The 115,343-nt window shown below is 56.4% G+C and carries 94 protein-coding genes, 3 tRNA genes and 1 pseudogene (2 of these 98 only partly in view); 46 read left to right on the top strand and 52 right to left on the bottom strand.

Annotated features, from left to right (window positions below):
* From ccmB to Q0903_RS09655, 5 genes are all read left to right on the top strand, one after another.
* Positions 1-178 carry the final stretch of a heme exporter protein CcmB gene (gene ccmB, locus Q0903_RS09675; RefSeq protein WP_299029515.1) on the top strand. The gene continues 479 nt to the left of window position 1, outside the view, so 178 of the gene's 657 nt are visible here — the last part of the coding sequence; its start codon lies beyond the left edge, outside the window; the stop codon is at positions 176-178.
* A 50-nt stretch (positions 179-228) separates the two neighbouring features.
* The gene (locus Q0903_RS09670) at positions 229-960 is read left to right on the top strand and encodes a heme ABC transporter permease (RefSeq protein WP_299029517.1); all 732 of its coding nucleotides are present in this window, start codon (positions 229-231) and stop codon (positions 958-960) included.
* Entirely contained in the window at positions 960-1,121 is a 162-nt protein-coding gene (ccmD, locus tag Q0903_RS09665; RefSeq protein WP_299414885.1) for a heme exporter protein CcmD, read from the top strand. Before Q0903_RS09670 ends, ccmD begins: the two co-directional genes overlap by 1 nt.
* Positions 1,108-1,656 carry a DsbE family thiol:disulfide interchange protein gene (locus Q0903_RS09660; RefSeq protein WP_299414883.1) on the top strand — a complete coding sequence of 183 codons (549 nt, stop codon included), beginning with the start codon at positions 1,108-1,110 and terminating at the stop codon, positions 1,654-1,656. The genes ccmD and Q0903_RS09660 overlap by 14 nt, the downstream gene beginning before the upstream one ends.
* A 164-nt stretch (positions 1,657-1,820) precedes the next feature.
* Entirely contained in the window at positions 1,821-2,237 is a 417-nt protein-coding gene (locus Q0903_RS09655; protein WP_299029523.1) for a VOC family protein, read from the top strand.
* A gap of 90 nt (positions 2,238-2,327) precedes the next feature.
* Here Q0903_RS09655 and acnA read toward each other — a convergent pair whose 3' ends face one another.
* Positions 2,328-5,114: an aconitate hydratase AcnA gene (acnA, locus tag Q0903_RS09650; protein WP_299414881.1), complete on the bottom strand. Its 2,787-nt coding sequence runs from the start codon at positions 5,112-5,114 to the stop codon at positions 2,328-2,330.
* Between the two features lie 226 nt (positions 5,115-5,340).
* On the opposite strand from acnA, the gene Q0903_RS09645 reads away from it, so the two are divergent.
* Positions 5,341-6,051 carry a thioredoxin family protein gene (locus Q0903_RS09645; protein WP_299414880.1) on the top strand — a complete coding sequence of 237 codons (711 nt, stop codon included), beginning with the start codon at positions 5,341-5,343 and terminating at the stop codon, positions 6,049-6,051.
* Between the two features lie 9 nt (positions 6,052-6,060).
* On the opposite strand, the gene Q0903_RS09640 is transcribed toward Q0903_RS09645, so the two are convergent.
* The 5 genes from Q0903_RS09640 to purB form a co-directional block, all read right to left on the bottom strand.
* On the bottom strand, positions 6,061-6,966 hold the full coding sequence (locus Q0903_RS09640) for a lysophospholipid acyltransferase family protein (RefSeq protein WP_299414878.1): 906 nt from the start codon (positions 6,964-6,966) through the stop codon (positions 6,061-6,063).
* A gap of 68 nt (positions 6,967-7,034) precedes the next feature.
* Positions 7,035-8,114, bottom strand: a complete 1,080-nt coding sequence (locus tag Q0903_RS09635) for a FliG C-terminal domain-containing protein (protein ID WP_299414876.1) — start codon at positions 8,112-8,114, stop codon at positions 7,035-7,037.
* Positions 8,115-8,257: 143 nt separating this feature from the next.
* On the bottom strand, positions 8,258-8,776 hold the full coding sequence (locus Q0903_RS09630; protein WP_299029532.1) for a tetratricopeptide repeat protein: 519 nt from the start codon (positions 8,774-8,776) through the stop codon (positions 8,258-8,260).
* A 131-nt stretch (positions 8,777-8,907) separates the two neighbouring features.
* Positions 8,908-9,063: a hypothetical protein gene (locus Q0903_RS09625; protein WP_299029534.1), complete on the bottom strand. Its 156-nt coding sequence runs from the start codon at positions 9,061-9,063 to the stop codon at positions 8,908-8,910.
* Between the two features lie 141 nt (positions 9,064-9,204).
* Positions 9,205-10,509, bottom strand: a complete 1,305-nt coding sequence (purB, locus tag Q0903_RS09620) for an adenylosuccinate lyase (RefSeq protein WP_299029535.1) — start codon at positions 10,507-10,509, stop codon at positions 9,205-9,207.
* Positions 10,510-10,606: 97 nt separating this feature from the next.
* On the opposite strand from purB, the gene Q0903_RS09615 reads away from it, so the two are divergent.
* Positions 10,607-10,945: a hypothetical protein gene (locus tag Q0903_RS09615; protein ID WP_299414874.1), complete on the top strand. Its 339-nt coding sequence runs from the start codon at positions 10,607-10,609 to the stop codon at positions 10,943-10,945.
* Here Q0903_RS09615 and Q0903_RS09610 read toward each other — a convergent pair.
* Positions 10,942-12,159 (bottom strand): bifunctional alpha/beta hydrolase/OsmC family protein, encoded by a 1,218-nt coding sequence (locus Q0903_RS09610; protein ID WP_299414873.1) that lies wholly within the window; start codon positions 12,157-12,159, stop codon positions 10,942-10,944. The genes Q0903_RS09615 and Q0903_RS09610 overlap by 4 nt on opposite strands.
* A 172-nt stretch (positions 12,160-12,331) precedes the next feature.
* Here Q0903_RS09610 and Q0903_RS09605 point away from each other — a divergent pair, with 172 nt between their 5' ends.
* Both Q0903_RS09605 and Q0903_RS09600 read left to right on the top strand, forming a co-directional pair.
* The gene (locus Q0903_RS09605) at positions 12,332-13,486 is read left to right on the top strand and encodes a PLP-dependent aspartate aminotransferase family protein (RefSeq protein WP_299414871.1); all 1,155 of its coding nucleotides are present in this window, start codon (positions 12,332-12,334) and stop codon (positions 13,484-13,486) included.
* Between the two features lie 44 nt (positions 13,487-13,530).
* Positions 13,531-14,043 carry an N-acetyltransferase gene (locus tag Q0903_RS09600; protein WP_299414869.1) on the top strand — a complete coding sequence of 171 codons (513 nt, stop codon included), beginning with the start codon at positions 13,531-13,533 and terminating at the stop codon, positions 14,041-14,043.
* Here the strand turns inward: Q0903_RS09600 and dddP are convergent.
* Positions 14,040-15,383, bottom strand: a complete 1,344-nt coding sequence (dddP, locus tag Q0903_RS09595) for a dimethylsulfonioproprionate lyase DddP (protein ID WP_299414867.1) — start codon at positions 15,381-15,383, stop codon at positions 14,040-14,042. The genes Q0903_RS09600 and dddP overlap by 4 nt on opposite strands.
* Before the next feature lie 115 nt (positions 15,384-15,498).
* Between dddP and Q0903_RS09590 the strand changes: the two genes are divergently transcribed.
* Positions 15,499-16,227, top strand: a complete 729-nt coding sequence (locus Q0903_RS09590) for a DUF3445 domain-containing protein (protein WP_299414866.1) — start codon at positions 15,499-15,501, stop codon at positions 16,225-16,227.
* Positions 16,228-16,263: 36 nt separating this feature from the next.
* Here the strand turns inward: Q0903_RS09590 and Q0903_RS09585 are convergent, their stop codons facing one another.
* The 6 genes from Q0903_RS09585 to Q0903_RS09560 all read right to left on the bottom strand — a co-directional run bounded on the left by Q0903_RS09585 (position 16,264) and on the right by Q0903_RS09560 (position 21,067).
* A complete protein-coding gene (locus tag Q0903_RS09585; RefSeq protein ID WP_299029544.1) occupies positions 16,264-16,689 on the bottom strand; it encodes a glyoxalase superfamily protein in 426 nt (141 codons plus the stop codon).
* 219 nt (positions 16,690-16,908) lie between these two features.
* Positions 16,909-17,712, bottom strand: a complete 804-nt coding sequence (locus Q0903_RS09580; protein ID WP_299414864.1) for a lytic transglycosylase domain-containing protein — start codon at positions 17,710-17,712, stop codon at positions 16,909-16,911.
* 153 nt (positions 17,713-17,865) lie between these two features.
* Positions 17,866-18,309, bottom strand: coding sequence for a hypothetical protein (locus Q0903_RS09575; protein WP_299414862.1), 444 nt, complete (start codon positions 18,307-18,309; stop codon positions 17,866-17,868).
* Between the two features lie 157 nt (positions 18,310-18,466).
* On the bottom strand, positions 18,467-19,876 hold the full coding sequence (gene glnA / locus Q0903_RS09570) for a type I glutamate--ammonia ligase (protein WP_299029549.1): 1,410 nt from the start codon (positions 19,874-19,876) through the stop codon (positions 18,467-18,469).
* A gap of 40 nt (positions 19,877-19,916) precedes the next feature.
* Positions 19,917-20,255, bottom strand: coding sequence for a P-II family nitrogen regulator (locus Q0903_RS09565; RefSeq protein WP_299029550.1), 339 nt, complete (start codon positions 20,253-20,255; stop codon positions 19,917-19,919).
* 290 nt (positions 20,256-20,545) lie between these two features.
* Positions 20,546-21,067, bottom strand: a complete 522-nt coding sequence (locus Q0903_RS09560; RefSeq protein ID WP_299029552.1) for a Hint domain-containing protein — start codon at positions 21,065-21,067, stop codon at positions 20,546-20,548.
* A gap of 274 nt (positions 21,068-21,341) precedes the next feature.
* Between Q0903_RS09560 and Q0903_RS09555 the strand changes: the two genes are divergently transcribed.
* Positions 21,342-21,425, top strand: a tRNA-Leu gene (locus Q0903_RS09555).
* A 419-nt stretch (positions 21,426-21,844) separates the two neighbouring features.
* On the opposite strand, the gene Q0903_RS09550 is transcribed toward Q0903_RS09555, so the two are convergent.
* Complete coding sequence (locus Q0903_RS09550) at positions 21,845-25,213, bottom strand: calcium-binding protein (RefSeq protein WP_299414859.1); 3,369 nt, start codon at positions 25,211-25,213, stop codon at positions 21,845-21,847.
* Between the two features lie 504 nt (positions 25,214-25,717).
* The gene (locus tag Q0903_RS09545; protein WP_299029558.1) at positions 25,718-26,758 is read right to left on the bottom strand and encodes an NADP-dependent oxidoreductase; all 1,041 of its coding nucleotides are present in this window, start codon (positions 26,756-26,758) and stop codon (positions 25,718-25,720) included.
* A gap of 138 nt (positions 26,759-26,896) precedes the next feature.
* Between Q0903_RS09545 and Q0903_RS09540 the strand changes: the two genes are divergently transcribed.
* On the top strand, positions 26,897-27,682 hold the full coding sequence (locus tag Q0903_RS09540; protein ID WP_299414858.1) for an inositol monophosphatase family protein: 786 nt from the start codon (positions 26,897-26,899) through the stop codon (positions 27,680-27,682).
* 14 nt (positions 27,683-27,696) lie between these two features.
* Here the strand turns inward: Q0903_RS09540 and Q0903_RS09535 are convergent, their stop codons facing one another.
* The 3 genes from Q0903_RS09535 to putA form a co-directional block, all read right to left on the bottom strand.
* A complete protein-coding gene (locus Q0903_RS09535; RefSeq protein ID WP_299414856.1) occupies positions 27,697-28,056 on the bottom strand; it encodes a GFA family protein in 360 nt (119 codons plus the stop codon).
* On the bottom strand, positions 28,053-28,769 hold the full coding sequence (locus tag Q0903_RS09530) for a rhomboid family intramembrane serine protease (RefSeq protein WP_299414854.1): 717 nt from the start codon (positions 28,767-28,769) through the stop codon (positions 28,053-28,055). The genes Q0903_RS09535 and Q0903_RS09530 overlap by 4 nt, the downstream gene beginning before the upstream one ends.
* Before the next feature lie 248 nt (positions 28,770-29,017).
* A complete protein-coding gene (gene putA, locus Q0903_RS09525) occupies positions 29,018-32,434 on the bottom strand; it encodes a bifunctional proline dehydrogenase/L-glutamate gamma-semialdehyde dehydrogenase PutA (RefSeq protein ID WP_299414852.1) in 3,417 nt (1,138 codons plus the stop codon).
* 108 nt (positions 32,435-32,542) lie between these two features.
* Between putA and Q0903_RS09520 the strand changes: the two genes are divergently transcribed.
* From Q0903_RS09520 to Q0903_RS09510, 3 genes are all read left to right on the top strand, one after another.
* On the top strand, positions 32,543-33,019 hold the full coding sequence (locus Q0903_RS09520; RefSeq protein WP_299029571.1) for an Lrp/AsnC ligand binding domain-containing protein: 477 nt from the start codon (positions 32,543-32,545) through the stop codon (positions 33,017-33,019).
* Between the two features lie 30 nt (positions 33,020-33,049).
* Positions 33,050-33,604 carry a tetratricopeptide repeat protein gene (locus Q0903_RS09515; protein WP_299414850.1) on the top strand — a complete coding sequence of 185 codons (555 nt, stop codon included), beginning with the start codon at positions 33,050-33,052 and terminating at the stop codon, positions 33,602-33,604.
* A gap of 55 nt (positions 33,605-33,659) precedes the next feature.
* A tRNA-Leu gene (locus Q0903_RS09510) sits at positions 33,660-33,745 on the top strand.
* 442 nt (positions 33,746-34,187) lie between these two features.
* On the opposite strand, the gene Q0903_RS09505 is transcribed toward Q0903_RS09510, so the two are convergent.
* The 6 genes from Q0903_RS09505 to Q0903_RS19770 all read right to left on the bottom strand — a co-directional run bounded on the left by Q0903_RS09505 (position 34,188) and on the right by Q0903_RS19770 (position 43,378).
* Complete coding sequence (locus tag Q0903_RS09505; protein ID WP_299414848.1) at positions 34,188-35,426, bottom strand: DUF6596 domain-containing protein; 1,239 nt, start codon at positions 35,424-35,426, stop codon at positions 34,188-34,190.
* Between the two features lie 3 nt (positions 35,427-35,429).
* Complete coding sequence (locus Q0903_RS09500; protein ID WP_299029579.1) at positions 35,430-35,789, bottom strand: YciI family protein; 360 nt, start codon at positions 35,787-35,789, stop codon at positions 35,430-35,432.
* Positions 35,790-35,854: 65 nt separating this feature from the next.
* The gene (locus Q0903_RS09495) at positions 35,855-36,244 is read right to left on the bottom strand and encodes an MAPEG family protein (RefSeq protein ID WP_299414846.1); all 390 of its coding nucleotides are present in this window, start codon (positions 36,242-36,244) and stop codon (positions 35,855-35,857) included.
* Positions 36,245-37,474: 1,230 nt separating this feature from the next.
* Positions 37,475-41,623 carry a DUF4214 domain-containing protein gene (locus tag Q0903_RS09490; protein WP_299414845.1) on the bottom strand — a complete coding sequence of 1,383 codons (4,149 nt, stop codon included), beginning with the start codon at positions 41,621-41,623 and terminating at the stop codon, positions 37,475-37,477.
* A gap of 406 nt (positions 41,624-42,029) precedes the next feature.
* Complete coding sequence (locus Q0903_RS09485; RefSeq protein WP_299029586.1) at positions 42,030-42,758, bottom strand: SDR family oxidoreductase; 729 nt, start codon at positions 42,756-42,758, stop codon at positions 42,030-42,032.
* A gap of 302 nt (positions 42,759-43,060) precedes the next feature.
* Complete coding sequence (locus tag Q0903_RS19770; RefSeq protein WP_366141489.1) at positions 43,061-43,378, bottom strand: LysR substrate-binding domain-containing protein; 318 nt, start codon at positions 43,376-43,378, stop codon at positions 43,061-43,063.
* On the opposite strand from Q0903_RS19770, the pseudogene Q0903_RS09480 reads away from it, so the two are divergent.
* Positions 43,341-44,117, top strand: a pseudogene (locus Q0903_RS09480) (TRAP transporter large permease subunit); the annotation flags it as partial. The gene Q0903_RS19770 and the pseudogene Q0903_RS09480 overlap by 38 nt on opposite strands.
* Before the next feature lie 673 nt (positions 44,118-44,790).
* On the opposite strand, the gene Q0903_RS09475 reads toward Q0903_RS09480, so the two are convergent.
* Entirely contained in the window at positions 44,791-45,606 is an 816-nt protein-coding gene (locus Q0903_RS09475; protein ID WP_299414844.1) for an SDR family oxidoreductase, read from the bottom strand.
* A gap of 53 nt (positions 45,607-45,659) precedes the next feature.
* Positions 45,660-46,685, bottom strand: coding sequence for a helix-turn-helix domain-containing protein (locus Q0903_RS09470; protein WP_299414842.1), 1,026 nt, complete (start codon positions 46,683-46,685; stop codon positions 45,660-45,662).
* Positions 46,686-46,806: 121 nt separating this feature from the next.
* On the opposite strand from Q0903_RS09470, the gene Q0903_RS09465 reads away from it, so the two are divergent.
* Positions 46,807-47,856 (top strand): hypothetical protein, encoded by a 1,050-nt coding sequence (locus Q0903_RS09465; RefSeq protein ID WP_299414840.1) that lies wholly within the window; start codon positions 46,807-46,809, stop codon positions 47,854-47,856.
* 126 nt (positions 47,857-47,982) lie between these two features.
* On the opposite strand, the gene Q0903_RS09460 is transcribed toward Q0903_RS09465, so the two are convergent.
* Positions 47,983-48,750 carry a FadR/GntR family transcriptional regulator gene (locus Q0903_RS09460; protein ID WP_299414839.1) on the bottom strand — a complete coding sequence of 256 codons (768 nt, stop codon included), beginning with the start codon at positions 48,748-48,750 and terminating at the stop codon, positions 47,983-47,985.
* Between the two features lie 425 nt (positions 48,751-49,175).
* On the opposite strand from Q0903_RS09460, the gene Q0903_RS09455 reads away from it, so the two are divergent.
* Positions 49,176-49,298 (top strand): hypothetical protein, encoded by a 123-nt coding sequence (locus Q0903_RS09455; RefSeq protein WP_299414837.1) that lies wholly within the window; start codon positions 49,176-49,178, stop codon positions 49,296-49,298.
* A 742-nt stretch (positions 49,299-50,040) separates the two neighbouring features.
* Here the strand turns inward: Q0903_RS09455 and Q0903_RS09450 are convergent.
* The 4 genes from Q0903_RS09450 to Q0903_RS09435 form a co-directional block, all read right to left on the bottom strand.
* On the bottom strand, positions 50,041-51,600 hold the full coding sequence (locus Q0903_RS09450) for an acetolactate synthase large subunit (protein ID WP_299414835.1): 1,560 nt from the start codon (positions 51,598-51,600) through the stop codon (positions 50,041-50,043).
* Entirely contained in the window at positions 51,597-53,174 is a 1,578-nt protein-coding gene (locus Q0903_RS09445; RefSeq protein WP_299414834.1) for a class I adenylate-forming enzyme family protein, read from the bottom strand. The genes Q0903_RS09450 and Q0903_RS09445 overlap by 4 nt, the downstream gene beginning before the upstream one ends.
* Entirely contained in the window at positions 53,171-55,165 is a 1,995-nt protein-coding gene (locus tag Q0903_RS09440) for a TRAP transporter fused permease subunit (protein WP_299414832.1), read from the bottom strand. Before Q0903_RS09440 ends, Q0903_RS09445 begins: the two co-directional genes overlap by 4 nt.
* Positions 55,166-55,253: 88 nt before the next feature.
* Positions 55,254-56,390: a TAXI family TRAP transporter solute-binding subunit gene (locus tag Q0903_RS09435; protein ID WP_299414831.1), complete on the bottom strand. Its 1,137-nt coding sequence runs from the start codon at positions 56,388-56,390 to the stop codon at positions 55,254-55,256.
* Between the two features lie 306 nt (positions 56,391-56,696).
* On the opposite strand from Q0903_RS09435, the gene mnmH reads away from it, so the two are divergent.
* Positions 56,697-57,743: a tRNA 2-selenouridine(34) synthase MnmH gene (mnmH, locus tag Q0903_RS09430; protein WP_299414829.1), complete on the top strand. Its 1,047-nt coding sequence runs from the start codon at positions 56,697-56,699 to the stop codon at positions 57,741-57,743.
* Here the strand turns inward: mnmH and selD are convergent.
* The 6 genes from selD to selA all read right to left on the bottom strand — a co-directional run bounded on the left by selD (position 57,736) and on the right by selA (position 65,639).
* Positions 57,736-59,943: a selenide, water dikinase SelD gene (gene selD, locus Q0903_RS09425; protein WP_299414828.1), complete on the bottom strand. Its 2,208-nt coding sequence runs from the start codon at positions 59,941-59,943 to the stop codon at positions 57,736-57,738. The two genes, mnmH and selD, sit on opposite strands and share 8 nt — an antisense overlap.
* Before the next feature lie 112 nt (positions 59,944-60,055).
* The gene (locus tag Q0903_RS09420) at positions 60,056-60,577 is read right to left on the bottom strand and encodes a UGSC family (seleno)protein (RefSeq protein ID WP_299414826.1); all 522 of its coding nucleotides are present in this window, start codon (positions 60,575-60,577) and stop codon (positions 60,056-60,058) included.
* A gap of 28 nt (positions 60,578-60,605) precedes the next feature.
* Positions 60,606-62,195: a TlpA disulfide reductase family protein gene (locus tag Q0903_RS09415; protein ID WP_299414824.1), complete on the bottom strand. Its 1,590-nt coding sequence runs from the start codon at positions 62,193-62,195 to the stop codon at positions 60,606-60,608.
* 73 nt (positions 62,196-62,268) lie between these two features.
* Positions 62,269-62,362, bottom strand: a tRNA-Sec gene (locus tag Q0903_RS09410).
* A 14-nt stretch (positions 62,363-62,376) separates the two neighbouring features.
* Positions 62,377-64,251, bottom strand: coding sequence for a selenocysteine-specific translation elongation factor (selB, locus tag Q0903_RS09405; RefSeq protein ID WP_299414822.1), 1,875 nt, complete (start codon positions 64,249-64,251; stop codon positions 62,377-62,379).
* Entirely contained in the window at positions 64,248-65,639 is a 1,392-nt protein-coding gene (selA, locus tag Q0903_RS09400; RefSeq protein WP_299414820.1) for an L-seryl-tRNA(Sec) selenium transferase, read from the bottom strand. The genes selB and selA overlap by 4 nt, the downstream gene beginning before the upstream one ends.
* Before the next feature lie 288 nt (positions 65,640-65,927).
* Between selA and Q0903_RS09395 the strand changes: the two genes are divergently transcribed.
* Both Q0903_RS09395 and Q0903_RS09390 read left to right on the top strand, forming a co-directional pair.
* Complete coding sequence (locus Q0903_RS09395; RefSeq protein ID WP_299414818.1) at positions 65,928-67,550, top strand: GMC family oxidoreductase N-terminal domain-containing protein; 1,623 nt, start codon at positions 65,928-65,930, stop codon at positions 67,548-67,550.
* 28 nt (positions 67,551-67,578) lie between these two features.
* Positions 67,579-69,195 carry a long-chain-fatty-acid--CoA ligase gene (locus tag Q0903_RS09390; RefSeq protein WP_299029627.1) on the top strand — a complete coding sequence of 539 codons (1,617 nt, stop codon included), beginning with the start codon at positions 67,579-67,581 and terminating at the stop codon, positions 69,193-69,195.
* A 25-nt stretch (positions 69,196-69,220) separates the two neighbouring features.
* Here Q0903_RS09390 and Q0903_RS09385 read toward each other — a convergent pair whose 3' ends face one another.
* Both Q0903_RS09385 and Q0903_RS09380 read right to left on the bottom strand, forming a co-directional pair.
* Positions 69,221-70,237 carry a Hint domain-containing protein gene (locus Q0903_RS09385; protein WP_299414816.1) on the bottom strand — a complete coding sequence of 339 codons (1,017 nt, stop codon included), beginning with the start codon at positions 70,235-70,237 and terminating at the stop codon, positions 69,221-69,223.
* Between the two features lie 145 nt (positions 70,238-70,382).
* Positions 70,383-71,300 (bottom strand): LysR substrate-binding domain-containing protein, encoded by a 918-nt coding sequence (locus tag Q0903_RS09380; RefSeq protein WP_299414815.1) that lies wholly within the window; start codon positions 71,298-71,300, stop codon positions 70,383-70,385.
* 119 nt (positions 71,301-71,419) lie between these two features.
* On the opposite strand from Q0903_RS09380, the gene katG reads away from it, so the two are divergent.
* Positions 71,420-73,639: a catalase/peroxidase HPI gene (gene katG, locus Q0903_RS09375; RefSeq protein WP_299414813.1), complete on the top strand. Its 2,220-nt coding sequence runs from the start codon at positions 71,420-71,422 to the stop codon at positions 73,637-73,639.
* Between the two features lie 82 nt (positions 73,640-73,721).
* Here the strand turns inward: katG and Q0903_RS09370 are convergent, their stop codons facing one another.
* Complete coding sequence (locus tag Q0903_RS09370; RefSeq protein ID WP_299414811.1) at positions 73,722-74,360, bottom strand: hemolysin III family protein; 639 nt, start codon at positions 74,358-74,360, stop codon at positions 73,722-73,724.
* A 261-nt stretch (positions 74,361-74,621) separates the two neighbouring features.
* Between Q0903_RS09370 and Q0903_RS09365 the strand changes: the two genes are divergently transcribed.
* The 4 genes from Q0903_RS09365 to Q0903_RS09350 all read left to right on the top strand — a co-directional run bounded on the left by Q0903_RS09365 (position 74,622) and on the right by Q0903_RS09350 (position 77,663).
* The gene (locus Q0903_RS09365; RefSeq protein WP_299414809.1) at positions 74,622-75,038 is read left to right on the top strand and encodes a VOC family protein; all 417 of its coding nucleotides are present in this window, start codon (positions 74,622-74,624) and stop codon (positions 75,036-75,038) included.
* Between the two features lie 93 nt (positions 75,039-75,131).
* Positions 75,132-76,412 carry a branched-chain amino acid ABC transporter permease gene (locus Q0903_RS09360; protein ID WP_299414808.1) on the top strand — a complete coding sequence of 427 codons (1,281 nt, stop codon included), beginning with the start codon at positions 75,132-75,134 and terminating at the stop codon, positions 76,410-76,412.
* A 145-nt stretch (positions 76,413-76,557) separates the two neighbouring features.
* A complete protein-coding gene (locus tag Q0903_RS09355) occupies positions 76,558-77,046 on the top strand; it encodes a twin-arginine translocation pathway signal (RefSeq protein WP_299414806.1) in 489 nt (162 codons plus the stop codon).
* Positions 77,047-77,072: 26 nt separating this feature from the next.
* Positions 77,073-77,663 carry a ferric reductase-like transmembrane domain-containing protein gene (locus Q0903_RS09350; protein WP_299414804.1) on the top strand — a complete coding sequence of 197 codons (591 nt, stop codon included), beginning with the start codon at positions 77,073-77,075 and terminating at the stop codon, positions 77,661-77,663.
* 36 nt (positions 77,664-77,699) lie between these two features.
* On the opposite strand, the gene Q0903_RS09345 is transcribed toward Q0903_RS09350, so the two are convergent.
* From Q0903_RS09345 to Q0903_RS09335, 3 genes are all read right to left on the bottom strand, one after another.
* Entirely contained in the window at positions 77,700-78,755 is a 1,056-nt protein-coding gene (locus Q0903_RS09345) for a YeeE/YedE family protein (RefSeq protein ID WP_299414802.1), read from the bottom strand.
* 48 nt (positions 78,756-78,803) lie between these two features.
* Positions 78,804-79,139: a metalloregulator ArsR/SmtB family transcription factor gene (locus tag Q0903_RS09340; protein WP_299416026.1), complete on the bottom strand. Its 336-nt coding sequence runs from the start codon at positions 79,137-79,139 to the stop codon at positions 78,804-78,806.
* A gap of 108 nt (positions 79,140-79,247) precedes the next feature.
* Positions 79,248-79,628: a hypothetical protein gene (locus tag Q0903_RS09335; RefSeq protein WP_299414801.1), complete on the bottom strand. Its 381-nt coding sequence runs from the start codon at positions 79,626-79,628 to the stop codon at positions 79,248-79,250.
* Between the two features lie 69 nt (positions 79,629-79,697).
* Here Q0903_RS09335 and Q0903_RS09330 point away from each other — a divergent pair, with 69 nt between their 5' ends.
* The 14 genes from Q0903_RS09330 (at position 79,698) to Q0903_RS09265 (ending at position 92,343) form a co-directional block, all read left to right on the top strand.
* Entirely contained in the window at positions 79,698-80,438 is a 741-nt protein-coding gene (locus Q0903_RS09330; protein ID WP_299414799.1) for a cytochrome c biogenesis protein CcdA, read from the top strand.
* A 16-nt stretch (positions 80,439-80,454) separates the two neighbouring features.
* Positions 80,455-81,018, top strand: coding sequence for a thioredoxin family protein (locus tag Q0903_RS09325; RefSeq protein ID WP_299029662.1), 564 nt, complete (start codon positions 80,455-80,457; stop codon positions 81,016-81,018).
* Between the two features lie 119 nt (positions 81,019-81,137).
* Positions 81,138-81,611: a sulfur oxidation c-type cytochrome SoxX gene (soxX, locus tag Q0903_RS09320; protein ID WP_299029665.1), complete on the top strand. Its 474-nt coding sequence runs from the start codon at positions 81,138-81,140 to the stop codon at positions 81,609-81,611.
* A 46-nt stretch (positions 81,612-81,657) separates the two neighbouring features.
* Entirely contained in the window at positions 81,658-82,074 is a 417-nt protein-coding gene (soxY, locus tag Q0903_RS09315; protein ID WP_299029667.1) for a thiosulfate oxidation carrier protein SoxY, read from the top strand.
* A 20-nt stretch (positions 82,075-82,094) separates the two neighbouring features.
* Positions 82,095-82,424 carry a thiosulfate oxidation carrier complex protein SoxZ gene (soxZ, locus tag Q0903_RS09310; protein WP_299029670.1) on the top strand — a complete coding sequence of 110 codons (330 nt, stop codon included), beginning with the start codon at positions 82,095-82,097 and terminating at the stop codon, positions 82,422-82,424.
* Between the two features lie 25 nt (positions 82,425-82,449).
* Positions 82,450-83,295, top strand: a complete 846-nt coding sequence (soxA, locus tag Q0903_RS09305) for a sulfur oxidation c-type cytochrome SoxA (protein WP_299029673.1) — start codon at positions 82,450-82,452, stop codon at positions 83,293-83,295.
* A 95-nt stretch (positions 83,296-83,390) separates the two neighbouring features.
* Positions 83,391-85,094, top strand: a complete 1,704-nt coding sequence (gene soxB, locus Q0903_RS09300; protein WP_299414796.1) for a thiosulfohydrolase SoxB — start codon at positions 83,391-83,393, stop codon at positions 85,092-85,094.
* A gap of 29 nt (positions 85,095-85,123) precedes the next feature.
* Entirely contained in the window at positions 85,124-86,404 is a 1,281-nt protein-coding gene (soxC, locus tag Q0903_RS09295) for a sulfite dehydrogenase (protein WP_299029678.1), read from the top strand.
* Positions 86,388-87,455 (top strand): c-type cytochrome, encoded by a 1,068-nt coding sequence (locus tag Q0903_RS09290; protein ID WP_299414794.1) that lies wholly within the window; start codon positions 86,388-86,390, stop codon positions 87,453-87,455. Before soxC ends, Q0903_RS09290 begins: the two co-directional genes overlap by 17 nt.
* A gap of 4 nt (positions 87,456-87,459) precedes the next feature.
* Positions 87,460-88,164, top strand: a complete 705-nt coding sequence (locus tag Q0903_RS09285; protein WP_299414792.1) for a c-type cytochrome — start codon at positions 87,460-87,462, stop codon at positions 88,162-88,164.
* A 28-nt stretch (positions 88,165-88,192) separates the two neighbouring features.
* The gene (locus Q0903_RS09280; protein ID WP_299414790.1) at positions 88,193-89,461 is read left to right on the top strand and encodes an NAD(P)/FAD-dependent oxidoreductase; all 1,269 of its coding nucleotides are present in this window, start codon (positions 88,193-88,195) and stop codon (positions 89,459-89,461) included.
* Between the two features lie 85 nt (positions 89,462-89,546).
* Positions 89,547-89,984, top strand: coding sequence for a DUF302 domain-containing protein (locus Q0903_RS09275; protein WP_299029690.1), 438 nt, complete (start codon positions 89,547-89,549; stop codon positions 89,982-89,984).
* Entirely contained in the window at positions 89,984-91,204 is a 1,221-nt protein-coding gene (gene hemA / locus Q0903_RS09270; protein WP_299029693.1) for a 5-aminolevulinate synthase, read from the top strand. Before Q0903_RS09275 ends, hemA begins: the two co-directional genes overlap by 1 nt.
* Before the next feature lie 71 nt (positions 91,205-91,275).
* Entirely contained in the window at positions 91,276-92,343 is a 1,068-nt protein-coding gene (locus Q0903_RS09265; protein ID WP_299414788.1) for a YeeE/YedE family protein, read from the top strand.
* Between the two features lie 4 nt (positions 92,344-92,347).
* Here Q0903_RS09265 and Q0903_RS09260 read toward each other — a convergent pair whose 3' ends face one another.
* The 4 genes from Q0903_RS09260 to Q0903_RS09245 form a co-directional block, all read right to left on the bottom strand.
* A complete protein-coding gene (locus Q0903_RS09260; protein WP_299414787.1) occupies positions 92,348-93,292 on the bottom strand; it encodes an MBL fold metallo-hydrolase in 945 nt (314 codons plus the stop codon).
* A 2-nt stretch (positions 93,293-93,294) separates the two neighbouring features.
* The gene (locus Q0903_RS09255; RefSeq protein ID WP_299414785.1) at positions 93,295-94,212 is read right to left on the bottom strand and encodes an MBL fold metallo-hydrolase; all 918 of its coding nucleotides are present in this window, start codon (positions 94,210-94,212) and stop codon (positions 93,295-93,297) included.
* A 217-nt stretch (positions 94,213-94,429) separates the two neighbouring features.
* A complete protein-coding gene (locus Q0903_RS09250; protein WP_299414783.1) occupies positions 94,430-95,482 on the bottom strand; it encodes a proline racemase family protein in 1,053 nt (350 codons plus the stop codon).
* A gap of 310 nt (positions 95,483-95,792) precedes the next feature.
* A complete protein-coding gene (locus tag Q0903_RS09245) occupies positions 95,793-95,954 on the bottom strand; it encodes a hypothetical protein (protein WP_299414782.1) in 162 nt (53 codons plus the stop codon).
* A gap of 658 nt (positions 95,955-96,612) precedes the next feature.
* Here Q0903_RS09245 and Q0903_RS09240 point away from each other — a divergent pair.
* Entirely contained in the window at positions 96,613-103,905 is a 7,293-nt protein-coding gene (locus tag Q0903_RS09240) for a DUF4214 domain-containing protein (protein WP_299414780.1), read from the top strand.
* A 522-nt stretch (positions 103,906-104,427) separates the two neighbouring features.
* Here Q0903_RS09240 and Q0903_RS09235 read toward each other — a convergent pair.
* On the bottom strand, positions 104,428-104,760 hold the full coding sequence (locus tag Q0903_RS09235; protein WP_299414778.1) for a hypothetical protein: 333 nt from the start codon (positions 104,758-104,760) through the stop codon (positions 104,428-104,430).
* A 1,008-nt stretch (positions 104,761-105,768) separates the two neighbouring features.
* Positions 105,769-106,401, bottom strand: coding sequence for a glutathione S-transferase N-terminal domain-containing protein (locus tag Q0903_RS09230; protein ID WP_299414776.1), 633 nt, complete (start codon positions 106,399-106,401; stop codon positions 105,769-105,771).
* A gap of 331 nt (positions 106,402-106,732) precedes the next feature.
* Here Q0903_RS09230 and Q0903_RS09225 point away from each other — a divergent pair, with 331 nt between their 5' ends.
* Genes Q0903_RS09225 through Q0903_RS09210 form a run of 4 tightly spaced genes read left to right on the top strand, consistent with a single transcriptional unit; the run spans position 106,733 to position 113,021 of the window.
* Positions 106,733-107,242 carry a nuclear transport factor 2 family protein gene (locus tag Q0903_RS09225; protein ID WP_299414775.1) on the top strand — a complete coding sequence of 170 codons (510 nt, stop codon included), beginning with the start codon at positions 106,733-106,735 and terminating at the stop codon, positions 107,240-107,242.
* Between the two features lie 54 nt (positions 107,243-107,296).
* Positions 107,297-108,454, top strand: coding sequence for an efflux RND transporter periplasmic adaptor subunit (locus Q0903_RS09220; protein WP_299414774.1), 1,158 nt, complete (start codon positions 107,297-107,299; stop codon positions 108,452-108,454).
* Positions 108,451-111,600: a multidrug efflux RND transporter permease subunit gene (locus Q0903_RS09215; RefSeq protein WP_299414772.1), complete on the top strand. Its 3,150-nt coding sequence runs from the start codon at positions 108,451-108,453 to the stop codon at positions 111,598-111,600. Before Q0903_RS09220 ends, Q0903_RS09215 begins: the two co-directional genes overlap by 4 nt.
* Positions 111,597-113,021 carry an efflux transporter outer membrane subunit gene (locus Q0903_RS09210; protein WP_299414771.1) on the top strand — a complete coding sequence of 475 codons (1,425 nt, stop codon included), beginning with the start codon at positions 111,597-111,599 and terminating at the stop codon, positions 113,019-113,021. Before Q0903_RS09215 ends, Q0903_RS09210 begins: the two co-directional genes overlap by 4 nt.
* Positions 113,022-113,028: 7 nt before the next feature.
* On the opposite strand, the gene Q0903_RS09205 is transcribed toward Q0903_RS09210, so the two are convergent.
* Entirely contained in the window at positions 113,029-113,973 is a 945-nt protein-coding gene (locus Q0903_RS09205; RefSeq protein WP_299414769.1) for an alpha/beta fold hydrolase, read from the bottom strand.
* A 215-nt stretch (positions 113,974-114,188) separates the two neighbouring features.
* Positions 114,189-114,908, bottom strand: coding sequence for an MBL fold metallo-hydrolase (locus Q0903_RS09200; protein ID WP_299414767.1), 720 nt, complete (start codon positions 114,906-114,908; stop codon positions 114,189-114,191).
* A 348-nt stretch (positions 114,909-115,256) separates the two neighbouring features.
* Here Q0903_RS09200 and Q0903_RS19765 point away from each other — a divergent pair, with 348 nt between their 5' ends.
* A protein-coding gene (locus Q0903_RS19765) for an AraC family transcriptional regulator (protein WP_366141488.1) crosses the window boundary here: on the top strand, positions 115,257-115,343 show its 5' portion. It continues 183 nt past the right edge of the window; 87 of the gene's 270 nt are visible here — the first part of the coding sequence; it begins with the start codon at positions 115,257-115,259; the stop codon falls past the right edge of the window.

Raw genomic sequence — 115,343 nt, 5'->3', positions numbered from 1 at the left:
GCTGCTCGTTTTGCCGCTTTATGTTCCGACCCTCATTTTTGGGGCCGAGGCCGCGCGTCGCGGGGCCATTGGCATGGCCGTCGAGACACCGCTTTTGCTGCTTGCCGGTATCAGTCTTGGCTCGCTCGCCCTTTTGCCCTTTGCCGCAGCGGCAGCTTTGCGGATGACAATCCGGTGAACGGGGCAGCAGCCCTTGAGCCTTTGACCATGGAGTACTAGATACCGCTTATGTCACTTTGGGAATACGCAAATCCGGTCAAGTTCCTCGCGCTGAGTGCGCGTGTGCAGCCGTTTGTCTGGGCCGCTGCTGCGATTGGTATCGTGGTAGGCCTGTGCTGGGGGTTCTTTGCCACACCGGATGATTTCCGGCAGGGATCGACGGTAAAGATCATCTACATTCACGTGCCATCGGCATGGATCGCGATCAATGCATGGATCATGATGTTGATTGCTTCGTTGATCTGGTTGGTGCGCCGCCATCACGTTAGTGCGCTAGCGGCAAAGGCTGCAGCCCCTGTAGGGCTTGTCATGACTGTGATTGGCCTTTTGACGGGTGCCATTTGGGGCCAACCGATGTGGGGCACATGGTGGGAATGGGATCCGCGCCTGACCTCGTTCTTGATCCTTTTTCTGTTCTACCTTGGCTATATCGCCTTGTGGGAAGCTGTCGAAGATCCTGACACGGCCGCTGATCTGACGTCGGTGTTGTGTCTTGTCGGTTCTGTATTCGCGCTCATGTCGCGTTACGCGGTTTTGTTCTGGAGCCAAGGCCTCCATCAGGGCGCGACCCTCAGCCTCGACAAGGAAGAGAACATATCTGATGTATTCTGGCTCCCGCTGGTGGTTTCGCTGGCCGGATTCACCTTATTGTTTCTCGCACTTGTTCTGTATCGGACGGGCACAGAAATTGCGCTGCGCCGCACCCGCGCGCTGAGCGTTCGATTGGATAGGACTTCTTAATGCCTGATCTGGGAAAATACGCTATCGAAGTGCTGAGTGCCTATGGCGTCTCGCTTTTTTTGGTTGCTGCATTGGTTTTATTGACGCTGCGGCGCGGTGCGCATGCACGTGCGGCCCTGCGCAAGATGGAAGAGGAGACCGCGCGCAATGGCAAAGGTTAGCCCTTTGATGATCGCGCCGCCGCTGATCTTTGCGGCCTTTGTGGCGCTCGCGTTTGTCGGCATGTACCGCGATGATCCCAACGGCATGCCTTCAACACTCGTGGGTCAGGCGGCACCGGGTGTGCCGGACAAACCTTTGGGCGATTTTCCTGTCGCGACGAAAGACATGCTGGCGACAGGCGAGGTGACGCTGGTCAACTTCTGGGCCAGCTGGTGCCCGCCGTGTCGCGCCGAACATCCCAAGTTGTTGGAGATGGAGGCCGAAGGCATGAACATTATCGGCATAAATTTCAAAGATACAGAGCGGGCGGCAACCAAGTATCTGATCGACGATGATAACCCCTTTGCGGGTGTGGGGTTTGATCCGCAAGGGCGGACGGCTATTGACTGGGGCGTTACTGCGCCCCCCGAGACGTTCATTCTGGACGGCGATGGCACGGTGCTGTTCCGTTTTGCAGGGCCGCTGATCGGCAGTGATTATGAACAGCGGTTTTTGCCTCAACTGCAAGCTGCTCAAGGCATGCAAGGCGAGTAGAGCAGAGTGGCGCGTCCGTGCATGGCGTTGCCAAGGTTTGAGGCTATGCATAGGCGGAACGCTGGCTGAGAAGGTGTAATTCTGCGCTTCATACGATAGATATCGTTACGTCGACGGGATATTACCTCAAATAGTCCCGCAGATCTGCGAAAGGGAAGCACCTCATGATCGCATATGTTACTGTCGGTGTTGACGATATTGCGCGAGCCAAGAAGTTTTATTCGGCGTTTCTTCCCGCGCTTGGATACGGCTTGAAAGAAGGCCCTGAGGGTCTAAGTTTCGCCCTGCCTTCTCAGGGCGGTATCCCACCCATCTCACCCGACTTTTACGTCAAACCTACCTTTGACGGGCGTCCGGCTTCGGCTGGGAATGGAACGATGGTCGCGTTTGAGGCGCGAAACCAGATGCAAGTGCGCGCATTGCATGCTGCGGCACTGGCGGCTGGCGGTGCCGATGAAGGACAGCCCGGTTTTCGCGCATCCTACGGCCCTGACTTTTATGTAAGCTATTTGCGTGATCCTCAGGGCAACAAGATTGCATTGTTTTCCAGCGATCCAAACGAGCCAGGTCGGGACGGATAGCCCGAGGCATGTTTTAACAGCGTGAAGCAAAAGAAAAGGCCCCCGCCGGATGCACCAGCGGGGGCCTTTGTTTTAGGGTATCGCGCGCAGCTATTCGGCTGCGATGCTCTTGTTAGCCAGATCGCGCAGTACGTAATGCAGCACGCCACCGTGTTCGATGTATTCGATCTCGATCGCGGTATCGATCCGGCATTTGAGCATGATGTTTTTGACGCTGCCGTCCGCCATTGTAATCGCACAAGGCACTTCTTGCAGTGGCTCGATTGTGTCCAGACCAGAAATGCTGACGGTCTCTGCGCCTGTCAAACCCAAGGTTTTGCGGCTGTCACCATTGGTAAATTCGAATGGAATGACACCCATACCAACAAGGTTTGAACGGTGGATACGTTCAAAGCTCTCTGCGATGACGGCTTTCACACCCAGCAGGGCTGTACCTTTGGCAGCCCAGTCACGGCTGGACCCAGCGCCATACTGCTCACCGCCAAAGATAACCAGCGGTGTGCCAGCCTCTTGATGCGCCATGGCTGCGTCAAAGATCGAGGTTTGTTGGCCATCGGGGCCCTTGGTATAGCCGCCTTCAACGCCTTCCAGCATCTCGTTCTTGATGCGGATGTTGGCGAATGTCCCGCGCATCATCACTTCGTGGTTGCCACGGCGCGAACCGTAGGAGTTGAACTCACGCACAGGGACCTGACGCTCGACCAGATATTGACCAGCGGGGGTTGTTTCCTTGAACGAGCCTGCGGGGCTAATGTGGTCGGTCGTGATCATGTCACCCAGCATCGCCAGCACTTTTGCACCCTCGATATTGGTGATGACACCTGGTTCCTTGCTCATCCCTTGGAAGTAGGGCGGGTTCTGGACATAAGTGGATTGCACAGGCCAGTCATATGTCTTGGCGTCTGTAATTTCGACACCCTGCCATTTTTCGTCACCCTTGAACACATCCGCGTATTTCGTCTGGAAAGCCTCGCGCGTCACGGTCTGCTCGACCAGTTCGGCCACCTCTTGGGTGGTGGGCCAGATGTCACGCAGGTAGACGTCATTGCCGTCTTTGTCCTGACCCAGCGGGGCGTTGGCCAGATCGTGGTTCATGTCACCTACCAACGCATAAGCCACGACCAGCGGAGGGGAGGCCAGATAGTTGGCGCGCACATCGGGAGAGATGCGCCCCTCGAAGTTGCGGTTACCCGACAGGATTGAGGTGCCGATCAAGTCATAGTCATTGATCGCCTTGCTGATCGCAGGCTCCAGCGGGCCGGAGTTGCCGATACAGGTGGTGCAGCCATAGCCGACAAGGTTGAACCCGATTGCGTCGAGATCTTCTTGCAGATTGGCCGCTTCGAGATAGGCGGACACAACCTGAGAGCCTGGGGCAAGAGAGGTCTTGACCCATGGTTTGCGGTTCAGCCCAAGCGCGCGTGCCTTGCGCGCCACAAGGCCAGCGCCAATCATAACGTAGGGGTTTGAGGTGTTGGTGCACGACGTAATGGATGCGATCACAATTGAGCCGTCATGCAGCTGATAATTGCCATCATCTGTCGCGACATAGCCACGTTTGTGGTGGCCTGTATCACCTGGAATTTCCTGTGGCTGCGGCTGTCCGCCTTCACCTTCCCAGCGCACCTCGGCTGCGGCAGAGATGTCTTTGCCCTCGCGCACGCCTTTGACATAATCACCAAACGCAGTGTGTGCGGATGTGAGTGCGATATAATCCTGCGGACGCTTCGGGCCAGAGATCGCAGGCACGATGGTGCTCATATCAAGGCTCAGCGTGTCGGTGTAGATTGGGGCGTAGTCATCGCCGCGCCACATGCCGTTTTCTTTGGCATAGGCTTCGACCAGTGCGATACGGTCTTCATCGCGGCCTGTGGTGCGCAGATAGCGCAGTGTCTCTCCATCGATGGGGAAGAAGCCACATGTCGCGCCATATTCGGGCGCCATGTTTGCGATGGTCGCGCGATCTGCCAGCGGCAGATGGTCAAGGCCTTCGCCGTAGAATTCAACAAATTTGCTTACAACGCCTTTTTCGCGCAGCATCTCGACAACCTTGAGGACCAGATCGGTGCCTGTGGTGCCTTCCATCATGCGGCCGGTCAGTTCAAAACCCACAACTTCGGGGATCAGCATGGAGATGGGCTGACCCAGCATCGCGGCCTCTGCCTCGATCCCGCCAACGCCCCAGCCCAGAACGGCCATACCATTGACCATAGTGGTGTGGCTGTCTGTGCCGACAAGCGTGTCGGGGTAGGCCACATCATCGCCGTGCTGGTCTTTGTCGGTCCAGACCGTCTGGGCGAGATATTCAAGGTTTACCTGGTGGCAAATGCCTGTCCCGGGAGGCACAACGCGGAAGTTGTTAAACGCTTTCTGACCCCATTTGAGGAAGGTATACCGCTCCATGTTGCGCTCGTATTCGCGGTCTACGTTCATCTGGAACGCGCGTGGGTTGCCGAATTCGTCAATCATCACAGAGTGGTCGATCACCAAATCAACGGGGTTGAGCGGGTTGATCTGGTCGGCGTCACCGCCCAAAGCCACCAGACCGTCGCGCATGGCGGCAAGGTCCACAACGGCGGGCACGCCTGTGAAATCCTGCATCAACACACGGGCAGGGCGATACGCAATCTCGCGCGGATTTTTACCGCCCTTAGCGCCCCATTCAGCAAATGCTTTGATGTCATCGACAGTCACGGTCTTGCCGTCCTCAAAGCGCAGCATGTTTTCCAACACCACTTTCAAGGCGGCGGGCAGATTGGAGAAATCACCCAGACCCGCAGCTTGGGCCGCGGGGATCGAGTAATAGGCGATGGATTGATCGCCCGAAGTGAGCGTTTTGCGGGTTTTTGCAGTATCTTGACCGACGATGATTGTCATGTGTGGCTCCGTATATGGCTTGGCTACAGGTCTGAATTAGCGCCTGAATGACCTATCTGTCAGTGATTTTCAACCTCAAACAGGTAAAATGTATACCATTGTACACCGAAATTTTCATAATTTGGCCACAGCACAGGTTTACACGCGTCTCTCTCGAAACCTTGATTGGTCATTTGCGCAGTGCAGCACTAGATACAAGGTACACGAAAGCGATGATAGGAATCATATGCGCCGCTCCTCTTCTTTTCTTACTGCAGCTTTGTTTAGTTTTTGTGCAGGCATTGCCGCACCCGTTTTTGCGGAGCAGCGTCCTGTTGTGGTTGAGCTTTTTACCTCTCAGGGCTGTTCAAGCTGCCCGCCTGCGGATGCATTGTTGTCGGAGCTGAGTTCGCGGAAAGATGTGATCGCGATTGCGGTGCACGTGGATTATTGGGATTACATCGGCTGGCAGGACGAATTCGGCGACCCCGCCCATGCAGTGCGCCAACGGGCCTATGCCAGCAAGGCAGGGCGCCGCTCTGTCTATACACCGGAAATGGTGGTAAATGGTCAGACTGATATCGTCGGTGCCAAACCGATGGCGCTGGTCGAGGCGATTGCGGCACACAAACAGGACACCCCTGAGATGCGGCTTGATGTCACGCGCGACGGCGAACGTGTTTCTATTACCGGCACCGTTCCGCGCAGTGGACCAGCAGCGATGGAAATACATGTGCTGTACGTCATGCCAGAGCACGCGACAAAGATCACAAAAGGCGAAAATCGCGGTAAAACCATCACCTATTCGAACATCGCCCACGATTGGCAACTTGCCAGTAAATGGGATGGGCAGAGCCCGCTTGACCTGTCGCTAGAGATGGCGGGCGATGATCCGGTTGTTGTGTTGGTACAGGCCGCGGATGGCGGGCCTATCCTTGCGGCTGCTCGGGTCGACTAGGCCTTCAGGCTATGTATTTTCCTGTGGTCGCCAGCGGCGATGCACCCAGAACCATTGCGTAGGGTCTGTCCGGACCCGCGCCGCCAGACTATCCGTGATGGCTTGCGTCATCGTGATGGGATCAGAGGGCGGGATCGGCGCTTCGATTACCGTATCAAATGTCAGGCCGTCAGCGCGGCGGATGCCGTAAAAGGGAATTAAAGCCGCATCATAGCGCAGGGCCAGTTCCGCAGCCGAGGTTGCGGTGTTTGCAGGCTGGCCCAGAAAGTCAAATGCAGGTGCCTCGAACACATGCTGGTCAAACAATAATACCAGCTGTCCACCCGTTTTGAGATGGCGCACAAACCCCGTCGTGCCACGCCGCCCTTGGGCAAAGACAGGACCGCCAAAAGCCTCCATCGTTTTCACATAATGCGCGTTGAAATAGGGGTTTTTCATATCGCGGTAGAGGCCGCCGATGTTCATGCCGCGTGCAGCAAGCGCAGCGCGCACGGCTTCATAGTTGCCATAGTGGCCTGTTACCAGAATGACAGGTTTGCCTTGTGCTATTGCCGCATCCAATGCCGCCACACCAGCACCCGTGATCTGGTTTGTTGCCATGCGCTGCGGAAAATCATTGGCTGAGTAATTCTCGATGAATGTACGTCCGACGTTGTTAAGGCACCGCGCCGCTATTTCAGCCCGCTCGCCTGCAGGCATGTCCGGCCATATGAAAGCGAGGTTGTCTAATGCACGGCGGCGATACCCCGCCAGCGGCCCGATCCCATATTCCACCACAGCACCCATCATACGCACCCGCACCGTATAGGGTAGCAGCAGCGCAAGCTGTATCAGCCCCACAATGACCGCATTACTGGCATAGTGGCCGATCTGACGGACGAGGCCGGATTTTTCCGAAGAAGTGGGCTGTGACATATCTGCCTGATGTAGCCTGAGTGAGAGAGTAGACATAAACCCTGCACGCATCTGCAACAAGGGCGTGTTTAGCCAGCGTCTTCGTCTTCGTCCTCTTCAATGATGAGAACCAGATCGCCGCGCGCTTCCATTTCGCGAATTACGGCGACGACAGCTGACATGGCTTCGTCCGCTTCGGCGGGCTTGATTTTACCTGCTTCGGCAATGTCCTCACGCATTTGGTCGGCCATACGGCCCGACATGTTTTCAAGAATAAAGTCGCGCGGCTCCGCAAATCCGGCAGCTTCTGCGCCGGCCATCGCGGTCAGCAGCGCGCCTGCATCCACATCGCGCAGGATACGCGGGACATCGCGGGGCGAAATGCGCGCGGGAATGTTGCCGAATGTAAAGATCGCCTTGCGCACGGCGGTGGCCAATTCGATATCCGATTCCTCAAGCCCTGACAGCACATCATCACGTGTGGGCGTGGAGGAGGAGTTGAGTATTGCACCCAAGCGCGAGACCGCGCCTTCGTCAAAAGCGAGCACTTTTTGCGTATCAAGTTGGGCAGCAAGCGACAGGCCGATCCGGTCTACTGCATCGGGCGTCACATCACTGGTAAGCGATATCGCGTAGGTGATGCGCCGCGCCTGCGGCCCTGACAATAATCCTAACACGCCTGCTGCCACGTTCACTTCCAGTTTAGACAGCAGAACGGCAGACACCTCGACGCTTTCGTTCTCGATTATCTTTTGTAAATCTTCAGGGGGCAGGGCGCGCAGACGCGTCCAAGGATCGCCCGCGGCACGCACGCCGGCCTCCTTGCGCAGTCGCGCAGCTGTTTCACGACTGATCTTGCCATCAAGTGCATCCAGCGCGCCAGCGATGCCACCCGGAAACGACAGCCCGATTGAATCGAGAGCTTCGGTAAATTCGGCAACGACGGCCGCGAGTGTAACACGGTCAACCACTCGCATTGCGCCCATTTGCTGCGTCAGCTGCGCCTGCAGCTCTGACGGCAGCTCCTCAAGGGCAATCTCTGCCCCCTCGTTTATCAGCAGGCGCACAACAATTGCCGCCTTTGCGCGTTTGCTTAAATTTGGTTGGGGCACAATCCGCGGAGCAGCAGGCGCAGCAGATGTAGTGGGAAGTGTCATCAAATCATTCATGCACGCAAACCTCGTTTACCAAAGACAGTTTAGCTATGCATCTGAAAGGTAAAAAAGGGCTGAAATTGTTGGAAGTGTTTCAGCACCTCAATACAAAAACGGCGCAGCCAAAGGCCACGCCGCTTTGATCGTTTGTCACGTAGTTACCAGTTAAAAGTACGTCCCGTCGCGATCGCTGTGCGCAGGGAGGCTTCTGCCCACGTGCCTTCGCCACCATGGGCGCGGATCTCACGCAGTTGCTCAAGCGCTGCAGCGATCTGGCCGTCCTCGACCAGCCCTTGGCCCATGTAGGAGCGCGCCATTACATTGCCGGGGTTGCGAGCCAGTGCACGGGCGTAATAGGTCATCGCGGCTTCGGCGTTGCCCATCTTGCGGTTGGTGAAGCCCATGTAGGTCAGTGTGCGATCATCTTCTGCGGGCATCTGCGCCAACAACACCTGAGCGTCATTATAGCGACCGTCGTAAGAAAGCGCGCGGACCTCTTGATACAGTGTATCAACATCCAGCGTGTGGCCATTGCTGCTAACACAGGACTTGGTCTTTTTGTCATAGACAAAGCCGCTGTTGCACTTCGGCTTTTTAGGAGGGGCGGTTTCGTCGCTTGCGGCGAAGGCTGCCAGCGGTAGTGCAAGTGTCAGGGCGGTGGCAAGAAGGATACGCATGTTCGGTACTCCATAAGGTGCAAATTGTTTTCTGACCTAATGGTAGCTGTGGATGGCGCGCGGTAAAGGTTTTTATTGATCCCGCGCCATCACATTAAGTTATTGAACCGTTTTGGCCGTTCAAACGACGCTTACGTCGTTGTCGCTACACAGCTCTTGCTATCGGCGTCATAAACCGAGCCAGCAGCGCATGACATCGCCTGTTTATCGTAGTTGCAGCCCATGGCCATGCCCAATGAGGGCAGCAGCATCAGGGTCGCGGTCGCAAGTGCAATCTTCATTTTCATGTCCATTACTCCTTTTGGTGACATGACGTAAGGGTAACGCAAAGCGGCGCAATTTCAAAAGAAATCACGCCACGCGTCAGTCTGACGCATATATAATTGCGCAAATGCCCGTCTGCTGGGCAATATTCCTTCGTCTACGGGTCAGTCTCCAAAAACGCGTTTGAAGATCGTATCAACGTGTTTGGTGTGATACCCCATGTCGAACTTCTCTTCGATTTCTTCAACGCTCAGCGCAGCGAGCACTTCGTCGTCGGCCAACAGCTCGGTTTTGAAGTCTTTGCCGTGATCCCAGACCTTCATCGCATTGCGCTGCACCAGCTTATAGCTGTCTTCGCGGCTTACCCCCGCTTGGGTCAGGGCCAGAAGCACGCGCTGGGACATGACCAGACCGCTGAATTTATTCATGTTGGCCAGCATGTTGTCGGGATAGATCAACATTTTGTCGATAACGCCCGTCAGGCGGTGCAGGGCGAAATCCAGCGTGATGGTGGTGTCAGGGCCAATCGCACGCTCGACCGAGGAGTGGGAGATGTCACGCTCGTGCCACAGCGTCACGTTCTCCATCGCAGGGATCACAGCCATGCGGATCGTGCGCGCCAGACCTGTCAGGTTTTCAGTCAGCACAGGGTTCTTTTTGTGCGGCATCGCGGAGGAGCCTTTTTGACCGGCCGAGAAGAACTCCGCACCCTCAAGTACTTCGGTGCGTTGCATGTGGCGCACCTCGGTGGCGACATTCTCGATGCTGCTGGCGATGACGCCAAGGGTAGCAAAGAAGGCGGCGTGACGGTCGCGGGGGATGACTTGTGTGCTGATCGGCTCTGGTGTGAGGCCCAGCTTTTCGCACACATGCTCTTCTACGCGCGGGTCAATGTTGGCGAACGTGCCAACGGCCCCCGAGATTGCACCAGTGGCGATTTCATCGCGCGCTGTGCGCAGGCGCGTCAGGTTACGGTCCATCTCGGCGTAGAAACGGGCGAATGTCAGGCCCATTGTAGTCGGCTCTGCATGGATGCCGTGGCTGCGGCCCACACGAACAGTGTCTTTATGCTCGATCGCGCGGCGTTTCAGGGCGGCCAGCAGCAGGCCCATATCTGCGATCAGGATATCGGCAGCACGGGTGAGCTGTACGTTAAAACAGGTGTCCAGCACATCCGAGGATGTCATCCCCTGATGCACAAACCGCGCCTCATCCGAGCCGACATGCTCGGCCAGATGGGTGAGAAAGGCGATAACGTCATGTTTGGTAACGGCCTCGATCTCGTCAATGCGGGCTACATCGAATTCAACGTCCTTGGCTTTCCAGACCGCCTCGGCGTTTGCACGCGGGATCACACCGATATCTGCCATTGCATCGCAGGCATGGGCCTCGATCTCGAACCAGATGCGGAATTTGGTCTCGGGCGACCATATGGATACCATTTCAGGGCGGGAATAGCGGGGGATCATTGGCACACCTTTTCGTGACTATGCGATGGGTCGTCTGTACAAGGGACAGGGGCGCAATAGACTGCGCAGTGTCGAAGAACAAGATGCGAGCGGTTCGATGCGCCTATATTTGATGTTGCCCCTTATCTTATGTGCGACCACTGCCATAAGCGAAGCGCGCCCTTGGGCAACGATGCGTGGTCCGCAAATAGCCTCGATCCTGACAGGGAAAACAGTGCAGTATGCCACTGCCAAACAGGATTTTCGTACATCCGGACGCACGCTCTATAGCGCGGGCGCGGAAAGTTGGGGTTATTGGGTGGTGCGCGATAACCAGTATTGCAGCATGTGGCCGCCCTCGGATATCTGGGCCTGCTACGACATGACGATCCAAGCGCCCAACATACGGTTTATCGGGGCCGCCGGTGACGTGACCGAGGGTGTCGTGCTGGATTAGTCTGCCAGCACGGTGTTCACATGCGATGTCCGCTCCAGCGTGCGGTGAACAGGGCAGCGGTCCGCAATCTCCAGCAGGCGCGCGCGCTGCTCGGATGTCAGATTGCTCCCGCTGAGCGTGATTGTGCGGGAGAAGCTATCGATTTTTTCCTGCGTTCCAGTGGCTGCATCTTGGGCATGGACTTTGTCATGGCTTACATCAACGCCGACATGCTCCAACGGCCAGTCCTTGCGTCGTGCGTACATACGGATGGTCATCGACGTGCAGGCCCCAAGGCTGGCAGACAAGAACCCGTAAGGCGACATGCCCCTGTTGGTGCCGCCATATGCCAGAGGCTCATCCGCGAGCAAATGGACATGGCTACCCGATGTAATGTCTTGCAAAAAACCGCTCTTGTCGGCCTCCGATACGCGCACCACCCCTTCCGGTGTGCCAATGGGCGGGGCAGGCAACGGGCGATTAACATAGCGCGCAGACCACGTGGCAATCACCTCTGCCGCATATTCAGCATCTTCGGCGCGGGTGATCAGATGGTCTGCATCATCCAGTGAAATATAGCTTTTGGGGTGTTTGGCGGCCATGAATATCTGCGCGGCGCTGTCCACGCTGACAACCGCATCGCGGGGTGCATGCAGCACCAGCAGGGCTGCTTTCAAATCACCCAATACCTCTGCCAGAACACCATTACCTGTATCCTCGATAAAGGCCTTTCCAATGGTGAAAGGGCGCCCGCCAAGGCTGACTTCGGCCTTCCCGTCGCGTACGATCGCTGGCAGCGCGTCGTTAAAGTGGTGGGTGACATGGGCCGGATCAAAGGGCGCACCGATCGTGGCGACTGCCTTGATCCCGCTCAGCATACTTGCCGCCTTGATGACAGCGGCCCCGCCGAGGGAATGACCAATCAACAGGCTGGGTGGCATACCTTCGCCCGCAGCCCAAGTCGCGGCCGCAACCAGATCATCCACATTACTGCTGAACGAGGTGTTCTGAAACTCACCCTCCGAGTGGCCGAGCCCCGTGAAATCAAACCGCAAAACGGCAATGCCCATCGCCGCAAGCCGAGCAGCAATCCGGCGCGCGGCGGGAATGTCCTTGCCGCAGGTAAAGCAATGCGCGAACAGGGCGGTCGCCAGATGCGGCCCTGCAGGCAAATCAAGCCGCGCAGCCAACATAGAACCGTCATGACCGGGAAATGTGATGCGCTTCGCAGCCATGGCAGCTCTCCTTGGGGTTGGCACCTAAGGTGGCGCATGGGGCAGGGTGGTACAAGGTCCTGTCACAGCGCTCACGCTTGCGTGACGAAATGTTGCGCGGGTTTATTGCGCCTCACTGCTGCGCGCCCTACACAAATGTACAAGAAATGCGCCAGAAAAGGTCACGCACGCGATGTCGTCAAAAAATCACCCTGATCACAAGCCTGCCACCATTGCTGCCCAGGCGGGCGGGTTGTTGGATGCAGAAACGGGGGGCGTTGTACCTCCGATCCATCCCGCAACGACGTTTCTGCGTGACGAAGGGTATGCCCCTGTGGTCGACGGCAATGTCTATTCGCGCACGGCATCGCCAAACGGAAGAATGGTCGAACAGGTCCTCGCCATGCTTGAGGGTGCGGCGGATGCAATGGTCTTCCCGTCAGGTATGGCGGCAGTTGCCGCGGTTTTCCGTACTCTGCCAGCGGGGGCAACTGTCTTGGTCCAGAGCCAGATATACTGGGGCACAACGACGTGGATTCGCGATTTTTGCACCCGCCGCGATGTGCAATTGATCGAAGTCGAAGCCTCGGATACCGCTGCTTTCGCGGCCTTGTGCGCTGCGCATAAACCCGCGCTCGCATGGATCGAGACGCCTTCGAACCCATGGTTGCGCATCGTTGATATCGCCGCCTGCGCGCAAGCTGTACAGGCCCATGGCGGCCTTCTCGTGGCGGATATGACCACCTGTACCCCTGTTCTGACGCAAGCGTTATCGTTTGGTGCGGATATTGTCATGCACTCGGCGACCAAGGGGTTGAACGGCCATTCTGATGTATTGGCAGGCGCGCTGAGCGTGCGCGACAGTGAGGCAGCAGTCTGGCAAGCGATCCGCGCGGACCGCGATATGGCGGGTGCAGTGCTGGGGCCGTTCGAGGCGTGGCTGTTGTTGCGCGGTATGCGCACATTGCCCCTGCGGGTTGAACGGATGTCGCAAAATGCGCAAAAGCTGGCCGAGTATTTGCATGACCACCCTGCCGTTGAGACCGTGCTATATCCTGGCTTGCCTCAACACATCGGCCATGATCTCGCCGTGGCGCAGATGTCAGGCGGTTTTGGTCCGCTTCTGTCGTTTGTGCTCAAAGGCGGGGCCGAGGCCGCGCTGGGGGCTGTCGGGCGTCTGCAGCTGTTTCACCGCGCCACGTCGCTCGGCGGTGTCGAGAGCCTTGTAGAGCATCGCCATACGATTGAGCCCCACACAGGTATCCCAGAAGGGCTGCTGCGGCTGTCTGTTGGCATCGAGGATGCTGGCAATCTGATGGATGATCTGGGTCAGGCACTGGGGCAGTGAGGCAAACGGTCTGAGGACCGCAAAGCAAAAAAATAAGGTTTTGCATGAGCATTAGGCGCGCAAATATCCAAGATGCCTCCAGCATTGCAGCAATTTCTATCGAGGTTTGGATCGGCACCTACCTCAAACAGGGCGTTACTGCGTTTTTTGCGCAATATGTCTTGGATACTTTCACCGAAGCCAAGATTGCCGCGCGCCTGTCTGACCCGAACGAAGTGTTTTTTGTATCCGACAATGCTGAGGGTATTGATGGCTTCATCGCGCTGACGCAGGCAAGCGCTGCACCGGTCAGCGAATGTTCAGGAACCGAAATTTCGACTTTCTATGTCCAGCCGCGCCACCATGGAAAAGGTGTGGGAAAACGGTTGCTTGCCGCAGGATTGCATCACTGCCGCACACAGGGAGGCGAAGCAGTCTGGCTGACAACAAATGCTGAAAATACGCCCGCCATTGCATTCTACCTCGCGCAAGGCTTCACGCATGTGGGCGAGACGCATTTCACGATTGAGGATCAGGCGTATCTCAACAATGTCTACGCCTGTTCGCTTGCGCCTTAACGCGCCCCCATTAACGCTGTGTCAAACGGGTAAGTTGTCAGGTTCTCATAGCCGTCTTCGGTGATCAGCACCTGATCTTCGAGCTTGATTGAAAAGTCGCCCCCCTCGGGGCTAACCAATGCCTCGACACACAGGACCATGCCTGCCTCCAGCGGATAGTCATAGGCCCCCTCAACTGCGTGGTCGGGGTAGGCGACCAGCGGCCATTCATCACACAGGCCGACACCGTGCATCAGGCAGCCGTATTTCAGTTTTTGATATTGCGGATCAAGAACATGGGTGTTTGCCGATAGCTCGGGGATCATGACGCCGGGTTTCAGCATCTGCATGTTCTGTTGAATGTGTTCGACGCCATGCTGCATGGCATAGATCATATCACCGCGCGGCTTTTGATCACCGATCCACCAACTGCGCGAGATATCCACGCAGATGCCGTAACTGCCCACCAGATCGGTGTCAAAGCTGATAATCTCGTTATTCTGGGTAATGCGTGGGCCACACTCCTGAAACCACGGATTGGTGCGCGGGCCTGATGACAGCAGTCGCGTCTCGATCCATTCGCCGCCACGACGTATGTTCTCGGCATGCATTACCGCCCAAATATCATCCTCTGACGTCTGCCCGAGCGGTACGTTTGTGCGCGCAAAGTCTTCCATCAGCCGCACAGAGGTTTCGCAAGCATGGCTGGCACACCGCATGGCAAGGATTTCATCAGGCCCTTTTATGCTGCGTGATTTTTCGGTGACTTCTTCGCCGTCCATCACCTCAAAACCCGCCCGTTCCAGCGCGCGCAGACCGTGCAGCATGATTTTGTCTACGGCGATGCGCATCTCGCCTCCGCCGTGTTCGCGGATCAAGTCTCTGATCTCACCTGCGAGAACATCTGCGGCAACGCCCACCTTGTCTCCACGGTCAAAATAGAACAGATCCGCGCCCGAACGTTGCTCAGCAACCAGCGGGTTGAATTCGCTCAGGAAGGGCGAGTTTTTGTAGTCCCACATGACCATATAGCCATCTGCACACAGCAGCACGGCGCGGAACGGGTTGTGTGTGTTCCACAGCTGCATATTGGTGCTGTCCGTGGCATAACGGATGTTGAGCGGGTCAAACATGAGCAAGCCGCCATATCCGCGCGCGACCACATGCTGCGTCAACCGTTCCCAACGGTAGCGGCGCATGTTTGCAAGGTTCGGCAGAATAAGGCCTGCGGCTTCCCACTCGCGAAAGGCTAGCTGCGTGGGGCCGATCTCTACGCGGTCTGCATCATTGGGTGATCCATCGGGCAGGGTGGCCCCGCGCGTGGGGTCGATCTTGCGGGTTTCGCGGTAGTGTTGGTTCATGCAGTGGCCTCCCTTGCCCCTCAGCGTGACGCAAAATTGCATCCCTGCATGGGCGTTTGCGACATCCTGCTATGTCGCTTTTGCCTGTGGCGGCCTTGCGTTATATGGCAGTCATATGACTGCGATAGTTCAAAATAAGCTGCCGCCAGAGATGTGCGGCGAGACGCATTTGCCCGGTATGGCCCCAGCGCTGGCGCATGACTGGCTGCGCGTAGATGATGCTTATGAGCAGCAGATGCGCCGCCGGATCGAGCTGTTGGACCACAAGCGTGCAGATGTATTATGGATGGACCCTGCTGCCCTCGGGGCTGCACAAGAGGTGCTTGATGCGGCTTTGGCGATCCTGCCTGCAATGGGTTTTAGCGTGGCCGGTGATTATGTGATCTGCCCAGACGGGCGCAGAGTTGCGATAAACCCAGATCATCCTCTGCTGACCATGGGGTATTTGGTGCAGGAAGATATCTGTCTGATGCAAAAGCGTGGCGACGCGCATGTATTGGTCGGTGCAGTATTGTGCTTTCCCGCCAGCTGGCGGTTAGCGGAAAAGGCGGGTAAGCCGTTGATCGGTATCCATGCCCCTGTTCCTGAATATGATGCACAACTTGCAAAACGGGTGCAGCGGTTGTTTGACGGGGTGCGTGATGGGCAACCATTGTGGCGGTACAACCGACTTTGGTATGACGACCCCGAACTGCACCAGCCGCGATCTGCGACTGCACCACGGCGCATTTCCCCTGATCAAAGTGCTGCGCCCTTTATCAGGTCAGAACGTCAATGCGTTGTGCGGATGCCGCAGACTGACGCGGTGGTCTTTTCTATCCATACATTTGTGGTGCATGCGTAAAGCGTGCGCGGCGCTGCTGGCCGCGCACGCAATAATCTACAACGGGCCGATCACCATATGAGGCTGCCCGTTCGAGGTTTTTTGCGGCGACTCACCGCGGGCGTTGATCGTTGTATTCACCTGCTGGCGCAGGGCGGTGAAATGTTCGGATTCCACCACATCAACAGGTTCGTCAAACCGCACGGTCAAGGACCAAAACCCAGATGAGGCAAGCCGCGCTGCTTTGATCACGCCCGTAAATGGATGACCGAGATAACGGCCAGAGGCGCGTTGCCCTGGGTGCCATTGTACCGCGCTTACGTCTGCTTTGGCGGCCAACGTGTTCCAGTCGCGCATGCCCCACTGGTGTGCCACAGTCTCAAGGGCTGCGGCATGGGTCATTTCCGTGCCATTCATGCTCAGATCAGCGCGCAGGCGCTTTGCCTGTGCTTTCAGAACGTCGCGGGAAGGTATTTGTGTCATGTTCATCACTCCAATACCGTGTGTCACAGGGGCCCGCATTGCCTAAAGACCACGTTTGGTGTGGTTGAGGACTTGGATATTCTAGACAGGACTTCACCAGATTGCGGACGGCAGGGGCCTGACCCTTGACCGGCAGATAGGCCCACAAGGCCTCAAACGCAAGACCCCGACCGCTTTTGCAAGGGTCGGGGTCAAGAGTGTGTTTATGCTGCGACGCTTTTAGCCGTCGATTTTGGCACCCATGATAGCGATCGCTTGCTGGTACACTGTGGCGGCATTCCACTGTTTGATCACTTTGAAATTCGGCTGCCCCTGCTGATAGCCTTGGCCGGGCTTCCAGCCTTTCTTGCGCAGGAAGTTGGCGGTAGAGGCCATTGCATCGGTCTGGTTATACAGGTCTACGCGCCCATCCCCGTTGCCATCGACGCCGTAACGCTTTGCATTACCGGGCAGGAATTGTGTGTGACCCAACTCACCGTGGGCGGCACCTTTTGTGTTGCCGTCGATGGTGCCCTGATCGACCAGCAACAATGCACCAATCGCATGGGGTTTGAAAAAGTCCGAGCGGCGGCAATCGTATGCCAGTGTGGTAATGGCCGAAACAACGCGGCTATTGCCCATGAACCCGCCAAAGCCTGTTTCCATCCCGTGAATCGCGAGCAGTACGCCCGCTGGCACACCATATTGTTTCTCGAGCGAGTTGTAGAAGCCTGCATTGCGCGCTTTGCGCTTGCGGCCCTGGCTTACGATGGTGTTGGCACCGCGCACCTGCATGAACTTATCAAGCGTGAACTTGAACGATTTCTGGTTGCGGTCGGCCTTGATGGTGGCTGTGGCGTATTTCGCATTTGCCAGCGCATTTAGTCCGCGTTGCCCAACGCCTGCTTTTTGTGCCTCTCCGGCAAAGGCGGCTTTCCATGCGTTAAAGCCGTTTGCGTTGTTGCCGCATTGCGCCGCAAACGCAGGGGCGGCAAGCGTTGCGGACAGGGCAAGCGAAAGTGTCAGTGTCTTTAAGGAGCGCATGTTCAAGTACCTCTGGTATGATAGTTTGGCGTCAGGTTAACCAAACCCGCCCAGATTGCCCAGCCTTCTCGCATCTTCGCATGAAACCAGATCGTTTTGACGTGACAACTGACGCTGGATCAGGGGTCGACCTTGGGCTTGATGTCCGAGCTGCTATTGCTCTTGCACCTGCTGGTTATAGCCGCGGTCATCAAACACAATGCCAGCTTTTTCAAGCATCTCGAAGGTTTCTTCTCGGGTGATTTCACCGCGCTCGTATTGGAATAGGATGCGGCTCATCTGGTAGTCATTTACCATTTTGCTGTCTTTGCCTACCAACTCGGAAATTGTTCCGGCCGTCTGTGAGATCGAGGCGAACATCTCGGAGCTTTTGGCCAGATAGCTGGTGCCAAAATATGCGGCTGCTGGCAGGCCCGCAAGGATCGCGATGCCAAAGACGATCATCTTGATTTTACTGCTGCCGCCGCGCTGAGGTAATGCTGGCTGCTTTTCCGCGCCGCCGTTGCTATAGTCAGGCAGGTCAAGCGCCGCAGGGCCACCAGCGTCAACGCGTTTGCTTTCAAGGTTTGCGAGCCGCTCTTCAAAGCTGGTAGCCATTCTAGTTCCCTCCTGAGACACATGGCCCGACTAGACCATTCAGACCTGACACCTACACGCGGATCTTGGCAGAAATGCGGGGCGAACTGGAGGATTTCATGAATAAAGGCGCACCCCTTGCAGGATGCGCCCTCTGTTCGTGTCGAGAAATGTTGGCTTAGCAGCTATAATACATGCCGAATTCAACGGGGTGAGGTGTGTGCTCGTAGGTGTGCACCTCTTCCATTTTCAGTTCTACATAGCCTTCGATCTGGTCTTTGGTAAACACGTCACCCGCCAGCAGGAAGTCCATGTCTTTACCCAGCTCGTCCAGCGCTTCGCGCAGGGAGCCGCAAACCGTTGGGATACCCGCCAGCTCTTCGGCGGGCAGATCGTACAGGTTTTTGTCCATCGCTTCGCCAGGGTCGATCTTGTTCTTGATGCCGTCCAGGCCTGCCATCAGCAGTGCTGCAAAACACAGATAGGGGTTTGCGGCGGGGTCTGGGAAACGTGCCTCGACGCGCTTTGCCTTGGGGCTTTCTGTCCACGGGATACGAACACAGCCCGAACGGTTGCGGGCAGAATAGGCGCGCAAAACGGGTGCTTCAAAGCCTGGAATCAGACGCTTGTAGCTGTTCGTGGACGGGTTGGTGAAGGCGTTGAGTGCCTTTGCGTGGGACAGGATGCCGCCGATAAAATAAAGTGCTTCCTGAGACAAGTCAGCGTATTTATCGCCTGCAAACAATGGCTTGCCGTCTTTCCAGATCGACATGTTCACGTGCATGCCCGAGCCGTTGTCGCCATAAATAGGTTTTGGCATGAAAGTTGCGGATTTGCCGTAGGCATGTGCCACGTTGTGGATCACGTATTTGTACTTCTGCAGCTCATCAGCTTGCTCGGTCAGCGAGCCAAAGATAAGGCCCAGTTCGTGCTGGCAAGAGGCAACCTCATGATGGTGCTTGTCGACCTTCATACCCAGACGCTTCATCGTGCTGAGCATCTCGGCGCGCAGGTCTTGGGATTCGTCCGTTGGGTTGACGGGGAAGTAGCCGCCTTTGAGGCCAGGGCGGTGGCCCATGTTGCCCATTTCATAGTCCGTATCGGTATTCCATGAAGCATCAGACGCGTCTACCTCGTAGGATACTTTGTTGATGCTGTTGGAGTATTTGACGTTGTCGAACAGAAAGAACTCGGCCTCTGGACCCATATAGGCCACATCACCAATGCCGGAAGACTTCAAATAAGCTTCTGCTTTTTGTGCAGTGCCGCGTGGGTCACGCTCATAGGCTTCGCCCGTGTCAGGCTCTACAATGGAGCAGTGGATGCAGATCGTTTTCTCGGCATAAAAGGGGTCCACATAGGCGGTGGAGACATCAGGCATCAGCTTCATGTCGGAAGCTTCAATCGACTTCCAGCCTGCGATGGAGGATCCGTCAAACATGAAGCCTTCTTCCAAAAAGTCCTCGTCGACCAGATCGTTTACGATGGTGACGTGCTGCAATTTACCGCGCGTATCGGTAAAGCGGATATCGACGTATTCGATGTCCTCATCTTTGATACGCTTGATCAGGTCTGCATTTGCGCTCATGGCGATGTCCTTTTACTTTCGAGTGGTCAAATATGGGTGTTTACAGGGCGTCTGAACCGGTTTCGCCGGTCCGGATGCGGATTGTTTGTTCGACGGGCGACACAAAGATCTTGCCGTCCCCGATTTTCTCGGTCTTTGCGGCGGCCACAATGGCTTCGATCGCTGCATCGACCTGATCGTCATCAAGGACAATCTCAACTTTTACTTTGGGCAGGAAATCAACGACATACTCGGCACCGCGATAAAGCTCGGTATGGCCTTTCTGGCGGCCGAAGCCCTTGACTTCGATAACAGAAAGCCCCTGCACACCGACGTCCTGAAGGGCTTCCTTCACCTCGTCCAGTTTGAATGGTTTGATGATCGCTTCGATCTTTTTCACCGATGTGCCTCCCCTTGGTGTATTTCCACTCTCGTCATTTCACTACGTCAGGGGGGAATCCAGATAATGAGGTTGAAGCGGAGAGCTTCCTGTCGGGAAACATTGCCTGATGCACACAAATTAATCAGATAGCTTAAAAATCACGCACAAATGAATCGCGTTTTCAAGAGAGGGTGCCGTTGGCTCCAGAGGCGCGCCCGTCACACAGGGTTTTCTAGCGTGCGATCCTATTTCAGCACAAAAAGCCCCCGGAAAATCGGGAGCTTTTTGGTAGAGACAAGATGTTAGGTTTAGGCGGCGTGCAGAACCTGCCCGCGTGCGCGTGCGCCATCCGCAGTGCTCACTTCGAGGCCATCTGCATACAGGATGTGTGGCCCATCACAGAAGATCTGGAACAGTGTCTGTTCCTGCATGCCGAGGTCGCGAATGAATTCACCGTCAACCAAAGTGCGTGCCGCAACCAGAGCGCGATCAGCGCCGAACAGTGCTTGCGCGCGCCAGTCGCGTATCAGACACATCTGATCGCCTGCCAGCGTCGCATCGCGCTCGGGCCGCGTATGGCCCAGCGATCCTGCCGCCAGCGCAATCGTATGCACCTTGCGCGTTGTGCGCTGGATGTGCTCGACCCGCGCAATTCCGCTGTCGCGTGTAATGATTTTGTCACCGACACTTATAAATTCGACAGGCATTTCGCCTTCGAGTGTCAGCAATGTGGTGCCTTGCAGCAAACCCGTATCACGGGTTGCATAAGGCGCGTAGTGGCCCGTTTGTGGAGTATCTCCACCAACGCGCCCGACCGTTTTCGGTTTCATGGGCGTCTCTTTTCTTGTCTATACCTGCCTCAGGTTATTCATGAGAATATGACAAAATGAAGTTAATGTCTTGCCCTTTTTGCGCATCAGCCCCGGATATCCATTAAATTCCGTCAAAGAGAGCATTCGGCAGCTATCAGGACCGCAAAGTCTGTTGCGACATTATGAAGGCGATGGGCGAGAGGGCAGGGCGGCCGACAGCGTCTAAAATCATACCACCAAAGCAGAAGACCCGCATTGACACCGCCCACGCCGACAGTATGAAGGCAACCATGCGGGTGTGGCGGAATTGGTAGACGCACCAGATTTAGGTTCTGGCGCCTATGGCGTGGGGGTTCGAGTCCCTTCACCCGCACCACTCTAATCATTCAGTCAAGAATATCGGCGAAAACGGGTGCTTTGATTGGCGGGCTTGGGTCTGCGGTCTTGAGTTTGCGATGTGCCATGGTCATTGATCAGGGCTTGACGGTGCAACGAAGCGGCATTCGCCGACATCAGCGTAGGTGAGGGCGCTGCAAACAGGAACGCGGCGCACAGATCCGAGATGGTTCTTTCATTGCTCTACGAAGCGGTTTCTGGGTCAGTTGAGTGAGCTTTTGTGGCGCGCCTACAAGCAATTCGCACTCCTTTGCAGGGTGCAGTTCGATCAGCGGCAACAACAGCTCTGTAAAAAGTTGGTCGAAAACGCTTGGTTTTCTGATGCATCGAAAGCACCCGATATTCATCGGATGCTCTCATTCTGTTTGCGTCTGACGGGGCCAGAACGCCTGTTACAGATTATACGAAGGTGAAGTCCGCAAAATCAGTGAGCGTTGCTCCAAGCAGTGTGATCGAATCTGTCGTGCCGTTCACGTTAACAACTGTGTTGTTGCCGGTTGTGTCCAGCGTCAGATCTGCCGCAGTAAATCCGCGCATGATCAAGTCATCGAAGTTATTCGTGAAACCCGTTACCGTGTCATTCCCAAAGCCGGCGGCAAAGATAAAATCATCCGGACCGATGCCGCCCAGAATACGGTCATTGCCCGCGCCACCCGTAATGGTGTCTGCACCCAGATTCCCAAATATCTCGTCCGCGCCGCTGCCACCGTAGATAACATCGTCGCCGTCGCCAGCCATGATGGTGTCGTTATCATTGCCGCCGGAGATGGTGTCGTTGTCATCACCGCCAAGCAGGCTATCCGACCCGCTGCCGCCTGAAATGCTGTCGTTCCCGATGCCGCCGTCGATGAAGTCTGCGTCGGCCTGTCCCAGCAAGGTGTCAGAGCCATTGCCCCCTAGCAGGGTGTCATTTTCGGAGCCGCCCAGCACAAGATCGTTACCAAGGCCGCCATCTAGGCTATCCGTGCCGACACCGCCGGTCAGGCTGTCATTGCCTAAGCCGCCAATCACTGTGTCCGACCATGCCCCACCATCTAGGCTGTCTGCGCCGCCGCCGCCATCCAGCAAGTCGTTGCCAATGCCGCCGAAAAGGGTGTCGTTCCCCGTATCGCCAAACAGATTATCAGACCCCATGTCGCCAAAGAGCAGATCATTATTTTCGCCGCCCGAGAGGGTGTCGTTATTACCACCACCTCGCAGCATGTCATTGCCTACGCCGCCATCGAGGCTGTCCAAACCATCACCCCCAAGCAGGGTATCGTTACCGGTGCCACCCAAAAGCGTGTCCGAAGCACTGCCGCCCTCCAGACTGTCCGCGCCGCTGCCACCGCTGAGCGTGTCATTCCCGATCCCGCCAGAAAGGGTATCGTTGCCAGCGTCGCCCAAAAGGCTGTCAGAGCCACCTTCGCCATTTATCAGGTCATTGTTGGAGCCGCCTTGAATGGTATCGTTATTACCACCGCCAAGAAGAGTGTCGTTGCCCGAGCCACCATTCAGGCTGTCTGCGCCACTGTCGCCCAAGATACTGTCGGCGCCTTTGCTGCCAAAGATGGTATCGGACCCTTCACCGCCTTCGAGTGTGTCGCTGTTGCCGCCCCCGATCAGCAGGTCAGCGTCATCGCCGCCATAGAGGACATCCATGCCGGTACTACCGCGCAAGGTGTCCGCACCATCAAGGCCATAGACAGTGTCATTGCCTTGTCGAGCATTGATCGTGTCATCCAACGCGGTTCCTGTCAGGTTGTCGTCTCCCAAAGAGGGCAGGCCAAGCGCCATGAGCTGGGCATCGCTGGCATCGCCTTCGGTGATGATGACATCGTATGCGCCTGTGCGGTACATCCCATCCATCTCTAACGTGACGTACCCTGTGTAATCGGCCACGAAAGTTATCGTCGTCGTCGTGGGGTCGTCGGATATCTGGGCATACATCGTCTCGGCCAACCGCAGGTCGGTCATTCCGTCATACGTGCTGTCGCCGTGCGGATTGCCCGAGCCTGCGGGCACATAGGTGGTATCAACACCCGGAATACCGTCTGAGCTGTACCCTTCTACGAAGGTGCGGCCGATGCTTGCGTACTGCGAACCGATCGTTGCGATGAACGTATAGGATTTTCCCGCCTCTACGCTGACTGCGAAACCGTCTTCGTCGTTAAAGCCGTCAGACAGTGCCGATGTCACAACATCCAGTGCGAGAGGAGACACGAGCGCGGAATACATGCTTGCACGGTCATCTGCGAAACCCTCGGTCACGCTGAATGTGTATTCGCCCCAGTAAGGTGTGCGCGTAAAACGTGTTCCATCCGCGTTATACCCGGTGAACGCATAATAGTCGTAGTCGACCCAGAACTCGACGGTCGCGTCCTGCAAAGCTATAAATTGATAAATCTGCTCGCCCGTGTTGATTGAATAGTTCTGCGCCCATCTGATGATATTATCGCCTGAAAGATAGGGCTCACTTGTGCCGAGGAAGATGCTCTTTGTGTCTTTGACCCAGCTGTCGGGCGTCATTGCAACCGAATACGCCTCTCCCTGCACGATATCAAAGGTATAGTGGTCGCGGTCACTGGGCCAGATTTCCTCGGTTATGGATGCACCGACTGCGATTTGGGTGGCTGTTGCAAGATCGTCTCCGACCCCGTCGAATATCTCGGTGATCGTTACATCGACCTGATCATTTTCCATGAAACTACGCACGTAGAATTCAAAGTCGGTGTCGGCATCCAGTACATCCGTGACAACGAATGAATGCCCGATACCGTCAAACGTCCTCAGCGACGAGGCATAGCCTTGCGCTTCTACATTTGCGGGGGCCTCTACGCGTGCAAAAACACCTTCGGTCCGAATAGCATAGCGCGAACCGGCAACACCGGCAAATTCGAACCAGTGTTCGCGCGCAACAACACCCCCGATCTCGATCTGGTGGGTTGTATCCAAAGTAAGTGCAACGGCTGATGTCTGGTCAATTCCGCCGTCGGGAGTGAAACTGCCCAAGTCCGCGATCTGAAATTCGTAATCCTGATCGGTGTAGATCTCGAATTCGGTTGGGCCGTTATACTTGTCACCCGTCGATACGGTGACGGTATAAGCTCCGGTGGTATCGACGGAAAATTCAAGGGCGCCGTCGTAATTCACATACGAGGGCGAATCCCACGCTACATATTGCGTCCCGTCAGCGGTTTCGATCTTTATTTCGAACTGGCCGTAAAACCCGTCAGGCGCATCGAGAAAGTTAAGCGAGTAGAGACGCCCTGATGTGAGATTTAGCGAGAAGACATCCTGATCTAGTCCATAGTCGACGGCACCGGTTACCGATTGCCCGACAGTGATCGCTGTTGGCGCACCCGAATAGTCATCGGGCGCAGTCGCAAAGCGGTCCTCCTCCAGTGCGTAATCTGATAGGGAAATGGTATAGTCGCCAGTAAAACCGGTAATCGCCGCATATGTTCCTGCTACGCCAGCATCGTTAGTTCTCAGCGACAAAAGATAGTCGGCAAAACCGTTGCTCCCTGCCTCAAAGGTCGCGATCTTTTGATACTTGCGGAATGATGTGCCTTGCTCAATCTCGAAGTCATAGGCGACATCGCGGTATATGACGATGCGTGCGCCTGTCAAATCGTCTGGTGATGTGACGTTAAGAATACCGTGCTGAAAGGCGCTGTCGCCCAGTCGGATCCAGTCGACGTCGGCATCACTGCTCAAATCGCTTGTAAAGCTCTGATTAAAAGTTGCCGAGGCGGTGGTCTCGAAGGTGTCTAGAACGTCAGGCAAATTATGTACTCCCAAATCATTAATCACGACTAGGGCAGTTGACGTTATGTTTCAAGGACAAGGGGTTACATTGTGTAGCAGCCTCGCGGTAAGCTGGACAGGCGTTGCATTTAGGTGCCAAGTAACGTCTGGTGAAACACCGCTGCGGCACTCAGAGCGCGGCACTATAGCTAAGGTTGCGGTTATCCGTGCAAGCGGACATTGCTGGCGCGTCAGCATCCACCGTTTTTGCGCTGCCCGGGATGCATGCCTTTGTGTTGCTCAAAAGGCTGACCTAGCGGGAGTTGCCCATCTATTAAAATGAACACATGCCTTTTGCCGGTAATTCTGTCGCTAAAGGCCGTATCCATGCTTGGCGTATTCACCTGATCCGAATGCTAAGCACGCATTCGCGGTGTCTGGGGCATGTTGCAGCGCAGCTTGTTTGTTTAGTTGGTTATCGGGCCACTTCTTTTTCGCAAAGCAAGTGCCGCGCCACCCCGAGAAGGGCAGCGCGGGGGAATATTAGATAACCTTCACGATGGCTTTGCCCGTGTTGCCACCTGTAAGCAGTTTGATAAAGGCATCTGGGGCGTTTTCCAGCCCTTCGGTGATGTCTTCTTGTACCTTGACGCGACCATCGGCGATCATGGGACCAACAGCTTTGTGGAAATCGCCCATGCGGTTCCAGTGGTTGGAGATGATAAAGCCGTGCACACTCAGGAAATTTACGAGGATCGTGCGCCAGAGCTTGGGGGCGGTAAGGCCTTTCTCGATTGCATCCGCGCCAAGGCCGCCTTCGTTATACCAAGAAATCATGCCGCAGACGGGTATGCGGCCGAACTGGTTCATGAGGGGAATGACTGCCTCCAGCACTTTGCCGCCGACGTTTTCAAAATAGATGTCGACGCCTTTTGGTGCGGCTTCTTTGATAGCTTTGCGCAATTCGGAGGCTGTCTCATAAGCGTGGTGGTCAAGACAGACGTCAAAGCCGAAATGCTCAACAGCTGTTTTGCATTTCTCTGGCCCACCTGCGATGCCCACCGTGCGCAGGCCCATGGATTTGGCAACCTGACCCACCATAGATCCCACAGGACCAGTGGCCGCCGCAACGACAAGTGTTTCGCCGGCTTTTGGCTTGCCCAGTTCGGTCAGGCCGTACCACCCTGTCAGACCAGGCATGCCCAGTACACCCAGCGCATAGGTGATGGGGGCGGTGTCGGGGTCGATCTTGGCCAGCCCAGCAGCAGGGGCAACCGAGTGTGTGGCCCAGCCAAAGCCACCCATCACAAATTCGCCAACCTCGAAGCCGTTGGCATTGGATGCGATGATTTCGCCCACCGAACCGCCTTCCATTTTCCCATCTACGGGAATGTTGGCGGCATAGGATTTTGCATCGTCCATCCGGCCACGCATATAGGGGTCCAGCGACATGTAGTGCACACGCACCAGCACTTCTCCATCGGCTGGCTGGGGCACAGGATGCTCTTCCAGACGGAAATTTTCGGGCGTTGGCGCGCCGTCGGGGCGGCTGGCGAGGACGATTTGTTTCATCATATCGGACATTGTTTTCTCCCTTTGGTTTGCGCCAGCGTACCGCAGTCGCACAAGGGTACAAGCGGCACGCTGCGTCACGGCCCCTTGGCTTTCACTCTGCTACGTCCTAAGAGGGCGGAAACCCAAATCCGAGAAGGCCGTTTTGACATGGTAGGCAGTGCAAATCTTAACATCATGATCAAGGCCGCGCGCAAAGCGGGGCGCGCGTTGGTCAAAGACTTTCGTGAGGTCGAGCAGCTTCAGGTTTCGATGAAGGGTGCGGGCGACTTTGTGAGCCGCGCAGACATCAATGCCGAAAAGTTGCTGAAGGACGAGTTGCGCGGTGCGCGCCCGACCTATGGCTGGATCGCGGAAGAAGGCGGTGCGGAAGATGGCGAAGACCCTACACGCCGCTGGATTGTAGACCCGCTGGACGGAACAACGAATTTTCTACATGGGCTACCCCATTGGGCTGTATCCATCGCGCTTGAGCATAAAGGGCAAGTCGTGGCCGGTGTTGTTTTTGATGCCGCCAAAGACGAAATGTTCTTTGCCGAAAAAGGGGCTGGCGCGTGGCTGAACGAAAGCCGCTTGCGCGTTTCGGGACGTGGCAAAATGATCGAGTCGATCTTTGCCACAGGTATTCCATTCGGCGGGCGCTCGGACTTGCCAGCCACATTGCAGGATCTGGCGCGACTGGCCCCCGCCTGTGCGGGTGTGCGGCGCTGGGGATCGGCGGCGCTGGATTTGGCCTATGTAGCCGCGGGTCGCTATGACGGCTTTTGGGAGCGGCGCCTGAACGCCTGGGACCTCGCTGCCGGCGTGATCATTGTGCGCGAAGCAGGCGGGCTGGTTGAGCCGATCAATCCGCGCGGTGATGTCTTGCAGGACGGCGAGATTATCGCGGCCAACGAGGCGATTTTTACCAATTTCTCCAAGATTGTACGCGGCTAGGGTTAGACGCCTCTTTAGGGAATATCTTTGCCATCACGCCATGGGATCGGTTCATAATCCGGCGGGTGTGTATCTGCAATGCAACCGAGATTGACGCCGCTTATAAGTGGGTTGGAAAACCTCTGATGGTGCGTATAAATCCCGCAAATCTTGCAAAAATAATGTTTGGCCCTGTGCGTGCCAAAGGTATAAAGCCCGAGATTTTCGGCTCCTTTGGTGATTTTGAGTGTTGCGGATAGTACATCGATATTCGCGGCCTGCCTTCTCTTGCAAAAAGAACAATCGCAGCGTGCGACACTGGCAAAACCTTCGGGCGCATGGCCTCTGAGCGCAACAGCGCCACAGTGACAAGTCGCGGTTATTTCAAAGCTCATTTGCGTTTTACCTTTGGCATTCCGTATCTGGCGGGTGGATGGGGCGGATGACCGGCGGTTGCACGCCAAAAGGCAGGCCCGCCAAGCGATAGCCAAAGCGGTACAGCCAACAGCAGACCTGCGATAAAGCCCCCTGAATGGGCCCAGTAGGCCACACCGCCTGTTGCTGGTGTGGCACCGATGCCGCCGATGAATTGCATGGCAAACCAGACCATAAGCATGATCCATGCGGGGATGGGGATAATCCTGACGAAAAACAGGATGTCCACCTGCGCTTTGGGAAACAGCAACAGATACGCCCCCATAACCCCCGCGATCGCACCTGAGGCACCTACAGTGGGGATGAAGGACGTGGAATCGGCCAGAACATGGGCGTAGCCAGACAGCGCCCCAGTGATCAAGTAGAACCCGAGGAAGGGGGCATGGCCCATCTTGTCCTCGACGTTGTCTCCGAAGATCCACAAAAACAGCATGTTGCCTGCCAGGTGGAGCAGTCCGCCGTGCAGAAACTGGGAGGTAAGGAGGGCGCTGTATCCGTCCCCCTCCATCACACGGCGAGGCAGCAGCGCCCAGTCGTAGTAAAACTGTGCTAAGGCGCGCTCATCTCCAGAGATGGGCAGCATGCTGAGGAAGATGCCAATGTTGGCGGCCATCAACGCATATGTCATGTAAGGCACGCGGCCCGAGGGGTTATGATCGCGGATGGGGAACATCGGTTCAACGTGTGGGATCGGGCGGGCAGGGTCAAGAGGGGATACAGCACGTATCGCCGCGACCGTGCGGACACGCTGTCGCGTGGTTGGACAATAGGTGCTTGGGGCGGGCGTGAGCCAGATATTGTGCCGGTGGCGCAGGTGGTTAGGGCTGGATTGAGTTTAGTGGAAAAATAAAGAAGTCGATTGTTTCAATCTGTGTAAGCAGGAGTGGAGCCAGCCCGTTTTGCGGGGCTGGCTTTGGCGTTTCAGGCAGAGGCGCCAAGGAGGGCTGCGTTGCCGCCCGAGGCTGTCGTATCCACGCAGACATGGCGTTCCTGTCGCACGCGGGCGGTATCGGGCAGACCACGCAACAGCGGGATGATCGGACCTTTGCGCTGTGCCAATGCTTGGTCGTACCGGCGTGCAATGTCCTCATCGCCCCACCACAGGACGCCCCCGAAGTCGGGGCCTGTTGTGAGTGCCTCCGGCGCAATGGCACCTGTTGCCACGACCGCGACGCCGCCCAAAGCTTCGACAGCGCGCTTTTGGGCCGCTGCGGTGTCGGCTGTGGGGCCAGCGCAAAGGATTGCTGCGCGCGGCAGGGTGGAGAGGCGGTTGCTCTCTCCTGTGGGGCCAGGCAGGGAGACGGTGTCAAGGATCTGGGGTTGGTGGGCGGGCAATGCTGGCAGATCGGCCGATGTGTCCCATGCGGTGGATGGCTCTGCCAGATCGGGGGCGGAGAAGCGGGGCAGGTAGTTGGGACCGCCTGCTTTGGGGCCTGTGCCCGAAAGACCTTCGCCGCCGAAGGGTTGCGAGCCCACGATGGCACCGATCTGGTTGCGGTTGATATAGATATTGCCTGCCTCGATCCGTTCGGAGACATGCTGCACGCGGTCGTCGATGCGGGTGTGCAGGCCAAATGTGAGGCCATAGCCTGTGGCGTTGATCGCGTCGATGACGCTGTCAAGTTCGTGGGATTTGAAGGTTGCGATGTGCAGAACGGGGCCGAAAATCTCGCGCTCCAGATCGCTGATCGCTTTGACGCGCAAAATTGTAGGCGCGATGAAGGTGCCGTGATCGGGGGTGGGAAGCTCGGCGATGAGGCGGCCCTGCGCGCGGGCGGCTGCGATGTGATCAGCAATACCTTTGCGGGCTGTCTCATCAATGACTGGACCCACATCGGTCCGCAGGTGCCATGGGTCACCAAGCTGGAGCGCCTGCATCGCGCCGATCAGCATTTTCTGGAAGTCTTCGGCAATGTCTTCTTGTACATAGAGGCATCTCAGGGCTGAGCAACGCTGGCCTGCGGATTGGAACGCGCTCTCCACGATTGCTTGCACCGCCTGTTCAGGGAGAGCGGTTGAGTCCACGATCATGGCATTCAGGCCGCCGGTTTCTGCAATGAGTGGCGTGCCGGGAGCGCAATGATCGGCCATTGCTGAACGGATGCGCTGGGCTGTGGCCGTTGAGCCTGTGAAGGCAACGCCCCCGATGCGTGAATCGGAGGTAACAGCGGCACCGATATCACCGCCGCCGGGCAGCAGTTGTAGTGCGCTGAGAGGAACACCGGCATCGTGCAGAACGCTGATCGCCATATGGGCGATCAGGGGCGTCTGTTCGGCAGGTTTCGCTAGGACGGCGTTGCCTGCGGCGAGTGCAGCGCTGATTTGGCCCAGAAAGATCGCGAAAGGAAAATTCCATGGCGAGATGCAGGTGAAGATGCCTGCGGGGGGCATGTTGGTGGCCTGCGCGGCATAGTAGCGCAGGAAATCGACCCCTTCGCGCAATTCGGCCACGCAGTCCGGCAGGCCTTTGCCTGCTTCGCGGGTGAGCAAAGCGAAGATTTCGCCGTAGCGATCCTCATAGATGTCTGCGGCGCGCAGCAGGGCGGCGCGTCGAACATCCAGCGGTGCATCCCACGGCGCTGCAGCGTCGAGAGCTTTGGCTACATCATCAAGGGTCGCGTTATGTACCGTGCCGGGAGAGGTGCCAAGTCCGGTAGGGCAAGTGACGTCAATCGCGGACGTGCCTGTCGCATCGCCAGCAATCAATGGGGCAGCGGCCCATGTGTGGCTGGCAAAGGGTGCGCGGGCTGCTTCGATCGCTGTCAGCGTTGGTGTGTGTGTCAGGTCGAATCCGCGTGCATTGGCGCGCAGCGGGCGGAAGATCTCGGGGCCTTTGGGGATGCTCGGGACCGATTCTGCCAATCTTGCGAAAGGATCTGCGGCGACTTCTTCAGGCGCTACGTCTTCGTCGACGATCTGGTTGACGAAGCTGGAGTTGGCACCGTTTTCGAGCAGGCGCCGGACAAGATAGGCCAGCAGATCTTTGTGCGCGCCTACAGGCGCGTAAATTCGACAACGGCTGCCGTGTTTCTTCATTACAATATCGTGCAGTGTCTCGCCCATGCCGTGCAGGCGCTGGAACTCATATGTTTCTTTATCCTGTCCCATGTGCAGAACGGCGGCCACTGTGTGAGCGTTGTGCGTGGCAAATTGGGGATAAATGCGGTCTGTCATGCCCAGCAGCTTGCGGGCATTCGAAATATAGCTGACGTCGGTTGCGGCCTTGCGGGTAAAGACGGGAAAACCGTCGACGCCTTCGACCTGTGCGCGCTTGATCTCGGTGTCCCAATAGGCGCCTTTGACGAGGCGAACCATGATCCTGCGGTCGTGGGTTTCGGCCATCTGGTAGAGCGTGTCGATAGCGGCGGCGGCACGGGGGCCGTAAGCCTGTACGACAACGCCGAAGCCATCCCAACCCGCCAGCGCAGGCTCGCCCATCACCGCGTTGATTACGTCGAGCGAGAGGCCGAGGCGGTCTGCCTCTTCGGCGTCCACATTGAGGCCCATGCCAGCAGATTTGGCCAGTAGGCACAAGGCGCGCAGGCGCGGGACCAAATCGCGCATGACCAGCTCTTCTTGGGCCACCTCATAGCGCGGGTGCAAGGCCGACAGCTTTACAGAAATACCGGGGTTTTTGCGGATATCGTCATGCGTACAACCACGCGCAATCGACGAGATCGCATCGGAATAGCTCAGGTGATAGCGGCGTGCGTCGGCCTCGGTGCGGGCAGCTTCGCCTAGCATGTCGTAGGAATAGGTGAAGCCTTTAGCCTCCATCCCTGCGGCGCGCTTCATCGCCCCTTTGATATCTTCACCCAGCACAAACTGGCGGCCCATTTCCTTCATGGCGCGGGCCACGGCAGTGCGGATCACAGGCTCGCCCATGCGTTTGATTGCGGCGCGCAGGTGGCGCACGGGGCCCGGTTGTTCGTCATCCAGAACGCGGCCTGTCAGCATCAGCGCCCATGTGGAGGCGTTGACCATTGTAGATGTAGAGTGGCCGAGGTGGCGGCCCCAGTCCGAGGGCGCGATTTTGTCTTCGATAAGGGCGTCCATCGTATCGGCATCGGGCACACGCAGCAGGGCCTCTGCCAGACACATCAGGGCGACACCTTCGTCAGTGGACAGGCCGTATTCGGCAAGGAACACTTCCATCATGCCAGGCGCTGTAGTGCCGCGAATGTCGCGCACGAGGCTTGCTGCGGCGGTACTGATCGTTTCGCGATCATCCGCAGTGAGCGCTGCCGTTGTTATCAGCTGCTCCAGCACCTTGTCAGGATCACCGTAGGTACCTGCATCAATGCCAGCCCGAAGGGAGAGGGAAGTGTCACGCGCCATTTGATCGCTCCATCACTAAATTTTCACTAGTATATCGCATGTATGAAAGGCATGTTCACTGAAGATGGCTCAATTGCAGGGCGTTTTGATCTAAATAGGAGCGAAAACATGGCGCAAAACACTTCTGATCTGGATCAATTCGATCAAGCGATTCTGGGCACGCTGGCCGAAGACGGGCGGATCAGTATTACCGACCTAGCCAAGCGGATCGGTCTGTCCAAATCTCCCACCCAAGCGCGGCTGCGGCGGCTGGAGGACAGTGGTGTGATATTGGGATACCGCGCGATGCTGAACCCGATCCGGTTGGGGCTGGATCATGTTGCCTTTGTCGAGGTGCGTCTTACAGACACCCGCGAGGCTGCACTGGCTGCGTTTAATGCTGCAGCCGCGCGCGTGCCGCAAATCGAGCAGGCGCACATGATCGCGGGCAATTTTGACTATCTGCTCAAGGTGCGCACCCGTGACATGGCCAGCTACCGCGCATTTTTGGGCGATACAATTTCGGCACTGCCGCATGTGGGGTCCACCTCGACTTATGTCGCCATGGAGGCTGTCAAAGAAGTGATGTTGTCCGAGGGGGCTTGACGCCTAGCCTAAATGCGCCACCCTTGCTCCATGCGTATTTTGCTTGCCTTGGCCCTGATGGCCGGACCCGCCTTTGCCTCTGACTGCCCAGAGCCTGCCGATGTGAGCAGTGAACTGGAAAGTCTGTTTACCCAAGCCCAAGAGGCGCGTGATTTCACAGAAGGCCGCGCAGCATCTGACGCAATGTGGGAGGTCTGGCTACGCGCGCCGGATGAGGCAGCCCAAGCGGTGCTGGACCGCGGCATGGAAGCGCGTAACAGCTTTAACTTCGAAGGGGCGCACCGTGCCTTTACGCGGCTTATCGACTATTGTCCCGAGTATGCGGAGGGATGGAACCAACGCGCCTATATTAGCTTTCTGCGTGAGGACTACGCAGCCGCGCTGACGGATCTGGACCGCGCATTGGAGTTGCAGCCCCGCCATGTCGCGGCGCAGTCGGGCAGGGGGCTGACCTTGATGAATTTGGGTCGGATTGCCGAGGCACGCAAACAGATGCTGGCGGCTGTAGCCAACAATCCTTGGCTGTCCGAGGCGGCCCTGCTGGCAGAGGGTGCGCCGCTGGGGCCGGTTGGCGAAGACATTTGAGATATTTACACCACCTGCGCGCAAGCTATGGTGCGCTTAGGGGTGACCCTCGCGTGCGGGCGTGGTGGAATGGTAGACACACCAGACTTAAAATCTGTTGGGCGTATGCCCGTGGGGGTTCGAGTCCCCCCGCCCGCACCATTTACTATTTTCCCTCCTAGGTGCTGCAACGCCTCGACAGGATAAGTGGCTGCTGAGGTTCAAACAGCCATTTTTCGGGTTCCTGTGAGCTTTGCTAAAATCCTAACCTGAGTATGGTTCTCCATACGCGGTTATCACCTTTTTCCCATATTTTATAAGGCCTTGTCTGAAATCGGGTTGAGGGTTTGAACATTTCTGCAAACGGGTGCAAGGGATTGGAGATTTGCGCGAAAAGACCTTGTGTATCTGCCTTTTCCAGCTCCGGTTCAGAAACCGGCGCTCTTATGAATTGAACAGCTTAGTGTTGTTTTCGGCCTGAACAAATCGTTCAAGCAGGTTAACAGATAGTTGTGCGGGCATCGCGATCTTTAGCGGTTTAGATACCCACCATGCTGCAACGGGACTGTGACCGCACCGAGAAGAATCTGTTGAGGTCCAGACCTCAAGCCTGTGAGTTGCGCAGATGTTTCAATTTGTTTTGAAGAAACAACCGATCAGCATCTGTTGGCGCGCGGTTTATCGCTTCAGCGTAGGCTTGGGCTGATTTTTTCGGTTGGTTGAGTTTGCGCAGTATGCTCGCGCTTGCTGCATGCCACGGTTGGAAGTCACCCAAAACGTCCTTCAGCTCGTTTAGTTTTTGCAAAGCCAATTCTGGTTGCCCGGTCTCGGCCAGAACAACTGCCCAATTCAGTGCAACGACGGGCGTCGGCTCAAACCGCCACAGCGATTGGTAAAGCAGCAACATTTGCGCCCAGTCTGGTGCGGGCGTTTCCATGTGGCAATCCGCAATTGCGGCTTTGATTTGGAACGCGCCAGGTGCGCGCCTTTCAACGGCGCGGGCCAAAAGCTCTTGCCCTTCGCGCAGTAATTCTGCGTCCCACAAGGCGTGGTCTTGCTCTGACACTGGTACCGTTGCCCCGTCGTTTGACACGCGGGATTTGTTGCGCGACTGGGTCAATAGCATTAGCGCCAACGCCCCTTCGACTTCAGGGTCCTCTGGTTGAAGCTGGTTTAGCAGGCGCATCAAGAACAGACCCTCAAGGCAGAGGTTGCGTGGGCCGCAATCACGAGAGACATAGCCAGTTGTGAAGATCAAATAGAGCGTTGATAAAACCGTGTTTAGGCGTTCGCCTCGTTGCTCGGGCTCGGGTACGGCAAACCCGATGCCTTTTGATTTAATCTTTGCTTTCGAGCGCGACAGGCGCTGGCCCATGGTGGTCTCGTTATCCAGAAACGCATCCGAAATTTCGCGCGTGTTGAGGTTGCAGACTGTGCGTAGGGTCAAAGCAATTCGTGACTTTTCTTCGAGAGCGGGGTGGCAGCAGGTAAAAATCAGCCGCAACCGTTCGTCGGGGATTTCTTCGGTGGCGTGCATGGTATGTTCATCTTCTATGATCAGGCTCAGGTCTTGTCCTTTTTGACCTTCGCGTTTCGCTTTGCGGATCCGATCAATCCCTTTGTTAAAGGATGCTTTCATCAGCCAAGCTGTTGGATTATCAGGTATTCCCGAGCGACCCCAGTGGCCAAGAGCCGAGATTGTTGCGTCTTGCAGCGCGTCTTCAGCGAGTTGAAAATCGCCCAGCCGGGATACCAATCCAGCCATAAGCCGCCCCCGATCGCTGCGTATGACGTCATTGACGGCTTTGTTGACTGCGATGGCTTTGGGGGCGGCGTTACTCATGGGTTATCCTGCTGGATTGTAGTCCATTAGAGGGCGTACCTCGATTGTCCCAAAGTTCGCGGAAGGCAACAAGGCCGCGTATTTGAGTGCAGCATCAAGGTCCGGCACATCGACGACATAATAGCCGCCCAAATGCTCGCGCGTCTCGGCAAACGGGCCATCCATCGTTTCAACTTTCCCGGATTTGATCCGCAGAGATGTGGCGGTTTCAATACCTTGCAAACCCTCGCCGCCCGCAAGCACCCCATCGGCCTTCATCTTTTCGTTGGCGGCAAAAAAGCCTCCCATCATGGCGTCAAATTCCGGTGTCCCGTATGTGGGTTCTTCAGAAGGGTTATTATAAATCAAGAGCATATATTTCATTGGTTTTTTCCTTTGGTTAGAGTTGAGATAGTCAGGTTCAGTACGAGAGTTTCAGTTCGGGTGAGTTACAAGCCGAGGATATTTACGCCCAAGCAAACCATGATGTTCAAGGCTGCCAGAATGTTGGTGCCATTGCCGACATAGCGCAAAGGGTGCCCTGCATTGTCGATCTTAAGCCCGAACGGATGGGCGATGCGGCCAATCAGAAGCAACGCTCCCGAAATATGGATGTAGAGGCCGGGTGCGCCCATGCCTTCTGCAAGGATCATCATAATCAGAATGAAGCTGCTCCATTCGACACAGTTCCCATGCTGTCGGATTCGTTGCAGTAAATTTACATCGCCATTGTCGCCGATCGAAATGCCATTGTTGCCTCGGTATGAGGTCACTCGAAACCAAAGGGCAAGGGTGATGACTGCAACGGCGAGGGCGTAGATTGGTGTGACTGTGAACATTGTAAGATTTCCTATTTTTGCGTTTTGATACCTCTAGGACGCTTGCCATTCCGAAATTTCGACACGTGGTTGAAAAAATCCCACCCTTTTTTCAAAGGTTGGTGAGAAATCAGGATAAGATTCTGTAAATAAATGGAATTTTTAATTGAAAAAACAACGCCAGCCTTTCGTGAAGCTGGAATAGTTGAAAATTACCGACCATTTACGGAATCGAAGATGCAAAAACTCAAGAGAGATCAGCTGGCACCGGCAGACCGAGCACGGTTTTGGAGCCAAATCTGGTGGTGGCGGACCAGTGTAGACGGCGCAACACTGCTCAAACTGAGCCTATTTCTGGCATCAGATGGGGCGCAGAAGTGTTAGCCTGTGGTTGTCGTTGTAGAAGAGGAGGGCGGGTCAGTTATGGAATATCAAACTTGCCTGCCATTCGCGCATTTCGTCCCGCTTGGGCCAGAGGCCGCATTGTTGGGCAGATAGTCAGTGCAGCATTCCGCTGCTCTCGATGACGGCTTTGCGGGACAAAACATACCCTGCGGTTCGCTGCACGAACGATTGCTTTGAAAATGTAGAACTAGGTATGAAATCAACTTAGTGACCAGCATCATTGGGTCAAAAACAACGGGTCTTTCAACACAATCAGCCCAAGCTGCTTTTTTCCGAGAGTAGGGCTCATGTCCCCTCGCATAACGTGGAGAATAAGTACGCCAATATGCTGCGGACAGATATTAAGTCACTCGACCCAAGGGGAGCCTTTCTTCCGATGTTTTCGTTCAAGGAAAGCTAGAGTGATCGATAAGGAAATATTGAGTGGTGTCAGATGGCGGGCATCGCGGGTGATCTGTGTTGCAAGGCTCCTCCCGCTCAGCACGGCGCATCTGGGAATAGATCGTCAGCGTACGACGAAAAACCTTGTTCAATGCACTTATTTGTAGATTTTACTGTGGGATAGGTCCCCCCATGCAGCATCTGGTGTGAGCCAGTTGTAATAAACTTGCCATTCTCCAAGCCTCTAACGCGCATTGCGCAAGGTGCCTGATTGATGTGTCGCTTTAGACATGGGGGGTTACCCCCCCATGAAAAAATACGACTAGGAAAGTCATGTCGTCTCAGGGTCTCATCCCGCAAAAATAGCTGCGATTTGGCAGGAAGGCAGTGCGCTGCACTAGCTAAAAAAGCAGCTCAGGTTCATCCGGAGAGCATCATATTGTCGATTGGGGCCAGCTGCTACGTTCAGAACGCGAACATCGCATCGTCAAGGGCCGAAAGGCTTACGTTCTTTAAGATAACTTCCAGATCATCGTATTCAAACACAACTGAATCCCCGTCTTGCCGCATCAAGTCTTTGATGCTGGACACATTGTCGAAACGGAAGCGGCTGAATTCCAAGGTGTCCCAAGGCTCCAGATCGTGAACCGTTTTGGTTCCCTCATCAAACTCCCGAAACACAAACCGGTCTGCCAATTCTCCACCAAAAAGATGGTCGTTGCCGCTACTGCTTTCCAACTGATCGTCTTGGGCAAATCTACGCATCCAATCGGTAACCTCGGCGCGGGTCGCGTTTATGAATTCTGCGCTTTGGGAAAACCCGCTCACGACCTTTTCTCTTGAGAGCCCGTCTTCCAAGCTTATCAACCAGTTATCAAGGCCCGCGCTGTCAGGGGCGCGTTTGAGGACGTTCTGATAGAGGAGGGTTACAAACCCCGTATCGTCCAATGTTCCATAAACCCTCTGGAATTCGGCGCTATTGACGAACCCGCCGACGATGGTTTCGAACGACGCACCATTCGCAAGGGTGCTGGCCCAGCTCTTTAGGCCTCCCAGATCGGGGGCGCGCCCAAGCGTTGCTTCGTACAAGCGATAGACATCATCCGTCCAGTTGGCCTCCGTGCGCTGCGCTAGAAAGGTATTCAATTCGGCCCGCGTCGCGTTCTTCATCTCGGCACTTTCGGAGAAGCCCAAAACAACCTCGGCCCTCGACAAACCTCTGTCGATGTTCTCTTTCCACTGCGCCAATCCCGCATCGTCTGGAGCGCGGTCCAGTACATTATTGTACAGAAGCGAGATGAAATTGGTATCGTCCAAAGCGCCATAAACATTTTGGAATTCCCGACTGCCAACAAAACCATTCGTGATTTCCAAAAGATCCTGCGACTGTTCGAACAGTTGCGCGGTCCATCCTGCGTGCCCTTGGGTATCGGGCAGCCGGTTCAGCGTCGCCTGATAAAGCCGGAAAATTTGCCCTGCGAGATCCGAGACGGTCGCGATCTGGATGCCATCGCCATACAGGATATCGTCATTGGAACTCCCCTCCAATACGTTGCCGTCGCCTGTACCGGTAAGGGTACCGCCTTTTAAACCAAGGCCAAGCTCTTCGCCAATTCTACGCGCCGAACTGGTGATGGTTTCAGTGTTGCCATATCCGTCCGTATGCGTGGCGCGCACACTGATCAAAGAGCCAACGTAGTTTGACCTGACAAAGAAATCAGGAAGTCCGGATATGCCGATATCTTCACCGTCTATCATCCACTGGAATTCAAATTCCCCAAGACCGTCTATGTCTGCCAAATCTGAAATATTCGCTGTAATCGTTTCATTTTGTGCAACAATACCGTCGATAGATAAAACTCCTGTTGTGACAGAGTTTTCCTGATAGCTGACGGCGTAGCGGTTGGATGTATCGACATCGAGAACCGCCAAATAATATGTACCAGTCGTCGGTGCTGTCATCGAAACTGTCGCTGGTTCAGAGCTTGCACTTCTCACGCCATTGATGATGTCACCACTGGCATCATAGATGCCAAGCGTGCCGCCGAGATCTCTGCCGTCGCCCTCCAGCCTGAAGCCGTATTGAAGCTCTGCTGTCATCTCGATTGCGACCCAATCGCCTTTACCGTCGTCGGGTGGGGCAGGATCATCATCGGCCCTTAACAACGTACCAACGAAAAACTCCCTTTCGCCCAAGGCGTATTGCGTTTCAATTCCTTCTGCGGCGTCCTCTAGTTCAACGATATCTCCGGCCAAATCTTCCTGAGAGTACTGAACGCGGTATTGGCCTTCCGCGGCAGAACCATCTATCCCGAGAAAGTAAGTTCCTGTACGGAGTGCGGTGCCGGAAATCTCTGCATTGGCAATGGGGAGCGACCTTGCATTTTGATATGACACAATGCTTCCGAACTGGTCATAAAGCGTGATGTCCGCGCGCTCGTTATCGCTTTCGATCGTGAACCTGTATTCTTCGCCAGCGGTTAGATTGACCTTGATCCAGTCCCCATAAGCGTTTCCGGCTGTCCCATTATCGTCATCATCGTACCCTCCTGTACGTGGTGATCCGATTGCATTCAGGACCCCCTCGAAAATTGTGTCCGGGGCCAATGTGTAGATGGTAGATGTGCCCGCGACCGCGTCAACAAGCTCTCTAATCACACCTGTAGACGCAATTTCATCAAAGCTCAGTCTGTAGTCTGAAAACCCGCTGGTGGTCCCGTCCTCGACTGTGATGAAATACGTACCGCTTTCTACCGCCGTTCCGGCGATGTTTTGTCCTACCCCGTCAAAGTAAGCATTGTTGGTCGCAACGATGCCACCCAGCGCATTGCGCAGGGTCAACTCGCCAGTAGCAATCCGGCTTTGGGTGGTTTGGTAGGTGAAGCTGTAGTCTTGGTCTTGCTCAAGTTCTACCTTGATCCAGACCTCGTTTGGCGAGGAAATATTGACGTGCCCTGCATAGGTCTGTCCTGGCAGCAAAGACAGGTCCGTTTCAATTGAACCATCCGTTTCAAACAGCTTCACAAATGTGTTGGAGAAGGATGTTTCCTCCAGCGACAGCTCATAAGAGACCTGCCGCGAACGACCATCCACAGCAACAAAATATGTGCCGCCTGCCATAACGGTTCCTTCGGCAATGGTGCTTGCACCACCGTTCGACTTACGGTCGTTTTGCTCGCCGATCAGGTTGCCCCTGTCATCGTAGAACAGGAGATCAAAGTCGCTACCGGCCGCGTTGGATACTTCAAACCGGTAGTTGGCCCCTCCTTCCAATTCGACCTCGTACCAGTCGGCTTTGTCGCGGACAGGCGCGCGGTCGTTAAACTGGATCGTTCCCGAAACCGTCTGACCAGTGGCAAGTGTTGCCCCTTTCTCTGCGGCAGCATCCGCATCCGTATCGAACCTATCGGCAAGCACTGCGCGCCCGACAACCGGTTGTTCGGGAACGACAGACGCAAGGTCAGTCCCCCATACGCCCTCAGACAACTCGTCCGCTTTTGCTAGCGCGTCCCTTAGCAAGCGTTGATAACCTGCAATTGTCGAGGTGAGCGCTGTGAGGTCTTCGAACCGCTCAATTTCCTCAAGCCATGGTGCCTTGGCCCGAATAGCCAAAGCATCCGAAATTGTCCGGCCCAGCTCTGCAAAGGCAACAACACCCCCACCCAGCTGCCCGCCAATTTTGAAAAAACCAACGGCCGTCGTCATGATGTTTGCAGCCAGATCAACGGATTCGTACCAGTTCAATAGGTCTGCATCCGCCAGAAACTTGGCAGAAACCTCGGACAGATCAGGATCGGCCTGGGCCGAATTTATATCGAACCAATTGTCGACCAGATTGACCAATTGCCCGACAAGTGCGGCCAGATCCAGCATGATGGAATATGGCCCAAAGTCTGGAACAGAAGCTGTGACTTTCAGGAAGTCGTTGACGTCTTTTTGAAGCTCTGTCAGCTCTTGAAACACAGGAGAGTCGACGCCGATCCAGTTGTCGGGATTGCTCCCTCCAAAGCTGCCGGAAACCGCCCCGCCGATGCCTGCAAGCTTCTCAAAGACAGACTTGAGCAGTGCGCCGCCTTCAACAAGCTTTGTGGCAGAAAGTACAAGCGAAGGATCTGACGCCTTCAGGACCCCCTCGACCTGCGTGACAGAGATACCTTTCACAAAGTTATCTGCATTGTCCGCAATCGCTTTGAGCCCACCCAAACCAGCAACAGCACTTTCATAGACTGCGGTCGAAAACCCAGAAATGAATTCCCACGCAAAGGAAAATTGCGCGCGAATACCCGAATAACCGGCACCTGCATTTTCAAATGTATTATCAATCGCAGACTGAAGCTGCGCCTCGGATAGAAGAAACCCGGCATAGTATTGCGGGTCGGCAGCCTCTAGGTATCCAGCAAGAGTTTCCGCATCAGAGGAAATCTGGAAGCTGCGATCGGTGATTTGTGCAACGGTTTCAATGTTATAGGTAAAGTCAAACACATCTATGCTAGAGTCGAAGAAGTTTCCCGCACCCAAAACGGTTCCATCCAATCGCGCAATAGTGTCGGCGACCTCGTCAGGCAGCATCTCGAAATTGGTTGTTATGTAGTCGTTCAGATGTGCCCTGAGCATAGTAAGTCCTTTGACGCGGCCGATGATTGTCGTTGAGAAATGCCCATCATATCTCTCTTCAAAAGGCAATCTCTCAACCCATTCTGAGGAAAGGATTATTTCTATTGTGTTCCTAAACACCTCCTCTTTTATGGCTAGGGTTTTCCACTAGACTTCTCTGAACCGGCAGGGGGGGCACGAACGCGAAAGAGCGTCGAAGTCCTCGGATGCGCAGAAGGCGTTAACAATCAATCAGAGCGATGACGGGATGATGGCGGTCGAGACCTGTCGCAACGCAGGCTCAAATGCATACGATCCCTAATCGCCTGGCGGCCTAGCGATTTGTCTTGCCACAAGCGCCACCGGCGCCGCGAGGTCGTCCGATTTCTGCTGTCCGTTGACTGTGTTTACCGAGTGAGCGAAACCTCTAGAGATCGAAGTTAGTGGGCATCATTACAACATCCCTAATTGTCATTCCGCGCGGGCGGGTCAGCATGAACATAACAACCTCTGCGACTTCACTGGCCTCCAACAAGCTTCCGGTATCTCGCGCCTCTTGGAGTTTCTCCTCGGGCCAATCCGATAGCAATGCAGTTATGACCGGCCCGGGTGATATCGCGCCGACGCGGATACCATGTTTGAACACCTGTCGGCGAACAGTTTGGACAAAGCAGTTTATGGCCCATTTGGAAGACGCGTAGACAGGCTCCCAAGGGGTTGGAAAATGCGCAGCGAGAGAACTTGTGACGATGATGTCGCCCGAACCTCGTGCGATCATGTGCGGTAGGACATCGTGAACATTTTTCATAACGACGTTGACGTTCAAATTCATCATACGGTCGATGCTGCTGGTGTCGTTATCAATCAAATCACCGCCGACATACGAGCCTGCGTTGCAATGAAGAATATCGACTTGGCCGGCCAGCTCAAGAATTTTTGGAAGCATTTGCGCGCAATCCACTGGATCCAATAGGTCGACAACAAGTGGAATGGCAGTACCTTTATATCGGTCGCAAATGGCCTCCACTGCTGCCGCATCACGGTCAATAATCACCACCCGTGCGCCAGCGGCTAACATAGCTTCGGCGCTAGCAAGCCCTATACCCGATGCTGCGCCCGTGACGGCCGCAACCTTTCCGTTCAAATTGCCAGCCATCGATCATTCTCCCATTTTGGTCGCCGCATTTTTCTCAACTTTGCGCACTGCAGACATTCCCACAATGGGTTGTATCGGTCAAAGCGGGCTCAAACAAAAGATCAGATACTGCCCAGCATTTTGTGATGGACTGCACCGTCACCGCTGGAGTGGCGCTTTCAACGTCTGGCATTTGGGACGAGGTGCGTACTTCGCCAAAAAGTTCCCTTCAGTTAACTCCGACACCTCGCCCGAACAGCTCTACAGCTTTTTCACGAAGCAGTTCACGCCAGCGTGTCAGCCTTTCGCACCGTCTGGCCACCCTAAACGAAATACGGTGTTCCGAAGTCGGCAACCGAATGGATGTCGTGCGCTATTTGCGTAAACAATGCTGCATGCGGTGAGGGATAGTGAACCACGCAGTATTGCATTGCCGGAAGAGGAGGCTCTGTCGGTATCTCGACCACCCGCCCACTTTCAATGAGACGGATGAGGTAACTTCTGGGTGTGATGCAGACCCCTCGGCCCGCTACTGCCAGACCGACCATTGCATGCAGACTGTCTACGCTGACGCTGTTGCGGGTGTTTACGCCATTGTTTGCAAACCTGTGGGAGAGCCTTGCCGTGGGCGCACGTAACACGCTTGCCGTTGGTGCGGCTGCGGCTACGGTCGGGATTGTGGTTGGTGTTGTGACGCTGACGGGTGTGGGCTTTCGCCTTGGCTATGTCGTGGTGCAAACGGCGACTGATGTGGGGACGTTCCTAAGCACCCTGCCTGTGCTGAGCTATTTCACGGTTACGCAATGGGCCTTGTTTGTCTCGCTCATCCTCATCGCGGTGTCGTGCATTATCATGGGGGCGGGTATTCCGACGACTGCCACCTACATCATACTTGTTGCAGTTGCAGCACCGGCCTTGGCGCAGCTTCAGGTCGAGCCTATCGTCGCACACTTCTTTGTTTTCTATTACGGGGTGCTGGCGGACATCACGCCGCCTGTGGCGCTGGCAGCTTATGCAGCGGCAGGGATTGCGGGGTCTAATCCGTTCGAGACAGGGAACACGGCCTTCCGTCTGGGCATCGCTAAGGCGCTTGTGCCGTTTGTGTTCGTCTACTCCCCTGCGCTGCTTTTGGTAGCAAACGGCTTCACGTGGATGGCGTTTACGATCACTCTGGCGGGTGCAATGCTGGGGATCGCGAGCCTTGGTATCGCCTTTTCAGGATACCTGATGGCGCCACTCAAAACGTGGGAACGCTGGTGGGTTGCGATTGTGTCATTCCTATTCATTGCGCCAGGGTTGCTGACTATGGCAATAGGCCTTTGCTTGATGGCGCCTATTCTCATTCTTCAGCTTAGACGGACAAAGCCGCAGCTTCGGTGAACTGATATGAAATACAAACTGCGCCAGTCATCCATGCAGTTTTCAAAAGCAGTCACGTGTCGGGCCTGATTGTGTAAGTGCGACCGCGGGCTTTGATAATTCTGTTGGCGCAGTTCCTTACCGCTTGGGGGGCGATGGCGTTAGGGCTCTTCGACGGGTAGGCGGCCTTGGCGACAGTCGCGATACGGGCTGGTTTACGTTCCAGCCGTGAATTCAGTCACTTACATGCGTGTGGCACATGCGGTTTTGCGTGTCGCACGGGACGCGTGCCTTCTCTTTTGCTACCATTCTAGGCTATTCTTGTGGCAGCGGCCCCCGCCTGTGTAGCGCCAGAAGATGCCTAGAAAAATGAAGGATCGCTTCATATGCGCTCTGACGCGGGCGCGGAGCTTTGCCAGCCAGTATGGCCTACTGATAGTACAGCCCAAAGCACCCAGGCGCGCTTGTATGCTGATAGATGCTCTGATCAATCGGTAATCTCTTGGTTCTTGCCGCTCAGAACAGGGCTGCCGCGAACTCTTTCCAAGCAGGTCTTTCAGTGGATCGTTCTATATGCACAGTGCAGAAACTGGCGCACCGCCTTCCGATTGCTTCAACAGCGCCATGATCTGCGTGTCATTGCATCACACATGCATCCATCGATAAAAGGTGTCTTAGCCCGTATCAAAACACGTCAGAGTTTGATCCCGCCCAGCTCTGCGACACCTACAAAGCTCCGGTTCCAAGTCGGGCTTATCAAGACTTCGTTTATGCAAACATGTGGCGGGGCCTCGGCAATATAGCGCACCATTGCACCCAAATCTTCGGCTTGTAGCATTCTCGCAAGGTCCTCGGGGGAAGGTGGCTTTGGCCGCGATTGCATGATGGGGGTAGCGACTTCTCCGGGCATCAAGGCTGTGCATCTTATGCCGTTAACCCCTTCGTCTTGATTGATCGAATGACTGAGTGCCACAACCGCGTGCTTTGAGGCGCTATATGCTGGACCTGTCAGGCGTGATGGATGCCGCCCCGCCCAAGACGAGGTCAAAATCAACGTACCTTCACCCTTTGTACGCATCTGCGGCAGCACCGCCAGAACACCATTCATCACCCCGTTCAAATTTATATCGACCACCTTGGCAAAGTCCGTCGGTGTAATTTCCGAAACTGCACGGTTGGGAACATTGATCCCAGCATTTGCAACAAAGACATCAATGCCGCCAAAGCGCGCAACCAGATCGTCGGCTATCACTTGTGTGGCTGGTGCATCTGCAACATCCAGCTGTGCTGCTTCGGCTGTGCCGCCGGCAGATGCAATCTCGGCTGCAACACGCTCTAACTCTTCCAGCCTGCGGCCTGACAAAACAACATGCGCACCACTGCTTGCCAACGCTTTGGCAGAAGCTTCGCCAATGCCACCACCAGCACCCGTAACCCAAGCAACTTTTCCGCTCAACGTAGCCATATCATCCTCCCGTAATGCATTATGCGTCAGGGGCGATAAACTCATAGAACTTGGGCCTTGTCCAACGATGCGCCAAGCCGAAGATAGTGGTGGGTGATTTATGAACGACCTTGACGCTTATCGGTTCCTCGTGATTTGCGCCATTGCGTTGGTGTTTCTCCCATCACACGGCGAAACTCTCTGTTGAAATTCGATTTTGTATAAAACCCCGCGTCCAGCATTGCAGTTGTGATCGACACATCCGTCTTGGCGAGCATGTCGCAGGCTGCTTGTATGCGCATGTTGTTGATGAACTGCGACATATTCAGCCCAGTTGTTCTGTTGACCGCTTGTGAAATATCCCGCGCGGAATGGGCCAAGCGTTTTGACAGGCGTGTCAGTGTCAAATCGGGATCGCGGTACAGCTCCTTCCGGGTGATCTCATCCCTGAGGCTTTGGACCAATGCGGCATCCGCATCTGTGCTTTCGACGGGTGTTTTGGTGAAATCAAAGCGCATGAGCACAACAAGGCCTATGGCCAGCAGTGCCACCCCTGCGAATGAGGCCATCGCCGCAATTGCTCCTGTACGGTTGCCACCAGTGACCCAAAAATCTGCCATGATGACTGCATCGGTAGCGCCAGAAAGCACGAGGATCGCGGCGGAGCCATACAGCCCCAGCCGCAGCGCTGACGTGTATTGTAGCGGTGCCCATGCAAACAGATCGTCTCCCTCCCGCCAAAGAACGATCGCAAGAGCGGCAGCATAACCCAAAGTGACGCCTCCAAGCAGGGCATCGGCCAAATAGGGAGCAAAGATGACAACAAGCACCATCACCAAAACGCTCAGGCTGTGTGCCCAGACACGCGATGACCACGACGGATTGGTAAAAGCCAAATAGGCCAGCGGGGGTATCAAGACGCCGGACAAATGCTGGATGCTCAGTACCGCTTCGACACCGTAGCCATAGCGTATACCCAAAAGGTAAAGCTGCAGCGCAAGGCTGCACTGGAATGCGATCAGCCAACCGGCACGAACCCGTTGGGACAGCCGCGTTGCGCACCACGCTGCGCTTACGCCCAAAACGGTTGCTGGTAGAAATGTGATAGGGATCATTAACATGGCGGCTTTCACGGTGCTGTTCATCCAAGGTCTAGACCATTTCGCGTACTTTATCATGTTCTGGACTGACTAGATCATGATCGAGGTCGCTTGGTTTGCCCAAACTGGGTCATCTCGGGAGACATCATTTCTTTGGGAGTTCGTCATGAAAACCACCATTATAGCCGTAGCGTTTGCGGTGCTTGCAAATCTTCTCTGGATGGCACCGACGCGTGCAGGCGAAGTCGGCTTTACCCGTCTGACAGTGCCAGATCCGATGGGGGGCGAAATGCAGGTTTCTGTCTGGTATCCAGCACGTGAGCCTGCAAGCAGGGTGAAGTTGGGGCCATACACATTCGAGGCTGCGCGCGACGCTGAACCTCAAGTGGGTTTGCACCCTCTTGTCGTCCTGTCGCACGGCACCGAAGGGTCCGACCTTGGCCACCGCAACGTTGCCATTGCACTGGCGCAACAGGGTATCATTGCCGCCGCGCCACTGCATCCGCGCGACAACTTTAAAGACAACAGCGGTGTTGGCCGCAGGATCGTTATGGAGGGCCGTCCGCGGCAACTCACTGCAGTGATCGATGCGCTTGTGTCGCATGATCTCTGGAGCACAAGGGTAGATGCGCTGCGCATCGGCGCGTTTGGCTTTTCTCTTGGGGGATATACTGTGTTGGCCGCTTTGGGGGCGCAACCTGATATGATGCGGATTGCCGCGCATTGTGATGTGCCGAACACCGATCCGTTTTGCACCATTGCCGGTTCTCAAGAAGGGTCGCTGCGCCCCCACATTGAACGGGAATTTCCCACGCCTCTCACAGGGCTGGCTGACAGCCGCCTGTGTGCTGCATCCATAATCGACCCCGTTGCCATCCCGTTCGCTGACGCGGCACTTGCCGCTATTCCTGCGCGCCAGCTTCAGCTATGGCGCCCTGAATTTGAAAACGTTCTATCCGCACAGGCGCACGCAAGTCGGGTCGTCGCACAGCTAAACCTGCGACAGGGTGTCGAGATCACGGCGGAGATTGTTGTGAAAGGCGCGCAACACTATTCATTCCTTGCACCATTCCCTTGGCGGTTAAAATGGGTCTTGCCATCAGAACTGACCCAAGATGTCGCCGCCTTTGATCGTGACGCGTTTCAAAAAGACTTTGCGGAAGAAGTCTCAAGTTTTTTGGTGAAAGCACTGCAAGCTTGCACGAATGTCGACTAAATTATCGCCTTTCTTGCGTACCCCAAACCACTCGTTTGATCGCAGACGAGCGGTCGCATGCACTGTCCCAGAACGCGCCGTCTAGTGTCCGGCCTTGCCTTGGTCCCTGCGTCATTTATGGTGCGTTTACATCAACGCCAGCCTGCGGTTGGAAATCTGATCGCGCTGGGTGCGTGTCTGATCTTCCAGATACGATCTGCGCACAAAGTCGATATGATCTTGCGCAGCTCGGGTCGCATGATCTGCATCACCGCGCAGGATAGCCTCATAGATTTCGCGGTGTTGCGCCATCAGCTTCTCACCGGAATGATCGAGCGAGCCTAGAAACGAGCGGTTATAGAACAGGTTCTGCTGGGTGAGCGCGTAAATCGACGCCATCGTGTGCACCAAAAGCGAGTTATGGCTTGCGTCAATGATGGCGGAATGGAACCTGATATCAGCCTCACGGGATGCATCTGCATTGCCGCTCTCATGCGCGTTGTCGAGATCATCCATAATCCGCTGCAGTATCTCTTTGTCGGCTGGTGTTGCCCGCTCAGCTGCAAGGCGTGCTGCAAAGGCTTCTTGCTCTGAACGGAACTCCAGGTAATCCAGAAACGCATCCTTGTGCCGCGCATAAAGAGCGATAAGGGCGGGCGACATGGCGGAGCCGATAAGGGGAGCTACGAAAGTACCCTCGCCATGACGTACAATGATCAGATCGCTGTCCTCCAGATGCTTGAGCGCTTCGCGCACTTTGGGGCGCGATACGTTCATCTGCTCTGCGAGTTGCCGCTCAGAGGGCAGGCGGGCCCCATCGCGCAATATCCCCTCAAGGATCAACCGCTCAACCTGCGCCACAATTGAATCGACGACCGATGTGTGACCGATAGGGTTGAAAACAGATGTTGTCATGGACGGTTTATCCTTCAGGCGGGCGAACTGCGCGACAATTGATCTCGTTATTCACGTTGGGTTCTTTAGATAATCCAACCTAATGCGGGTAAGTGGTAAAATAAATAGCCAGCTTTGTAACTATGAATCATAGAGATAGCTCTCTCGCAGCTCTAAGTTTGAGAGAATGAGAAAATAGTGATACATCAGTCATTTGCGACAGGGTTCCTCCAGATGAATCTGGAACGAGGCCGGGTCCGGAACTGCGCTTGGGTTCAGCTGGGCAAGAGCAATCGCATGCAGTGGTTTGAAATTCTGTAACCGCTGCCGAGTGGTGCGCTTATAAACCTCTGTATCGAAGGCCTGCTGAAGTCACATAGCGACCGTGCGTACACAAATCGCAAAACCCGCGGTCACGCGAACGGTGGATGGACACGGGATGACCCTTGCTGGGGATCACAAGCGCAGCGACCATCATGTCGGCCTCTGCAACACTGGCCTTGTTACTGGTTGCGAAGATGTGCGGTGCTTCGATGCGGGCGACTGTTGGTCCCGAGGAATTGCCATGACGACGATCATGGGGGAGCGTTGTACCTATGGGTGCATGTTCTGCACCATCGCCACAGGCCGACCCGACCAGCAGGGCGTGTTTCCTATGCCGTAAAAAGTTCGGGTTGAACAATGTTGTGATCACTTGTGTTGATCAAATGGAGAGGGCAGTTTTACGCGAACCATGCGCGCTGTAGATTACATTGGCCTGACGCCACGATTGAGATCTTTACGCCCGATGTGCCAAATTGCGCTTTTGCATTGGAGACCATCGTTGCTCAACGGCCCGATGCTTTCAACCATCACCTTCAGTCTCTGTTTGCGCCTTTAGGACAAAATCCGCCCTCGTGCGCTAGCTCCATGCGCCGCGTCCCTTACAGAGTGCCAAGGAACTGGACGCATCGATATTCAGCAGGTTTGGGCAACAGGGTCGGGCTGCGAAGTGATAGACCTGCTGCTATGCAGGTCATGGTGGTGATGCGGGTGGCTGAGATTGCTTTTCCGATCATCGGTCAGTACCTGCATCCAACGCTGGTCAGAACTTTGTTGCGCGTCTTGTGATACCTGACGCGTTCAAATCATACGAAACACGGCCAGATGACAAAGGGTTCACATCACCGACCCGCTCTAGCTTACACGCTGGCGATGACTTCGCGGACCCGAACCTCGCCCTACAGAACGCCGGACAGGATATCGAAGCTATACCGCGCCAAGTGGGCGCGTCAGCGGCAACAAGTGGGCGCGTCAGCGGCAAGCCTTTTCTCAAAGCATGATCTCGATCAGGCGGGGCCCGCTGCCGGTTAGTCCTTCGTCCAGCGCAGCCTCTAGCGCGCTGCAGTCGCGGACTTGTTGAGCCTGAACGCCCATTGAGCGTGCCATCTGCACCCAATCCAACGTCGGGCGGTCCAGCGACAGCATATCAATAGCGCGCGGTCCAGGGTTGCCCACACCAACATTCGTAAGCTCGCCCCGCAGGATTTTATAGCTCTGGTTGGCAAAAACCAGCACTGTCACGTCGAGGTTCTCTCGCGCCATAGTCCAGAGGGCCTGGTTTGTGTACATAGCTGATCCGTCGCCCGTCAGGCACATCACCTTGCGATCGGGGCAGGCAATCGCCGCACCAATCGCTGCTGGCATAGCATACCCGATCGAGCCGCCACAGTTGTTCAGCCATGTATGCCGTTTCGCGCCTTTGGTGGCGGGCGAGAAGGCGCGTCCTGTGGTTACGGATTCATCAACAACAATGCCGTCTTCGGGGATGGCGCGTGCGATAACAGCCGCCAGATTGTCCAGATCAATGGGGCCGCTGGGCTGCTCTGGCAGATCAGGCTGCGCAAGATGCGCAGGGGGTGTGCTCGCCGCGCCTGTTGCATCGCACAGTGCCGCCAGAGTTGCCGAAAGATCGGCTGCCGCCGTGGCAAGCGGCATAATCTCCGCGCCTTCACGCGTCAAAATCGCGGGTTTGTGGGGGTAGGCGAAAAAGCCGATAGGCGCACGCGCGCCTACCAATACAATCCGCCTAAATGGTTCCAGCACTTTGAGGGCAATATCAATAGGGTAGGGGACGCGGCCCACAAAAACACGGCCCGCACCGCGCTCTAACCGCGCATTTGACCATTCCGACAGCAACTTGCAGCCCGTTTTGGCCGCGATCCGCCCTGCGATTTCAAGATTTGCCTCGCTCAGCGCCGCACCGCCCAGCAGCAGCAGTGTTTCCGGCCCGTCAAGTGCTGTGGCAGCAGCGTCTAGCAGGTCTGCGTCATAAGGCGCGGCGGCGGGCATTTCTGCGGCCTCTTGCGCCACTCCGCCTGTGTTCCATGCCGTATCTGACGGCAGGATCAGCGAGGCGATCTGACCGGGGGCGACCATTGCAGCTTGCACGGCTTGCGCCGCATCGCGCCCGACAGTCTCGGCGCTGGGCGATGTTTTGATCCAATGCGAAACAGGCCGCGCGATCCCTTCGATGTCCGATGTCAGCGGCGCGTCCAGCGCGATGTGGGTCGAGGCATGTTCGCCAATGATATTGACCACGCCCGATCCGCCTTTTTTGGCGTTGTGCAGATTTGACAGGCCGTTCGCCAGACCAGGTCCGAGATGCAGCAGCGTCGAGGCTGGTGTGCCCGCCATGCGGTAATATCCGTCCGCCGCGCCTGTTGCCACATTCTCGTGCAGCACCAGAACCGAGCGCATCCCCGCGATGTGATCGAGCGCCGCAACAAAATGCATCTCGGAGGTGCCGGGGTTGGTGAAACAGACCTCGATCCCGTTGGCCAGCAGGGTATGCACAAGGCTCTCTGCGCCGTTCATTGTCTCTTCGCTCACGTGTTCTCCTTTGCCCAATAGGGTGCGCGTAGGTCTTTCTTCAGGATCTTGCCTATGGTTGAGCGCGGCAGGACACTGCGCGATTCAACGCTTGATAGCCGCTGGCTTTTGCCCAGCCGCGTGTTGGCCTCGGCCAGAATATCATCTGCGTTGCGGGTCGCATCTTTGCGAAGCACAACCAGCCCCAGTGGGGTTTCGCCCCAAGCCTCGGACGGCACACCGATCACCGCAGCATCGGTCACGTCCGCATCTGCCAGCAAGACCAGCTCCAGATCGTTGGCATAGATGTTCAATCCACCTGAAATAATCATGTCTTTCTTACGGTCTGACAGCACCAGAAATCCGTCAGCATCAAAGGATCCCATATCGCCCGAGCGGAAATACACCTCGCCCGCTGCATTGCGCCAGATATAGTCGGCGGTCAGATCATCGCGGCCATAATAGCCTGCCATCATTGTGGGGCCGCGGCCGCAAATCTCGCCCACGTCGCCTTGGGGTACTTCGTTTCCATCCGTATCAATCAGGCGGATGTCATTGCCGGGGGCAAGCTGGCCGACGGTATGCAGTTTGCTGGGATGCTCGTCCGCGACCAGCACGGTTACGCCACCGCCCTCGGTAAGGCCGTAATATTCGACCAGCTTTCCGGGAAAGCGGGCGAGCACGTCGGCTTTGACATCCGCACGCAGCGGCGCAGAAGTCGAGAATTTGATCCGCATGGAGGACAGATCGAACTGATCGAAATCGGGAACATCCATAATGCGTTTATATTGCACTGGTACCAGCATCGTATGGGTTATTGCTTCGCGCTCGACGATCTCAAGATAGCCGCGCGCGTCGAATTTGGGCATCAGATGTACTGTTGATCCGCCAAAAAGCGTGGGTATGAACGCCACGATTGTTGTGTTGGAGTAAAGCGGCGTGGAGATCAGCGTGCGCGCATTGTCATCATAGCCATTGGGCGTCACCCGCTCCATCTGTGCAGCGCGCATCAGATGATTGTGCAGGATGCCCTTCGGGGTGCCTGTTGTGCCAGAGGAGTAGATGAGGTTGAACGCATCCGCCATGGTCAGCGGGATCATTGGATCGTCTGTCGCAGCCGCTGCAATGGCACCTTCATAGCTCTCGAAACTGGCATTCTCGAAGTCTATAGCGTAGCGCCTGAGTGGCATATCAGTAATGAATTCAGCAACAAGGCCATGATATTGCTCGGCCACAAAGATTGCCCTTGCCCCACAATCGCGCAGCATCCTTTCCAGCGCCTCGGGCGAGGCCATGGAGGACAAAGGCGTGACACAGCCACCTGCGCGCAGTATGCCCAAAAACAACTCGGCGTAGGGGATGGAGTTGGCCGAGAGGATGGCGATGTTGTCTCCCTTCGCCAACCCCTGTTCCAATAGAAGATTGGCGATCCGGTTACAGCGTGCATCCAATGCACCCCATGTGACACGGGTATCGTCACAGACCAGCGCCAGCTGGTCAGGGTGGGCCTGCGCGTTGGTGCGCAGGCGCTCTACGATCGTTTCGGTTGGGGTCAGGGTGCCGAGCGGCGGGTCAATTGTGATAGACTGTGTCATGCGGGCTCGGGCTCCGCTTGCCGTGCGCGCCATGCCACCAGCATCGGCAAGGCGCACAGCGCCGCACCAATGAGAAAGGACGCACCATAGCCAAGATTGATCAGCTCTGTATGTGGCTTGGCAATCAGCAAACCGCCAAAGAAAAGCAACATCCGCAGGGGTAGCCCGGCAGCACCGCTGAGCGGGCCGACAAGGCTTATGTAGCCTTGCAGCGCAGACGAGATCATCGCGACACCAATCAGCGCAGAGCTTAGCGCCACGACGACTTCCCATGCAGGTGCTTGGCCGATCAGGGCAGGGTTGAGCACAAAGAAGAAGGGCGCGATGTAGATCACCCCGCCAAGGCGCATGGCCTCAAACCCCGTTGCAATCGGATTGGACCCCGCCATGGTCGAGGCGGCAAAGGCCCCCAGTGCCACGGGCGGCGTGATATAGCTGACCATTCCCCAGTAAAGGATGAAAAGGTGCACCGCGAGCTGGTTCAGACCACCTGCCTCCAGCGCGGGGGCGAGGACAACGGCAAGGAAGATATAACAGGCCGTAACTGTCATACCCATGCCGAAAATAAACGCGGTCAATGCGCCCATCAGCAGCAGTACAAGTGTGCTGTCACCGGCCATAAACACCAGCTCATTCACCAGCGTACCTGCTAGGCCTGTGGCGGAGAAAGAGCCCACGATGAGGCCAACGCCCAGCAGAATTGCCGTGAGTTCGGCAAGGCCCATACCCACGCCCACGATCATATTGCCAAGCCTTGCCATGTTCAGGCGGAACCGTGCGCGGAACTGATTGACCACCAGAAGCAGAGCCGTGGCATAGAATGGCGCGGAGGATTCCTGACGCAATCCGATCATCATATAAAGCAGCAGTGCAAAAACGAAGATATAGGGCCAGCCCTCGATCATTACTTCCTTTAGGCGGGGCAGATCGGGCTTGGGCAAGCCTTTCAGCCCGCGTTTGGCGGCATAGGCGTCAATGCCTGTGAACAGGCCCCAATAAAAAAGGATGCTGGGGATGGCCGCAGCAAGCGCAATCTCGACGTAAGGGCGTGACAAAAAGGAGGCCATGATAAAGGCTGTGGCCCCCATGATCGGCGGCATCAGAACCCCGCCAGTCGAGGCGCAAGCCTCGGTCGCGGCGGCGGTTTTCGCGGAAAAGCCGGTTTTGCGCATAGCAGGGATCGACACAGCACCCGTCGTCAGTACGTTCGAGATGACAGAACCTGACATTGATCCCATAAACCCGCTGGCAAATATCGAGACCTTGGCAGCACCCCCGCGGTAGCCGCCTACAAGGCCAAGTGCCAGATCGTTAAAGAACTGTCCGCCGCCGGTACGCTGAAGCACGGCACCGAACAGAATAAACCCGATCACAACCCCGCCAAAAGCCTTCATTGGAATGCCAAAAGAACTCTCGGCCGAGTATATGTGGTAGGGGACGGTCTGCATGAACGTGCTCTGAAACCCCGAAAAGGGGTCGGGGACGATACCTGCAAACGTCGGATAGAAGGCAAAGAAGGTCACGATCAGGAACAAGACCAGACCGCCCGCGCGGCGGCAGGCCTCGAGCACCAGCAGGAAAAAGACCACAGAGATATATTGCGCCATCTGCGGTGCGGCGTATTCCCACCCCTGAGACAGGTTGGATTGTGCTGTGGCCGCCAGATAACTGGTAGACCCCAGCGCCAGCGCAAACAGTGCCCAGTCGAGCAGTGACGGCACACCGCCTTTACCACCACGCATTTGAAAAATGAGAAAGCTGAGGGCCAGAAACATCCCGCCAAGGATATAAAGGTATCGACCTTCGATCAGGACAATGCCGAAAAGCTGTATATTGAACAATTGGTTAATCACCAGCACCAGCGACAACAGCGTGCCGCTTACCACCACCCAGCGGGCAGGCCCTGCGATACGCTCGGACGGGGTGGCGCCATCAATGGCAACCTGTTCTATACCCTTTGCATCAGGGGAGTTTGTGCTTTGATCGGTCATGGGCTCACTCGTGTCTGGGTATGTTCAGGACAGTGGAGGGCAAACCGGCCGACGCATGCGCCGGCCGGTTTGTACGCTTTGGTGAGGATCAGAACGTGATCTGGAAACCGCCGTCTGCAAGCGCCTTGCGGCGTGCTTCGGTCCATGCAGCAACCCAGTCATCGGGGTTGGTTGCTTTGGTCGCTTCCCATGCAGCGGCCAGTGCGGCCTGACGGGCTACCAGATTGTCGTTATGCGCCTGCGCTGCATCCGTCCAGACACCCGCTTCGGTGTAATAGCGGATCGCACCTTCATGGTAGGGTACAACCCATTCCATGTTCTGCTTGTCCAACGCCCAACCCCCGATACCGGGTGAGTTGCCGTCATATTTCGGGAACAGCTCGACCATCGCTTTGGTCATGTTATAGACCAGATCAGCCTCGGTCGCTTCCATCGCCGTCAGCACGGGATAGGCATAGCCTGCGCCCTGATGACCGTCTGTGCCGTCAATCGTGGCACCGACCCGTGCTTTGTTAAGCTGGAAGAACGGAGCGATGTCCGTCAGGCGCTTGAAGCCTTCCGTATCGGCGGGATCAATCGGGGGCCAGAACAGACCGCGCGGGCCTGCTTCGGCCTCATAGGTCTTGCCCGAGTTGGTGGAGGCGAAGGCTGCATCGACCTGACCTTCGATCAGACCTGTCCAGCTGGCGCCAAAGCCGCCGAAATCCACACGCTCGACATCATCCCACGTCAGGCCGCCGTAGGCCAAATAGGCCTCGGTGTTAACGTTGAGGGCAGGTGCGCCAACGATATAAGCGACGCGCTTGCCTTTGAGGTCTGCATATGTCTCGATGCCAAGATCACCGGCCACACCGACCGCAAGGTTGATCGCACCGCCATTGTTGGCCATCAGCACGCGAATAGGCTGCGGACCCCAGTTTTCGGCACCAAAGTCAAAGACGCCTTCTTGTGCCATAAAACTACCGCCAACACCTGTCGCGGAAAATTGCACGCGGCCCTGACGCAGCGGCTCGGTGCGCGATACGTCGTTTTTACCGGGTAGTACCCGCAGATTGGTGCCCGTGGCGTCCTGCAATGCGGCACCAATCGCTACCGATTGGTTATACCCGGCTGATCCCGTGCCATAAGCCGTCCAGCTAAGCTGCTTTGGCAGTTCGAAATCTTGCGCAATTGCCATTGTGGCAGACATGCTCAAGACAGCAAAAGTAGAAGCGATGTATTTCATAGTTTCCTCCCAGAATGTTTCGGTATCGCCCACATGATCGTTGGCAAACCGGTCTTACGGGGTCCGTTTTCTGACGAAACGGTATTCCGCTGTGTGGAACAGCATATGAATCTTGGATTTGAAGTGTCAACAAGAGTCGCAATAGTCAGTTGGCCGATTACGCAATTTTGTCCGCGCTATCCGGTCATCTTAGTCGTGTTCCAGTGCGCGCTTTGAGGTGAAAGCAGGCATTGTGTGTCTTTGCGCTAGACCTCCCCGCTGCAATCAATGACAAGCAAGGCGATTGCCCGCCACCGGAGCCAGCCCATGATCCGCCACAGTTTGACCGATCTATCCAGCGTTGCGGCCATTGGCGCGGATACGGTTATTGATGTGCGCGCACCTTCCGAATTCGCCCAAGATCACATCGAAGGAGCAATAAATCTGCCCGTGCTCAGTGATGCAGAGCGCGCGCAGGTTGGTACGATATATACACAGCAAAGTGCGTTTCTGGCCCGCAAGATAGGTGCAGCGCTGGTTGCGGCCAACGCGGCGCGTCATTTGCAGGGGCCTTTGGCTGACAAGCAGGGCGACTGGCAGCCGCTGATCTATTGCTGGCGCGGTGGCCAACGCTCGGGCGCGTTTGCGACGATACTGGATCAGGTAGGCTGGCGGGTACATCTGATCGAAGGGGGCTATCGCAGTTACCGCCGACAGATCACCGCGATGCTCTATGATACGGACCTGCCGCACCGCATTTGCGTCATCGATGGCGGGACTGGCACAGCCAAAACGGCGCTTTTGTACCATCTGCAATCAGCAGGGGCGCAGGTTCTTGATCTGGAAGGGTTAGCAGCGCACCGTGGATCTTTGTTTGGCGGGCTCGCACAGCAACAACCCTCACAAAAAATGTTCGAATCCCGCCTTGCAGCTGCGCTGGCCCAGCTTGACCCCGCCCGCATCACGTGGGTCGAGGGCGAAAGCAGCAAGATCGGCGCGCGGATGATCCCGCCGGCGATCTGGGCGGCCATGCATGCAGCACCGCGGATAGAGGTGAGCGCGCCTTTGGCGGCACGTGCAGCATTTCTGGCCACGGAATATGCCGATCTCACCCATGATACCGAAACCTTGATGGCGCTGATCACCCAGTTGCGGCCGTATCATGCCGCAACAGTTCTGGAGGAATGGCACGCGCTTGCGCATCGTGGCGCGTGGCAAGAACTGGCGGCACAGTTAATGCAGGTACACTACGATCCGCGCTATAAAAAATCACAAGCCCGCGCCGCGCCTGCGCAGCAACATATCACGCTTCAGTCACTTGATGCTCAAACGCTTGGGCGCACGGCGCGGGACCTAATCGAAGGGTTTAGATAACCCGCACGGGATCAGAGCCTTTCGTCAGCTCTCCGATAATTGCAGCGCAGAGACCTTGAGCCTGCAGGCGTTCTTGTACGTGCAAAGCTGCATCGCGTGGCAGTGCCGCCAATAACCCACCTGCGGTTTGCGGATCGTGAAGCAGCGGATCGGCAAGCCCCGTATAGGGCGCATCGGCCAAGTTGGCCTCCAGCAAAGAGGATGCAATGCCGCTGTCTGACAGAGCGCGTGCGCCCGCATACACGGGCACGGCGTCTCGTCTGATCTGCGCTTGAAGGCCCGATGCTGTGCAGATTGCCTGCACATGCCCGACCAAGCCAAAGCCCGTTACATCTGTCATTGCATGTGCTTGAGACAGGGCTTGGGCGGCAATGCTCTGCGGTTGTTGCATGATGCTCAGCGCCTCGGTGACGACATCGGCCGCGACCTTGCCTGCCATATGCGCAGCCAGTATCACACCCGAACCAATGGGCCGTGTCAAAAGCAGAGCATCCCCATCCTGCGCACCTGATACTGTAAGGGGCATGGCAGCGCGCAGGCCTGTCACGGTAAATCCGATGGTCATTTCTGCGCCCATAGTCGTATGACCGCCAACCACAGCTGCACCTGCTTGGCCGAATACCTCTGCGGCGGTTTCGCTGATTTCGCGCAGGGTGCGCTGTTGCAAGGCAGGCGACATGCGCGGCAGAATGATACTGCTCAGTGCGGTTTGCGGTGCGGCCCCCATGGCCCAGATATCCCCCAGCGCATGTACAGCCGCAATGCGGGTCATCTGTACCGGATCGTCAATGAAGGCGCGCAGATGATCGGTACTGATTACCTGAAATCCGCCGCCCGCCTGACGCAGGATCGCAGCGTCATCCCCGGGCGCGGTGATGACATCGTCGCGGACATGCACGGGGCGCAGATCAAGTGCACTGCGCAGCACACCACCACCGACTTTTGCACCGCAGCCACCACAAAGCGGGATGTTGTTTGAATCTTCCTCGGCGCCTTTTGCACGAACAACAGGCAATTTTGGCACAGCCATCGCAGGCAGTTTGTCCAGCTTGGCCATAAAGGCGCGGTCGATGCGGTCTTTCCACTGCCAAAGAAGGGGGGCTGCGGGTGCAAAACCCCATTTCTCGGCCATGGCCGATTTGCCCCCCAACGAGATTAGCTTCAGGTAGGATTTTTGCGGGTGAAACGGTTTGGTAGGGCGTCCCGACACAACGGCGCGTAGGTTGTGATAAAGAACAGGCGCGGCACGCACGGCAAAAACACCCGCCTTCGGGCGCGGCGCAAAAGGCATATGCGCACAGTCGCCCACGGCAAACAAATCCGCATCGCCGCGAACGCGCAGATCGGGATCGACGACGACAAAGCCGGTTTCTTGCGGCAGGTCGGTTTGGCCGATCCAGCGGTGGGGAAATGCACCTGCTGCGCCGACGCAAAGTGCTGCTGCTACAGGGTCCGCGCCTTTCAGGATAACGGCGTCCGCCTCGATACGCTGCACGGTAGCATTAAACTGGCAGGTAATGCCCAGCTCTTTCATAGCGCGCATCAGCTTTGCACGGGCCGCGGGCCCCATGCCTGAAATCTTGGGGCCCGCCTCGATCACTGTGATCTGTGGTGCCGCGCCATTGGTCTGCACTGCATGGGCCATCGCCATTGCGAGTTCGCATCCCGCCACGCCGCCGCCGATCACGGCGATGTGTGGCTGTTTTTGCCCTGTCTGCACCTGTGTCAAAAAATCGCGCCAGCGCGCAGCGTAGACATCCAGTGGTTTGGCCCCCACGGCATGTGCATCAAACCCCTCAATATCCATGCGTGCTGTGATGCCAACATCAATCGAGGCGACGTCATAGGCCACAGGCCGGCGCCCCTCGACATGGATCAGCTTTTGCGTGCGGTCGATCGCGGTTGCATGGCTCAGGATCAGGCGCGCACCTGCAAAGCGGGCGAGGCGCACCAGATCAATTTCCAGCGTATCACGGCTGTAATGACCTGCGATATGACCGGGGAGCATGCCTGTATAAGGCGCTGTCGGACCAGGGTTGATAAGGGTCAGGCGCGCACCCGCAAGCGGCTTCATCCCCCAACGGCGCAGCACCAGCGCATGGGCGTGGCCCCCGCCGACAAAGACAAGATCACGGGTGAGTGGGACATCGTTCAGCATGCGCGGCAACAGGATGGCTGTGGAATATCTAGCATGGCGCATCTTTGCCCTGCGATCAGGCAAATGTCCAAGCCTGTCTGAGCACAATTTTGCGAGCAAGGTACGTCTAGGGCTGCCCCGCGTCTGTGCGCAGGGCAGCCATCGGGCAAGCGCCCTAGTTCTCTGTCAGCGCGGCGATGATCTGCCCGAGGGCCAACGCCGCCTTGGCGCGCATTTCGTCATCGGTAGCATCCTGAATAGGATGCGGCACAAGCACATAGCGTGCGCCTTCCATACCCAGCGCGCCGCGCTGGCTAATGGCGGCTTCGCCAAACTCGCTTGAGGCTACTGCGACTGCGGGGATCGATTGGGTTTCAAACCAGAATGTATCGTGCATACTGCACGTGGTACATGATCCTCAGTCGGCCAAGCCTTCAACGACAAAATCGCAAGCATCGCGTATCTCGGCGCGCAAGGCGTCGGGGCAAGGCTTGGCGAAGGTGGGCTTGGCAAATCGCTTCACCGTCACATCGGGCGCTTTTTGCTTTAGCAAACGCTCCAGCTCGTCCAGCATCACGTTGCCGCGCGGTTTGCTGATATCCAGCAGGCCGATGGTACCTGACAGGCTACCGCTACGCGGCGTGATCTGTCGCTCGACGGGGACGCGTTCGTCAGTGGGATCCAGAATTGTAATCATAGAGTTCCTCCGCTTGGTTGGGGGCAGCCTAGCCCAGATCGATTTTTTTGGAAACAGAGAGCGATCCGGTCTGACCTGTCGCCCATCCGTGAAACGCAGACGAAAATTTGCCAGCGTCCGATCCTGCCACAACAACGTGGATGTAATCGGTGCTGGCGAATTTCGGCACAGGCTTGGCCAAGGCGTCTGCGCTCATATTGGCGGCAACCTCTGGCGCGATGCCCGCGCCGCAGTTTTCATCCATCACCATATCGCTCAGGGGGCGGGTGGTCACATTCTGGATCTGTTCGCGCAGGCGGGTTTTGGAATAGTCGCCCTCGCGGGTCATTGTATCAAGGTGTTCGGGGCAGACTACCAACAGCGCATCAACGGGCAGATTGCGCAGCTTTGGCAGGAACACCCCCTCCAGCCCGAGCCCCAGTGACCCTGCGATCTGGTCGGGCGCGCGCGAGGTCTGATCGACGATCAACACAGGCCCGCCTGTCATGGCAAAAACAGTGACAACGGAATCCTCGGCGTCAAACCCGCGCTCGACATGCAGTGGCTCCCAGGGAGAGCGTTCTTCCCATTCGGCAAAGCACATGGTGTATTTCATCGGGTTGCCGTGGGTTGAGCGTTCTACGCCGCCCGTGCTGGCCCCGCCCACATTGCGCACGACAAGGCGCAGCGCGCGCCCGATGGTGGCGTTGGCGCGGTTGCCTGCGCCCAATGCGCCCAACTTCATGTTCATACCCAGCTTGTGCCGGATCGGGCCGTTGATCACCATCACGGGAGAGGCACCCATAGTGGTGGCCGTCACGCCGTGGATGTTGAAGGTATCGGTACAGACCGCCTCAACTGCTGCGATGATCACGGGCATATACTCGGGCTTGCAGCCTGCCATCACGGCATTGATGGCGATCTTTTCTACCGTTGCGATACCCATATTGGGTGGCACGGTCGCGATTATGTCTTGCGGCGCGCGGTGTGTACCGCCCAACATCCGCATCACGCGTTCGGGTGTCGGCGGCACCAAGGGCAGGCCGTCAGAAAACCCCTGATCGAACATGAATTCTGCCACATCGTCGCTTTGTGCGATGTCGATGCGGCGTGCGCGGATCGGGCTGTCATCGGCTTCGGCGCGCAGTTTGTCGAACACTGTCGGGTCAAGGTGTTTTGAGCCACATCCGGGGCGCCATGCTGGCAGGCTCTCCCAGTCGATCTGGGCTATGGGCTGGTCCGTCGCCACGCTCATGTCGGCAGCGAGTGTTTCCCAATCCTTGCGGACAAATCCCTCAAAAGCAGCAACGGTTACGCCTGCTGCGTCAATCCAGAACACCGATGGCACGCTTTCAATGTCCCATGCAAAGGCTGTCCCGCAGCTGCGATCGTCAAGCACCGGCATGGTGAGCGCGTGTTCCTCAATAAACCCGCGGGTTTTCTCGCCCGACTGCGATATCAGGACCACATCTGCATAGGCGCCGTAGGCACGGTGCAGCGCCTCCAGCACAGGGGCGGCGGTATTGCAGGTTTCACAGTCTTGTTTGACAAAGCAAATCAGGCTGGGGCGCGGGTGCGGATAGGTATGCGGCGCACCTGCCATATCGTTGAGTGTGAATTTTGGCTGTTTGTCGCCCATCGCTTTGCCCTCCCGTGCTAGGGTTAGTGTGCAAAGTGTCGTGGGGTAATGTCCAGTGCTGTCGCATAAATCTTGGCGGAGGTGGATGGGAATCGAACCCACCACACGCGTTAAAGCGCGTCCATGGTTTTGAAGACCAGGGAAGTCACCAGACTCCAGTCACCTCCCGCTGCATCAAACGCTAGCAGGGCAGGGGAGTAGGGGGAACCGGTAATTCACCTGTCATTTGGCGCAGTGCGTCTGTACGGCGCGTTACGCCCGTCGCGTCGAAATGCTCCAACACGGGCACGATGATTTTGCGGCTGGTGGCGAGGGCTTTGCGCGCCTGTGATGTCGTGAAGCTGCTGTTGAGCTCAAAGACATCGTTCAGTGTGGCGGCTGCGGCGGCAAGTGCCGACCAGTGAAAGGCCAGCATCTGGCCCAAAGCGATATTGTTCAGCCAGATGATATGCCCCGCATGCACCAGCAAATCGACAAGTGCGGCTTCCGATGGGGTTGCGGGAGTTTCCAGTGGCGTGAGGCCTGCCGAGGCACATTCTTGCGCAAGCGCGGTCAGCCTCAGGCGCTGGGCATCGCTGAGTTTGGTGAAAGGGTCGTGCGCCGCTAGTGCAATTCCACCAGCGATTTCTCTTAGTGTGCCATCCGCGCGTAGCTGGGCTTTTGCATAGGCGAACAGCGCAGGGTCCGTTTTGGGTGGCGCGCAAGCGTCGATTGGCATGGCGGGGCGCAGTGGAAATGTTGCGTGATAAGCGCTGATTTTGGCCAATAGGTCGGCTTCGCACTGGATAACGTGGTCTGTTGGGGCAATCAGACAGTCTGTAATTTTCGTGAAATCACTTTGCAGCGCGATGTGTGTATCGCTACTAGAAATCCGCGCTAAACGTGCCACATCGGCAATCTGCGCCGCACCACCGTTCTGGGTGCATAGGGCGGTGGCAATGTTTGCGGGGCTTCCGTCGTGGAGTGTTTGCAGCAGAGCGAGGCGCGATTTGTCGCCGGCGCGTGTCGGGTGTGCCTGACAGTCCAGAAAAATCACTCCCCCCAAGGTTTTTGGTGGCGATAGGCTGCGGATAACAGCGGGTTGCCCTTCGTATGCAAATGCAGGTTCGGTCAGGCGCAGCTGGGCAAACTGAGCAGCCCCCGCATATCGCCTGACGGTCGCGATACATGCAGTTGTGCCGAACAGAAGCCGTACCTGCTGCATATGCTTGGGCGTGTCCGTCAAATCCTTCAGGTCAACGTCGATACAGCGTCCCGCCGCTGGCGCGTCGGCGCTGGTGAGCACGGCACCGCGCGGAATGTCGGCGACAGCTGTTGCACGTAAATTGGCGGCAACGCGGGTTCCTGCAAAGACGTGCTGACGCTCCTCTCCTCGGCTGTGCAATGCGCGCAGGGTGACAGGCTGCCCTGATGGCTGGATTACCAATGCGGCAGAGGTCGTTAGCGGACCACCGATCAAGGTCCCCGTTACAACAGTGCCGCGCCCTTTGAGTGTGAATGCGCGGTCAACGGGCAAGGTGGCAAAGGAAGGTGTGGGCATCACGGTATCGTGCTGCAACAGCGATTGCACAGCATCATGCAGGTGTTCGATCCCTGCGCCGCCGAGGGCAGAGCAGGGGATAATCGCGGCACCCGCCAACGCGGTGCCAGCAATTATCCTGCGCAGGTTTTGCACGGTCTCGGCAAGTTCTGCATCGCTGGGCAGGTCGGATTTGGTGACAGCCACAACGCCCTGTGAAATCCCCAGATGCCCTGCGATCTGCAAATGCTCCAACGTCTGTGGCCTGATACCTTCGGTTGCATCGACGACCAACAGGGCGGCCTGTGCGCCTGCTGCACCGCAAACCATCGCCTGAACAAAGTCCTCATGCCCCGGGGCATCGATAAAATCGACGGTTCCCGTGCTGTAGTGCTTATGCGCAAATCCGGGCCGGATGGTCAGGCCGCGCGCTATTTCCTCGGGCGCTGTGTCGGTCTGCGTGCCCGTCAGCGCGCGGACGAGTGAGGTTTTGCCATGATCCACATGGCCGATTACCACGATGCAGCGGCTCTTCATTTGCCACTGATCGAATTGAGGGCGCGGACAATCGCCGCACCTTCTGACGGGTCAATCGTTCGCACGTCGAGCAGGACGCGGTCATGTTCGATGCGGCCGATGATTGGGGGATCAGATGCCCGCAAAGCCGCCATCAGTGCATCCGCCGACATGTCGTCAGAGGCAAGGCTGACCGCATGGCTGACAAGATCTTGTTCCGGCAATGCGCCCGCGCCCACCCGCGCGACAGTCTCGACCACCTTGGCATCCAGTCTGCCGACAGGTGCAATCTGGTCGACCACCATTCTGGCACGCGCCGCAACCTGTTCGGCAGGCTCCGACAACATGCGCAAAACAGGTACGGCGACCATTGGATCATGCGGCGCGCGGTAGAGGCGAAGCGTCGCTTCGAGCGCCGCAAGCGATAATTTGTCGATCCGCACAGCACGCATCAGCGGATGCGACTTGAGCGCGGCAATCAGATCGCGCCGCCCTGCGATGATGCCTGCCTGTGGACCACCCAGCAGTTTATCTCCCGAGAACATCACCAGATCGACACCGCTTTTTAATATGTCCGCGACAACGGGTTCATCCGTCAGCCCGTAAGGGGCCAGATCAATCAGAACACCACTGCCAAGGTCCTCCATCAACACAAGACGCCGCTCGGCGGCGATCAGGGCCAGTTCCGCCCGTGTTGGCGCGGCGGTAAACCCGATAATCTTGAAGTTACTCGTGTGACTTTTGAGCAGAACGGCGGTGTTATCATCAATTGCATCGGCATAGTCGCTGGCGCGGGTTTTGTTTGTCGTGCCAACCTCGTGCAGGGTTGCACCGCTTTGCGCAATAACATCGGGCAGCCTGTAAGAGCCGCCGATCTCGATTAACTCACCGCGCGAGGCGATAACTGTTCGGCCTTGAGCGGTGGCGACCAAGGCCAGCAGCACAGCAGCAGCGCAGTTATTGACCACGACAGCGGCCTGCGCGCCTGTAAGGTCGCAGATCAGCCTTTCGGTGTGGCTGTGGCGCGAGCCGCGCTTGCCTGTCGCAAGATCAAGTTCGAGGTTGGAGAACGTCGCTGCAGTGGATTGCATGGCTGCAATCGCTTGGGGGGCCAGCCGCGCGCGGCCGAGATTGGTATGGATGATGACGCCCGTGGCATTGATCACACCGCGCAGCGCGGGCTGGCGGGCGACCACGATTTGGGCGTCGACCCGGGCAGCAAAGGACGTGCTGGCGAAATCGGGCATAGGTGGCGCACCCCCCGCAAGCAGGCTGGTGCGCAGACCATCGACAATGATACGCAGGGCATCGACAGTTTCGCTCTGGCTATAGGTTTGCGCCAATGCCGCGATACCAGGGTAGGCAAGCAGGCTGTTGATCTGGGGCAGGTCTCTGAGATGTGTGGCCATTGCGGCTCCGGTTGTGACGGGGCGCAAAGCAATGCCGCCCTTTTGTATGAACACAGCCTAGCTGGCGCTGTGCGGCGCGTCGAGACAGGCTTGGGGCAGTCGGAGAGATTTCGACAGCTTGGCACAAGGCCGCTGTGCGATTACGCTACGTGACAGCGGTGTCGCAGCCAGTTAGCGATGGACAGCCCTTTTCATCTTTGGCTTATTTCGCGCGTACGGACCATGCCCGCCTGCTTTGGTGGTTCATGTCTAAACGTGGCGCTCCGCGTATCTGGGAGGATGGTGCGAATGGCTTATGACTATATAATTGTTGGCGGTGGATCGGGTGGCGCCACATTGGCGGCGCGGCTGAGCGAGGATCCCGACGTAACAGTCTGCTTGCTGGAGGCAGGGGGCACGGGCAAGCATCTGCTGATCCGAACGCCTGCTGCCGTTGTCGCGATGTTACCTGGTTGGGGCAAGATTTCGAACTGGGCTTTCAAGACTGTCCCGCAAAAGGGGCTGAACGGCCGCATGGGCTATCAGCCGCGGGGCAAGGCGCTGGGCGGATCGAGTGCCATCAACGCGATGTTGTATGTGCGCGGACAGCGTGAAGACTATGACGGTTGGGCCGCGCAAGGGTGTGACGGCTGGGATTGGGACAGTGTGCTGCCATATTTCCTGCGCTCCGAAGGCCATCAGGATGGCGAGGCAGAATTGCACGGTGGCGCGGGACCGCTTCAGGTTTCGCACCAGAAATCACCGCGCCCGATTACCCGCGCCTTTATCGACGCGGCCAGCCGTTTGCAGCACCGCGAAGTTGCCGATTTCAATTTGGGTGATAACGAAGGTGTGGGTCTGTATCAGGTTACGCAATTCCATGATACCGCGCGCGCAGGCGAACGCTGCTCGGCGGCTGCGGCCTATCTTCATCCTGTGATGTCGCGGCCCAACCTGACGGTGATTACCAACGCCCACGCCACGCGTTTGTCGCTGGACGGCAAGCGCGCGACAGGTGCGCATTACCGCGTGGGCAAGCAGGAAAAACATGTTGCCGCAAACCGCGAAGTGATCCTGTGCGGCGGGGCGTTTAACTCGCCCCAGTTGCTGCAGCTGTCCGGCATCGGACGGGCAGAGGATTTGGCCCCCCACGGGATCGAGGTAAGGCATGAGCTGGCTGGTGTGGGTCAGAACCTGCAGGACCATCTGGATTTCACGCTGGGCTATAAATCAAAAGACACTGACAATTTTGGTATCGGTCTGCGGGGTACGGTTAATCTTGCCAAACATATACTTGAGTGGCGCAAGACGGGGCGTGGCATGTTGGCGACGCCTTTTGCCGAAGGGGCGGCGTTCCTGAAAACCGATCCTGCTATTAAGCGGCCCGACATCCAGATACATTTCGTTATCTCGGTGGTGGATGATCACGCACGCAAACTGCATCCGGGCTATGGCTACAGCTGTCATGTCTGCGTTCTGCGGCCCGCCTCACGCGGGACAGTGACGTTGGCCAGCAGTGATCCTATGGCCGCGCCCGCCATTGACCCCAACTATCTTGCTGAAGAAAGCGATCTGCAGACGCTTATCAAGGGGGCCAAGATGTCACGCGACATCATGAAAACTCCGCCGCTTGCCGCATATGAGCACAAAGAACTGTTCGGCATCCATGACGGGATGAGCGATAGCGACTGGGAGCAGACTATTCGCAACCGCGCTGACACCATTTATCACCCTGTCGGGACCTGCAAAATGGGTGTCGATGATATGGCCGTTGTCGATCCACAATTGCGGGTACACGGGATGCAGGGCCTTCGCGTGGTGGATGCCTCCGTCATGCCGACAGTCACCAGCGGTAATACCAACGCCCCTACAATCATGATCGCGGAGCGCGCAGCAGATTTCATCAAAGCGGACGCGACAGCGGCGCAATAGACAGACCAATTAAACGGGAGAAGATACTATGCTTGGACAAATGATGCAGATGCCGCTCACCATCGGCAGCCTGATTGACCATGCCGCACGGTTTCATACCAAAGGCGAAATCGTTTCGGTAGAGACAACGGGTGGTGTCGAGAACACCACATGGGGCGAGGTTGGTGCAAATGCGCATCGTCTGGCATCTGCGCTGCGCAAGCTGGGGCTGGAAGAGGGCGCGCGCTGTGGCACAATCGCGTGGAACAACCGGCGTCATCTGGAGATCTACTTTGGTGTTGCGGGGGGTGGGTACGTCTGCCACACAATCAACCCGCGCATGGGCCCCGAGCAGATGGTCTATGTCATCAACCATGCCGAAGATCAGGTCTTGTTTATTGACGCGACCTTTGTGCCGGCGGCGGGCAAACTGGCCCCTGCACTCAAGCACACCAAACATATTGTCATGTTGGGCCCGCGCGACGAGGCCGCAGCCGAGGCTGTTCCCGGGTTGCTGTTTTTTGACGAATTGCTGGAGACGGGCGATGCGTCAGAGGCTTGGCCAACACTGGACGAGAATGCGGCCTCCAGCCTGTGCTATACCTCCGGCACAACGGGCGATCCCAAAGGCGTTCTGTATTCGCACCGCTCAACAGTTCTGCATTCGATCGCGGGCAACCAGCCTGACGGCCTCAACATTTCGGCAATGGATACGGTTTTGCCAGTGGTGCCTATGTTCCACGTCAATGCGTGGGGTGTTCCGTACGTCGCCGCACTTACGGGCTGCAAGCTGGTTCTGCCCGGGCCCAACCTTGACGGCAAGAGCCTTGTCAATCTGATCGACAGCACAGACACAACACTGGCGCTGGGCGTTCCAACGATCTGGATGGGTCTGCTGGGTGCTTTGGCCGAGACGGGATCGAAACTGCCAAGCCTCAAGCGCACAGTTGTCGGTGGCTCGGCCCTGCCACCCTCGATGATCCCGAAATTCGCGGAATTCGGTGTTGATCTGGTGCATGCATGGGGGATGACGGAAACGTCGCCTCTTGGCTCTATGAACCAGCTGCTGCAGCGCCACACCAAGCTGAGCGCGGAAGATCAGGCCGCGATCCGTCTGGGGCAGGGGCGCCCGCCCTTTGGTGTAGACCTGCGCGTGGTCGACGAGACAGGCAAAGAGCTGCCCCATGACGGCGAGGCGCAGGGCGATCTGCAAATTCGCGGACCGTGGATTGTGGATACATATTTTGGAAAAGACGCGCCCGCGCTTACCGACGATGGCTGGTTCGACACGGGCGATGTGGCCACGATTGATGACGAAGGCTTTATGATCATCCGCGACCGTTCAAAAGATATTATCAAGTCGGGTGGTGAGTGGATTTCCACTGTGACACTTGAGAATATCGCAATCTCGCACCCCGCGATCGCCAATGCCGCGGCTATTGCCGCATTGCACGTGAAATGGGACGAGCGGCCTGTTCTGGTTGCGATTAAATCGGGCGAGGTCAGCGAGGAAGAGTTGCTGGCTTTCTACAAAGGCAAAGTGGAAAGCTGGCAGGTGCCAGACCGCGTGATCTTTGTGGATGAATTGCCCATCGGATCAACAGGGAAGGTCCAGAAAAACAAGCTGCGCGAAGAGTTTGGTAAAGTGCTGCTGGACGCTGGCTGATAGGTGCCGTTAAGGGCGTGCTGCATCAGGCGGCGCGCCCTTTGGTGAGGTATGATATTGGTTGAGTCACGGCACGTTCATCTGAGAGCGCGGTCTGTAAAACCAACCGCGCTTCGGCGTATTTAAGGATCGGACGGGCGGATTTCATCGGGTAGAACGCCAGGCTGCATCCGTTGGTCCGGGTTGCCTGTTGTACCAGACGCTTGCTGGCCTGATCGCCCCAAAAAAGTGTTTCGCAAAAAGCGCCCTCTGCCTCGATTAGATGGTGTCGGGGCAGTAGAATATGCACATAGCAGATTTGCTGGCAGGGCTGTACGCGGATGCTGTGGCCGTTTGCAAAAGCCTTGGCGGGTGCGAGGGCTTCGTCCATTCCGAACAACAGTTGTAACCGGGGTGATCTGACAAGCACGCGGTGCTGTTGTGAGAGGCGCAGCGGCCGTGTGTTGCCGATGCTTTGGGCGTCAAACCAGATAGGTGCGGCACCTTCGCTTCCCTTTCCGTGCCATTGGGTGGCCCATTCAATGGCGACAGCGCCCGCATCAACAGTGCAGACCAAATCACCACGACACAAATCACCGGCAGGGATTGGCCCACGGGGTGTGCGGATCAGTGTTTCGGCGGCGAAGCAAACGAATTTGTGGTCATAGTCGGGCTGCGTGTCTGTTGTGTAAAATCCCGGTTCTGCGTCAGGGTTGTAGTTATCCGTATACCACTGCTCGACATCGAAGCCGGGGGTCCAGATCACTTGGGCTGTGTCGCCGTTTGCGTCCACACCCTCCAGCACGATCACGCCACCTGAATCGGGAGCGGCATCAGACCGCACAACCACCGCATTCTGGATGCTGCCGCCATTCCAACTTATATCATAGGTATCGCCAATTTCGAATAATCGCGGATCGCTGTCGCTGTTCTGTGGCGTCACCACCAGATTGGTCGAGCTTTGCGGCGGGTTGTCGAATGTCGACTGTCCCGGTGCTGAATCTACGTTGCTGCCTGTCGAAGTCGCAAATTCGTTGTCCACACCAAAAAACTGTAGCGGCATGATTTACCTCCCTCGCTAGGTGGTAGCTAGCGTGGGGGCGTTTTTCAGATGTTTAACAACGCGGATCAAAGTGCATCGAATTTGAGCGAGCCTGCTGGTTCAACGGATCATTCACTGCTTTGGACTTGGGCGTTCGGCAATTGCCTCAGAGGGGCTGCGCCCCTGTGGTGCGCTGGGCCATAGCTGCCGCGCGCACCAGTTGTGAGAGACCCTCCAGATGTTCTGACAGGGCAGATGATTTGCGCCAGATCATACCTACAGTGCGTTTGGGATAGGGCGCACCCATGACTGCGATGCTCACATCAGCCGAACGCGTCTCGACCGATACGGCCATTTCGGGGATCAGGGTTACCCCGATGCCAGCCCCAACCATTTGTACAAGCGTACTGAGCGATGAGCCATCAAGCCCTTCACGCGGAAGGGTATTTCGTGTGGCGCAAAACGATAGCGCCTGATCGCGAAAACAATGGCCCTCTTCAAGCAAGAGCAGCTTCATCTGGCTCAGCATTTCCATGTCGGGTACGGGGTGGTCCGCATGGTGGGCAGGGCGGACAAGTACCATTGCCTCGTCAAACAGGGCCACTTCGGTAAAGGCCTGTTCGGACAGGGGAAGTGCCACAATAGCGCAGTCCAGTTTACCGTCGCCTAATTCCTCAATCAGGCGGTGCGTCATCGTTTCGCGCACCAGCAGATCAATCTCGGGATGGGCGGCAGTGATATGGCCGATGACGGAGGGCAGCAGATACGGTGCAATTGTGGGGATGACGCCAATACGCAACCGTCCTAGCGCCGCGCCGCTTGCTGCGCGCGCCATATCGGCAAGCGCTTCGGCGTTGCGCAAAATCTCACGTGCACGCGTGCCAAATTGCGCGCCAAAAGGCGTCAGTCGCACGGTGCGCGCACTCCTCTCGAACAGTTGCTGGCCAAGCGCCGCTTCCAACGTGGCAATCTGCGCCGAGAGGGCAGGCTGCGAGATTGCACACAGCTCCGCCGCGCGGCCGAAATGGCTGGTGCGGGCGATGGCTTCGAAATATCGCAGCTGCTTCAGAGTAAAGTTTATCATAACTTCATCTTATCACAAGAATTGGAAAATCAAACTTAAACATATCGCACAGCTTTGTTAGAATGATTCCAGAGGCGGGCGAATCCCCGCGATAATCCCACGATATCGGAGAGAGCAAAATGGACGGATCAGACAACGGTGCACAGGGCGGCTGCCCAATGGGTTTTGGCGCGGCAAAGCAGGCAACAAACTCCGCGCGGTCCAACCGCGAATGGTGGCCCAACCAGCTTAACCTGAAGATGCTGCACCAGAACCAGCCCGCTAGCGATCCGATGGGCGGCACGTTCAACTACGCCGAGGCGTTCAAGCAGCTTGATCTGGATGCTGTCAAATCCGACATTTACGCCTTGATGAAAGACAGCCAAGACTGGTGGCCCGCAGATTACGGCCACTATGGCCCCTTCTTTATCCGTATGGCTTGGCACAGTGCAGGGACCTATCGCACGGCGGATGGCCGCGGTGGTTCTTCCTCTGGCACGCAGCGTTTTGCGCCGCTGAATTCGTGGCCCGATAACGGCAACCTTGATAAAGCCCGCCGTCTGCTGTGGCCCATCAAACAAAAATACGGCAATAAAATTAGCTGGGCCGACCTGATGATCCTCGCGGGCAATTGCGCGCTTGAAGACATGGGCTTTGAGACATTCGGTTTTGCCGGTGGTCGCGAAGATATTTGGGAGCCCGAAGAGGACATCTATTGGGGGTCCGAGGAAATCTGGCTGGAGGAATCTGGCGGTGCGAACAGCCGTTACAGCGGCAAGCGCGATCTTGAGAACCCGCTAGCTGCGGTCCAGATGGGTCTGATCTATGTGAATCCCGAAGGGCCGGACGGCAACCCCGATCCGCTCGCCTCGGCGCATGACATCCGCGATACATTCGCGCGGATGGCCATGAACGACGAAGAAACAGTGGCGTTGGTTGCCGGTGGCCACACGTTTGGTAAAGCACACGGCGCAGGCGATGCAGCCCATGTCGGCTCAGAGCCCGAGGGCGCGCCGATTGAGGCGCAAGGCTTTGGCTGGCTCTCGACCTACGAGAGTGGCAAGGGCTTGCATGCAATCACATCTGGTATCGAGGGGGCGTGGACGCCAACACCGATCACGTGGGATATGTCCTATTTCGACACTCTGTTGGGCAATGAGTGGGAACTTACAAAATCTCCCGCAGGCGCGCAGCAGTGGAAGCCCGCAGCTGGTGCCATGGCAGACGCCGTGCCAGACGCGCACAGCGATGCCAAGCACCCACCGATGATGACAACAGCTGACATGGCCATGAAAATGGACCCCGCCTATCTGGAGATTTCCAAGCGGTTCCATGCCAACCCTGACCAGTTCGCCGATGCTTTTGCGCGCGCGTGGTTCAAGCTGTGTCACCGTGATATGGGCCCAACTAGCCGCTATCTAGGCAAAGAAGCGCCAACAGAAGTGCTGGTCTGGCAGGATCCAATCCCGACACCGGATCATGCGCTGATCGGTGACGCGGATATCGCCGAGCTGAAAAAGCAGATTCTCGCGTCCGGTCTATCCACGTCCGAGCTGGTTTCGGTTGCCTGGGCCTCTGCATCGACCTTCCGCGGGTCGGACAAGCGTGGTGGTGCTAATGGTGCGCGCATCCGCCTTGCACCGATGAAGGACTGGGAAGTGAACCAGCCTGCGCAACTCGCCAAGGTACTGGACAAGCTGGAGAATATCCGCACGGAGTTCGGCAAGCCGGTCTCGATTGCGGATATGATCGTACTTGCAGGAACTGCTGCTGTTGAGGCTGCGGCCAAAGCGGGCGGTCACGATGTGACGGTTCCCTTTACGCCGGGCCGTGGCGATGCCACCCAAGAGCAAACAGATGTGGAAAGCGTCGACGTTCTCAAGCCCGTAGTAGACGGTTTCCGCAACTACCAAAGCCGTGAGTTCAAAGTCTCGGCCGAGGAGCTGTTGGTGGATCGCGCACAGTTGCTGACACTGACGGCACCTGAAATGACCGTTCTTGTTGGTGGCCTGCGTGTGTTGGGCGCTAATTATGACGGGGCAAGCCACGGTGTCTGGACAGACAAACCCGGCACGCTGAGCAACGACTTCTTCCGCGCGCTGATGGATATGAGTGTGACGTGGAAAGCAGCCGACGAGGCACAGGATGTCTTTGAGGCGCGCGACACGGAAACGGGCGACGTCAAGCGCACAGGCACACGTGTTGATCTGGTCTTTGGCTCCAACAGCCAATTGCGTGCCCTGGCCGAGGTTTATGCAGCTGGTGATGGCGAGGCGTTGTTTGTGCAGCAGTTCGTCGATGCTTGGGTCAAAGTAATGGAGCTTGACCGCTTTGATCTGGACCGCTCTGTCCTGCGCTAAGCCGCATTAAGCAAACATATGGCGCGCGCACGAAGGTGCGGGCGCCATTTCTTTATGCGGTGCTGAGGTGGCGGGTGGGCGACTAGAACAGTGCCAGCCAAATTCCCGCAAACATCGCGATACCGCCAAAGTTGACCCAGCAATGCCAGATCGCATAGCGAAACGGCATTGTTTTGCGAGCATAAAAGGCGGTGCCAACCACATAGCACAGCGCGCCTGCAAGAATGCACCATAGGGTGGCCCATGGCACATCGCCAAGGTCCGGAACTGCGGACAGTCCCAATGCGCCGAGTCCAAGATATGAGGCGGTAGACCATTTTGATTTAATCACTGCGTTCGTGATCTTGTTCCAGATTGCAACCGCTGTCAGCGCCCAGCAAACCCACAAGAGGGTCGTCGTCCAGCCTGTTCCCGCGAAGACAAAGAATGGCGTGAATGTCCCTGTAATACTTGGATAAATCGCTGCGTGGTCAATGCGCCGTAGCAGCGTGCGCTGCCCGTGCCATGGCGCGAAATGATACGCCCATGAGGCGAGGTTCGAGACCAGCGCGCAAACGACATAAATGCTCACAGCCCAGAACAGGGGTGTCGACAATTGTGCAGCTGCTCGCGTGATCACAATGCTTCCCGCGACGATGATTAGCAACAGACCCGTCACGTGTACGGCCATATCTGCACGCCTGTGGATGGGGTTCACGCTGGGGTAAGTCTCTGGTGTCATGATAAATCCTGCACTGTCTGCGCGTGCGTTACGCGTGATCGGCGCGGGTGTCTAGCATGTGGGGTCCTGCGTTGGATGCCATAGTGTAGCGGGTAGGTGGCCCAGATCGCGCAGTGCCGCAGATTTACAGCCCGTCACAAGCAGGCCGAATGACACGTTCTGCAACGGCTTTGCCCAGTGGTTGTGAGGCGGGCTGCATCGTGCATTAGGCTGTTGTGATCGCCTCTTGCGTGCTTGGTCTGTCTGGGTCACGCTGCGACTATGAAACTCAAACTCCATCATATCAACCTATGCTCGTCCAACGTGGCCGAGATGGATCGCTTTTACCGCGAGGTTCTCACACTGGGTGATGAAGATCCTGCCGAACTTCCCCCTCTGAACGAAGAAAAGGGATTGGTGGGGGATGTCTCGTTTGTCACAGACGGGGATATCCAGATGCATCTGACCCCGCGCGATGTTCTGAACTCGTTTCGCTCGGGGCAGGTGGTCAACCCGCTGGAGCGGGGGCACATCGCCTACCGAACCGATGACATTGCGGAGTTCATGGCACATCTTGACACGCAAGGTGTGCCCTATTCGGATTGGGGCAGTAATGCTGTCAAAGGTTGGCATCAGGTGTTTTTCTATGACCCCGACGGCAATGTGATCGAGGTCCACCAGATTGTGGATGTTGAATAGCGCCAAAGGCGTGCCGCGCGCCTTGGAAACCTGTTGCACAAACGCTGGGTCGGGAACCAAGTCTGTGACCACCAGCGTGCTGCTGCCCGCCTCATGAAAGACCCCCTGCGATCCTCGCCCAGTGCAATTGCAGGTCCTTCGGTTCTGCTGCGCTTGATGCCTTGGGGCATTGCGGTGCTGGTGCTTTTGTTGCTCCCGCATGTTTTTGTGGCAAACTCGACCATCACGATCATGAGCCAGATGGCGATCACCATCGTTTTTGCGCTGTCCTATAACATGTTGCTGGGTCAGGCTGGCATGCTGAGTTTTGGCCATGCGATCTATCTGGGATTTGGCGGTTTCATGTGCATCCATGTGATGAACCATTTACAGGCGACTGGTATTTCTGTGCCGCTGCCTTTTCTGCCCATATTCGCGGGATTGTTCTCGATGGGTATGGCGATGGTCATCGGATCGTTTTCAACGCGCCGCTCTGGTGTGGTTTTCGCGATGATATCGCTGGGTATGGTCGAGCTGGTCGCCTCGTTTTCAATCATAGGATACTCGTTCTTTCGCGGCGGCGGGGTCAGCGGCGATCGAACGCTGGGGGTGCCCTTTTTCGGGGTAGAGTTCCTGCGCCAGATCGAAGTCTATTACCTGATTTCGTTCTGGCTGGTTGTCAGTGTGGGGCTGATGTACCTGTTTACCCTCACACCGATGGGGCGGATGGCAAATGCTGTGCGCGACAACCCCGAGCGCGCCGAATTTCTGGGATACTCCGCACGCTGGGTACGATTTTATTCCTTTTGTGCGGCGGGGTTCTTTGCTGGTGTGGCAGGTGGACTGTTTGCCATAAACTATGAATTGGCCACGGCGGATAACCTTACGGTGCAGGCCTCTGGCACGATCTTGATGATCGCCTTTCTGGGAGGCATCGGCATTTTCTTTGGGCCGATCCTTGGGGCTGTGGTTTTCACCCTGCTGCAAACGGTGCTGAGCCTGCACACTGATCTTTGGCAGCTTTACGTCGGCGTCTTGTTTCTTGCGACTGTGATGTTCTTTCCCACAGGTCTGGCAGGTGTATTGATGTTGCATGTCTCGGTGATGCGGCGGCAGGGGGCGGGGCGATTGGCGGTGCCGTATCTCAAGACCGTTGCGCCTGCGTTGGTCGGCGTTATGGGCGCTATCGCTTTGGTTGAGTTGGTATTTCACAGTCGCCATATTGCGCGTGGCGGGGAGGAGATGACCCTGTTTTGGATCACATTCCATACCTCGAGCCCCGCACCCTGGATGCTTGCTGTGGTGCTTGCGCTGGTCGGTGTATGGGGTGCAAAACGGAATGCGCCTGCATTGATACATGTCTGGCAAACGGTTGAGCAGACGGCCGTGCGATAGGCTGAACTGGTTGTGTACTGGGCGCTCCCGCAGCTTTGATGGCAATTTGTCGCTATGGCATTTGGCTTCAGGCCGTGCTGCGCTATTATTTTGGGTGGGCCAGCGTTGCCCGCAAAACGGTGAATCAACGACTGGAGAAAGCAAAATGTCCGATGTTGTCACAACCCGCCGCAGTCTTTTGTTGACCAGCAGTGCCGTCTTGGCTGTTGGAGCACGCGGGCTGATTTCGCCATTGGCGGCACAGAATATTGCGCCAACACCTACAATGCGGGGCGGTGCAAATAACTATCGCGCTGGCGCGCCGATCGTAGAACGTATTGGCGGCGGCGGTTTTTGGATGACAGGCACAGTACGGCGCGCGGGCGATGGCGCGCCGCTGGGCGGGATGCGCATCCAGATATGGGCGCATACAACCGAAGGTCATGAACGCGATCCGCAGAGCCACGGCGCAACGCTCACTGATGAAAACGGTAACTTTCGGTTGGAAATGCCACAGATTGTTCCGGCATTCGGGCAGGCTCACGGGCATCTTGCCTATGATGATCCAGAGTATGAGACCGTTTTCTTGCGCCCTGTCATGGCCAGCGCCAGCGACAAGACCCTGAACGCGGACTTTGTCCTAAAACCGGCCTAAGGCGCGTGTGGCGTAGACAATCCAAAATGCCGCGCTTCGTTTTTGTCTGGGGGCTTTGGGGGCTCGCGCTTTTGATTCCGCTTGTTGCAGCTGTTCAGAGCCCTGTTTTGGCATGGCGTCAGCCCGTCTATATCTTGGGTGGTTTTGCTGGGATTGCGGGATTGTTGCTGCTTTTGGTCCAGCCAATTCTTGCAGCGGGGATGCTGCCGGGGCTTTCGGGGCGGATGGCGCGTATGGCACATCGCGCAACGGGTGGTCTGCTGGTTGCTTTTGTCGTTCTGCATGTGCTGGGTCTTTGGCTGACCAGCCCGCCTGATGTGGTTGATGCGCTGCTGTTCAGATCGCCGACGCCTTTTGCGGTCTGGGGTGTCGCTGCCATGTGGGGGCTGTTCATGACTGCTGTTCTGGCCAGATTTCGCAGGCGTCTGCATCCAACAGTCTGGCGGCGCATGCATACAGGTCTTGCGTTGGTGATTGTTGCTGGAACTGTTGTACACGCAGTATTGATCGAGGGCGCGATGGAAACGGTCACCAAATCATTACTTTGTGTGCTGGTGTTAAGTATAACGCTGAAGGTCGTGTTTGATCTTTGGCGCAGGACGTCGCGCCCGCGCTGAAAGGGGTTTGCGATCTGAACACAGGCTGAGACAATATCAGACGGGCGGGCCAAATCCCCAGATCAACTGACGTAATCCAATGGCGGCGCCGATCATAATGCACACAAGCGTCACTGGCGCACCATAAGCAAGGACTGAAAACGCAGAGAGGCCTTGCCCCACACTGCATCCCACAGCAATTACCGCCCCCACACCCATAAGGACGGCACCGATGATCTGGCGGCGCAATTCTCGTGGATCATCGCAGGCTTCCCAGCGGAATTGCCCTTTGATGAGACTGCCCAGCAAAGCGCCTATTACCACGCCCACGACCGAACCCGTTCCAAAACTGATCGAGTTGCCCGAGGAGGTCATCGCATAGATCACAGTTTCGCCAATAGGGGCAGAGAATGTATGACTAACAATCGCTGTCGCGTCATAGCCATGCTCGGCCACCCAATTGGTGCCTGCCCAACCAGATACGATGGCCAGCCCGACAACGACGCCCCATATGATATAGCTGGGCGCACTGCGTAATTCACGGCTGATTAGCGTGGCGCCAAGAATCCCCACACCGAGGATGATCCCCGCCGTCTCGGTCGGCATTCCGGTGATACCTGACAGTGCATGCGCGTAGGAGGGGGAGTCGGCGGTGGGTTGCGGCGAGGGGAAGAGCCAAGTGCGCAAGGGATAAAGCGGGCCGCCCAAGGTCACGTAGGCCGAAATGCCCATTACGAGGACGATCAGCAATGATCGCAAGTCACCACCGCCCACACGCGCCAAAGCGCCGTAACCGCAGTTTCCGGCAAGGGCCATCCCATATCCAAACAGCAGCCCCCCGAACACACTGGCCAAAGGGTTCCAACTGATAGCGAGATAAAGCGTTTGCTGTAGCGACAGCAGGCCTAACGCCGATAGGCCGAAAGTACCGATCACCGCGACCCCAATCGCGATGCCCCACATCTGCAGGCGTAAAGCGCTTTCACCATAGTAGAGGTCTTCGATTGCTCCTAGCGTGCAAAACCGCCCGATCCGTGCAGCAAGTCCAAGCGCCACGCCGCCCAAAAGCCCGATTAAGGCAACGAGCGTAGGTTCTGACATGTGGTCAAGCATACGGGGTACAATATAAGCGGTCAGGCAGAGTTATGCGGCGCGATGGCGTCACTTCTTCTGACAAAACAGCTCATAAACAACTTCCATGATCTGCTTGGGCCGATCGTCAGCAAGGCTATAATAGATCGTTTTCCCATCGCGGCGGGGGGTAACCAGCCCCTCAAGACGCAACCGCGACAGCTGTTGTGACACGGCGGCCTGCCGCGCAGACAGAAGGGTTTCAAGCTCGGTCACGGACTTTTCGCCCGAGGCGAGGTGGCAGAGGATCATCAGGCGGCCCTCATGGCTGATCGCCTTGAGGAAATTGGACGCTTCGACGGCGTTGGCCGCCATCTTGTCCAAATCTTCCGCACACATGTTAACGTCAAAGACAGGCAGGCCCATAGTTTCCCCAATGCTTGGATCGTGGTTGGCATCTAAGGCCCGATCATGCGTGTTCATACTGTCCATTACCTCTCGGCACAATGCGTTGTTGTTGGGCAACATAGTGCATCATTCAGGTATTGCAATGTTTGCGGTAGTGAGCATTTGTCGCAGGAGGCCCCAAAAGAAATCTTCCCCCGGATATCCCTCAAGGCGGGATACCTCTACACCATCGCGCATCAATACAAAGGTGGGGGTGAAATGAAGCGAGCGCGCAAATGTAAAGTCTGCGGGGCGCGGGGCGTGGATGTCCATCCGCAACAGGGGAGCGGCCTGACCCTCACCGGTTTTCGGGTAGATGTCTGCAATTTCGCGGTTCCAGCGAGCGCACCATATGCAGCCCTTTTCCTCTACCATGACCAATCGGGTGTCTGCGCGCACAGGAAATGCAGCGAGTAGGGCCAGCAGGCCCGAAACGCAGATGGTAAAAAGTAAAACACGAAGCGACATGGAAATTGACCTCACATTGTCAGATAACGTAATATGAATATGTGAATAATACAAGATTGGTGCGCCGTCATGATGGATATCACGTTTATAGGTGCGGCTTTGGCAGGGCTCTTGTCCTTTTTGTCGCCGTGCATCCTGCCTATGGTCCCTTTCTATCTGAGCTATCTTGCGGGGGTAGGCATGACCCAGATTTCCGCTGATGCGCAGATTGACGGGCGCACGCGTACCCGCGCTGTTCTGGCTGCTTGTTGTTTTGCGGCTGGCGTGATCACGATCTTTATGGGGCTGGGTGCCGCCGCGACGATGTTCGGGCAAGTTGTTCGAGAGTATTTCGACATCCTGCGCTGGATTGCTGCTGCGATCATCATTGCTATGGGGCTGCATTTTCTAGGCGTTATCCGCATCGGCATATTGTACCGCCAGCTTCGGGCTGATGCGGGGGGCTCTTCCAGTGTCAGTTACGTTGGCGCATATGTAATCGGGCTGGCGTTTGCATTTGGCTGGACGCCGTGCGTGGGGCCGGTGCTGGCAGCAATCCTGTTCACGGCCGCGGGTGCTGAGACTGCGTCAACCGGGGCGTGGTTGCTGTTTGTCTACGGGGTTGGCATGACGGCACCGTTTATTCTGGCAGCTTTGTTTATCGGGCCTTTCATGCGCTGGATGCACCGTTTTCGCCGGCATCTTGGGACAATTGAAAAAGTGATGGGGGGCATGCTGATTGTCTTCGGCATCCTGATTGCTACCAATTCAATGAATTACATCGCGCAGCTGATGTTGGAGATATTCCCCGACTTTGGCGCCTTGGGATAATGCGGAAGGATACCTAATGAGACATCTGTTAGTTGCATGTGCGGCCTTGCTTATGTGTGTCACGGGCGCGCTGGCGGCCAGTCTGGGGGATGACGGCCTACACAAGGCACCGTGGATGCGGGACACCTTCAAGGACATGTCCGAGGATCTTGCAGAGGCGAACAGCGAAGGCAAACGCCTTATGGTGATCGTTGAGCAGCGCGGCTGTATCTACTGCAAAAAGATGCATGAAGAGGTCTTTCCGCTCCCTGAAATTGCCGAATACATCAGCGAGAACTTCTTTGTCGTGCAGATCAACATGTTTGGCGATGTCGAAGTTACCGACTTTGACGGTGAGACACTGCCCGAGAAAGAAATGGTCAAAAAATGGGGTGCTTTGTTTACCCCGATGATTCTCTTTTTCCCGACAGAAGTTGGCGATGATGTCTCGGCATCGCAAGCGGCGGTGGCACAGATGCCCGGAGCGTTTGGGCGATATACTACATTCAACATGCTCAACTGGGTGGTTGAAGAAGGGTATGCCGGGGAAGAAGGTTTCCAGAAATATCATGCGCGTAAGTTTGCCGAGCAAAACCAGTAATGCGTTATAGTGCACGTTTTTCGACTATCAAATAATAAAATTCAATTAGTTGAATTTGATGTTGCGTCATCACAAAACTGTGCGCTACGGTATACCAAATTCAGTGTTTGGGAGGACGCATGAGAAAATCTGTCATAACAGTCATCGCGGCAGGGCTTACAGCGACGCTCGTGCAGGCCGAAGAAGTAAAGCCTACCGCAGTCAGCTATAACGAGGGCGCCGTAGAGCAGTCATTGTCGGGTATGGCCGGTGATGCCGCAAACGGGCGGATCATTGTTGGCGACAAAGGGCAGGGCAACTGTGTTGCATGCCATCAGGTTACCGATCTGGCTGATGTGCCGTTTCACGGTGAAATCGGCCCGATGCTGGACGGCGCGGGCGAGCGTTGGTCCGAGGCGGAGCTGCGCGGGATCGTTGCGAATGCAAAGATGATGTTTGAGGACAGCATGATGCCGTCTTTCTACAAGACCGACGGTTTCACGCGCCCGGGCAACGCCTACACCGGAAAGGCGGCGGATGACACGTTCGGCCCGCTTCTGAGTGCCCAGCAAATTGAAGACGTCGTGGCCTATCTCATGACGCTCAAAGACTAATCACACTCTGTCGAAGTAACCCCCGACGGGGATGAAGGAGATCACAATGGAACTTACACGACGTAATGCCATCGCGCTGGGGGCATCTGCTCTCTTCATCGCTGGCCTGCCGCTTCGCGTATCTGCGGCAACAGAAGATGCAATTGCGGCCTTCACGGGCGGCGCAGAAATTGGCGCTGGCGATATCAGCCTGACTGCACCCGAGATCGCCGAGAACGGCAATACGGTGCCGATCGAAGTGGCATCCGAGACAGCGGCAGAAATTCTGGTGCTGGCCACAGGCAACCCGACACCGGGCGTGGCGACGTTCAAATTTGGCAAGCTGTCTGCGTCTCGCGCAGCGTCTACACGTATCCGCTTGGCTGGTACGCAGGACGTCGTGGCGATCGCCAAGCTTGAGGACGGCTCATTCGTTCAGGCGTCGAGCACCGTCAAAGTAACAATCGGCGGCTGCGGCGGCTAAAGCACTTAGGGAGAAATATCATGGCATCTGGTGTAAAACCACGCGTCAAAGTACCGAAAAAAGCGGCGGCTGGTGATAGCATTACCATCAAGACGTTGATCAGCCACAAGATGGAGTCCGGTCAGCGTAAAGACAAAGAAGGCAACGCGATCCCGCGCTCGATCATCAACCGTTTCACTTGCGATTTTAACGGTGAAAACGTGGTTGATGTGACGATGGAGCCTGCGATCTCGACGAACCCTTACTTTGAATTTGAAGCGACAGTCCCCGAAGCGGGCGAGTTCAAATTCACATGGTACGACGATGATGGCTCTGTCTACGAAGAGACCAAAGCAATCGCAATTGGCTGAACGCAATACTCTTGGGAGGGACACTATGCGGAAACTAACGGGAGCCTTGGTGGCAACGCTGCTTACGACAACGGGCGCATTTGCCGATCCGGTAGATGACAATCTGGTAATCAACGAAGAAACCGCAATTGTGACGCGTACTGCTGCACCTGCGCATGTCTCGGACGCACTGGATGAGGTGATGTCGGGCTGGTTGTTCCGCGGAACCGAGACGCGTGCGATGCAGGCGGATGATTTTGACAATCCGGGCATGATCTTTGTGGAGCAAGCGCAGGACGCTTGGGTAACAGCGGACGGGACCGAGGGCAAATCATGCGCGTCATGTCACAACGACATGGAAAGCATGGCAGGGGTAAAAGCGTCCTATCCAAAGTGGAATGAAGCCGCTGGCGAAGTGCGCACCTTGCAGATGCAGATGAACGATTGCCGCACCAACCGTATGGGCGCCGAGGCATGGGGTTATGACAAAACGCCAGCCATCAATATGGAAGCGGCACTTGCATCTGTTTCTCGCGGTATGCCTGTGAACGTGGCCATTGACGGTCCCGCACAATCTACGTGGGAACTGGGCAAAGAGCTGTATTACACGCGGACCGGCCAGCTTGAACTGTCTTGTGCAAACTGCCACGAAGACAGCTACGGCATGATGATCCGCGCAGACCACCTGAGCCAGGGTCAGGTTAACGGCTTTCCTGTGTACCGTCTGAAAAACACCAAGCTGAACGGCGTACACTCACGCTTTAAAGGGTGTGTCCGCGACACACGCGCCGAAACCTACAGCCCTGGTAGCCCCGAGTTTGTAGCACTCGAGCTTTATGTTGCATCGCGCGGTAATGGGCTGAGCGTCGAAGGCCCATCTGTCCGCAACTAAACCACAAAAACCCCGCCTGAGCGATCTGTGCGGGGTTTTTCCACATCTAACTAATTCATAAATGCGCATATGTATGTGTGACTGGGAGCTTCGGAATGATTTCTCGCCGCGATTTTTTGCAAACCAGCATGGCCGCCGCCGCCGTATACGGTGGCTCCGGCTTTGGAAACTGGTCGCGCCTTGCGGCACAGCAGGCGATGAGCCAAGAAAAACTGCTGGAGTTTGACACATTCGGGAATGTCTCGCTCATCCATATCACGGACATCCACGCGCAGCTAAAGCCGATCTATTTCCGCGAGCCTTCGATCAACATCGGGGTAGGGGGCAACAAGGGCGCTGTGCCGCACATCACGGGTGCCGATTTCCGCAAGCTCTATGGCATCGACGATGGCAGCCCTTCGGCCTATGCGCTGACCTATGATGATTTCAGCGCGCTGGCACAAAGCTATGGCCGTGTTGGGGGACTCGACCGTGTTTCGACAGTGATCAATTCGATCCGTGCGGACCGTCCTGATGCATTGTTGCTGGACGGTGGCGATACATGGCACGGCAGCTACACCTGTTACCATACGCAGGGGCAGGACATGGTGAACGTCATGAACGCGCTCAAACCTGATGCGATGACGTTCCATTGGGAGTTCACGCTGGGGTCCGAACGGGTGAACGAGGTTGTTGAGGGTTTGCCCTTTGCAGCGCTTGGCCAGAACATCTTTGACGCGGAGTGGGACGAGCCAGCGGAGCTGTTCCCACCCTATAAGTTCTTTGAGCGGGGCGGTGTAAAGATCGCCGTCATCGGCCAAGCCTTCCCATATATGCCCATCGCCAATCCGGGCTGGATGTTCCCCGAATACTCCTTTGGTATCCGCGACGAGAATATGCAGGAAATGGTCGATCAGGTGCGTGCCGAAGGGGCCGGACTGGTCGTGCTGTTGTCGCATAACGGGTTCGATGTGGACAAGCAGATGGCCAGCAAAGTCAAAGGCATTGACGTGATCCTGTCGGGGCACACCCATGATGCGCTGCCCGAACCTGTTCTGGTAGGGGAGACGATCATCGTGGCCTCTGGCTCCAACGGAAAATTCGTAAGCCGCGTTGATCTGGACGTGCGCGATGGGCGCATGATGGGGTTCCGTCACAAGCTGATCCCGATTTTTTCAGATGTGATTACGCCTGACGCCGAGGTGACAAAGGTCATTGACGCACAGCGCGAACCATACGCTGACGTATTGAGCGAGGTGATCGGCCGCACGGCAGATGACCAAATGCTCTACCGCCGTGGCAACTTTAACGGCACTTGGGATGATCTGATTTGTGACGCGCTGATTTCCGAACGTGAGGCAGATATTGCTCTGTCGCCGGGTGTGCGCTGGGGGCCGAGCGTTCTACCAGGTCAGGACATTACACGGGAAGACATCTGGAACGTCACCTCGATGAGCTACGGCGAAGCCTACCGCACTGAAATGACGGGAGAGTTCCTGCATGTGGTGCTGGAGGATGTAGCCGATAACCTGTTCAATCCTGACCCCTATTACCAGCAGGGGGGGGATATGGTCCGTGTGGGCGGCCTCGGCTACCGCATTGATGTGACCAAGCCGCAGGGTGACCGCATCACCGAGATGACCTTGCTCAAGACCGGCGAGGCGATTGACCCCTCCAAAACATACCAAGTGGCGGGTTGGGCCTCGGTCAACGAAGGCACCGAAGGGCCTCCGATCTGGGATGTGGTTGAGGCACATATCGCAAAGCAGGGGACGATCTCCCTTGATCCAAACAACAGTGTGACAGTGGTCGGCGCGTGAGCGGGCCAAAGCGACAGGAGACGTCTGGCATGGCAGAGCAAGATACATCAAATACATCGCGGCGCGCGTTTTTGCGCGGTGCGGCAGCGGCAGGTGCGGGTGCGCTGACAGCCACGACCGCAAAAGCGCAAACGCCTGACCCGCTCATCACTGAAGTGCAGGAATGGGCGCAAGCCTTTGGCGAAGGTGTGGATGAGACGCCCTACGGCCTGCCGATCAGCTATGAAGACGATGTGGTACGCCGCAACGTGGAATGGCTCACCGCGGATACGGTAAGTTCGATCAACTTTACGCCAATCCATGCGCTTGACGGAACCATCACCCCGCAGGGCTGCGCGTTCGAACGTCATCACTCGGGTGCGATTGATTTGAAGAAAAGTGATTATCGTTTGATGATCAACGGGTTGGTAGACACTCCATTGGTATTTACGTACGCCGATCTGGAGCGCTTTCCGCGCGAGAACCATGTGTATTTCTGCGAATGCGCGGCCAATACGGGCATGGAATGGGCGGGCGCACAGCTGAACGGTGCGCAGTTCACCCACGGTATGATCCACAATATGGAATATACAGGCGTGCCGCTGCGCACACTGCTTGAGGAAGCGGGTCTGGATACCGCTGGTGATCTCAAGGACAAATGGGTCTTTGTCGAGGGGGCGGATGCCTCGTCCAATGGCCGCTCTATCCCGATGGAAAAGGCGCTGGATGATTGCCTGATTGCGTTCAAGGCTAACGGTGAGGCGCTGCGCAAGGAGCACGGCTATCCTGTCCGTCTTGTGGTGCCCGGTTGGGAAGGGAACATGTGGGTTAAGTGGATCCGCCGCATCGAGGTTACGGACGGCCCCGTCGAGAGCCGTGAGGAGACCAGCAAATACACCGATGTTCTCGAAGACGGTATCGCGCGTAAATGGACATGGACGATGGACGCGAAGTCTGTTGTCACAAGCCCCAGCCCCCAATCGCCCATCACCCACGGCACTGGCCCACTGGTGATTTCTGGTCTGGCATGGTCTGGCAACGGCGCGATCACCCGCGTGGATGTCTCCAAGGACGGCGGCATGACATGGGAGACGGCGCGTCTGGCCAAGGAAGGCGAGAGCAAAGCGCTCACCCGCTTCTATCTGGACACCGAATGGGACGGCTCAGAGATGATGTTGCAAAGCCGCGCCATCGACGAGACTGGCTATATCCAGCCGACAAAAGCGCAGCTGCGCGACGTGCGCGGACTGAACTCAATCTATCACAACAACTGCATCCAGACATGGTTGGTGCGCAGCAACGGCGAGGCTGAAAATGTCGAAGTTTCTTAAATCTACCGCAATCCTTGCAGCGCTTTCACTGACGGCGACGCCTGTGTTGGCCGAGAAATTCGGCCTTGGCCGTGCGGCATTGCCCGAAGAGATCGCGGCGTGGGACGGTGAGATCAGCGCCGATGGTACAGGCCTTCCAGAAGGGTCGGGGGATGCAATTATTGGTGAAGAGATCTTTGCCACCCAATGTGCAGCCTGCCACGGTGATTTTGCAGAAGGTATTGATAACTGGCCTAAACTCGCAGGTGGTGCTGATACGTTGGACCATGAAGATCCGCTGAAGACAGTGGGCTCTTATTGGCCTTACCTGTCTACAGCATTTGACTATATCAAGCGGTCCATGCCTTACGGCAACGCTGGCACGCTGAGTGATGACGAAACCTATGCCATCGTCGCCTACATCCTTTATTCCAACGATCTGATTGATGATGACTTTGTGCTTAGCAAGGACACGTTCTTTGACGTTGAAATGCCTAATGCGTATGGCTTTATCGTCGATAACCGTGCCGAGACAGAATATGCGATCTGGAGCGGCGAGCCTTGCATGGAGAACTGCAAGGACGGGCCAGTGAAAGTAACGATGCGCGCGATGGTTCTCGACGTTACACCGCAAGAAGAAAGTACCGAAGAGGCTTCGGCCGAGCCGGAGCAGGAGGCGGTTGTGGCTGAAGCCGCGCCTGTTGCCGAGGAAGCACCGGCAGAGCCAGTGGTTGTCGCGGCATCGTTTGACGCGGCACTGGCGGCAGATGGCGAGAAAGTATTCCGCAAATGCAAATCCTGCCATCAGGTAGGTGACGGCGCCAAAAATCGTGTCGGGCCTGTTTTGAACGGGATCGTCGGCCATGCAGCAGGTGCAGTCGAGGGGTTCAAATACTCCAAACCGATGGCGGCCGCGGCTGCTGACGGGCTGGTCTGGACCGAGGCAGAATTGGCAGCGTTTCTGGCCAACCCCAAAGGTTATATGAAGCGCACCAAGATGGCTTTTAACGGTCTGAAGAAGGAAGAAGACCAAAAGGCTGTCATCGAATACCTCAAGTCGTTTGCGGACTAGGCGCATGCGATCTGGTTTGACACTCAGCTCGGTTTTCGCAGCGTTTCTGGTGGTCGGGGGTGCGTCTGCCGAGGGACTGGGGGACGCCGAGAAGGGTGCGCAGGTCTATAAGAAATGTGCATCGTGTCATCAGGTAGGCGATGGAGCGAAGAACCGCGTCGGGCCTCAGTTGAACGGCTTGTTCGGGCGCGTGGCGGGCACGGTTGACGGTGCGAAATACTCCGAGAGTATGGTGCGTATGGGCAATGACGGGCTGGTCTGGACGGCGGAAACGCTGGATGCCTATATCGAGAACCCGCGTGCCTTGGTGTCAAAAACGCGGATGAGCTTTCGCGGGATCAAGGATGAGCAACAGCGCAGCGATCTGATGGCCTATTTGCGCATATATTCCGATAACCCTGCAAACATCCCCGAGGCCGAACCCACAGCAACAGGCACGGACCATGATCTGGACCCTGCTATTCTGGCGCTGGAGGGGGATGCCGAATATGGCGAATACCTCGCAAGCGAGTGCAAGACTTGTCATCAAGCCAGCGGTGCAAGCGACGGCATCCCAAGCATCACCCATTGGCCAACAGAAGACTTCGTCGTGGCGATGCACGCTTATAAGCGCAAGCTCAGACCGCACCCTGTCATGCAAATGATGGCTGGCCGCCTGAACGACGAAGAAATTGCGGCCTTGGCTGCGTATTTTAAGGACCTCGAATAACGGGGCTACACTCTGGGAGGAGAAAACAATGACATTGAACAGACGCATTTTTCTGGGAACGGGGGCTGCTGCGGCGGCCAGCCTTGCCGCGCCTGCCGTTTTTGCGGCGGGTCACGGAAAACCACATGTGGTTGTGGTTGGTGGTGGTGCAGGCGGTGCAACCGCCGCGCGTTATATCGCGAAAGACAGTAAGGGCGAAATTGCTGTCACGCTGATCGAGCCTACGCGCCAGTACTACACCTGCTTTTTCTCAAATCTGTATCTTGGCGGTTTCAAAGAAATGGACGATCTGGGCCATTCCTATGGTGGACTGGCGGCAGGCGGCGTGAATGTTGTGCATGATTGGGCAACAGGCGTGGACCGCGATGCAAAGACTGTGGCGCTGGCGGGTGGCGGATCTGTGGCTTATGACAAGCTGATCCTTTCGCCGGGCATTGATTTTGTCGATGGCGCAGTTGAGGGCTGGGATCTGTCCGCCCAAAACGCCATGCCGCACGCATATAAGGGCGGCAGCCAGACCGAATTGCTCAAGGCACAGTTGATGGCGATGCCCGAGGGCGGTACTTTTGCGATGGTCGCGCCGCCGAACCCCTATCGTTGCCCTCCTGGCCCGTATGAGCGTGTGTCGATGGTGGCCCACTACCTAAAAGCCAACAATCCTACGGCCAAGATTATTGTCGCAGACCCCAAGCCGAAGTTCTCCAAGCAGGGTTTGTTCCAGGAAGGCTGGGCCAACCACTATGAGGGCATGGTCGATTGGATCGGTGATGATTTCGGCGGTGGCAATGTTTCGGTTGATCCGGCAGCGATGACGGTGACGATTGATGGTGAAGTCACCAATGTAGACGTCTGCAATGTCATTCCGGCCATGAAAGCTGGCCGTATCGCCGAGTTGGCCGGTGTCACCGATGGCAACTGGGCGCCTGTGAACGCGGCGGATATGTCGACCAAGGCAGACGCAGATGTGTATGTTCTGGGGGATGCGGCACAGCAGGGCGACATGCCCAAATCGGGCTATTCTGCAAACTCACAAGCCAAGGTTTGCGCCAATGCGGTGCGCGGTGCGTTGACCGGTTCCAAAGTCTTCCCCGCCAAATTCTCAAACACGTGCTGGTCGCTGATCGACACCAACGACGGTGTCAAAGTGGGCGCGACCTATGAGGCCACGGATGAGAAGATTGCCAAAGTGGACGGCTTTATTTCACAGACCGGAGAGACAGCCGAGCTGCGCAAGGCGACGTATGAAGAATCCGAAGGCTGGTATGCAGGCATAACGGCCGACATGTTCGGCGCGTAAAAACCAAAGAGAGCCTTGATCTGGATCAAGGCTCTCTTTTCGCGGATCGGGCAAATTGTTCGGGAAAGCTGAGGGGGAAATACATATGCGATCGTTAATCATTGCAGGTCTTTTAAGCATTGCGGGGCTAACTGCAGCACACGCGCAGGACACGTCTGTCGTATATCCTTTTGACGGCAGTTTCGAAGATGCGACCTTTGGCGTGGAAAGCGCGATCATCGGGAAAGGCCTTGTGATCGACTACGTGAGCCACACAGGCGAGATGCTGAACCGAACAGCGCGTGATGTGGGCAGCGATGTGGTGCTGTTTGAAGAGGCTGACATTTTCGTTTTCTGCTCCGCTGTTTTGTCACGAAAAGTAATGGAGGCAGATCCGATGAACATCGCGCACTGCCCCTACGGTATTTTCGTGGCCAGTAAAGAAGGCGAGGTGATGGTTGGATACCGGACCTATCCCGCCGGACCAATGCAAGAAGTTCAAGCCTTGCTGGATGAAATAGCGCGTGAAGCGGTGGGGAACTAATGGACTATCAGGATTTTTTCAAAACGGCGCTGGATGATCTGCGCGATCAAGGTAACTACCGCGTGTTTGCCGATCTTGAGCGTCACTGTGGAGACTTCCCCCACGCGACGGCGCGCGGGGCCGAGACGGCGGGCGTGACGATCTGGTGCTCGAATGACTATCTTGGGATGGGCCAGCATGCTGGTGTTCTATCCGCCATGCACGAAGCACTGGACCGTTGCGGTGCAGGCGCTGGCGGGACGCGCAACATATCGGGCACGACCCATGACCATGTGCTGCTTGAGGCCGAGCTGGCTGATCTGCATGGCAAAGAATCTGCGCTATTGTTTACCTCCGGCTATGTATCCAACTGGGCAGCCTTGGGCACGCTTGCGGGCCGGATCCCTGACTGCGTTGTGCTGTCGGACGCGCTCAACCATGCTTCTATGATAGAAGGCATTCGCCACTCCAAGGCCGAGCGGATGATCTGGGCGCATAATGATCTTGCCGATCTTGAGGCCAAGCTGGCGTCCTTGCCGCTGGAGCGCCCCAAGCTGATTGCGTTCGAAAGCGTTTATTCAATGGATGGCGATATCGCTCCGATCGAGGCGATCTGCGATCTGGCCGATAAATACAATGCGATGACCTATCTAGACGAAGTCCACGCAGTGGGTCTTTATGGTCCGCGCGGCGGCGGCATTGCAGAGCGTGAAGGCCTGATGGATCGCCTGACCGTCATTGAGGGCACGCTGGGTAAGGCGTTTGGTGTTGTGGGCGGCTATATCGCCGCATCGGCCGAACTGTGCGATTTCGTGCGCAGCTTTGCGAGCGGTTTTATCTTTACCACAGCGCTCCCTCCCGCGGTGGCGGCAGGGGCTGCAGCGTCAATCCGGCATCTCAAGAACAGCAATGCAGAGCGTGACGCCCAGCAGGGTAAGGTTGCAGAAGTGCGTGCGCGTCTTGATGCGATTGGTATCCCCCATGTGGAAAATCCCAGCCATATCATTCCTGTGATGGTGGGTGATCCGCATAAATGTAAATTCATCTCGGACAAGTTGTTGGACGAGCATGGCATTTATATCCAGCCGATCAACTATCCGACCGTCCCCAAAGGCACCGAGCGGCTGCGCATCACGCCATCACCTGTACACAGCGCAGAAGATATCGAGGCGCTGATTGGTGCGTTGGAGGATCTGTGGGCGCAGTGTCAGCTGGCGCGGATGCCAATGGCGGCGCAGTAAGCCCGCGATCGCATCCAGACAGCAACAAGGCGGTCGCACCGCAGTAACTGATCTGACGGGGGGGCGCTGCTATGATTGAAGGACTTCTCGACCAGTTTGGCGAGGGTCTTGTCCTTGCAACAGCAGGTGCAGTGACGGGTGTGTTGTTTGGAGCGATGGCCCAGCATTCGCGTTTTTGTCTGCGTGCGGCAACGGTAGAGGTGTCCGAGGCGGTTTTCGGTCCACGTCTGGCGATTTGGCTGATTGCATTCTGTGCGGCCGTTCTGGCCGTTCAGGGCGCGATAGCGGCAGGACTGCTTGATGTCTCGGGCAGCAGACCGCTTGCTGCAACTGGCAGCATGTCTGGTGCGATTATCGGTGGTTTGATGTTTGGTGCGGGGATGATCCTTGCGCGGGGCTGTTCCAGCCGCCTGCTGGTATTGTCCGCGACAGGCAATCTACGCGCTTTGATCACGGGGCTTGTCCTTACGCTGGTGGCTCAGGCCTCTTTGCGCGGTGTCCTGTCTCCGCTACGCGAAAACCTTGCCGCGCTTTGGCTGATCGAGGGTGGGCAGGGGCGCAATATCATGAGCTATCTGGGCCTCACCTCAGTTCTTGTCGCTGTTTTGGCTGCAGTTGGCTTATGTGCGGCGATGGCGCTTGCCGTCACGCGTGAGGTCAAACTGACCCGTGCTTTTGCCGCAGCGGGGGTCGGGGTGGCTGTAGGGCTTGGCTGGTTGCTTACCTACGCTGTGTCCCAAGTCTCTTTCGAAGTGGTGCCTGTCGCATCCGTCACTTTCACAGGGCCTTCGGCAGATACGCTGATGGGGTTGGTCAATACATCCGATTTGCCATTGGGATTTGGCGTGGGGCTGGTGCCGGGTGTGTTTATCGGGGCAGGGGGCATGGCCCTGTTGACTGGCGAGGCGAAGATAGCACGTTTTGGCACGGATACCCCGATGGAGCGTTATCTGATCGGTGCCGTGCTGATGGGCTTCGGCAGTATGCTGGCGGGCGGGTGTGCTGTGGGCGCTGGTATGTCAGGCGGCTCGATCTTTGCGCTGACGGCATGGGTGGCGCTGTTTTGCATGTGGCTGGGCGCGATGGCTGTGCATATCGCACTCTTGCGCTTTTCCGATCGCGCTTCGGCTGTTGCCTGAACGGCTATTCAAACTCCATCTGCTCATACACACGTCCGGCGTTCTTGGTTGCCAGTTCTTCAAACGTATCGAGATTGGCATAGGGGGACTGATCCACATAATAGGCTTCCGCCAACCCGCCCCCGTCATCCAGCAAGGTGCCGACCTGTTTGCGCAGATAGACCAGATAGTCGCGTGTATAGCGGCGGACCTGCGCCATGTTTGTCGGGTGTCCATGGCCCGGAATAACATAGGTGGCGCCCAGTGGTTCAAACGCGGTTTCCCATGTCTCAATCCAGTCAGCAGTCATTGTATCCTCGAATATGGGCAACATACGTTCATGAAATGCCATATCACCCGAGATGACCATGCTTTGCTCTGGTAGCCAGACAACGATGTCACCAGGGCTGTGGGCTGGCCCGAGATAACGTGCTTCAATCCTCATGTCGCCCATCTCGACGATATAGCTATTCTCAAAAGTGATGGTCGGGGGGGCAAGGCGGGTCTTGTCGGCCCGTTCCTTTACCCGCGCAATCGCGGCGCGCAAAGAGCCGGGGCCAGAGTCTTCGAACGCGGCGGCAGCATCCACATGCGCGACTATATCAACGCCAAGGTCGGCCCAGTATGAATTTCCCAGCATCGCATGGCCCTGACCGTTTTCGTTCAAAACCAGTTTTACGGGCTGGTCCGTCACGGCCTTGATTTCGGCATGCAGGGCTTCGGCCAGCTGGTAGGACGCACCACCGTTCACGACCACAACACCGTCACCCGTGATGATGAAGCTGAGGTTATTGTTATGCCCTGCGTTCTCATAGGTCGGGGGGGCGGTGGCGCCGATGGCCGAGAAGACATCGGGGATAACTTCAACAGGTTTGGAATACAGCACAGAGGTGGGATATTGATCGGCAATATCTTCGCTGGCAAATGCGGGTGCTGCGATCAGGGCGAATATGAGGGATGCATGTTTCATTCTTACACCTCTTGCACAAACGTGTAACCGTCCGTGCCTTTTTCTATATATCCCAGCCCGTTGCCCGTTAGATGAAACCCTACAACACGCATTTTTTCCGCGGCAAGCTGGTCAAGCAAAGAGACCCGCGTCGCTGCTGCTGTTTCAGGATCCTGATCCGAGCCCGAATTCCAATCGGGCCGCGCAAATGCGATATGATCATTGCCGATACAATCGCCAAGGATCATCACCGCGTCATTGCCCTGCCGCACCTCGAATGCCATGTGGCCGGGGGTATGCCCGAAGGTTGCTCTGGCCGCGACACCGCTGATGATCTCGTCGCCATCTTTGAAGAAAGTGATCTGATCCTCGATCAGTTCCAGACGACGCTTGGCACCCACAGCAAAAGAGGCGCGGGCCTCTCCGATCTCGTTCACTGTGTTGGGGTTCATCCAATAGTCCCATTCTTGCTTGCCGATCATGTATTGTGCATTGGCAAACAGCGGATCGTCAAAATCATCCAGCAGTCCCCAGAGGTGGTCTGGATGGGCATGGGTGAAAACAACATCGGTGACATCTTCCGGCGCGACACCCAGAGCTTCGAGAGAGGCCTGTATAATGCCGGAGTTGGGCGAGAAGTCAGGACCTGCGCCTACATCAAACAGGACTGTCCGTGCGCCTTGCCGCATCAATGTGACGTTGCAGGGCGGGGTCAGGGTCTCGGCAGATTGCCCGTATTTCTCCAGTATCGGTAGAAGCTCGTCCTGTGGCATAGACCCGAAGATGAAACTGCCAGGAAGGATAAGAGAGCCGTCGCTAACCACATCGATGCGCGTATCGCCAAGCATCACCTGTGCATTTGAGGGCAAAGCGTGGAGGCCAAGCATTGCACCAGCAGTCATCGCACCGCTTGTTTTCAAGAAATCCCGTCTGCGCAACATTGAGGCACCTCCAATTAATTCTATTATTTGAATGTGATTGATTGTGACGCCTGACGCAAGTGCCTGCGGGCGATTTATGGCCGCTTCCTTGCCGACATATTTGGCGAAGGGGGCTGCTTACTTTCGCGGCTATCTTGTGCGTTGTTAGTGGAGACGCAGCCAAGTGCTGCGATATTATGCGCGCCTCACGCGCTTCATCTGCTTGCCTGCTATCGCCTTACCCCGTACCCGAGGACGCCGATCGGAAAGACGGCCACGTATCTGTAAGCCGGTATCCTTCAGGCCAAGGATCATCGGGATCAAGCATGTGTTGATGCGTGCCTGTTATCCACGCGCGTCCCGTTATTTCCGGAACGATTGCAGGCACATCGCCAATGGATGTCGTGCCAGATATCTTGCCGTGAAACACAGAGCCGATGATGGACTGCGCGGTAATTGTGTCGCCCACATTCATCTGACCTGATCTGTGCAACAACGCCATGCGCGCCGAAAGGGCAGTTCCCGTCGGTGAGCGGTCTATTTTCCCTGGTTGAATTGCGACAGCGGCTTTGGTGGTCAGATGTGTGCCCTGACGTGCAAGCGGTCCGGCAAAAAGGCAAAACGAAAAATGATCCCATTCCGAATTCTCCGGATGGTGAAAACGCAATTGCTCATTCGCAGCGTCGGTAATGCGAACGCCAAGTTCCGCCAACCTACCTGCCTCGGATGCATCTAGTTCGAACCCCAGCGCCTGCGCGTCCACAACAACAAAACTATCGCCGCCATAGGCTGTATCCACAGTGAGCGCCCCGATACCCGCAACAGTGAGCGTGACACCAATGTCACCCGCGAAAGAGGGAAGGTTTCTGACGGTTATACTCTGAGCTTTTCCATCGCTACACTCGGCGCGCACGTGAACCAGACCTCCAGGTGCTTCCAGAACCATATCCGTTACGGGTTCGATCATCGGGATGATGCCACTGTCCAATAGCACTGTGGCGACACAAATCGCATTCGAGCCTGACATCGGCGGCGTGTCTTCCGGCTCCATAATGATCCAACCCATCTGCGCATCAGGATGTTTGGGTGGCACCAGAAGGTTTACATGGCGAAATACACCTCCCCTTGGCTCGTTCAGGACGAAATTGCGTAGGGTTTGATCCTTCGCAATCCAGTTGCGCTGTTCCCAAAGTGTTTTTCCGGGGGGTGGTGCGACACCTCCAACAATAACGTCGCCAACCTCACCTTCTGCGTGGCAGGACACAACATGGATTGTTTTTGTGCTTCGCATTATTGCACCTTTCGCGGGATAAACTGTTGTGTGAACCATGACCCGATCAAAGGCTGCGAACAATGCGGTTTGTCTGTGGCGATTAACGATCTGCCCACGCCCTCCAACGCCAGTCAGTCTGCAAGAAGAGAGCAAGCCACTTGGAGTGCATGATTTTGACAAACCTCCCGAACACTCAGGCGATCAAGCGAAGCGGTTTTACTGTGCATGCTATATCGGTGGAAAAGAGCATGGGCTTACAGGCTTGTCGGGCTGCTGATACCAAAGGTTGCTGTTTTAACAATGGACTATCTCTCCTTGTCAGCAGGTCTTAGCAGCAGTGCCACCCTAGGCCGATACCCTGCGCGATCTGGCGCAATAGGCGCGCCGCTTCCGCGCGCATCACGCCTGCGCCAAGAGCCAGTTTGCGGGACACGATGGTTTGCAAGGCCAGTACGATCTCGGCGCCGATGGTAATCGCATCACGTCCCATCGGGAGTATGGATGAATGGCCACCTTTCTCTTAGCTCAAGTAGGCAAACAGGCTTTCGCTAGAGGAAATCTGCGCCTGTCGGGTGGATAAACTCCCGACAGGCCCATTCGGGAGCTTGTGGATGTGTAGATTGCTTCAACGGGGAACCGCTTAAACCCTTTTCGGCAATAATTGCCTGCGCCCCTGGGTCATGCTGTTTAGTCGACCTAAAGACGAAAACGACGGGTCCAAAGTCACCCGCAGCAGCCAGCCATTCTACTACCTCTGGCAACAATGTCATACATCCGGGACGAGGTTTGAGATACGGAATGGTGGCAGCTTGTCTCTGGGATTGGCAGAGTATCCATTTAAGCGTGCAAGGCGATATATGTCTGCAATCGCACTATTTCGAATTCGTAGGCTGTCAGCTATTCGATTTGAATTGCAGTCTGAACGAACAGGCTGAATAGCGCGCCGTTTTATGCAATGGCGCTTGTCCCCCATATTTGGACTGTAAAGAATTTGATGTGATCAGAACTGCAGTTAACGGGCCGAGGTCAGGCACCCAGAGTGCCCACAACTGTTGATTGTAGTTCCGTGTGAATAGCCCAAAATTCATTGCATCTTTTGTACACTTCGATAGGCAAGTTATGAAAGTTTTGAATTATCTGGGGCCGACATGATTGAACGTAGTATTGAACTTGACGGCGTCATTTACGAAACATCTTTCGGAGGAAGTGCCGATACTTTCGGCGCCCGCTTCCAAGATGCGGTTGATACCCCGATTTCGATAGACGTAGCGGCACAGCTTTACGCGATTAATCGACTATACGACCTCATCAACGATGTTGATCCATCAGCCCAAGTTGATGCTGCGCAGGATCTCTTGGATAACGCAGGCACAGTTGCATTGCGGCTTGCCCAGCAAGAGGCGCTTTCTGAAGGAACTGCTGCGGCATTCACGGCGCTGACTGGTGGTTGGGTGAACACCATAAAGGGAGAGCCGAAAGGCAGTTATTTTGGTGCTGTGATCAATCTGGCAACCGGACTGACGCGGGTTGCAGTAGAAAACAGCAACTCAAAAGCCCAACTTGCTTTGGTGGGGTCCACCATAACGGCGGCGGCGTATCGGGCGCAGACTTTTGAAACCCTGCGCGATAGCGCCGAAACCGACGCGGTGATTGATGCTGCGACAGTTTTGCAAGCGTATAGTGTTTTGTCGTTTGTAACAGGCACGGTCATTCGATCCAGCCAGCTCATTCCGACAATACCCTTAGGCGGTGATCCTGATTGGCTCAGCAGTACCCGTTACGAGCGGTTTTTGAATGCTGTCAGCTCACTGGTCGAAAATGTCGGAATTGATCTGAGCGGTGCTGGAGAGGCTCAGGAAACTGCCCTCTGGGCTGCCGGATCGCAATTTGTTGCTCCTATTGATAAGGCGCTGGGGCTGCTCAATGTGGCAGTGACTGCGGCAAGAGATTTGTCTGATGCGCTCGACAGTCAGTCGGCATTGTTTGCCTTTGAGGCCGCAATCGGCGACTTGATGGTCCCCGCGTTTCCGGAATTTGACACTGCACGCTTTGTTTCAACCCTGCGCAATCTCGGGGATAGTGTGTCAATCGCGGGATATCAAACCGGATTTGACCCCGCAGGGGCAACGCCTGAAACGGCTCAGGACCTTGGCGTTTTGAACGCCGGAGCGATAAAGGGCACGCTTTCTGCGTCTGACCAAACCGATGTCATGGCTTTTGAAACCCGTGGCGACACATCGTTTGTGTTTGCCGGCACTCCTGACCTCAGGTTGGTGCTGACAGATGTTGATGGTGCGGCTGTTGCAATGGGTTATTCGGGAGATCGTTGGACGACGCCCGTGCTTGCTGAGGGAACCTACTACTTGCAGGCAACAAGGTTTCAGGCAGGCGATTTGACATATTCCATAGATGTCACAGAACGCGCAGGCAGCAGTTGGATTTCAGCCGATGATAACGCGGCGGGTGCGCGGGATCTGGGTACGCTGGCAAGCGCGCCAATTACTGTAGCCGATGATCTGGGTGGCAGCGACGGGTTTGATACGCTTGATTATTACCGCATAACACTCGACGATCCGACCCATGTGTCTGTCAGTGTTTCGGGTCAGTCAGGTCAGCCCTTTGTCTGGATTCATCCTACTGATGTGGCTTTGACGCGCTTCCCTGGCTATAATCTGGCCGACGGTGATCTTTCTGCAGGGCGCGTTACGGGAGATGCGCTGCTGGCGGCGGATGAGTATTTCGTAATTGTCGGCGCTTCCGGTGATCCGTTTGACTACCAACTTGCTGTGACGGGTTTGGGGGCAGCACAGACGCCGTTCCGCGCAGTTGGATCAGGCGAGCACCAGACCGGCAATTTGAATGACCATATTTCGATCAGTGGCAGCAACCTTGTCCAGACCCAGGCAGGCGATGACTTTGTTGAAATTCGCGGGAATTTCAACAGGCTGGAGACTGGTGCCGATGACGATACGATCCGCTTTATCAGTCAGGTAAGCTCTGCGGACGTTGACGGAGGGGGCGGTACGGACACGGTTGTGATAGACGGGGGCGCTATCCGTTTGGCTGGAATAGACGAAGACGGAGAACAGATTTACGCGTCATCGACGTTGCAAGACGTTCAGACCACAGCACTGGCTGCCCAAGCGGGGCTGACACTGCAATACACCGGCGTGCGGTACAGCACGCCCGTTGCCCTGAACAGCATAGAGCATATCGACGTTCTGGGCGCGATTTCAGGTGGGACGATCGTATATACAGATGCGCTTCGCTTTTTATCATCACCAAGCACGAACTTGTCCTTTATCGCGGACTGGTCTGATCGTGTCGACGCAGTTTCTTTTGTTACGCCAAACACTGGCGAGCAGCACGAGGTTTTCGACGGGTTCACCTTGGGCGGCGGAGTGCGAAGCATCGCAATCGCAGGTGGCGCAGGTGATGATACGATCAGCGGAAACGGCTCGGTGTGGTCGGGGGGTGGTGACGATCTTTTGTCCGTAACAGGTACGGTTGTAGCGGGTGCAGGGAACGACACTGTAACAGGCTCTGGTAGTGTCGACCTGGGAAGCGGAAATGACAGGTTCGTCGCAACGGGTGGCGGCGCGATCAAGGGTGGCGCAGGTTTTGACACGGCCATTTTAGATTATCAGGGGGCTGGAGGTAGTTATTTCAGAAGTGCTGGCTTCTATCAGGAGATACAGGACGAAACGGGTGACTGGATCCGAATTTCGGGAACAGTTGACGAACAATTGGACCTTTTGGTGAGCGGAACAGTTTGGCGTACGGCAGGTCGTGATGGTAGTTACAGGCTGACTTTTGACAGTGTCGAGGATATCCGGATTGGTGGTTACAGCCGAGGAACTGTACTCTCTACCAGCTCCTCGGGTAACGATGTTTTTCATGCCTTTGAAGGTGTTACGATGGCCGTCGGCTATGGTGGAACAGACACGCTTGTTGCTGACTGGTCGGCTGAAACTCTTGACCTGATTTTGGATACCTCAGCTGCTGGTGCACAGCTCATGGCCAACGGTTTTGTCGTTGACAGCATCGAGACACTCAACGCGCGCACAGGGTCGGGCGATGATTACATCATTGCAAACGGCGCAATCGATACGGGGCTTGGAGATGACACGGTCGAAATGGGTGAAGGCACACTAAACCTTGGTGGCGGCGACGACGTATTTACGCAAAACGGGTCGGGCAATTTCTACCGTGGCATCGACGTTGATATGGGCGCGGGCAACGATATGGCCAGCGTGTCGGTCGGCAAGACAGTAAAGATTGACGGTGGCGCGGGCATTGACGGGATCCGCTTCAACACATCGAACTCGCTCAGATACGAGAGTGATGACGATACGTTTGTGGCAATCAATTCGTTTGAGGCCTTGGAAACAGCGCTTTCCTCATTTGAAGCGGGGAGCGCGCTACAAATCTATTACAGCCGTAACGGCGGTGCAGGCGTAACGACACGTACTGTCAGCTTTACCGATTTTGAGCGTGCCGATATTACCGGTAGTAACAATGACGAGTGGTTGTTCGATCTGGGCAACGGCTCCCGCATTGACGGAGGGGCTGGTACGGATGCCATTTTGGCTGACTGGTCGGGTACCTCCGATGGAATCTTCTTGGATACAACCGACAAATCCGCCTATATCCTGACCCCTTCTGGCGGGTGGGTCACAGGTGTCGAAAACTGGTCGTTGAAGACAGGCAGTGGCGCGGACAAGATGTGGTTCACCTCGGGCAAACACCGCGTCGACACCGGTGATGGTGCTGATCTTGTCACTCTGATCTCCACCACCGATACGACAGTGGATCTGGGCGCTGGCGATGACTATCTGTATGTCACAAGCGGCAGCACGACTGTCACGGGCGGAGAGGGTCATGACACCTTGGTTCTCTCTCAAACAATCAGCGGATTTAGCAGCGGAAACGCGCAAGACGGGTTCACTCAGCTTGATTGGACAGACGTCGCGGCAGCCTTGCGCGAAGGTGTGACAGTGACAGGTTCCATGGGGGGCGGAAACAGGATCGCGTTCTCTGGCTTTGAAACGATCAACGTTCACATTCCGGCAGATGGCAGCAGAGATGTGCGGGTGTACGACCTCATTGGCGATGCTGTGCTTTCGAATGCTGCGGATGCGGGCGGCGCGCGCTTTTACATTGGCGATGGCAATGACACCATTCAGGGCTCCGATAGCGGGCGCGATACCTATTTCTTCACCAATGATTTCGGTCAGGACGTGATTGAGGACATTACATCGTATCAAAGCGTCTATTTCCAAGAGGCCACTCTGGCTGATCTGGTCTTTTTGCGGGATGGAAAAGATCTGACAATTGACCATTCAGACGGGTCCAAATTGCGGATTGCAGATTATTTCTTGAATGATCTCGCAGGAAGGAACTGGGCATTTTATGCGGGAGACGACTTTTTCGAGATCGATCTAGAGACAATTGGCGGACGCCGTGTGGAAGCAGACCCAGCGGCGGTATCGCAGCGCAGTGCGCTGACGCCTACACAGACGGCTTTGGATCTGACCGGCACGCCAGAACCTGACCTTCTGGAAGGGGGGATCGGCAATGACCGTATCACCGGACTCGCAGGCAACGACTTGCTGGATGGTGGCGCAGGCCATGATACGCTGGACGGAGGCGCTGGCGCAGATTATCTGGTCGGGCAGGCAGGCAATGACCATATTCTGGGACGTGCGGGCAATGACACTTTGGAAGGTGGCACCGGTACAAACGTGCTGGACGGCGGTCTGGGCGACGACCTGATCCTCTACAGCCGCGGTAACTATAACAGGATTGATGGTGGTGACGGTCGCGACCATGTGCGCTGGATAGACACGGTTTCGTTTAGAATCGATCTGGAGGAAGGCGTCGCTGGATCGACCTCTTCGGTTGAACGCATCGAAGATTTGACCGGCGGCGTGGCTGGCGACAGTCTGGCGGGCGATTTTGCATGGAACCGTCTTGTTGGCGCACAAGGGAATGACAGCCTGATGGGGCGTGCTGGCCAGGACACGCTCGAGGGCGGTGAAGGCGACGATTCTCTGGAGGGTGGTGACGACAACGACACGCTGTCAGGCAATGCGGGGAATGACACGCTTTTGGGTGATGGTGGGCACGACCTGTTGGAAGGCGGGGATGGCAACGACAACCTTGATGGTGGCGAAGGCAACGACACGCTTTCAGGCGGTATCGGCCAAGACAGCCTCTTTGGTTCGGGCGGTGATGACACGCTTGTCGGAGCTGAAGAGGGTGGCCTTCTCAACGGAGGTGATGGTCGCGATCTGGCTGATTTCAGTGGCTACACCACAGCAATTGATATCAACCTGAATACAGGCATAACGACCTTAAACACCCAGCTGGTAGCGATTGAAGATCTACAGGGTGGATCGGGTGGGGACACTCTGGTCGGAGACGGCGCGGCCAACGCATTGAACGGTGGCAGCGGGGATGACATGCTCACAGGGGGGCTGGGCGACGATACCCTAATCGGAGGCGTGGGTGATGACATTGCAAGTATTGCCACTGCTCTTGCCGATGCGGACGTGTTTTCCGATCCCTTGGGTTTCTTCATCCGCTCTGCCGACGGGCGCGATGTAATTGGTGCAGATGTCGAACAGATACGTTTCTCGGACCAGACCCTGAGTGCGGCAGAACTCAGCGAATGGATGTCTGAAAATTCAGCCGACCCTGACCCTGTGTTCTTACTCCCGCCCTCTTTGACAACGCCGCGGGGCATTCAACAGTTTGATCTTGGGGGATTGGCCTCTGACCCGGAAGGGCAAAGCCTTAATTTCGAAGCCAGCAATCTCCCCAGAGGGTTGGTGCTGGATGGTGAAACCGGTTTGATAACAGGCACATCGCGTGGGGCTACTGAGCCGACTGATCTTGTTGTGATGGTGACGGATGAAGGCGGCAACACTGTCACGCGCACGATGTCGTGGACCATCGACCCGACGAACCGTCCGGTTGAAGGGGAGTTGATTGCGAAAGGTGTCGCTAAACAAGGCGTGCCTTTGACCATCTCGACAGATGACCTGATTGATCTGGATGGTATTCGCCCGACCTCCTTTAGATGGGAATGGACACGTGATGGCAGAGCTGTCTCGTATGGCACTGGTCAACAGGGCGGAACATATACACCGACCCTGAACGATGTTGGCGGCACTTTGTCTGTCCAACTGCAATTTTATGACGAGTTTGCAACGCCAGAACTGGTGTCATTAGATCTTGATACGCCTGTCCAGATGCCTGCCGAATTACTGACTGGAACAGTTGATGCCGACAGGCTGAGCGGTGAGGCCGGCAGTTATCAGCTGCGTGGTTCCAGCGGTGACGATCATATCTATGGCGACGGTTTCCAGATGCGCTACGCATTGCAAGAGGCAAATCAGGTCTTCCGACTGTATCAGGCGACGTTCAACCGCACCCCTGACCAGGGGGGCCATAAGGCTTGGACCCTCAAGCTGTTCACAGGGGAATTCTTATTGGAAGATGTGCGCGAAGGTTTCGTAGGCTCTGCAGAGTTCCGCAACAAATACGCCAGCGTGGATGACGCGACTTTTGTAAAACAGATGTACATCAATGTTCTGGATCGTGATTTTGATCAAGGCCAAGTCACGCAGACGGAGATCGACAGCTGGACCAACCGCATCAGCGATACTTTCACCCGTGCCGATGTGGTTAACGGATTTGCTGAAAGCCAGCAGCTGATTAATAAGACTACTCAGGCGGCAAATAAGCTGGCTGTCGACAGTAATCCTGCGATTTGGCTGGACGATGTCTTCCGCCTCTATCAGGCAACGCTTGATCGAGCGCCAGACGCGGCTGGTTTTGCGGGTTGGGCTGAAAACCTTGCAGGGGGCCAAGCATTGACCGATGTGATAGCTGGTTTCACGAACTCGCGTGAATTTAGTAATGTCTATGGGACGATTACCGACGAGGGTGAGTTTGTGAAGCTGCTGTACGAAAACGTTCTGGGGCGCCAGTTCTCTCTGGGTGAGGTGACACAAGGCGAAATTGACGGTTGGACAACCCAGCTGTCGGAAGACTTCACACGGGCCAACATCGTACAGGGGTTCTCGCAAAGTCGTGAATTCATCCAAAATACGTCCGCCGACGTAAAGGCCTATATCCGCAGCTTGGGTACAGACGATATAATCGAGGGTGGCGCTGGTACAAACACATTGGCAGGTGGCAGTTTGGCCGACCGATTTATATTCCGCCGGTACGACGAAAGCACGGATACGGTGCTGGATCTCGAAGCTTGGGATTTTGTGTCGTTTGAGGGGTTCGGTTATGAATCAGTTGCAGAAGTGCGCAGCCACATGACCCAAGGCATCACGGGCGTGGTATTCGCGGATGAGAGTACGAGCGTTACTTTTGAGGGGGTGCAGCTGGCCGCCATTACTGATGATATGGTGCTCTTCTGAACGCAGCGGGGACGCAGGTTGTCGACTGTCCAGATCGAACAGAAAACCGCCAGCCGCTCGCTCCCTTTCCAGCATCCACTGCATCGACCTAGGATGTGTACCTTGTGACCGGCTGCGCGTGTTACCAAGCGCCAGTGCTGCATAGAGGTGCGTACAGAACGGATCACTTGCCCCGTTCAAAAAAACATTGCGCAAATGAAGGTAGGGGGATCGAGGGTTTCCCAGCGAGATTTTTGACAGGAAAAATTGCGCCTGTTTTGGTGTCACTACAGTGTGACGCTAAAAGGGGGCGGGGCAGGGTAGGCTGGCCCCCAAGAGGCACCAGAGAGTTAAAGCGATACAGACTGCCAGCTCGCCTGCATCCGCGCTGGGGTTATGACCCAAAGTCCGAAAGCTCCGAGCATCTGTCCAATCCGGTAAGGAATACAGACACATCGCCCGTACAAATGATCAGCAGCCCGCCATTGCGGATTTCGGTTTGAAGCGATTTGGAAACCCCCGATGGTAGGTCGCACCTACGCTTTATCCGACCGTTGTGCCACCTTTGATGTCGCCGTAGGTCATGGCTGCATCATGGTGAGTCATCGCATAGCTACTAATGATCGGGGTGTCGGTGCTTTGGCTTGGATGAATGTCCAGATCGTGCGCGGTTTCTGCCCGTTGGTTCAGCGCGCATATGGGGCCGCCTGACGGATCAAGCACACTGTTCGGCTTACGAAAAACAAAAGCTTCAGCACACAGATCGCCAAGCGTCACATCGCGCAAAATGATGCTGTCGCCACCTGTGTTCAGGGTATGGTTGTCTTTGGCTTGTGCAAAAGCCGAAATTCCAGATTTCCTCCCAAAAGGCGTCATCGATTTAGGGGCGGTCGACCCAAACGCTTTGCATGGAATTGTTGGCGTCTTGCCAGTCCATGAACCGCAATTGGCGTAGGTCTTCGATCAGATTGATCCAATCAGGGTTTTATATGGCTTCTGCCTCGAAGTGCTCTTTTTTAGCCTATTGTGATGCCTCGTACCGGATCACCAACATCCACGTTTCCGCGGACCATCCTGTACTATGCGCTAGATACCAGAACGGTTTGCAATGGTCTCCTTTTTAGCCTTCGCTGGATATCCCGTCAGAATGACGCTCTCTGGCAGACCATTGGGCCAGCCGTTTGCGTGCAAAGCATCATAACCATATCGCACCAGTATACCGTATGTCCCGACAGTGGTTGCGACCCGAGGGCGCATAAGATGGAAACGATCAATAAACGCGTGTTGCGGGGACCAGTCTGACAGGTTGTTCAACCCCATCGCATCTCAGGGATCGAGTAGGCCGTTTGCCGTTTCTGACGGTTGTTGATCAGGCATGATATTGCCCTTCGAAAATTGCGGCTGATGCCGTCAAATTTTGCCACCCCGAGGGTGTGATTTGGACCAAGTATCAAGACTGGATCTTGCATTTCAAGTAAGGCGTTTATGTTGCTGTTTTGCAGCCAATAGTTGGTCATTTTCATTTGGATCAGTGTCTTGATGCCTGCTCCCAATCTGCGAGATCGAGGTGACTACAGCCCAAATGGGGCGGACTATTGAGCAAAGGCCCCGAGATTGATTTCACCTGAGTTTAACGGTCGTTTTGCGGGTGAATTCTGCGACGGGTCGGTCGATCAATTTGGTGCTGAGCGTCACCGTTGACCCAACTGTCAGTTGCCCGAGCAGGCTGAACAGCCACGCGGCCTCATCCCCGACCCCGCGGGCAGTGCTCCATGCGGTATCGTGTCTAGGTCTGAGGCGCGTGGCGATCACGCTGCGCAGCAACCGCGTGTGTTGCGGATGTCGAGATCTTGCGTGGCCATTGTCTTGTTGTCGAGGTTCATGTCACCCCTTTTGCACGGTTCGGTCCAAACGGGCTAATGCGCGCACCACTGCGGGGCGCGTATCTATCTGTTGTATCCAGCGCCGAGTGTGCGCCAGTGGCGTCAGCCTGTCGGCGACCGCACCGTCGAGGAATTGCAGCCCGCCTTTCGCCCAAGGAAAGGTCATGATGTCTGCAACTGAATACATGCCGCCTGCCAGATAGGGCTGTTCGGCCAATCGCTTTTCCAGCACGTCAAAGAGGCGCAGGGTTTCTGCCAGATAACGCTCGATCGCGTAGGGCAATTTTTCCGGTGCCATCTGAAAATGCCCCCATTGGCCAATCATCGGGCCAAGGCCGCCCACTTGCCAAAAGGTCCATGCCAATGCATCGGCGCGCGCTTGACCATCTGCAGGCAGGAATGCGCCGTGTTTTTCAGCCAGATGCAATATGATCGCGCCGGATTCGAACAAGGTTATCCCGTCATCCTGTAGGGCGGGAATTTTACCATTTGGGCTGAGTGCGCGAAAATCTGCATTGTGTTGAACACCTGCGCCGATGTTGATGGGCAAAACGTCATATTCCAACCCGAGCTCCTCGAGCAAGATTGCCGGTTTCTGCCCGTTCGGGGTGTTCCACGTGTGCAGTTTAATCATGGGACAGTGCCGTAATTCCGGCGGTTATCGTTATGGTTTTCCATGGTGTGCTCCCAACATAGTGAGCGCTAGCAATAGCGGTTTTGCCGCATGTATGATTGAACGTTTCAGCTGATGTTTTGAACAGTGCAGGCGTCAGGACGGCCGCCCGTTTCGATTGCCTATCCTGGTCCCGCAGGGCTTGGCATGACATCGCTTGCATGCAGATAAGATGCACGGATCGTTCAAGAATTAAATTGCCCTGTTCAATTCAAAGCCCCCCCACATCACTACAATTTTCCTCATGGAACTTGGCTATGCAAAGCAACAAGACACCTAAAGGAACAGATTCATGAAATTTCTTCACACGTTGGCCCTGTTTTTGGCTCTTACAGGTCCGCTGCACGCGCAAAACACTGCATTCCTTAAAGAACCCAACAGTCTGGTCACCGAAGACGATCTGGCGGTGCGGCAGGTGATTGCACGGCTGAACCAAGCGCTCGATAGTGGTGACTACGCTGTTTACGGCAGCTTTTTTGCAGATGATGCGGTGTTTACCTCAGGATTTGGTGATGCAACCGGACCAGCGGGTGTGGCCGCAGCACTTGAGCAAGTGCGCCCTTTCATCACAAACAAACGCCATGTGTCGGCGAATTTGGTCATTAACGGTGCGGGCGACCGTGCGGTTGTCACAAGTTATCTGATTGTGTTCGAGCGGGTCGCCGACCTGAGCTATGTCGGATCTGCCATCAATATCGACACTCTGGAAAAACGCCGCGGTCGCTGGCTGGTTACCCGTCACGACTCCGAGCTCGATCCGGCAACAGCTGATGCGATGCAGGCTGCCATGGGCGGCCAGTAAATCGCCCACACCAATCCCCAGTCTGCTCCCCCCCCCAACGAGGCTTTATTTGCGATGTTCAAAACACTCAATCGGCCCCTGAGCGGCCTTGCGGTTGTGGTCGTTCTGGCCTTGCCTTTGGCGCCTGTGTCTGCCCAGCAGCAACCGCAGGCAGTGCCGGTTCAGGCCCCTAATCCGGTTCAACAACAGATCACGGATTACGACATTTACACGGGCCGTGTCGAGGCGGCTCAGGATGTGGAAATCCGCGCGCGTGTATCGGGATTTTTGCGCGAGATACGGTTCGAAGATGGCGCGTTGGTCAAAGCGGGCGATGTGCTGTTTGTATTGGACAAGCGGCGCGCGCAGGCATCCGTGGGGATTGCGACGGCAGCTTTGTCGTTGGCAGAAGCAAACCTGGATCTGGCGGCGGCGGAGTTGGCCCGCGCAGAGGAGTTGGCAGCGCGGCAAGCAATTTCGCGTCAAGACCGTGATCAGCGGGCCGCTGATCTTGCCGCAGCGGCGGCGCGTGTTGAAGGGGCTACTGCCGACCTCGCGCTTGCCCAGATTGATTTGCAGGATACGGAAATCACTGCGCCGTTTGACGGCCGTGTGTCTTCAAAGCGTGTCGACATCGGTGCATTGGTGGATGGTGGCACGGGGCAGGGCACACTCCTTACCGATCTGGTGGCAATTGATCCCGTTCAAGTGGTGTTTGATGCATCTGAAAGTGACTATCTGTCTTACGTCCGTCTCGATCTGGCTGGCCGTGCAGGGTCATCGCGAACAGAGCCGGCCGTGATTGATGTGATGCTGCCTGACGAGGACACATGGCAGCACAAGGGCCAGATTGATTTCATCGACAACCGGATTGACGCTGCGTCGGGCACGATCCGCGTGCGCGCCAGTATTTCCAACGGTTCCGGCCTGTTCGCACCTGGTCTGTTTGCCCAGGTGCGCGTGCCCAGATCAGAGCCTTATACCGCCATGCTCGTGCCTGACACAGCCGTACTAACGGACCAAGCAGGCCGTATTGTATATGTCGTTACCGATGAGGGCGCAGCGCAAGCGCGCGCTGTGATCACAGGCCCTTTGTTTGACGGTCTACGCGTTATCCGCAGCGGGCTGGAACCGGATGACCGTGTCATTCAAAGCAATCTGGTCGCGATCCGCACGGGCACTCAGGTCGAGGTGACTGACGCCCAAGCCGGTGATGCAGGTGCAAGCGAATGAGCCCGTTTCGCATGTTTGTGGACCGGCCCATTCTGGCCACTGTCCTGTCATTTGTGATTTTGATCGTGGGCGGGGTCAGCTATTTCACGCTGCCTGTCTCTGAATATCCTGAAATTGCACCGCCGACCATCAGTGTGACCGCCAGCTATCCCGGTGCCTCTGCTGAAACGGTGGCCGAAACTGTAGCCTCGCCTATTGAGCAAGAGATCAATGGTGTCGAGGGCATGATCTATATGCTGTCGCAGTCCACTGGCGACGGCTCTGTTTCGATCACGGTCACGTTCGAGCCGGGCACAGATTTGGATGCGGCGAACGTGCTGGTACAAAACCGCGTGGCACGGGCCGAGCCGCGCTTGCCGGAGCCCGTGCGCAGGCTTGGGGTCTCGACAGCCAAATCCTCGCCCTCGATCCTGATGATCGTCAGTGTTCTGTCGGAAAACGGCAGCCGTGATCAGCTCTATCTGTCCAACTATGCGCGCACGCAGATTGTTGACCGCATCGCGCGGATTGATGGTGTGGGCGAGGCGCGTTTGTTTGCGGAACGGGCGTATTCCATGCGGGTGTGGTTCAACCCTGATCGCATGGCCGCGCGGGGGCTGACGCCCGAGGACGTGATCGGATCGTTGTCTGTCAACAACGCACAAGTGGCGTCGGGTACGTTGAATGCGCTGCCTGCAACAAGGCAGCAAGCCTATCAATTCGGGGTCGAGACCACAGGCAGATTGACCGCCCCCGAAAGCTTTGGCGACATTGTCATCAACCGTACGGAGGATGGCAGGCTGACCCGTGTGCGCGACGTGGCACGGGTTGAGCTGGGGGCCGAAAACTATGGCATCTTCGGCTACCAAGGGCTCGATACCTCGATCCCGCTGGCAATTTTCCAACGGCCCGGCACCAACGCATTGGCAATCTCGGAGGCCATCAAGGCCGAGATGGCAACGCTGTCCGAAGAGTTCCCCGAAGGGGTCAATTATAATATCGTCTATAACCCGACCGAGTTCATCTCCACCTCCATCGACAAGGTGTACACAACATTGTTCGAGGCCGTTGCTTTGGTAATCCTCGTGGTGCTTGTGTTTCTGCATGCCCCGCGCATCGCGATCATTCCTGTGCTGGCGATCCCCGTGTCTCTTATCGGTACGTTCGCGGTGATGTCTGCCTTTGGGTTTTCGATCAATACGCTGACGTTGTTCAGCCTCGTGCTGGTCATAGGTATCGTTGTCGATGATGCGATCATTGTGGTTGAAAACGCGCAACGTCTGGTAGACGAGGGTAAATCCCCCAAAGAGGCCGCGCGCCTGACAATGGATGAAGTTGGCGGTGCTGTGATTGCCACGGGGTTGGTGCTGGCTGCAGTGTTCATTCCGGCAGCCTTCGTCGAAGGGGTAACAGGCGCGTTCTACCGCCAGTTTGCAATTACGATTGCCACGGCGACCATGCTGTCTGTTCTGGTGTCGTTGACCTTGTCGCCTGCGCTGGTCGGTATCTTTATGAAACCCAAGTCGGACGATACCAAAGAGAAGGGTCTGATCGCCCGCGCCGGTGCTGCGTTTGACCGCGGGTTTGACAAGCTGTCGCAGATCTATGCGAGCTTTATCCGCTTCACGATCCGCCTTACGCCTTTGGTGATGGTGGTCTATGGTGGCCTGATCGGTTTGGCGGGTTACACCCTGACCACTACGCCTGCGGGGTTCATACCTGATCAGGATAAGGGGTACTTCATTGCCGCCCTGCAACTGCCCCCCGGATCGTCCCTGACCCGGACCCGCGCCGCGATGGAGACGGTGACCGAACGTATCCTCGAACACCCCGCCGTGTTGAACACCAGCGGTTTCGCGGGGTTTGACGGCTCGACATTTACAGCCTCATCCAACGGTGGCGCGATCTTTGCCACGCTCAAACCGTTTGAGCAGCGGCTGGTGGATGGCAACGATGTAGCGACTGTCATCGGCGATCTGCAAGGAGTGTTGAATGGTATTTCCGAGGCGGGTGTTTTCGTGCTCCAACCGCCTCCGGTAGAAGGCCTCGGCAACTCCGGTGGTTGGAAGCTGTATGTGCAGGCGCGCGAAGGGCAATCGCTGAAAGAGACCGAAGAGCAGACCCAAGCGCTGGCAGCGGCATTGAACCAAGAACCTCTGGTGCGCGGGGCGTTTACCCTGTTTAACACCAACACCCCCAAGATTTTTGGCGAGATCGACCGCGCAAAAGCTGAAATGCTGGGATTGGATGCAACGGCGGTAAACCAGACGTTAGAGAGCTATCTCGGCTCTGCCTACATCAACGACTTCACGTTTTTGGGTCGTAATTTCCGCGTTACTGCGCAGGCCGATGCACCGTTTCGCGACGAGATTGGCGATGTGGAAAGCTACCGCGCACGCGCCACTACGGGAGCGATGGTGCCGCTTGGGACAATTGCGGATTTCACCTATACCACCGGTGCCGACCGCGCGCCGCGGTATAACCTGTACAACTCGGTTGAGCTTCAGGGTGGGGCGGCCCCTGGCGTATCCTCAGGCGCTTTGCTGGGCGCGATTGAGCGCGTGGCAGGTGAGGTTCTGGCCGATGGCTATGCCATTGAATGGACCGATCTGAGCTACCAGCAAAAGCAAGCAGGCAACACGGCAATCTATGTATTCGGCCTTGGCGTGTTGTTCGTGTTTCTGGTGTTGGCCGCTTTGTACGAAAGCTGGCTGTGGCCACTCGCCATCATCCTGATCGTGCCGATGTGCCTGCTGGCCGCTTTGGTGGGCGTCAACATGCGGGGCATGGACAACAACATCCTGACCCAGATCGGTTTAATCGTGCTGGTGGGGCTTGCGTGTAAAAACGCCATCCTGATTGTCGAATTCGCCAAACAAGCCGAAGAAGACGGGTTGAACCGTGTCGAGGCTGCGGTGACGGCGGCGCGTCTGCGGTTGCGGCCTATTTTGATGACCTCGCTGGCGTTCATCTTCGGGGTGATCCCGCTTGTTATTGCCACGGGTGCGGGTGCCGAGCTGCGGCAAATCCTTGGGACAACCGTGTTTGCAGGCATGATCGGCGTCACGTTTTTTGGTTTGCTGTTTACCCCCGTATTCTACGTGGTGTGTCGTGCGCTGGGTGCTTGGCTGTCAGGTGAGAACAAAAAACAGGAGCCTGCGACATGATACCGACCAGACTGACCAAACCGCTGCCTTTGCTTCTGAGCGTTGCCCTATTCGGAGCCTGCGCCGCTGTTGGCCCTAATTACAAAGCACCAGTGGCTGCGACAGGGGCCGAGGCGTTGCCTTCGGCCAGTGGGGTGTCCTTGCGGTCAAATGCGACATCCAGCTTGTGGTGGCGGGAGGTCAAAGACAAACGCCTCTCCCAATTGGTCGAGAACGCGTTGGTAGCCAATTATGACATCGCTGTTGCTGCAGCCAATCTGGATGCCGCACGCGCACAATTGCGCGAAACGGCCAGCACCCGGTTGCCCGACATCACGGCCACTGCGTCCACCGAACGTTCACGTGAAGCACACACGCCTAGCGTGCCGCGTCAGACCCAATCGCCCAGTAGCCTGTCGGCAAATCTTAGCTGGGAGCTAGACCTGTTTGGCCGTTTGCGCCGCCAGTCCGAGGCGCGTCGTGCAAATGCCGATGTGGCTGCTGCCCTGTTGGCCGACGTGCAACGCCTGATCGCGGCGGATGTGGCGCTGGCTTATGCCGATCTGCGCGAGGCACAGGTGCGCCGTGCAGTGGCACAGCGTAACCAGCAAAACCAAAAGCGCACGGTCGAGATTACCCGCACGCAGTTCGAGGCGGGCGCAACGGATCAGCTGAACCTGCTGCGCGCACAAAGCCAGCTGCAAACTACCGAAGCCAGTCTGCCGACATACAAGGCAGCAGAGCGTGCGGCGTTGAACCGGATCACCACTTTATCAGCCAAAGCCCCGGGATCAATGGACCAGACATTGGGAACCGCCACGGGATTTCCTTCGCTTCCCGGTGTGATTACTGCAGGCAATGTCTCGGCCTTGTTGCGCGCGCGCCCTGATATCCGCGCAGCCGAGCGAGACCTAGCGCGCGCCACCGCAGAGATTGGTGTCACCACGGCTGATTTGTTCCCGACGCTGTCTGTTTCGGGCCGTCTTGGGCTTTCTGGCTCTGACCCGGCAGGCTTGTCACGCTCGGGTGCTTCGTTCTTCGGGGTCGGGCCATCGATCTCGGTCGCTTTGTTTGACCGTAATGAAATTCATGCGCGGATTGCTGCCTCAAAGGCGGTGGCGGATGGTACGCTGGCCACCTATCAAAACCTTGTTGTCCAAGCGCTGTCCGAGGCGGATACAGCCCTGTCAGACTATGCACAACAGGGACAACGAACCGTGTTGTTGGGCCGTGCTGTGGCATCTGCCCGCGAAGCAAGCAAGCTAGCGCGGGTTCAGTTTGAAGTGGGGACAGAGCCGCTGCAGACCCTGTTAGATACTGAAAATGCCCAACTGTTGGCAGAGGATGCCGAGGCAGCGGCGCAGGCTGAGCGGTTGCGCGCATTGATCCGCGTGTACCGCGCCTTTGCCGTGGGGCCAGTGGCGGCGACGCCCGCAGGATAGTCTGGGCCTAGCGGTCAACCAGCTGGCCTGTTTCGTTCAGACGGTTGACCCCTCTGTGAAACGGGCCAAAGAAGCGGTCGTCATCGCCAGCGACGGCTTCTATCGTCTGGCCCATGCCCCTGATCAAATTGAGAACAGTTGGGGAAGTGGCAGGGACCAAATGCCCGCTGCCAGCGTCCGATATTGCAGACACGTCGATAAAGGTGATGCCCAGATCGGCCAGCTGCGGCGTTCCGGTCAAAGATCCCAGCCGTGGTTTGCCAGTCAGCAGCCCCGACAACCTAAGCGCGTTATCTTTTGGGGATGAAAACACCACGAACGGCTGCGGCAACGGGGCGGCATCACGTACCTGTTGGCGAAACAACTCTGCGTCGATATCGGGCGAGATCAGGATCACGCCGGCAAGTTTGTCGCGCATCCGTCCTTGTCGTTTATGCGAGATCTGGCGCAGCGTCTCGATCACCAAGAATGCGCCCAGCGAATGGCCCACTACGACAATGCGCTCGGCACTGCTGTCGGTGAGTGCCAGCAACGTCTGTTCCAGACTGTCACGGGCAAAAAGCACTGAATCGCGGTCGCGGGCGTAATCGCGAATGCGTCCTGTCGAAGGCCATGCATAGTGAAGCGTGAGGGCGGGCAGCTTCAGGTCGTGCTTTATCTGGGCAAAGCGGAACAACCCTTCGGCAAAGGTGGTGTTATATCCATGCACAAAGACGACCACTTCGCGGTCCGATTTCGGGATTGTCGCAGCCTTGCGGTCAAACGCGGTCTGAAAGGCGGATTGGTTTTGATAGGTCGTTTGGGCGACTGTGGCAAAGTGCTTGGCAGGGTCGGGCTGGTCACCACCCCATTCGATCTGGCCCGCGCTGTGATTGGGTGGAATGGAAATGTCGTACTTGCCAAATTTAGTCTGCGCAGATCGTGCTGTTCCAAATCCGTTTGCCAATGACATGCGGTTTGTTGCGATAAAGATCTGTTCAACCGTGGCACCACTTTCTGCGGGTATCTGTTTGGTAATTAGGCCAAGGGGTTGCTGTTCGCTACACGCGGCCAAGACGAGGCACGAGCATAAGATCAAACAGGCCAGCGATACAAAATTCGGACGTATAATCCGGCAGGCAAATGCCCGAGGTTGAAATTGGGCGACGTTGCGCAAGGTAGCTCCGTTCATATTTGCCGTGGGTCCATAGGATGCCCTTTCCATATATTCTCAACGATTGCATCAAAAACATCGCTACCCAAGTCGCAGCGCAAATAATATGCTCCGTGCAAAGGCAGAATGGCGGCTATTGGCAAGCTGCCCACCACCTCTTTCCAGATCGGAATGAAACACGGGTCTGTGTCGGCGCCGATGGGGCGTTCAAGCCGTGGCGTCTGGTCGGGCTGTATGGGTCCTGGCCCCACAGCGGCATCACCGGTCAGCAAAATGCCGCCCTTTTGTGGAAGGTATAACATGATTGAGCCCGCCGTATGGCCCGGAATGTGAATGAGCTGTGCGCCTACGCCCTGCAATATCTCCAAGCCCTTTCCCCCAGTAGGATCGCCAACCGCCATCGGGAGGCGAGACATCGAAGGGCATGTGTGATCGTCCGGATGCAATAGGACTGGCAGCTCGTAGTGTTCTTTGATCTCATGAAAAGCATCGCCAGATGACACAAGGTGACGGTGCGAAAGCACAAGTGCCAGCGGTGGGTGAGCTGTGCTGATCATTGCCTCAATGGCATCCAGATTCCAGCTGAACACGGCATCAAACAGCAGCGTGCCGGTCGACCCAGAGATTGCATAGGAATTGGGCGGCCGTTTCGACCCGCCTGTGACCGCCCCCTTTTGGGGCAGCATCACGACCGGTCCGATGATCGGGCGCACATGGGGCGCGAAAAATTCCACATTGACCTCCTGATCAAGAGGCGAGCTACTGCTGTGACAAGACAGGGCGACCCAATGGGCGAAACCATCTTGTCCTTTCGGGGGACCCTCGATGATGTGACCCTACCATACTGCAACGCGTCGCCCTTGAACGAAAGACGCTTGTTTTGGAACGCAGCAGGCGGGTTTGTCTTGCCATCTGTCAGAGCGCTTTCGCGTTTTAATCAAAAACTGAGCACTCTTTAGAATATTACGACCGGCATTTCTGCAGGATTACCCTTCACGGGCAGAAATAAAGGCAGGTCTAATAAAAGTTGGAGTCGTTCTGAAAACACCGGGAGCAATGGGCGATGCACACCGCAATAAGATATGGCCAAGAGGTGGAAACGCGACTGGCCTATTCCGTCTCGTGTAGTCCGAACGTGCAGGCAGGCGACATGTCGATCATCGCGCTAT

The organism is uncultured Sulfitobacter sp. (assembly GCF_947502895.1).
Classification (GTDB): Bacteria; Pseudomonadota; Alphaproteobacteria; order Rhodobacterales; family Rhodobacteraceae; genus Sulfitobacter.
The sequence above is the reverse complement of the archived record's forward strand: the minus strand, read 5'-3'. Positions and strand labels throughout refer to the sequence as shown.

Bases quoted from the DNA above. Each gene is read 5' to 3' on its own strand.
- Q0903_RS09670 (WP_299029517.1), top strand. From the start codon at position 229: ATGTCACTTTGGGAATACGCAAATCCGGTCAAGTTCCTCGCGCTGAGT.
- ccmD (WP_299414885.1), top strand. From the start codon at position 960: ATGCCTGATCTGGGAAAATACGCTATCGAAGTGCTGAGTGCCTATGGC.
- Q0903_RS09660 (WP_299414883.1), top strand. From the start codon at position 1,108: ATGGCAAAGGTTAGCCCTTTGATGATCGCGCCGCCGCTGATCTTTGCG.
- Q0903_RS09655 (WP_299029523.1), top strand. From the start codon at position 1,821: ATGATCGCATATGTTACTGTCGGTGTTGACGATATTGCGCGAGCCAAG.
- acnA (WP_299414881.1), bottom strand. From the start codon at position 5,114: ATGACAATCATCGTCGGTCAAGATACTGCAAAAACCCGCAAAACGCTC.
- Q0903_RS09645 (WP_299414880.1), top strand. From the start codon at position 5,341: ATGCGCCGCTCCTCTTCTTTTCTTACTGCAGCTTTGTTTAGTTTTTGT.
- Q0903_RS09640 (WP_299414878.1), bottom strand. From the start codon at position 6,966: ATGTCACAGCCCACTTCTTCGGAAAAATCCGGCCTCGTCCGTCAGATC.
- Q0903_RS09635 (WP_299414876.1), bottom strand. From the start codon at position 8,114: ATGAATGATTTGATGACACTTCCCACTACATCTGCTGCGCCTGCTGCT.
- Q0903_RS09630 (WP_299029532.1), bottom strand. From the start codon at position 8,776: ATGCGTATCCTTCTTGCCACCGCCCTGACACTTGCACTACCGCTGGCA.
- Q0903_RS09625 (WP_299029534.1), bottom strand. From the start codon at position 9,063: ATGAAAATGAAGATTGCACTTGCGACCGCGACCCTGATGCTGCTGCCC.
- purB (WP_299029535.1), bottom strand. From the start codon at position 10,509: ATGATCCCCCGCTATTCCCGCCCTGAAATGGTATCCATATGGTCGCCC.
- Q0903_RS09615 (WP_299414874.1), top strand. From the start codon at position 10,607: ATGCGCCTATATTTGATGTTGCCCCTTATCTTATGTGCGACCACTGCC.
- Q0903_RS09610 (WP_299414873.1), bottom strand. From the start codon at position 12,159: ATGGCTGCGAAGCGCATCACATTTCCCGGTCATGACGGTTCTATGTTG.
- Q0903_RS09605 (WP_299414871.1), top strand. From the start codon at position 12,332: ATGTCGTCAAAAAATCACCCTGATCACAAGCCTGCCACCATTGCTGCC.
- Q0903_RS09600 (WP_299414869.1), top strand. From the start codon at position 13,531: ATGAGCATTAGGCGCGCAAATATCCAAGATGCCTCCAGCATTGCAGCA.
- dddP (WP_299414867.1), bottom strand. From the start codon at position 15,383: ATGAACCAACACTACCGCGAAACCCGCAAGATCGACCCCACGCGCGGG.
- Q0903_RS09590 (WP_299414866.1), top strand. From the start codon at position 15,499: ATGACTGCGATAGTTCAAAATAAGCTGCCGCCAGAGATGTGCGGCGAG.
- Q0903_RS09585 (WP_299029544.1), bottom strand. From the start codon at position 16,689: ATGACACAAATACCTTCCCGCGACGTTCTGAAAGCACAGGCAAAGCGC.
- Q0903_RS09580 (WP_299414864.1), bottom strand. From the start codon at position 17,712: ATGCGCTCCTTAAAGACACTGACACTTTCGCTTGCCCTGTCCGCAACG.
- Q0903_RS09575 (WP_299414862.1), bottom strand. From the start codon at position 18,309: ATGGCTACCAGCTTTGAAGAGCGGCTCGCAAACCTTGAAAGCAAACGC.
- glnA (WP_299029549.1), bottom strand. From the start codon at position 19,876: ATGAGCGCAAATGCAGACCTGATCAAGCGTATCAAAGATGAGGACATC.
- Q0903_RS09560 (WP_299029552.1), bottom strand. From the start codon at position 21,067: ATGAAACCGAAAACGGTCGGGCGCGTTGGTGGAGATACTCCACAAACG.
- Q0903_RS09545 (WP_299029558.1), bottom strand. From the start codon at position 26,758: ATGTCCGATATGATGAAACAAATCGTCCTCGCCAGCCGCCCCGACGGC.
- Q0903_RS09540 (WP_299414858.1), top strand. From the start codon at position 26,897: ATGGTAGGCAGTGCAAATCTTAACATCATGATCAAGGCCGCGCGCAAA.
- Q0903_RS09535 (WP_299414856.1), bottom strand. From the start codon at position 28,056: ATGAGCTTTGAAATAACCGCGACTTGTCACTGTGGCGCTGTTGCGCTC.
- Q0903_RS09530 (WP_299414854.1), bottom strand. From the start codon at position 28,769: ATGTTCCCCATCCGCGATCATAACCCCTCGGGCCGCGTGCCTTACATG.
- putA (WP_299414852.1), bottom strand. From the start codon at position 32,434: ATGGCGCGTGACACTTCCCTCTCCCTTCGGGCTGGCATTGATGCAGGT.
- Q0903_RS09520 (WP_299029571.1), top strand. From the start codon at position 32,543: ATGGCGCAAAACACTTCTGATCTGGATCAATTCGATCAAGCGATTCTG.
- Q0903_RS09515 (WP_299414850.1), top strand. From the start codon at position 33,050: ATGCGTATTTTGCTTGCCTTGGCCCTGATGGCCGGACCCGCCTTTGCC.
- Q0903_RS09505 (WP_299414848.1), bottom strand. From the start codon at position 35,426: ATGAGTAACGCCGCCCCCAAAGCCATCGCAGTCAACAAAGCCGTCAAT.
- Q0903_RS09500 (WP_299029579.1), bottom strand. From the start codon at position 35,789: ATGAAATATATGCTCTTGATTTATAATAACCCTTCTGAAGAACCCACA.
- Q0903_RS09495 (WP_299414846.1), bottom strand. From the start codon at position 36,244: ATGTTCACAGTCACACCAATCTACGCCCTCGCCGTTGCAGTCATCACC.
- Q0903_RS09490 (WP_299414845.1), bottom strand. From the start codon at position 41,623: ATGCTCAGGGCACATCTGAACGACTACATAACAACCAATTTCGAGATG.
- Q0903_RS09485 (WP_299029586.1), bottom strand. From the start codon at position 42,758: ATGGCTGGCAATTTGAACGGAAAGGTTGCGGCCGTCACGGGCGCAGCA.
- Q0903_RS09475 (WP_299414844.1), bottom strand. From the start codon at position 45,606: ATGAGTTTATCGCCCCTGACGCATAATGCATTACGGGAGGATGATATG.
- Q0903_RS09470 (WP_299414842.1), bottom strand. From the start codon at position 46,685: ATGAACAGCACCGTGAAAGCCGCCATGTTAATGATCCCTATCACATTT.
- Q0903_RS09465 (WP_299414840.1), top strand. From the start codon at position 46,807: ATGAAAACCACCATTATAGCCGTAGCGTTTGCGGTGCTTGCAAATCTT.
- Q0903_RS09460 (WP_299414839.1), bottom strand. From the start codon at position 48,750: ATGACAACATCTGTTTTCAACCCTATCGGTCACACATCGGTCGTCGAT.
- Q0903_RS09445 (WP_299414834.1), bottom strand. From the start codon at position 53,174: ATGACACAGTCTATCACAATTGACCCGCCGCTCGGCACCCTGACCCCA.
- Q0903_RS09440 (WP_299414832.1), bottom strand. From the start codon at position 55,165: ATGACCGATCAAAGCACAAACTCCCCTGATGCAAAGGGTATAGAACAG.
- Q0903_RS09435 (WP_299414831.1), bottom strand. From the start codon at position 56,390: ATGAAATACATCGCTTCTACTTTTGCTGTCTTGAGCATGTCTGCCACA.
- mnmH (WP_299414829.1), top strand. From the start codon at position 56,697: ATGATCCGCCACAGTTTGACCGATCTATCCAGCGTTGCGGCCATTGGC.
- selD (WP_299414828.1), bottom strand. From the start codon at position 59,943: ATGCGCCATGCTAGATATTCCACAGCCATCCTGTTGCCGCGCATGCTG.
- Q0903_RS09415 (WP_299414824.1), bottom strand. From the start codon at position 62,195: ATGGGCGACAAACAGCCAAAATTCACACTCAACGATATGGCAGGTGCG.
- selB (WP_299414822.1), bottom strand. From the start codon at position 64,251: ATGAAGAGCCGCTGCATCGTGGTAATCGGCCATGTGGATCATGGCAAA.
- selA (WP_299414820.1), bottom strand. From the start codon at position 65,639: ATGGCCACACATCTCAGAGACCTGCCCCAGATCAACAGCCTGCTTGCC.
- Q0903_RS09395 (WP_299414818.1), top strand. From the start codon at position 65,928: ATGGCTTATGACTATATAATTGTTGGCGGTGGATCGGGTGGCGCCACA.
- Q0903_RS09390 (WP_299029627.1), top strand. From the start codon at position 67,579: ATGCTTGGACAAATGATGCAGATGCCGCTCACCATCGGCAGCCTGATT.
- Q0903_RS09385 (WP_299414816.1), bottom strand. From the start codon at position 70,237: ATGCCGCTACAGTTTTTTGGTGTGGACAACGAATTTGCGACTTCGACA.
- Q0903_RS09380 (WP_299414815.1), bottom strand. From the start codon at position 71,300: ATGATAAACTTTACTCTGAAGCAGCTGCGATATTTCGAAGCCATCGCC.
- katG (WP_299414813.1), top strand. From the start codon at position 71,420: ATGGACGGATCAGACAACGGTGCACAGGGCGGCTGCCCAATGGGTTTT.
- Q0903_RS09370 (WP_299414811.1), bottom strand. From the start codon at position 74,360: ATGACACCAGAGACTTACCCCAGCGTGAACCCCATCCACAGGCGTGCA.
- Q0903_RS09365 (WP_299414809.1), top strand. From the start codon at position 74,622: ATGAAACTCAAACTCCATCATATCAACCTATGCTCGTCCAACGTGGCC.
- Q0903_RS09360 (WP_299414808.1), top strand. From the start codon at position 75,132: ATGAAAGACCCCCTGCGATCCTCGCCCAGTGCAATTGCAGGTCCTTCG.
- Q0903_RS09355 (WP_299414806.1), top strand. From the start codon at position 76,558: ATGTCCGATGTTGTCACAACCCGCCGCAGTCTTTTGTTGACCAGCAGT.
- Q0903_RS09350 (WP_299414804.1), top strand. From the start codon at position 77,073: ATGCCGCGCTTCGTTTTTGTCTGGGGGCTTTGGGGGCTCGCGCTTTTG.
- Q0903_RS09345 (WP_299414802.1), bottom strand. From the start codon at position 78,755: ATGCTTGACCACATGTCAGAACCTACGCTCGTTGCCTTAATCGGGCTT.
- Q0903_RS09340 (WP_299416026.1), bottom strand. From the start codon at position 79,139: ATGGGCCTGCCTGTCTTTGACGTTAACATGTGTGCGGAAGATTTGGAC.
- Q0903_RS09335 (WP_299414801.1), bottom strand. From the start codon at position 79,628: ATGTCGCTTCGTGTTTTACTTTTTACCATCTGCGTTTCGGGCCTGCTG.
- Q0903_RS09330 (WP_299414799.1), top strand. From the start codon at position 79,698: ATGATGGATATCACGTTTATAGGTGCGGCTTTGGCAGGGCTCTTGTCC.
- Q0903_RS09325 (WP_299029662.1), top strand. From the start codon at position 80,455: ATGAGACATCTGTTAGTTGCATGTGCGGCCTTGCTTATGTGTGTCACG.
- soxX (WP_299029665.1), top strand. From the start codon at position 81,138: ATGAGAAAATCTGTCATAACAGTCATCGCGGCAGGGCTTACAGCGACG.
- soxY (WP_299029667.1), top strand. From the start codon at position 81,658: ATGGAACTTACACGACGTAATGCCATCGCGCTGGGGGCATCTGCTCTC.
- soxZ (WP_299029670.1), top strand. From the start codon at position 82,095: ATGGCATCTGGTGTAAAACCACGCGTCAAAGTACCGAAAAAAGCGGCG.
- soxA (WP_299029673.1), top strand. From the start codon at position 82,450: ATGCGGAAACTAACGGGAGCCTTGGTGGCAACGCTGCTTACGACAACG.
- soxB (WP_299414796.1), top strand. From the start codon at position 83,391: ATGATTTCTCGCCGCGATTTTTTGCAAACCAGCATGGCCGCCGCCGCC.
- soxC (WP_299029678.1), top strand. From the start codon at position 85,124: ATGGCAGAGCAAGATACATCAAATACATCGCGGCGCGCGTTTTTGCGC.
- Q0903_RS09290 (WP_299414794.1), top strand. From the start codon at position 86,388: ATGTCGAAGTTTCTTAAATCTACCGCAATCCTTGCAGCGCTTTCACTG.
- Q0903_RS09285 (WP_299414792.1), top strand. From the start codon at position 87,460: ATGCGATCTGGTTTGACACTCAGCTCGGTTTTCGCAGCGTTTCTGGTG.
- Q0903_RS09280 (WP_299414790.1), top strand. From the start codon at position 88,193: ATGACATTGAACAGACGCATTTTTCTGGGAACGGGGGCTGCTGCGGCG.
- Q0903_RS09275 (WP_299029690.1), top strand. From the start codon at position 89,547: ATGCGATCGTTAATCATTGCAGGTCTTTTAAGCATTGCGGGGCTAACT.
- hemA (WP_299029693.1), top strand. From the start codon at position 89,984: ATGGACTATCAGGATTTTTTCAAAACGGCGCTGGATGATCTGCGCGAT.
- Q0903_RS09265 (WP_299414788.1), top strand. From the start codon at position 91,276: ATGATTGAAGGACTTCTCGACCAGTTTGGCGAGGGTCTTGTCCTTGCA.
- Q0903_RS09260 (WP_299414787.1), bottom strand. From the start codon at position 93,292: ATGAAACATGCATCCCTCATATTCGCCCTGATCGCAGCACCCGCATTT.
- Q0903_RS09255 (WP_299414785.1), bottom strand. From the start codon at position 94,212: ATGTTGCGCAGACGGGATTTCTTGAAAACAAGCGGTGCGATGACTGCT.
- Q0903_RS09250 (WP_299414783.1), bottom strand. From the start codon at position 95,482: ATGCGAAGCACAAAAACAATCCATGTTGTGTCCTGCCACGCAGAAGGT.
- Q0903_RS09245 (WP_299414782.1), bottom strand. From the start codon at position 95,954: ATGGGACGTGATGCGATTACCATCGGCGCCGAGATCGTACTGGCCTTG.
- Q0903_RS09240 (WP_299414780.1), top strand. From the start codon at position 96,613: ATGATTGAACGTAGTATTGAACTTGACGGCGTCATTTACGAAACATCT.
- Q0903_RS09235 (WP_299414778.1), bottom strand. From the start codon at position 104,760: ATGACGCCTTTTGGGAGGAAATCTGGAATTTCGGCTTTTGCACAAGCC.
- Q0903_RS09230 (WP_299414776.1), bottom strand. From the start codon at position 106,401: ATGATTAAACTGCACACGTGGAACACCCCGAACGGGCAGAAACCGGCA.
- Q0903_RS09225 (WP_299414775.1), top strand. From the start codon at position 106,733: ATGAAATTTCTTCACACGTTGGCCCTGTTTTTGGCTCTTACAGGTCCG.
- Q0903_RS09220 (WP_299414774.1), top strand. From the start codon at position 107,297: ATGTTCAAAACACTCAATCGGCCCCTGAGCGGCCTTGCGGTTGTGGTC.
- Q0903_RS09215 (WP_299414772.1), top strand. From the start codon at position 108,451: ATGAGCCCGTTTCGCATGTTTGTGGACCGGCCCATTCTGGCCACTGTC.
- Q0903_RS09210 (WP_299414771.1), top strand. From the start codon at position 111,597: ATGATACCGACCAGACTGACCAAACCGCTGCCTTTGCTTCTGAGCGTT.
- Q0903_RS09205 (WP_299414769.1), bottom strand. From the start codon at position 113,973: ATGTCATTGGCAAACGGATTTGGAACAGCACGATCTGCGCAGACTAAA.